The following is a 114,269-nucleotide window of genomic DNA, read 5'->3' as shown; positions in this document are numbered from 1 at the left end:
GGCGCGGCGGAAGTTCGCCGCCGAGAAGAAGGAGCGCCAGCCCTGCTTGAACAGGCGGCGCGCGGCCGGCGCCGACACCCACACGGTGTACCGGTACACCAGACCGAAGACGAGGAAGACGGAGGCCGCCGCGTACGGCAGCAGCGCCGAGTCGAAGTCCCGCAGCAGTCTGCTGCCGAACACGATGGCCAGGATCAACAGGACGGCGGCCGCGGTGCCCGCCAGGGTCGCCCGGCCGGTCACCGAGAGCCGGTCGAGCCGTCGGGCCGGCCCGGGCGCGACGGGCGGGGGGTTGGACTCGCTCACACGGGCACACTAGGAGAGGGTGGGCCAGGAGTGCCCCATTTGCGCCTTCGGGCGGGTATGTCTCACTCCACCGGTCCCCCCGACCGGCACCACCTGGCCCGCGACAGAACAGGCAGCGAGACGCACGTGACCATCGACAGCCGGCGGAACGTTCCGCGCACCGACCGCATGGACATCCGCCACACCCCCACCGCCCGGGACTTCCGCGAAGCCCATCGCGCCCACGCGCGCGGCACGTCGGCAGGGCGCAGACGGCTCGCCGTCACCCTCGCGCTCACCGTCGCGGTCATGGCCGTCGGCATCCGCGGCGGCGCGGTCACCCTCCTGTCCCTGCTGATGGGCGCCGCCTACCTGTTCTTCGCCCTGGTCGCCCTGCCCCGGGCCCAGGCGGGACGCGCAGCCGCCAAGGCCGCCGAGGAAGGCGGGCAGCGGGTCCGTCTCGACGAGGCGGGGGTGCGCCTCACCACCGGCGCCGAGCAGCGCAGGTACGCCTGGACCGACATCTCCCGCTACCTGGAGACCCCGCGCCTCTTCCTCCTCGTCGGCGCCGACCGTGCCGCCCCCTGCCTGGCCGTGCTGCCCAAGGAGGGCTCCGGGGACCGGCTGCGCACCCTCCTCGACTCCCGGCTGAACCCCTCCCGGACGGACTGACCGAAACCCCGGCGCGGGCCCGGCCGCGCGTGTGAGGCTTCGGGCATGCGCGCAGGCGATCACGCCACGCCGTCCCGGCGCGGCACTCCGGGCGGTCGCCGATGACGACCACGCACCGGCCGCCCGCCGCCCGAGCCGCGCCCCCGGCGGCCCTGCGGCGCGGCCGCGGTATCGAGGCCCACCGGGACGACGCTTCGCGCGAACCGACCGGGAAGGAGCCCGACATGCCGTTCTTCAAGACCTCCGACGACATCGAGATCCACTACCAGCTCTGGGAGACGGAGTCCGACCGGCCGCTGGTCCTCCTGCACCACGGCTTCATCGCCGACGCCGACGTCAACTGGGTCGCCCCCGGCATCGTGCGGGTGCTCACCGAGACCGGCCGCCGGGTCCTCGCACTCGACGCCCGGGGCCACGGACGCAGCGGCAAGCCGCACGACCCCGAGCGCTACGGCGAGGCCCGCATGTCGGAGGACCTGCGCGAGCTGATGGACCTCCTGGACGAGGACGCCTACGACCTCGCCGGCTACTCCATGGGCGCCGTCGTCAGCCTGCTCACCGCCGCCCGGGACACCCGGATCCGCCGCCTGGCCGTCGGCGGCGTCGGAGCGGCGGTCGTCGAACTCGGGGGAGTGGACAGCAGGGTCGTCGGCGGGCCCGCCCTGGTGCGGGCGCTGACCACCGACGACCCCTCCACCGTCGCCGACCCCACCGCGGCCGGCTTCCGGGCCTTCGTCGACGCCCTGGGCGCCGACCGTCTCGCCCTCGCCGCCCACGCGCGGGCCATCCACCAGGAACCCATCGCGCTCGACGGGATCACCGCGCCCACCCTGGTCCTCGCGGGCGAGGACGACCCGCTCGCCGCCCGGCCTGAGGTGCTCGCCGACGCCCTTCCCGACGCCACCCTCAGGACCGTGCCGGGCGACCACTCCACCGCCGTCGGGGCGCCCGCCTTCGTGGCCGAGCTGGCCGCGTTCCTCAACACACCCTGATCCGCGGTCGGGCGGTGTGCTACCCCACCGGGTCGCCCGCCGCCCGCAGCCGCTCCAGGACCAGCGGATCGATCGCCCCGTCGACCAGCCGCTCCTCCAGGTTGGCGATCCCGGCCCACTCGCCCAGCGCCGCGTCCACCTCCATGCCGCGGTGCCCGAGCGCGGCCAGCCGGTCGGCGACCTCCCGCGCCAGCTCGCCCGTCAGCGGCAGCAGCGTCGCGGGATCCGGCCTGCCGAAGTACAGGTCGTGCAGGTCCAGCAGCCGGCCCAGCTCCGCCGACGGATCGGCGTGGTCGTCCACCCGCAGGTCCACCAGCACGTCGCTGCCGCCGCCGTACCCGCCGCCCGGCGTCACCACCAGCAGGGCCGCGCTCTGCCGGCCCCGGCTGTCGCCGCCCGCGCGGTCGCCGGCCAGCAGCGCGGCGTGCAGCCGCCGCGCCAGCGGCAGGTCCGGACCCGACTCCAGCCACGCCCCCTCCATCGACCGCACCACCTCCGGTCCGGTCAGGATGTTGCCCTGGATCGCGTAGCCGGGGCCCGAGACGCCGCCCGCCCAGGTCATGCACGCCCGTCCCGTCCAGGTCGCCGAGCCGCCGTCCCGGTCGACGATCCCGGCCTGCCGGTCGTCAGGGCGCTCGTCCCCGGCGAGCAGCGCGTCCAGGGTTTCCCGGGCCGACCGCCCCTCGTCCAGCAGGCGCATGCCGTCCGGCCGGTAGGCGAGATTGGCCAGCGCCTGCGTCGCGAGCGCGCCCACCCCCGCCCGCGCCGCCGGAACGGCCGCCCCCACGGCCAGGAACTTCGACGCGACGGCGACCCCGAAGCAGGTCCCGTCGGCACTGCGCGCAGCGATCGAGAAAGTCATGGCCGGACACTAACCCCCCGCGGCCCCCCGCTTCGAGGCCCCCGCCCACGGCCCCGGAACGGCACGGTAGGCTCATCGGGCCAGTCGAACTCCACGAGGTGGGGTCAGGGAACCCGGTGCGACTCCGGGACTGACGCGCAGCGGTGAGGGTGACGGTCGGGCACGCGTGGGCGCGGTGAGCGCAGCGCAGCCACTGGAGCGACGCTCCGGGAAGGCGCCCGTACCGGAGGAACCCGAGTCCGAAGACCTGCTGGCGCTGGCGGTGACGGGCCGCCAGGTCGACCGCGGGCCCCGCGAACGGGTCCCTGACCTCGAAGGACTCGTGTGTCCCCGATGGATTCCGCGTTCAGCTCCGCACGCCGTGCACGGCGCGACCGCTGCCCGGGCGTGCTCCGCCCCTGGCCGGCCGACGACGGCCTCCTGGTCCGTCTCCGCCTCGTCGGCGGCCGCCTCCCCACCGACTCCCTCACCGCTCTCTCGGCCGTCGCGCAACGCCACGGCGACGGCCGGGTCCACGTCACCGGACGCGCCAACCTGCAGATCCGCGCCCTGCCCGGCCACCAGGGCCGCCTCGGCACCGCCGTCCTGGCCGCCATCGAGGAGACCGGCCTGCTGCCCTCACGCACCCACGAACTGGTGAGGAACATCATGGTCTCGCCCCGCACCGGAGTGACCGGCGGCCGCGCCGACCTGCGACCGGTGGCCGCGGAACTCGACCGGCTGCTCTGCGCCGACCCGGCCCTCGCCGGGCTGCCCGCCCGCTTCCTCTTCGTCCTGGACGACGGCCGCGGCGACCTGACGACCCGCCCCTGCGACCTCGGTCTGGTCGCCCTCGACGCCGGCGGCGCACAGCTGCGGGTCGGCGACACCTGGGGACCGGTCGTCCCGCTGACCGGGGCGGCCGCCGCCCTCACCGGCCTCGCCCGGGACTTCGTGGACGCCCGGGGGATCGGACCCACGGCGCCCTGGCACGTCGTCGAGCTGGACGTCCCCCTCACGGAGCCCGTGCCCCCGGACCCAGGACTGCCCAGCCCCGCGCCACCTCTGCCACCGGGCCCCCTCCCCGAGGGCGGCCGCCACGTGCTCGTCACCGACGCGGGCATGTCCCCGCAGCTCGTCGCCGAACTGGCCGACGAGGCCCGCGCCGCCGGCGCGGGCGAACTCACCGTCACCCCCTGGCGCGGAGTGATCGTCCCGGGAGCCGCCGCATGACCACCACCACCGGCGCCGGTACCCCGGCGCCCCGCCGACCCGACCGCCACTACGACTACATCGCCGACGGGCCGGCCATCTACGTCGACTCCTTCGCCACCATCCGCCGCGAGGCCCGCCTGGACCACATCCCCGCCGAGGCCGAACGCCTCGCCGTGCGGATGATCCACGGCGCCGGACAGGTCGACCTGGCCGACGACCTGGTGATCCACCCCGGCCTGGTCGGCGCCGCCCGCGGCGCCCTGCGGGCGGGCGCCCCGATCCTCTGCGACGTCACCATGGTCGCCACCGGCGTCACCCGCGGCCGCCTCCCCGCCGACAACGATGTCGTCTGCCTCCTCGGCGACGACCGCGTACCGGACCTCGCGCGCCGCTGGCACACCACCCGCACCGCCGCGGCGGTCTCCCTGTGGGAGCCGCTGATGGAGGGCGCGGTCGTCGCCGTCGGCAACGCGCCCACCGCCCTGTTCCACCTGCTGGAGATGCTGATCGACGGCGCACCCCGGCCCGCGGCGATCGTCGGCTGCCCGGTCGGCTTCATCGGCGCCGCCGAGTCCAAGCAGGCCCTCACCGAACTCGCCGACCGGCACGGCATCGACATCCCGTACGTCACCGTCCACGGCCGCCGCGGCGGATCCGCCATGACGTCGTCGGCCCTCAACGCACTCGCCAAGGAGGAGGAGTGACCGGACGTTTCCACGGTGTCGGCGTCGGCCCCGGAGACCCCGAACTGATCACGCTCAAGGCCGCCCGGCTGATCGGCTCCGCCGACGTCGTCGCCTACCACGCCGGCGTCCGCAAGGAGTCCAACGCCCGGCGGATCGCCGCCTCGCTGATACCCCCCACCGCCGTCGAGGAGCGGCTGGTCTACCCGGTCACCACCGGCGTCACCGACCACCCCGGGGGCTACGCGGGCGCCCTGGCCGACTTCTACGAGGAGTCCGCCGCCCGGCTCGCCGCCCACCTCGACGCCGGACGCGACGTCGTACTCCTCTCCGAGGGCGACCCCCTCTTCTACGGGTCGTACATGTACATGCACGACCGGCTCTCGGAGCGGTACGAGACCGAGATCGTGCCCGGTGTCCCCGCGTTCGCCGCGGCGACCGCGGTCGCCGCCGCGCCGCTGGTCCGGCAGACCGACGTGCTCACCGTCCTCCCCGGCACCCTGCCCGAACCCGAACTCGCCCGCCGCCTCGCCGACACCGACGCCGCCGTGGTGATGAAGCTGGGCCGCACCTTCCCCGCCGTCCGCCGCGCCCTGGAGGCGGCCGGACGGCTGGAGCACGCCGTGTACGTGGAGCGCGCCTCCATGGAGGGCGAACGCCGGCTGCCCGTCGCCGAGGTCGACCCGGACACCGTCCCGTACTTCTCCCTGATCCTCGTCACCGGCGACAGCCGCAACGGCACCCGCTCACGGCGGCCCGGCGAACAGGACACGGCCGCGACCCGCGCGGAGGACCGGGCCCCGGAAGCGGCGGCGGCCCGCACCGCCGTGCCCGCCGCCGAACTCCTGGTCGTCGGACTCGGCCCCGGCCCCGAGGCATGGCTGACCCCCGAGGCCACCGCGGCGCTGGCCGAGGTGGACCACGTCGTCGGCTACGGCCCCTACGTCGACCGGGTGCCGCAGCGCCCCGGACTGACCCGGCACGCCTCCGGCAACACCGTCGAGATCGACCGCGCCCGCGCGGCACTGGAGCTGGCGAGGAACGGCGAGCGGGTCGCCGTGGTCTCCGGCGGCGACGCCGGCGTCTTCGGCATGGCCACCGCCGTCCTGGAGGCCGCCGAGGACCCCGCCTACCGGGAAGTCCCGGTGCGCGTGCTGCCCGGCGTCAGCGCCGTCCAGGCCGTCGCCGCCCGGGCCGGCGCGCCGATCGGCGGCGACTTCGCCGTCATGAGCCTCTCCGACCGGCTCAAGCCCTGGGAGGTCGTCGAACGCCGGCTGCGCGCCGTCGCCGAGGCCGACCTGGTGCTGGCCGTCTACAACCCGGCCTCCCGGTCGAGGACCGAGCAGATCGCCACCGCCCGCCGCGTCCTGCTCGAACACCGCAAGCCGGAGACCGTGGTCGTGGTGGGACGCGACGTCGGACGCGCCGGCGAGGAACTGACCGTCACCACGCTCGGCGAACTCGACCCGGCCACCATCGACATGCGGTGCCTGCTCATCGTCGGCGCCTCCGGCACCCGCGTCTCGGCGACCGGCCGCGTCTGGACCCCGCGGTGGGTGAAGCCGTGACCGTCCACTTCGTCGGCGCCGGCCCCGGAGCGGCCGACCTGCTCACCGTCCGCGCCGTGCGCCTGCTCGCCGAGGCCGGCACCGTCCTCTACCCGGGCACCTACCTCGACCCGAAGGTCCTCGACCACTGCGCCCCGGGCGCCCGGCTGGTGGACACCCAGCGGCTCGACCTCGACCGCATCACCGAGCACCTGGTCACCGCCCACCGGGCGGGGGAGCAGGTCGTGCGGCTGACCTCCGGCGACCCCTCGCTCTACTCGGCGCTCGCCGAACAGACCCGCCGCCTCGACGCGCAGGGCGTGCCCTGGGACGTCACCCCCGGCGTGCCCGCCTACGCCGCCGCGGCCGCCGTGGTGGGGCGGGAGCTGACCGTGCCGCTGCTGGCCCAGTCGGTGGTCCTCACCCGCACCCGGGCCCGGTCCACGCCGATGCCCGGCGCCGAGTCGCTCGCCGCGTTCGCCGCCACCCGCGCCACCCTGGTGCTCCACCTCGCCATCACCCGGATCCGCGACCTGATGGCGGAGATCGAGCCCGAGTACGGCCCCGACTGCCCCGTCGTCGTCGTGCACCGGGCGAGCCAGCCGCAGGAGTCGGTGCTCCGCGGCACCGTCGCCGGCATCGCCGACGCCGTCGAGGAGGCCGGGCTGCGGCAGGCCGCGGTCATCCTGGTGGGCCGGGCACTCGACCCGGCCCCCGGCGGGGAATCGTTCCTCTACGACCCCGCCCGCCCCCGCCTCAGCCCACCGTCAGGCTCCACTGGGTGACCGTCCGCGACGGCGTCCACCCGGTGAACGAGCCGATCGGCGCCGTCGTCTCCACCGCCAGGCGGGTCAACTCCCCGCCGTGGCGGCGGTAGGCGTCCGCCAGCATCGCCTCGGTCTCCAGCGTCACCCCGTGCACCACCAGCCGGCCGCCCGGCCCAAGCGCCCCGAGACATGCCTCCAGGACGCCCGGCCGGGTCGCCCCGCCGCCCACGAACACCGCGTCCGGAGCCGGCAGCCCGGCCAGCGCGTCCGGCGCCCGCCCGGTCACCACCCGCAGCCCCGGCACGCCCAGCCGGCCCGCGTTCCGCGCCACCCGCTCCGCCCGCCCGGCGTTCGCCTCCACGGCCGTGGTGCGGCAGGACGGGTGCGCCCGCATCCACTCGATCCCCACCGAGCCCGCCCCCGCGCCCACGTCCCACAGGTGCTGCCCCGGCGCGGGCGCCAGCCGGGCCAGCGCCGAGGCCCGCAGATCACGCCTGGTGAGCTGCCCGTCGTTCTCGAACGCGTCGTCCGGCAGCCCCGCGACCAGGCCGTAGGCCGGCGGCCCCGCCAACTCCAGCGCCAGCACGTGCAGTTCGGGCACGTCCTGGGGAGGTGACGCCAGCCAGCCGTCCGCCGTGGCCGCCAGCCGGGACTCCGTCGCCGCGCCCAGATCACCGAGCACCGTCATCACGGTCGCCCCGTACCCCGCGCCCGCCAGCAGCGCCGCCACCGCGTCCGGCGTCCGCGCGTCCGAGGACAGCACCAGCACCCGGTGACCGGGCGCCAACTCCCGCAGCAGCAACCGCGGATCACGGCCGACCAGTGTCACCACGGCGCACCGCTCCGACGGCCAGCCCATCCGGGCCCGCGCCAACGCCACCGAGGACACCGCGGGTTCGACCCGCACCGCCCCGACCCCCAGCAGGTCCAGGAGCGTCGTGCCGATCCCCGACACCAGCGGGTCGCCGGAGGCCAGCGCCACCACCCGCGCCCCGCCGACGGACTCCAGCAGGGCCGGCAGCCCCTCCCGCAGCGGCGAGGGCCACGCCTCCCGGCGCTGCCCCGCGACCTCCGGCAGCATCGCCAGGTGCCGCCGCCCGCCCAGCACCACGTCCGCCCCCAGCACCACCCGCCGCAACCGCTCGGGCAGCGAGGCCCAACCGTCGGCGGCCACGCCGACGACGGTGACCCGGGGGGCCGCGATTTCGGGAAGAAGGGGAGGGGGCGTGCCGATCGTCATACCCCTGACGCTATCGTGGTCGATCACAGGCACGAGGTGCCCCTACGGCCCAGCCATCGGAAACGGTGAGGACGGTCCACGGGGAGAATCTGGGAAGCCCGGTGAGAATCCGGCACAGGCCCGCTGCGGTGAACCGAGCCTCGCTCACGAGGACTCGGCAAGTCCGAAGACCGGCCTCGCGCCCGCCCTTTACGGATGGCGAAACGAGCGGGAGCCTCACATGCCATTGGTGCGTTCGCACTACCCCTTTTCCGCGATCGTCGGCTGCGACGCCGCCGAACTCGACGACCTCGGCCTCTCCCTGGTCCTGACCGGCATCTCACCCGCCATCGGCGGCGTCCTGGTCCGCGGCGAGAAGGGCACCGCCAAGTCCACCGCGGCCCGCGCGCTCGCCGCCCTGCTGCCGCCCGTCGGCGTCCACCCCCAGGACCGGTTCTCCACCGACCCCGCGGACCCGGACGACGACTCCCCGGACGGCCCCTTCGACCCCGGCACGCCCCTGGAGAGCCGCCCGGTCCGCCTGGTGGAACTCCCCGTCGGCGCCACCGAGGACCGCGTCCTCGGCTCCCTCCACCTCGAACAGGCCCTCTCGCACGGCAAGGTGGCCTACGAACCCGGCCTGCTGGCCCGCGCCCACCGCGGCATCCTCTACGCCGACGAGGTCAACCTCCTGCCCGACCACCTGGTCGACCTGCTCCTCGACGCCGCCGCCACCGGCCGGGTCACCGTCGAACGCGACGGGTTCTCCATGGAGCACGCCGCCCGGTTCCTGCTCATCGGCACCATGAACCCGGAGGAGGGCGAACTCCGCCCCCAGCTCCTCGACCGGTTCGGCCTCACCGTCGAGGTCGCCGCGCCCCGCGACCCCGCGGCCCGCGCCGAGGTGGTGCGCCGCCGGATGGCCTACGACGCCGACCCCGCCGCCTTCACCGCCCGCCACCGGCCGGCGGAGCAGGCCCTGGCCGCCCGTGTCGCCGCCGCCCGCGAACGGCTGTCCCGGGTCACCCTGTCGGACGCCGCCCTCGGCAAGATCGCCGAGATATGCGCCGCGTTCGACGTCGACGGTCTGCGCGCCGACATCGTCACCGCCCGCACCGCCGTCGCCCACGCCGCGTGGGCCGGGCGGACCACCGTCACCCGCGCCGACATCCGCCGCGCCGCCCGGCTCGCCCTGCCGCACCGCAGGCGCCGCAACCCCTTCGACGCGCCCGGGCTCGACGAGGACCTGCTCGACCGGATCCTCGGCGACGACGAACTCCCCCCGGACCCGCCCACCCCGCCGGAGGGCGGGGGACCGGACGGACAGGACGACGGCCCCGACCAGGACGGCCCGCAGGACGACGCCCCCGGCGACGACCCGGCAGCGGGGGAGGACCCCGGCGGCCCCCACCAGGAGGACACCGGCCACCGGCCGGGCCGGGACGACCGGCCCACCTCCGCCGGCGCCGCGGCCTACACCGCCGTCGCGGCCGACACCTCCGGCACGGACGGCACCGCCCCCACCGACACGCCCGCCACCCCCGACGGCGGGAAGCCCGGCGACACGGGGCCGAAGGCCGACGGCCGGACCACCACCGTCCAGGCCACCGCCCCCTACCGCCCCCGCCTCCTCACCGTCCGCGGCACCGGCGAGGGCACCGACGGCCGCCGGAGCCGCGCCATCGGCACCCGCGGCCGCCGCGTCGGCACCGCCCGGCCCGGCCGGCACGCCCGCGGACCCCTCCACCTCGTGGAGACCGTGCGCGCCGCCTCCGCCCGCACCGCGACGACGCGGCCCGGCGGCCGCCTGCGCCTGCGCCCCGAGGACCTGCGCACGGCCGTCCGTGAGGGGCGCGAGGCCAACCTGGTCCTGTTCTGCGTCGACGCCTCCGGCTCCATGGCCGCGCGCAGGCGCATGGTGCAGGTCAAGACCGCCGTGCTGTCCCTGCTCCTGGACGCCTACCGCCGCCGCGACAAGGTCGGCCTGATCACCTTCCGCGGCACCGCCGCCGAACTCGCCCTCCCTCCCACCCACTCCGTCGACATCGCCGCGGCCCGCCTGGACGACCTCCCGGCCGGCGGCCGGACCCCGCTCGCCGAGGGCCTGCTCGAGGCCGCCCGCGTCGTCGCCCGCGAACGCCGCCGCGACCCACGGCTGCGCCCCCTGCTGGTCGTGGTCACCGACGGCCGCGCCACCGGGGGCAAGGACGCCGTCGCCCGCTCCCTGCACGCCGCCGACCAGGTCGCCTCGCTCGGCGTCAGCACCGTCGTCGTCGACAGCGAGTCCGGGCCGATGCGCCTCGGCCTCGCCGCGCACCTGGCCGCCCGCCTGCACGCCGACCACCTGCCCGTCCGCGAGGTCAGCGCCGCCGCGCTGAGCACCGCCGTCCGAGAGAGGGCCGCCTGATGCCCCAGGGACAGCCCACCACCGTCCCCGACGACGGCCTCACCACCCGCCAGCGCCGCAACAAGCCCCTCCTCGTCGTCCACACCGGCGACGGCAAGGGCAAGTCGACCGCCGCCTTCGGCCTCGCCCTGCGCGGCTGGAACCAGGGCTGGCGCATCGGGGTCTTCCAGTTCGTCAAGTCCGCCAAGTGGCGCATCGGCGAGCAGACCGTCCTCGAACGCCTCGGCCGGCTCCACGAGGAGACCGGCGAGGGCGGCCCCGTCGACTGGCACAAGATGGGCTCCGGCTGGTCCTGGACCCGCAAGCAGGGCGACGGCGAGGACCACGCCGCGGCCGCCGCCGAGGGCTGGGCCGAGATCAAGCGCCGCCTCGCCGACCAGACGTACGACCTGCTGGTCCTCGACGAGTTCACCTACCCCATCGCCTGGGGCTGGATCGACGTCGAGGACGTCGTCACCGCCCTGCGCGAACGTCCGGGCCGCCAGCACGTGGTCGTCACCGGCCGCCGCGCCGCCCCCGAACTGCTCGAGGTGGCCGACCTCGTCACCGAGATGACCAAGATCAAGCACCCCATGGACGCGGGCCAGAAGGGCCAGCGAGGCATCGAATGGTGACCCCCGACCCGACCGGGCCGCGGGACACACCGGACGGGCGCCTGCCGCGGATCATGATCGCCGCACCGATGACCGGACAGGGCAAGACCACCGTCGCCACCGGCCTGATGGCCGCCCTGCGCGACGCCGGGCACACCGTCAGCGGCCACAAGACCGGCCCCGACTACATCGACCCCGGCTACCACGCCCTCGCCACCGGCCGCCCCGGCCGCAACCTCGACCCCCACCTCGTCGGCGAGGAACGGGTCGCGCCGCTCCTCCTCCACGGCGCCCGGGGCGCCGACCTCGCGGTCGTCGAAGGCGTGATGGGCCTGCACGACGGACGGATCGGCGGCGACGGCTTCGCCTCCACCGCCCATGTCGCCGCCCTCACCCGGACCCCCGTCGTCCTGGTCGTCGACATCTCCCGCATGTCCCGCTCGGCCGCCGCGATCGTCGAGGGCATGGCCGCCTACGACCTGTCCGTGGAGGTCGTCGGCGTCATCCTCAACAAGGCCGGCTCCCGGCGCAACGTCGCCGAGATACGCCGGGCGCTGCGACTGCCCGTGCTCGGCGTCGTCCACCGCGACGAGGGGATCGCCGCCCCCTCCCGGCACCTCGGCCTGGTCCCCGCCTCGGAACGCGCCGACTCCGCCGAGGCCGTGCGACGCCTCGGCGAAAGCATCGGCCGCCAGGTCGACCTGGACGCGATCCTCGCCCTCGCCCGCAGCGCGCCGCCGCTCGACGCCCGCGCCTGGAACCCGGCCGACGAGGTGACCGCCCCGGCCGGGGCCGCCCGCCCCGTCGTCGCCGTCGCGGGCGGCCGCGCGTTCACGTTCCGGTACGCCGAGACCGACGAACTCCTCACCGCGGCGGGCTGCGAGGTCGTGCCCTTCGACCCGCTCACCGACACCGCCCTGCCCTCCGGCACCCGGGGCCTCTACCTCGGGGGCGGCTTCCCCGAGGTCTACGCCGCGGAACTCGCCGCCAACCGACCGCTGATGGCCGAGATCCGCGAGGCCGTCCGGGCCGGGGTGCCGACCGTCGCCGAATGCGCCGGGCTGCTCTACCTCGCGGAGACCCTGGACGACACCGCCATGGCCGGCGCCGTCCCCGCCCACGCCCGGATGGCCGAACGCCTCACCCTCCGCTACCCGCGGGCCCTCTCGCCCGGCGACACCCTCCTCACCCGGGCGGGGGAGCGGGTCACCGGGCACGAGTTCCACCGGACCGTCACCGCGCCCGCCGCCTCGGCCGCCACCCCCGCCTGGGAGATCGACGGTCTGCCCGAGGGCTTCGCCTCACCGTCCTTGCACGCCTCCTACCTGCACGTCCACTGGGCCGGTCACCCCCGCCTCGCGCAGCGGTTCGCCGCAGCGGCGACCGGGACCGCGGCGGCACCCGTCCCGGGGCCGCGGTCCGCCGCGGCCCTCGTGTCCGCCCCGGCGCAGGTGTCCGCCCCGGCGTCCACGCCGGCGCCGGGGGCAGGCGAGGCAACGGCGGCAGTCGTGGCGCCCGCGACCCCCGAGGGCGGCCTCGCGGCACCCAGCCGCGGCCTCGCGGCGCCTGCGGGCAGCCTGGCGGCGCCTGCGGGCAGCCTGGCGGCGCCTGCGGCACCTGGTGGCGGCCTCGCTGCACCTGTGGGCGGCCTGGCGGCGTCCGCGGGCAGCCCGGCGGCGCCTGCGGGCAGCCTGGCGGCGCCTGCGGCACCTGGTGGCGGCCTCGCTGCACCTGTGGGCGGCCTGGCGGCGCCCGTGGTGTCCGCGGGCAACCTGGCGGCGCCCGAGGCATCCGTGGGCAGCCCGGCGGCGCCCGTGGCATCCGCGAGCGGTCTGGCGGTATCCCCGGGCGGCCGGGCGGCGCCTGCGGCACCCGCGGGCGCCCTCGCGACCCCCGTGGCGGACCCGTTGCGGCACCACGGTGACGTGGAGGCCCGTGACGGACTCCTGGACCTCGCCGTCAACGTCTACTCCGGCGAGCGCCCCGACTGGCTCGAGCGCGCCCTGCGCGCCGGCATCGCCGAGGCCGCCGCGTACCCCGACCCGGAACCCGCCCGCCGGGCCGTCGCACGGCGCCACGGGCGGCCCCCGGCCGAGGCGCTGCCCACCGCGGGGGCGGCCGAGGCCTTCACCCTGGTCGCCCGGCTGCGGCCCTGGCGGCGCCCGGTCGTCGTCCACCCGCAGTTCACCGAGCCCCACGCCGCCCTGGAACAGGCCGGACACACCGTCACCACCGTGCTGTGCCGGGACGCCGACGGCTTCGCCCTCGACCCGGCCGCCGTGCCCGAGGACGCCGACCTGGTGGTCGTCGGCAACCCCACCAACCCGACCGGCGTCCTCCACCCGGCGGCCGCCGTGCGGGCCCTGCGCCGCCGCGGCCGGCTGGTCGTCGTCGACGAGGCGTTCATGGACGCCGTCCCCGGCGAGCCGGAATCCCTGGCCGACGACCGCTCGGAGGGACTGCTCGTCATCCGCAGCCTCACCAAGCACTGGTCGATCCCCGGCATCCGCGCCGGCTACGTCGTCGGCGACCCGGCCGTCGTGGGGGAGCTCGCCCGGGCCCAGACCCCGTGGGCGCTGTCCTCCCCGGCCGTCGCCGCCACCGTCGCCTGTACGGCCCCGCAGGCCCTGCCGGAGGCCGACACGCGCGCCCGCCTGCTGACCTCCTGGCGGGAGTACCTCCAGGACGGCCTCGCCGACGCCGGCGTCCCGTTCGTGCCGTCCGCCGCGCCCTTCGTGCTGGCGCGCCCGGGGGAGGGGGTGCACGGCCTGCTCCGCGCTCACGGCGTCGCCGCCCGGCGCGCCGACACCTTCCCCGGACTCGACCCGTCGTGGATCCGCCTGGCGGTCCGCCCGCCGGAGACCACCCGCCGTTTCCTCGACGCCCTCGCGGAGGTACGGGCATGCGCCCCTCGCGCCTGAACACCCGGGCCGCCGGTCTCCTGCTCGGTCACCTGGCCGACCGGCTCCTCGGCGACCCGCGCCGCCTCCACCCGGTGGCCGGCTTCGGCACCGTCGCCGCCGCGCTGGAGGAGAGGCTGCACGCCGACTCCCGTGCCCGCGGGACCGCCTACACGGCCCTGCTGGTCGGCGGCGCCGCCGCCCTGGGCGTCGCCGTGGAGCGGGCCGCCGCCCGGCACCCCGCGGCGCACCTGGCCGTCACCGCCGCCGCCACCTGGGCCGTCCTCGGCGGCCGCTCCCTGGAACGCGAGGCCACGGCCGTCCACACCCGCCTCGCCGCTCCCGACCTGCCCGCGGCCCGCACCCGGCTGCGCTCCCTGGTGGGAAGGGACACCACCACCCTGGACGACGCCCAGATCGCCCGCGCCGTGGTGGAGTCGGTCGCCGAGAACACCTCCGACGCCGTGGTCGCCCCGCTCGTCTGGGGCGCCGTCGCGGGAGTGCCCGGCCTGCTCGGCTACCGTGCGGCCAACACCCTCGACGCCATGGTCGGCCACCGCACCCCGCGCCACGAGCGCTTCGGCTGGGCCTCCGCCCGCCTGGACGACCTCCTGAACCTCCCCGGCTCCCGTCTCGCCGGCATCCTCACCGCCGTCACCTCCCCAGCCGGTCCGGCAGCGCCCCTGCGCGCCTGGCGCCGGGACGCCGCCGCGCACCCCAGCCCCAACGCGGGTGTCGTGGAGGCGTCGTTCGCCGGCGCCCTCGGCATCCGCCTCGGCGGCACCAACCGGTACGGCGCCCGCACCGAACACCGCGCCGTGATGGGCGACGGGCCGCAGCCCGTACCCGCCGACATCCCCCGCGCCACCGCCCTGGCACGCCGGGTCTGCCTGGCCGCCGCGATCACCGCCGCCGCGGGCGCCGCGGCCTTGCGCCGCAGGTCCGGGGCGCGCGGCTGTTAGGGTCCGGGCCCATGGACGACAGCGTGTACGTCGGCAACGCCGGCCAGGACGCGGCCCTGGACCGGGGCTGGCTGCTCGGGCACTTCAAGGACGCGGGCGACCCGCGGCACAGCGAGGCCGTGGAGATCAAATGGGGTGTCCACCCCAAGGGCGACACCCGCGCGCAATGGGTGCGCGGCGAGCGCCGCACCGCCCTGCAGGTCCTCGTCAGCGGTCGCTTCCGCGTGGAGTTCCCCGGCCGCAGCGTGGTGCTGGAACGGCAGGGGGACTACGTCGTCTGGGGCGAGGGCGTCGACCACTCCTGGGTGGCGGAGGAGGAGTCGGTGGTGCTCACCGTGCGCTGGCCGTCCCTCCCGGGCTACGCGGTACCCGCCCCGGAGACGGGCTGACCGTCCGCCGTCGTCCAGGGAGCCGTCCCGCCCGCCGTAGCGCGAGCCGCCTCGCGTACCCAGGCGAACGCCTCGGCCACGTCGTGCACCACCGGTACGCCGTACCCGTCGGCGGGCCGCCGCACGAGCACCACCGGCACCCCGAGTTCGCGGGCCGCCGCCATCTTGGGCCAGGTGTAGGTCCCGCCGGAGTCCTTGGTCACCAGCACGTCCACGGCGTGCTCGCGGAACAACTCCCGTTCGCCCGCGAGGGAGTACGGCCCCCGGCTCGTCACCAGCCGCCAGGCGGCCGGAAGTTCGAGCTCCGGCACGTCGACGACACGCGCCAGCACCGCCGAGGTCCGCAGGGCCGGGACGAACCGCGCCAGCTCCTGCCGCCCCACCGTCACGAACGGGCGCCTCCCCAGCCGGGCGGCGACCTCGGCGGCCTCCTCGTGCGAGCCGGCGTACGTCCACGCCGGGTCCGGGTCCCAGCCCGGGCGCTCCAGCCGCAGCAACGGCACCCTTGAACTCCCGCACGCGGCAACCGCGTTGGCGGTCATCCCGCGGGCGAACGGATGGGTGGCGTCCACCACGGCGTCGAAGCCGTCCAGCGCGGCCAGCAGCCCCGGCACCCCGCCGAACCCGCCGATCCGCACCTTGCCCACCGGCAGCCGGGGCCGTGCCACCCGTCCCGCCAGCGAGGACGTCACGTCCACCCCCGCGTCCACCAGCAGCGCCGCCAGCTCACGCGCCTCCGACGTCCCGCCCAGCAACAGCAGCCTCACCGCACACCTCCGGGTGGCAGCAGGGGCAGCCCCCGCGGCGCCCCGTCCCGCGCCAGCGCCTCCAGCGCGTCCACGTCCAGGTACTTCTCCGCCAGGTCCCCCAGCCGCTCGACGCGCGCCTCGCGGGCCTCCCCGAACCGCACGCCCGACGGCGCGAGATCCAGCGTCGCGGCGAGGAACGCCTCCCGGAACGCGTCGCCCTCCAGGCTGCCGTGCCACATCGTCCCGAACACGGTGCCCGACCGGGCCCCGCCCAGGAACTCCTCGGCCCCGCCACCCACCGTGATCCGCCCGTGGTGGATCTCGTACCCGGACGCCGGTGCGCCGAGCGCCGAGCCCTCGGGCAGCCGCAGCGTCTTGTCCACCGCGAAGTCCGTGCGCACGTCGAGCAGTCCCAGCCCTTCCGCGAAGGCCCCCGGCCCGGCCTCGACCCCGTCCGGGTCGCGGACGGTCCGCCCCAGCATCTGGAACCCCCCGCAGATCCCCAGCACCGGGCGTCCCCGCCGCGCGTGGTCCACCACGGCCCGGTCCAGTCCCCGCGCCCGCAGCCACTCCAGGTCGGCCAGCGTCGACCGGGTCCCCGGCAGTACCACCAGGTCCGCGTCCGACAGGTCCCGCGGGTCCGAGGCGAACACCACGTCGAGGTCCGGCTCCAGACCGAGCGCGTCCACGTCCGTGAAGTTGCTGATCCGCGGCAGCCGCACCACCGCCACCCGGCGCACGGCGTCCCCGCGGGCCCGCCGGCCCGCCAGGTCCAGGGCGTCCTCCGAGTCCAGCCACAGCCCCGGGTCCCACGGCAGCACACCGAACACCCGCCGCCCGGTGATCCGCTCCAGATCCTCCAGCCCCGGCCTCAGCAGCCCCACGTCACCACGGAACTTGTTCACCACGAACCCGGCGACCAGCGCCTGGTCGGCCGCCTCCAGCAGCCCCACCGTGCCGTACATCGAGGCGAACACCCCGCCCCGGTCGATGTCACCGACCACCACCACGGGCAGCCCGGCGTGCCGGGCCAGCCCCATGTTGACGTAATCGCCCGCCCGCAGATTGATCTCCGCCGGGCTCCCCGCGCCCTCGGCCACGACCACGTCGTACCGGGCGGACAGGTCGTCGTAGGCGGCGTGCGCCGCCTCGGCCAGATGACGGCGCCCCGCCTCCCAGTTCGCCGAGGACACCGCCCCGGCCGGCTGCCCCATCAGCACCACATGACTGCGCCGGTCCGTGCCCGGCTTCAGCAGCACCGGATTCATCTCCGGCTCCGGCACCGCGCGCGCCGCCAGCGCCTGCACCCACTGGGCACGCCCGATCTCCGCCGCCACGCCGTCCCGGCCGAGGCAGACCATCGAGTTGTTCGACATGTTCTGCGCCTTGTACGGCGCCACCCGCAGCCCGCGCCGCGCGAACGCCCGGCACAGCGCCGTCGTCACCACGGACTTCCCGGCGTCCGAGGTGGTCCCCGCGACCAGCAGCCCGCTCATCGCGCCGCGCCCTTCCTCAGCAGACACACGTCCATCACCCAACCGGCGGCCTCCCGGGCCCGGGCCCGCGCCCGCACGATCTCCGGCAGCACCTCGCCGACCCGGCCGGCCGCCAACTCCTCGCTCTCCGTGCCGAGATTGGCGCCCCACCAGACCCGCCAGTCCTCCAGACCCTCGAACCGCGGCTCGGACCCGAGCATCACCACGATGTTCTCCTGCCCGGCGGCGACCGCCTCGGCCAGCCGCCGGGCGGTGGTCACCTGCACCGGCCGGCCCACCTCGTGCAGCACCATCCGGTGCCGCGCCGCCAGCAGTTGAGGCGCGCTCACCCCCGGCAGCACGTCGTACTCCACCGGCACCACGGCCCGCTCGGCGATCCGCTCCACGATCCGCACCGTCGAGTCGTACAGCGCCGGATCGCCCCACACCAGGAACGCCGCCGTGCCGCCCCGGGCGGCCAGCACCCGCTCGTAGGCGGCCACCCGGGCCTCGTGCCAGGCGGCCACCGCCCCCGGATAGTCCTTCGGGTCCCGGCGGTCCCGCTCCGGGTCGGGCACCTCCACCAGCTCCACGCCGTGCGCCGCGCACACCGCGCGCCGCAGCTCCAGCAGCCCGTCCTCCTCGGACTTGCGGGCCGCCACCGCGTAGTCGCAGTCCCGCAGCGCCTCCACGACCTCGGCCGTCAGGTGCCGCGGCCCCATGCCGATGCCGAGGATCCGCACCCGCACCGCCACGCTCACTCGGACCGCTCCTCCAGCTCGCCCTCGACCTCCAGGTAGACCTCGGACATCGCCTGCAGCGTCGCGGGGTCGGGCTCGGCCCACAGGCCGCGCTCCGCCGCCTCGTGCAGCCGCTCCACGATGCCGTGCAGCGCCCACGGGTTGGAGCGCCGCAGGAACTCCTGCGTCTCCTCGTCCAGCACGTACTCGGCGGCCAGCTTCTCGTACATCCAGTCGTGCACCACGCCGGCCGTGGCGTCGAAGCCGAAGAGGTAGTCCACCGTCGCCGCCAGCTCGAAGGCACCCTTGTAGCCGTGCCGGCGCATCGCCGCGATCCACCGCGGGTTGACCACGCGCGCCCGGAAGACCCGGGCGGTCTCCTCGGCCAGCGTGCGGGTGCGCACCGCGTCCGGCGTGGTGGAGTCGCCCACGTACGCCTTCGGGTCCGCGCCGGTCAGCGCGCGCACGGTGGCGATCATGCCGCCGTGGTACTGGAAGTAGTCGTCGGAGTCCGCGATGTCGTGCTCGGCGCTGTCGATGTTCTTCGCCGCCACCTTGATCCGCCGGTAGTTGGCGCGCATGTCGTCCGCCGCCGGCACGCCGTCGAGACCGCGTCCGTACGCGAACCCGCCCCACGCCGTGTACACCTCGGCCAGGTCGCGGTCGTCACGCCAGCTGCCGGACTCCACCAGCTGCAGGATGCCCGCGCCGTAGGAACCGGGCTTGGAGCCGAAGATCCGCGTGGTGGCGCGGCGTTCGTCCCCGTGCTCCGCGAGGTCGGCCCGGGCGTGCGCCCGCACGTAGTTCGCGTCGTCGGGCTCGTCGAGCGCGGCGACCATCCGCACCGCGTCGTCCAGCATCGCCACCACGTGCGGGAAGGCGTCCCGGAAGAAGCCCGAGATCCGCACCGTCACGTCGATCCGGGGGCGGCCCAGCTCCTCCGGCGGCACCACCTCCAGCCGCGACACCCGCCGGGACGCCTCGTCCCACTCGGGCCGCACGCCCAGCAGCGCCAGCACCTCCGCGACGTCGTCGCCGGAGGTCCGCATCGCCGACGTCCCCCACACCGACAGGCCGACCGACCTCGGATACTCCCCGGTGTCTTGGAGGTGCCGCTCCACCAGCGACCGGGCCATCGCCTGACCGGTCTGCCAGGCCAGCCGCGAAGGCACCGCCCGGGGGTCGACGGTGTAGAAGTTCCGCCCGGTCGGCAGCACGTTCACCAGGCCGCGCAGCGGCGACCCCGAGGGGCCCGCGGGCACGTACCCGCCGGCCAGCGCGTGGACCACATGGTCCAGCTCCTCCGTCGTCCGCGCCAGCCGCGGCACCACCTGCTCGGCGGCGAACTCCAGCACCCGCCGCACCTCGGGATCGTCGTGCAGCGCGGCGGCCGCCCCGGGGCTCCAGCCGGCGGCCTCCATCCGCTCCACCAGCTCGCGCGCACGCGCCTCCACGCCGTCGACCGACTCCAGCCGCTCGTCGTCCTTCAGGCCCAGCGCCTTCCGCAGCCCGGGCACCGCCCCGCCGACCCCGCCCCACACCTGGGCGGCCCGCAGGATCGCCAGCACCAGGTTGACCCGCGCCTCGCCCTCCGGGGCCTCGCCCAGCACATGGAGACCGTCCCGGATCTGCGCGTCCTTGATCTCGCACAGCCAGCCGTCGACATGGAGCAGGAAGTCGTCGAACTCCTCGTCGTCCGGGCGCTGTTCGAGCCCGAGGTCCCGGTGCATCTCGGCGGCGCGCATCAGCGACCAGATCTCGCCCCGGACCGCCGGCAGCTTCGCCGGGTCCATCGACGCGATGTTCGCGTGCTCGTCCAGCAGCTGCTCCAGGCGCGCGATGTCGCCGTAGGACTCGGCGCGTGCCATCGGCGGGATCAGGTGGTCGACGACGGTGGCGTGCGCCCGCCGCTTGGCCTGCGCGCCCTCGCCCGGGTCGTTCACCAGGAACGGGTAGACCAGCGGCAGCGAGCCGAGCGCCGCGTCGGTGGCGCACTCCGCCGACAGCGCGGCGTTCTTGCCCGGCAGCCACTCCAGCGAACCGTGCTTGCCCAGGTGGACGAGCGCGTGCGCGCCGAAACCGTTCTCCAGCCAGCGGTAGGCGGCCAGGTAGTGGTGGCTCGGCGGCAGCGACGGGTCGTGGTAGATCGCCACCGGGTTCTCCCCGAAGCCGCGCGGCGGCTGCACCAGCACCACCACGTTGCCCGCGCGCAGCGCGGCCAGCACGATCTCCCCGGCCTCGTTGACGAAGAGCCGGCCCGGGGCGGGACCCCACGCCTCGGCCATCGCCTCCCGCAGCCCCTGCGGGAGGTCCGCCGTCCATGCCGCGTACTGGTCGGCGGTGATCCGCACGTGGGCGTCGGTGAGCTGCCCGGAGGTCAGCCACTCCTCGTCCTGCCCGCCCGCCGCGATCACCGCGTGGATCAGCGCGTCGCCGGCCTCCTGGTCGTCCGGCAGGTCCAGCCCGGGCAGTTCACCGGGGGCGCCCAGGTCGTAGCCCTCCTCCCGCAGCCGGCGCAGCAGCCGGACCGCGGAGCGGGGCGTGTCCAGACCGACGGCGTTGCCGATCCGGGAGTGCTTGGTCGGATACGCCGACAGCACCACCGCGATCCGCTTGTCCCCGTTCGGGACGTGCCGCAGCCGGGCGTGGTTGACCGCGATCCCCGCCAGCCGGGCGCACCGCTCGGGGTCCGCGACGTAGCGGGGCAGCCCGTCCCGGTCGATCTCCTTGAAGGAGAACGGCACGGTGATGATCCGCCCGTCGAACTCCGGGATGGCGATCTGGCTGGCCGAGTCCAGCGGCGTGACGCCGTCCTCCGACGCCTCCCACTCGGCCCGCGAACTCGTCAGGCAGAGCCCCTGCAGCACCGGGACGTCCAGAGCGGCCATCCGCTCCACGTCCCACGCCTCGTCGTCGCCCCCGGCACCCGCCGACGCCGGGACGCTGCCACCGGCCGCCAGCACGGTCACCACCAGCGCGTCGAACCCGCCGAGCGCCGCGTACAGCTCGTCCGGCGCCGACCGCAGCGACCCCGCGAACACCGGCACGCCCACCGCGAGACCGGTGGCGTCCACCGCGTCCGCCAGGTCGTGCGCGAACGTCGCGTTCCCGCCGGCCTCGTGCGCCCGGTAGTAGAGGATCCCCACCCGGGGGAGCGACGGGTCGCGCGGCGCCCGCTCGGCGAACCCCCACAGCGGCACGGCCTCCGGCGGCTCGAAGCCCTCACCGGTCAGCAGCACGGTGTCGGAGAGGAAGGCGTGCAGCCGCCGCAGGTTGGCCGGGCCGCCCTCCGCCAGGTAGCGGTGCGCGTCGGCGGCCACCCCCACCGGGACGGTCGAGTGCTCCATCAGCTCGGCGCTCGGCTGGAGCTCGCCGCCGAGCACCACCAGCGGCGTCCCCCGCTCCCGGACCGCGGCCAGCCCCGGCCACAGGTCGTGCGGGGAGCCGAGCAGCCGCACCACCACGAGGGCGGCACCCTCCACGGCGGCGGCGAGTTCCTCGTCGGAGGCCCGGGACGGATTCGCCCACGCGTACGCGGCGCCACTGGCCCGCGCGGAGAGCAGATCGGTGTCGGACGTGGACAGCAGGGCAACAGGCACGGTCAAGGCCGTGATCCTCCCTCGGGGTTCTCGCCCCGTACGACGGTCGGACAACCCGTGGCCAGTGTCTGGCTGCGTCCCCGGGGAGGGGAACGTCACAGTGGCGGAACCGCCCCGGAATCGCACCGGGTTCCTGCGCCACGAGTTGGTGGAGCCCCACCCTATCCGGGCACCGCCCGTCTCACACCAGGGCCCCCGGTTCCCGCGCCCCGGCCGACACCGGTGCCCCCGGTTCCCGTTCGCCGGCCGACGCACGGGCGACCTCCGCGACGAGCTCCCGCAGCCGCTCCAGGTACCGCTCCATGCTCCGCAGCGCCGGACCGGTGTCCGGGTACCGGGCGGCGAACTGCAACCCCTCGTGCACCCTGCTCACCCACACGCACACCTGGTCCCCGTACGACACCCTCAGCAGCCCGTACGCGTGCAGCTCGTCCCACCGCTCCGACCCGGGCACCGTGCGCCCGTCGACGAACGACACGATCGAGTACAGGTCGGGCGAGGTGGGCCGGAACTCCGCCCCCAGCAGCCGCAGCACCCGCGCGATCGGCATCCGCGCCAGCCGCCGGTTCTCCCGCAACGCCGCCCGCACCCGCCGCAGCGCCTCCTCGAAACCGGCCCCGTCCGACAGGTCCACCTCGATGGGCACCCCGCCGACGTACCAGCCCACGGAGTCCTGCCACTGCGACTTGGCCCGGGTGTGGAAGGGCACCACCGTCCGGTACACGTCCGTGCCCGCGATCTCCCGCACGATCACCGCCGTCGCGGCCAGCACACCCACCAGGGAACCGCCGAACGGCCGGCAGTACGCCTCGAAGCCCGCCGCCTCGCCCGCCCCGCCCAGCATGTCCTGCATCAGCTTCTGCGTGGGCAGCTTGCCCTCCGTCTCCAGCCCCAGGTCGACGGGAAAATTGGGCAGCCGCCCGTCGCACCGGGCGACGAACTCCCGCCAGCGCGCCACGATCTCGTGACCGTCGTCCACCCGGTCCGCGTCCGCCCGCTCGGCCTCGCAGAAGTCGACGTAACTGCCCGCGGGCCGCTGCTCCACCGCCCGGCCCTCCACGGCCGCCGCGTAGAACTCGTGCACCTCGGCGGGGATGCGGTGCAGCGAGTAGGCGTCCACGTTGCTGTGGTCGAAGGCCATGTAGACGCTGGTGCAGTCCTCCCGGACCACCGCCGCGTAGATGAAGTTCGGCCAGTCCAGCGCGTCCGCGGCCACGTCGAACCGGTCCTGCAGATGGCCGGCCAGCCGCCGCGGGTCGCCGAACTCGCCGACCACCTCACGCCGCAGGCGCACCGCCTCGGCGTCCAGCGTGAACCGGCGCATCGCGCCCCCGTCCCAGCGGAACCCGCTGCGCAGCGTCTCGTGCCGCGACGTCCAGGTGTGCAGGGCGTGCTGGAGCGCGTCCAGGTCCACCATCCCAGGGACGTCGAACGCCGCTCCGACCCAGGTCGGGACGAACAGACCGTCCTCGCGCACCGACCGGGCCGTCCTGATGTGCGACTCCTGCACGTACGCCGGGGGACGCGCGTCCTCCGGCAGGCCGGCGGCCGCCTCGACGGTGTCCGGACTGAGCGTCCACTCGACGAGCAGTCCGGGGCGCACGTCGCATCGCTGGATGTCGGTCACTCGCACCGGGGCGTTTCCCTTCGTAGGGGCGGAGAGGGAGGCACCGCGCGTCGGCCCGTTGCACCGGCCCGGCCCCCGACGGCGAACACCAGCCCTCGTCCCGCCGCCCGCCTGCAAAGCCTCGTCCGCCCGGGCTTCTTCGACGCATGCCCAACGAGGCGGGCGAGAGCGAGGAAACGGGTCGAACGCCAGCCCGGAACCGCGACGCGGGCTTCCGCGTCCGACACCAGAGCCGTCAACTACCGTCGCGTGCAGACTGGTTCGGTGCCGGATCCCGCCGCGATCAGCAGGGAGACACCACTTGTCCACCGGGTCCGACCGCTACCTCTACCTCACCCGCCACGGCGAGGCCGACGCCGACGAGGCGTCCCTCACCGAGCGCGGCCGTCACCAGGCCACCCTCCTCGGCACCCGCCTGCGGGACAGCGGCGTCCCCCTCGCCGCCGTGCACCACGGCCCCCTGCCCAGGACCACCGAGACGGCGGCACTGATCACCGGGCGGCTCGGCGGCGTCCCCGCCCACCCGTGCGACCCGGCCGGGGACTACGTCCCCCACCTCCCCGCCCGTGAGGAACTCCACCCCGCCTCCGCCGACAGGATCCTCACCTTCCTCGCGTCCTTCCCGGCCCCGGAGCGCGAGCACGGCCCGGCGCTCGCCCGCGCCGCCCTCGACCGCTTCACCGGCCCGGCCGACCAGGACACACCCCGCCACGAACTGGTGATCACCCACAACTTCCTCATCGGCCGGCTCGTCCGCGCCGCCCTCGACGCGCCGCCCGGCCGCTGGATCGGCCTCCACCACGCCCACGCCGCCCTCACCGTCATCCGCTACAGCCCCGACCGTCCCCCCGCCCTGCTCGTGTACAACGACACCCGCCACCTGCCCGAACCCCTCCGGTGGACCGGCCTGCCGCCGGAACTCCACGTCTGAGCCGCACGCGGCCCGTCACACGAATCGTCCCCCCGCCCCGAGAACCGGAGGTGCCCGTGCCCGACGTACGGGTCGAGACCGAAGGCCCCGTCACCACCGTGTGGCTCGACCGCCCCGACCGCCGCAACGCGGTGGACGGGCCCATGGCCACCGAACTCGAGCGCGTCTTCGAGGAGTTCGAGGCCGACCCGGAACGGAAGGTCGCGGTCCTGGCCGGCGCGGGCGGCACCTTCTGCGCGGGCGCCGACCTCACCGCCGTCGCCGACCCCGCCCGCCGCAACGAGCTCACCCCGGACGGGGCGGCGCCGGGCCCCATGGGCCCCACCCGGACGCACCTCACCAAGCCGCTGATCGCCGCCGTCACCGGGCACGCCGTCGCCGGCGGACTGGAACTGGCCCTGCTCGCCGACCTCCGCGTCGTCGAACGCGACGCCGTGATGGGCGTCTTCTGCCGACGCTGGGGAGTGCCCCTGATCGACGGCGGAACCGCCCGCCTGCCCAGGATCGTCGGCCTCGGCCGCGCCCTGGACCTCATCCTCACCGGCCGCCCCGTCGCCGCCGAGGAGGCCCACGCCATGGGCCTCGCCAACCGCGTCACCGAACCGGGGGACGCCGTCCGGGTGGCCCGTGAACTCGCCGCCACCATCGCCGCGTTCCCCTCGCTGTGCATGCTGACCGACCGGGCCTCCGTCTACGCGGGCCTGGACCTGCCCCTCGCGGACGCGCTGCGGGCGGAAGGAGCGGCGGGCGTCCCCGTCGTGGAACGCGAGGGCGTCGACGGGGCCGCCCGGTTCGTCGCCGGCGCCGGTCGGCACGGCCGGTTCCCGGGGGACGAGGCCCCCGGTCGAGCCGTCGCGCCCCGCACGTCCGCGACGTCCACCACGGGGCGGAGGGAAAACGGCGGCGTTGTCGGTGGTGACGTCTAGTGTTGCCCGCGTGGCCGCTCCAGGGGGCGAGCACGGGGGCCCCGGCCCCCGTGCGCCCGGACGCGGTCGTGCCCGCCGCACCGTACGCCGCGTTGGAGGACGTCGTGACCGCAGCCGAGACCCAGGGCGACAGGGGGCCGGACACCCCGGCCCGCACCGCTCATGACCTGATCCGCGTCCACGGCGCCCGGGTCAACAACCTCCGCGACGTGAGCGTCGACATCCCCAAGCGCAGGCTCACCGTCTTCACCGGCGTCTCCGGCTCCGGAAAGAGCTCGCTGGTCTTCGAGACCATCGCCTCGGAGTCCCAGCGCCTGATCAACGAGACCTACAGCGCGTTCGTCCAGGGCTTCATGCCCTCCCTCGCCCGCCCCGACGTCGACGTCCTCGAAGGGCTGACGACCGCCATCGTCGTCGACCAGGAACGCATCGCCGCCGACCCCCGTTCCACCGTCGGCACCGTCACCGACGTCAACGCCCTGCTGCGGATCCTCTTCAGCCGCCTCGGCGACCCCCACATCGGGCCTCCCAGCGCCTTCTCCTTCAACACGCCCTCCGTCCGGGGCAGCGGCGCCATCACCGTCGAACGCGGCAACGCCAAGGCCGTCAAGCAGACCTTCACCCGCACCGGCGGCATGTGCCCCCGCTGCGAGGGCCGCGGCACGGTCTCCGACATCGACCTCACCCAGCTCTACGACGACTCCAAGTCGATCGCCGAGGGCGCCTTCACCATCCCCGGCTGGAAGTCCGACAGCTGGTGGACGGTCAGGATCTACGCCGCCTCCGGCTTCCTGGACCCGAACAAGCCCATCCGCGAGTTCACCGACAAGGAGATGGAGGCCTTCCTCCACCACGAGCCCGTCAAGGTCAAGGTCGAGGGCGCCAACCTCACCTACGAGGGGCTCATCCCCAAGCTGCGCAAGTCGATCCTCTCCAAGGACCGCGAGGCGATGCAGCCGCACATCCGCGAGTTCGTGGACCGCGCGGTCACCTTCGTGAACTGCCCCGAATGCGACGGCACCCGCCTGAGCGAGGCCGCCCGCTCCTCCCGCATCCGCGGCCGGAACATCGCCGACCTCTGCGCCCTGCAGATCGACGAGCTCGCCGCCTGGATCGGCGAACTGGACGAACCCTCGGTGGCGCCCCTGCTCGGCTCCCTGCGCGGCCTCCTCGACTCCTTCGTCGAGATCGGCCTGGGCTACCTCTCCCTCGAGCGGCCCACCGGCAGTCTCTCCGGCGGCGAGGCCCAGCGGGTGAAGATGATCCGCCACCTCGGCTCCAGCCTCACCGACGTCACCTACGTCTTCGACGAGCCCACCGTCGGCCTGCACCCCCACGACATCCGGCGCGTCAACGACCTGCTGCTGCGCCTGCGCGACAAGGGCAACACCGTCCTCGTCGTCGAGCACAAGCCGCAGACCATCGCGATCGCCGACCACGTCGTCGACCTCGGCCCCGGCGCGGGCACCGGGGGTGGCACGGTCTGTTACGAGGGCACCGTCGAAGGACTGCGCGACTCCGACACGGTCACGGGACGCCACCTGGAGGACCGCACCCTCCTCAAGGAGAAGGTGCGCACCCCCACCGGCCACCTCGAGATCCGGGGCGCCGCCGCGCACAACCTCCAGGACGTCGACGTCGACATCCCGCTCGGCGTGCTGACCGTCGTCACCGGCGTCGCCGGCTCCGGCAAGAGCTCCCTCGTCCACGGCTCCCTGGTCGGCACCCCTTTGGGCGCCGAGGCCGGCGTGGTCTCCGTCGGCCAGAGCCCCATCCGCGGCTCCCGGCGCAGCAACCCCGCCACCTACACCGGCCTCCTCGAGCCGATCCGCAAGGCCTTCGCCAAGGCCAACGGGGTCAAGCCGGCCCTGTTCAGCGCCAACTCCGAGGGCGCCTGCCCGAGCTGCAACGGGGCGGGCGTCGTCTACACCGACCTCGCCATGATGGCGGGCGTCGCCACACCGTGCGAGGACTGCGAGGGCAAGCGGTTCCAGCCGGCCGTCCTCGAGTACCGCCTCGGCGGACAGGACATCAGCGAGGTCCTCGCCATGCCGGTGTCCCAGGCCCTGGACTTCTTCGCCGCCGGCGAGGCCCGCACACCCGCCGCGCACCGCGTCCTCTCCCGGCTCGACGACGTCGGCCTCGGCTACCTCACCCTGGGCCAGCCCCTGACCACCCTCTCCGGCGGAGAGCGCCAGCGACTGAAGCTGGCCACCCACATGGGGGAGTCGGGAGGTGTCTACGTCCTCGACGAACCCACCACCGGCCTCCACCTCGCCGACGTGGGGCAGCTCCTCGCCCTCCTCGACCGGCTCGTGGACTCCGGCAAGTCGGTCGTCGTCGTCGAGCACCACCTCGCGGTCATGGCGCACGCCGACTGGATCATCGACCTCGGCCCGGGGGCGGGCCGCGAGGGCGGCCGGGTCGTGTTCGAGGGCACCCCCGCCGACCTGGTCGCCGCCGGCTCCACGCTCACCGCCGAGCACCTGGCCGAGTACACGGCGGGCCCCATCGCCTGAACCGTGGGCCGGGTGGCCGGGTGGCCGGGTGGCCGGGTGGCCGGGTGGCCGGGTGGCCCGGGCGGCACGGGCGTGCGCAATCGGGACCTGGGAGCAGGCCCCACCGCCCACCGCCCGCCACCCGGCATGCGGCATCCGGCACCCCGGTCGTCGCGGCGGGGCTCAGGCCCGGGCGGTCCCGTCCTCCGCGTCCGCGCGCCGACGCCGGTAGTGGCGGGCCGCCCGGGCCCGGTTCCCGCAGGAGGCCTTGCAGAACTCCTGCCGACCGTGGCTCCGCACGAAGTACCGCACGCACCGCGGGGCCGTGCAGGCCCGCAGCAGTTCCCGCTCGGGCCCGCCCAGGAAGGCGATCGCGTCCCGGGCCACCGCCGCGACGACCCGCGCGGTCAGATCCCCGCCGACCGCCACCGTCAGGGCGGCGGGGGAGCCCTCCGGGGGCCAGTCCAGGCGGGGGACGACGGCAGCCCGCGCGGCGGCCGCGTTCAGGCGGGCCAGGGCCTCGTCGGCCGGCATCAGCCGGTGCGCGTCCGCCGGGCTCGGCGGGGCCGGACGCACGGCTCGCGCGAACAGGGCACGGACGGCCTGCCGCAGTGCGACGACCTCGTCCCGCATCCGGTCGTCCGCCGTGAGCCCGTCCGGCGGAAGACCGGCCAGTGCGTCCGACCGCTCCCGCAGCCAGTCCGTCGTTCCGGGCACCGTGGCGAGGTCGTCCGCGACACCGCCGACGCCGTCGTGCCGGATCGTGCCCGCCAGCTCCAGCGCAAGCCGACGCTCCATCAGCACCTCCCGCCCTCCCCGCCGTCAGCCCCTTGCTGACGGACCGCCCGGGAGTCTACTGTCCTCACGGTAAACAGGAAATCTACCGTTAGGAAGCGCTGCGGCGGCCGGGTCCGCCGCGGTGCCGACCGGCGGCCGGGGGCCGCCACGAGAGGGTGCGACGATGACGGTGCTGCTCGCGCAGATCAGCGACCTCCACCTGGACGGCGGCGAAAGGGCCACCCACCGCGCCGAGCGCGTCATGGACCACCTGCGGTCCCTGCCCCGACCCGTCGACGCCCTCCTGGTCACCGGTGACATCGCCGACCACGGCGCCGAGTCCGAGTACGAGGAGGCCGCCCGGATCCTGGCCGCCCCCTTCCCGGTGCTGACCTGCCCCGGCAACCACGACTCCCGCCCGGCCCTCCGCAAGGCCCTGCTCGGCGAGGAGTCCGGCCAAGGCCCCGTCAACCGCCTCCACCACGTCGCCGGGACCGCCGTCCTCATGTGCGACTCCATCATCCCCGGCCGCGACGAGGGCCTGCTCGACGCCGAGACCCTGGCCTGGATGGACGCCGAACTCACCGCCCTGCCGGAGGGAACCCCCGCGCTGCTCGCCTTCCACCAGCCGCCGGTCGACCTCCACCACCCCCTGCCGGACTCCTGCCGGCTCCAGAACCCGGCGGCACTTACCGCCCTCCTGGATGCCCACCCCCGGGTCGCCGCCGTGCTCACCGGTCACGCCCACACCGCGGCCGCCTCGGCCTTCGCCGGCCGCCCCCTGATCGTCGGCCCGGCCGTCACCTGGACCCTGCGCATGTCCTGGGAGGGCGACGCCCCCGCGGACCGCGAGCAGCCGCCCGGCATCGCCTACCACGTCCTCGACGACACCGGCCGCCTGACCACCCATTACCGCGTGGTCCTCTGAACGCTTCCCGGAGCCCGGAGCCCGGAGCCCGGAGCCCGGAGCCCGGAGCCCGGAGCCCGGCCCCGCACCTAGCCCCCGGCCCTCGCGCCCAGGGCCGCCACGGAACCCGTAGTCAGCCCGCCGCGCGACCGCCCGCACGCACCACCCGACCCCGACCCCGACCCCGGCCACCGCGCCGCCCCACCCCGCACCCGTCAGGAGCCACCCCCGTGAACACGGCCAACCCGGTCAACCCGGTCACCCACCCCGCCCCCGGCCCCGGCCCCTCCCGGCCCGGGCAGCAGCCCCGCCCCCAGCCCCTGAGCCCCATCCTGCGCGAGACCAGGGTGATCGCCGTCCTGCGTGCCGCCGACGCCCGGCACCTGCGCCCCGCCGCCGAGGCGCTCGCCGAGGAAGGCATCCGCAGCATGGAGGTCACGCTCACCACGGCGGGCGGCGTCGCCGCCATCTCCGAGCTGGCCGAAGCGCTCGGCGAGGACGCCGAGGTCGGCGCCGGAACCGTCCTGTCGACCGACGACCTCGACGCCGTCGTCGCGGCCGGCGCCCGGTACGTCGTCACCCCGCACACCGACCCCGAACTGATCCGCGCCGCCGTGGCCCACGGCGTTCCCATCGTGCCCGGTGGCCTCACCCCGACCGAACTGCGCACCGGCTGGGCCGCCGGCGCCTCCGCCGTGAAGCTGTTCCCCGCCTCCGCCGTCGGGCCCCGCTACGTCAAGGACCTGCACGGACCCTTCCCCGGCATGCCCGTCATCCCGTCCGGGGGAGTGGACCGCTCCACCGTCGGTGACTGGATCCGCGTCGGCTGCCCCGCCGTCAGTCTGGGCGGCCCCCTCCTCGGCGACGCCCTCGGCGGCGGCGACCTCACCGCCCTGCGCCGACGCGCCCGCGAGGTCCTGCGCACCATCCGCGACGCCGCCGAGGAGGTCTCCGGTGCCTGACACCCGGCCCGCCCGAGTCGTCACCTTCGGTGAGACCATGGCGCTGCTCACCCCCGACCGCGTCGGCGCCCTCGCCCACGTCCCGGGCATGGCCCTGTCCGTGGGAGGCGCCGAGAGCAACGTCGCCATCGGACTGCGCCGCCTCGGCGTCCCCGCCACCTGGATCGGCCGCGTCGGCGACGACCCCTTCGGCCGCAGCGTCACCCGGCACCTGCGTGCCGAGAACCTCGACGTGCGCGTCACGGTGGACACCGGTGCCCCCACCGGCCTGATGGTCAAGGAACGCCGGACCGCCCGCACCACCGGCGTCTGGTACTACCGCGCCGGCAGCGCCGGATCCCGGCTCGCCCCCGAGGACGTCCCCGACGACGCCCTCGACGGAGCCGCCCTCCTCCACGTCACCGGCATCACCCCCGCCCTCTCGGCCACGGCGGCCGACGCCGTCCGCCACGCCGTCCACGCGGCAAAGGACTGCGGCATCCTCGTCTCCTTCGACGTCAACCTCCGCACCAAGCTGTGGAGTCCGGCCCGGGCGGCCGAAGCTCTCGCCCCCCTCGTCGCCGCCGCCGACATCGTCTTCGCCGGCCCCGAGGAGGCGGAACTCTTCGTCGCCCCGCACGAGGACCCGCTGGAGACCGCGGCGGCCCTCAGCGCCCTCGGGCCCTCCCAGGCCGTCGTCAAACTCGGCGCCGACGGCTGCGCCGCCGTGGCCGACGGAGAACGGCTGACCGTGCCCGCCGTCCCCGTCGACGCCGTCGACACGGTCGGCGCGGGCGACGCCTTCGTGGCCGGCTACCTTGCCGAACTCCTTGACGAAAAGCCGCTGGAGCGGCGGCTGCGCACCGCGGTCGCCACCGGCGCCTTCGCCTGCACCGTCCCCGGAGACTGGGAAGGACTGCCGACCCGTGAGGAACTGTCCCTCCTGACGGCCACCGAGAACGTCGCCCGCTGACCCTCCCGGGCGGTTCCGGATCGTTCGCAGGCGCAGATCCCTGACGTGACCCGGACCAACGCTTCGCACCCGGAACCGCCCACCGGCAACACGCGCGTGCGCCCTCCCGCCGCCGGCGCCGCCCGTCTCCCCATCAGCCGAAACTCCCGGCGCGTGACCCATCAGCCGTCAGGAGCCCTAGGTAGGGGCGCAGAAGCGCACCACCAGGGGCGAACGAACGAGCCCGCGCACAGGCGTCGGACGACCTGATGGTGCGGCGATATGAACCGCGTCGCTCGAAGGAGTTCTTGTCCGCCCGATCCGGGCAAACCGACACATGCCGTTCCCTATCGTGAATGGCATATGCACGGACCTCCCTGCGCACCGGGCCAGTCCGACGGGCCGTGCGCAAGGAAGCTCCATGGACACATTCCGCACGGTCCGCAGTTTCCCCGCGGCCGTCCGGTTCCTGATGGTGAACCAACTCGGCATCGACATCGGCACGTTCCTCCTCTTCCCCTTCCTGGCGGGCCACCTCGGCGGGAACCTGGGTCTGTCCTCGGCACTCGTCGGGGCGATCCTGGGCACGATCCAGCTCAGCCACCAAGGGCTGGTCGTGCTCGGCGGCACGGCCTCCGACCGGCTCGGCGGTTTCCGCGTCATCCCGATCGGATGCGTGCTCCGCCTGGCCGGCTTCGCCCTGATCGCCGTCGTGGACACCCTCCACGCGGTGCTCGTCGCCTCCGTCCTCACGGGCGTCGGCGGGGCGCTGCTCTACCCGGCGATGCGGGCCTGCGCCGCGCAGGCGGCCCCGCCCGACCGCAGGGCAGAGGTGTTCGCGATGCTCAATGTCTTCACCGCGACCGGCGGCCTCATCGGCCTCGCACTCGGCAGCGTGCTCTGCATGATCGACTTCCGGGCCGCCGCGGTGACCGCGGCGGCCGTGCTGGCGGCCATGACCATGCTCCAGCTTTTCGCGCTGCCCGCCCACGCCCGACACGGCGCAGGAGAACGCCAACGCCGCGGCCGGTCCGTCCTGCGAGGCTGCCTGCTCGTCCTCCACGACAGAGGATTCCTGGCCTTCTCGCTCACCATGACGGCCCTCACGGCCCTGGAGAACCAGATCTACCTCCTCTTCGTGCACACCGCCCAAGGCGTCTCCGGGGAACCCGCCGCAGCGGCCGTCATGCCCATGGTCGTCGCCGTGGCGGGCCTCGCCCTCCAACTGCGGGTGACCCGCCTGGTCCGGGCCAGAGGCGGACCACCGGGCTGGATCGCCCCCGGGCTCGCCGTCATGGGCCTGGCCTTCCTCCCGCCGCTCGTCATCATGTTCATGACCCCGTCGGAACCCTCCGGTCTCGCCGACACCGCGCTGCTCCTGAGCCCCCTCGCCGCCGGCGCCTTCCTCCTCGCCCTCGGCCAGATGACCACCCAGCCGTCCGCCCTCGAACTGGTCACCCGCCACGCCACCGACGGCCTGGTCGGCACCTACTTCGGCTTCTTCTACGTCATCTCCGGAGTCGCCGCCTCGGCCTGCACCAGCGCCGTGGGCTGGGCGATGGACCTCGGTGACCGCACCGGCCGGACCTGGCTGCCCTGGCTCTGCTGCACGGCCGTCGGCCTCCTCTCCGCCGCTGGCGCCGCTTGGCTCCACCACCTGCGTCGCCTCCCCGGCGAGAGGGAGGACCCCGTCGTCCCGCGCAAGCACCGCACACGCACCCGCGTCCCGCACCCACGCCTCGGCGCCAACCGGCGCAACCACGTGAGGAAATGACCCCCCTCCAGGGCCGTGCCCCGGCCCTCCTCAGACGGCCCCCTGCTCGCGCAGCCGCCCGATCTCGTCCGGGCTGTACCCCAGCTCCACGAGAATCTCCCGGGTGTGCTCGCCGACCGCGGGCACGGGGTCCATCCGCGGCGTCACCCCGTGCAGGCCGGTGGGCGGCAGCAGGGCACGCACGGCGCCCTCGGGGGTGCCGACCTCCCGCCACCGGTCCCGCGCCTCCAGCAGCGGGTGGTCCCAGAAGTCCCGCACGGAGTTCATGCGGGCGTGGGCGACCCCGGCCTTCCCCAGCAGGTCGACGGCGTCCGCGGCATCGAGCTCGGAGAACCGCGCGGCGACGAGCGCGTCCACGTCGCCCCGGTGCGCCACCCGTGCCGGCCCGGTGGCGAACCGTTCGTCGACCGCGACCTCCGGCCGTCCCAGGAACACCCCGCACAGCGAGGCCCATTCGCGCTCGTTCTGCACCGCGACCAGCACCGTGCTCCCGTCCGCGGCCGTGAACGGCCCGTACGGGGCGATGGTCGCGTGGGAGGCGCCGGCCCGCGCGGGCTGCTGCCCGCTGTAAGCCGTGTAGTACGCCGGGTATCCCATCCACTCGGCGAGCGCCTCGAACAGCGAGACCTGGACGGCCGTTCCCCGTCCGGTGGTGGCCCGCCGCAGCAACGCGGCGAGGACGCCCGAGTAGGCGTACATGCCGGCGGCGATGTCGGCCACGGCGATCCCCGCCTTGACCGCCTCCTCCGGCGTCCCGGTCACCGACACCAGCCCGGTCTCGCACTGCACCAGCAGGTCGTACGCCTTCCGGTCGGCCCACGGCCCGTCGCTGCCCCAGCCGGAGATCTCGCAGACCACCAGCGAGGGGTGGACCCGGTTCAGTTCCTCCCAGGTCAGCCCGAGCCGGCCGACCGCGGCGGGCGTGAGGTTCTGCACGAACACGTCGGCCCGCTCCAGCAGCCGGTCCAGGACCTCGCGCCCGCCGGAGGACTTCACGTCGAGCGTGACCGACTCCTTCGACCGGTTCAGCCAGACGAAGTGGCTGGACTGCCCATGCACCGTGCGGTCGTAGCCGCGGGCGAAGTCCCCGGTCCCCGGCCGTTCGACCTTGACGACCCGGGCGCCGAGATCGGCGAGCTGACGGGTGGCGAACGGAGCGGCGACCGCCTGCTCCAGACTCACCACGGTGATCCCCTCCAGGGGCAGCGCACTCAAGAACCCGTCCTCCACACCACTCGTCCCGCAACCGGCCACCACCCAACCCGACCACCCCACCCACCCGTCAACCCCCACCCACCCGTCAACCCTCGCCATCCGTCAGCCCGCGCCCCCTCACCGTCCGGCCGTGGATGTCGTCGTCTCCCCTCGTGCTATGAACTGCCCGTGACCTTCACCATCGAACGCAGCGACGCACGCCCCCGCCGCGGCGAGGACCTCAAGGAGCTCTTCAGCGAGGGCTTCCCGGAGTTCATCGCCGCCGACCACCTGGTGAAGCAGTACATCGGACGGGTCCGCGAGTGGTTCGCCGCGTTCGACCTGATGCTCCTGGACGACCAGGACGTGCCCGTCGCCGCGGGCTGGGGCGTGCCTCTCCACTGGGACGACCGGCCCGACACCCTCCCCACGGGCTACACCCAGGCCCTGGTGCGCGCCGTCGAGGGCCACGAACAGGGAGTCGCGCCCGACACCTTCGTCATCTGCGGAGCCGTCGTCACGCCCTCCCTGAAGGGGCGAGGGCTGGCCGGGCAGACCCTCGCCGCACTCCGCGAGACCGCGGTCCGGGCGGGCCTGCACCAGGTCGTCGCCCCCGTCCGCCCCACGACCAAGGCCCGCTACCCGCTCACCCCCATCGAGTCGTTCATGCGCTGGACCCGCGAGGACGGCCTCGCCCTCGACCCCTGGATCCGCACCCACCAGCGCCTCGGCGCCACCCTCCTCGCCCCCGCACCCGCCTCCCAGACCATGACCGGCACCGTCGCCGACTGGGAACGCTGGACCGGCATGGCCTTCCCCGACACCGGCGACTACGTCATCCCCGAGGGCCTCGCCCTCCTCCACATCGACCGCGACACCGACCAGGGCATCTACCAGGAACCCAACATCTGGATGCGACACCGCTGACCACCGGGGGAGCGCCGCCCGGCGAACCACCCCTGCCACGCGACCGACACGCCGCGACTTGTCGGAGTGAGTACTCACACCGTAATGTCGGCGGCGTGAGCGCGCCTACCCCCAGGCGGCGGGCACCGGGCATGAGCCCGGAGCAGCGCCGCGAAATGATCATCCGTACCGCCCTGCCCCTCGTGGCTGAGTTCGGCACCACCGTGACCACGGCGAAGATCGCCCGCGCCGCCGGAATCGGCGAGGCGACGATCTTCCGTGTCTTCGCGGACAAGGACGAACTGCTGGCCGCCTGCGTCGCCGAGGCCGCCCGGCCCGACCAGGTGCTCGGCGAACTGTCCGCCGCCGGCGCGGAGGACTGCCTGGAACGGCGCCTGGAGGCGGCGGCCGACGCGGTGCTCGCCCACCTCGGGCGGATGGGCGCCGTGATGGGCGCGCTCCAGGCCACCGGTTACGGCGCAGGCTGCGCACCGGGGGAGGACGGGCCCCGCGAACGGGACGGGGCGATCGGCGCGATCGTCGACGCCGTCGCCCGCCTCCTGGAACCGGACCGTGACCGGCTGCGGTCGGCCCCTGCCGAGGCCGCGGAGTTCTTCTTCGCCCTCCTGTTCGGCCTGGCCCGCCCCGGCGGCGCGACGGACGCCTCCGCGCAGGCCGTCGCGGACATGTTGCTGCACGGCCTGCTGGCCGACGGCGAGCGAGAGAAGGAACCGAGAGCATGAGCGGCGACACATCCGGCAGACGCACCGCCTGGCCGGTACCGCGGACCGTCCTGGCCGCGGTGGCGGCCCCCCTGGCGACATGGGCCGTTGCAGTGCCCCTCCTCGGCGTCGAACTGAACACCACCACCCCCCAGGGCGTGATGGAGATAGGCCCCGCACCCATCGCCGTGGTCTCCCTGCTCAGCGCCGTGGCCGGCTGGGGCTTCGTCCGCCTCCTCCAACGGTGGGCCCCGCGCCGCGCGAAGGCCGTGTGGACGGCGACGGGCATCGCCGTACTCGTCCTCTCCTGCCTCCCCCTCGCCGACCCCGCGACGACGACCGCCACCCGCGTGGTCCTCACCCTTCTGCACGCCGTCGTCGCAGCCGTCCTCCTCCCCGGCCTCACCCCACTGCCCGCAGGGCCGTCCTCCCCGTCACCCCGCGAAACCCGAACACCCACCCCGGCCTGACCGCACGCCGTCCCACCCGCGCCTCCCCGCCCACCTCCACCCCCCGAAGGGAACCCCTCATGGGTTCTGCCCAGCCCGCGGTCATCCGCAAGCACCCGCCCACCGCCCTGATGAAGCTCGTCAACCCCCTCGTCACCCGGCAGATCGCCAAGGGACGCGGCGGCGCCGCCGCCAACCTGCTCCTGCTGCACTTCACCGGCCGCAAGAGCGGCCGACGCTACGACCTGCCCGCCGCGCAGCAGCGCGTCGACGGCCGGCTCTGCGTCTTCACGAACAGCGGCTGGCGGGCCAACTTCCGCGGCGGCGCCGACATCGAAGTCACCCTCCACGGGAAACGCCGCCCCATGCGCGCCACGCTGGAGGAGAACCCGGCCACCGTCGCCCGCGTCTACGCCGGCCTCCTCCAGGACCTCGGCCCCGGCAAGGCCAACCGGCTCGGCATCACCGTGACCGTCGACCGGCAGCCCACCCTCGAGGAACTCACCGACGCGGCCCACCGCCACGGCCTCTCCATCATCACCCTCACCCCCACCGACTGACCGCCCCCGACTCGCACGCCCTCCTGGCCATGCTCCGCACGGGCACGAACGATCCGCCGACCCGCGGCGGCATCGCTGACCTGATGTCGTGCAGGCGCCCGCACCGTCAACCGATCGGGAAGCCCTCGGCCGCGAGGAACTCCCGCGCCGCAGAGGTGACCTGGTCCCGAACAACCCTCGGGTCCGCAGGCCGCTCGTCCGAGAGGCCGAGCGCTGTCGCCAGATCGACCATGGGCTGCAGCACGTCCGGGTAGTCGAGTTCGGCCGCAGCCTCTTCGAAGATCAGCTTCGCTCCGTGCACGGGATCGAGTTGGCACGCCACGATCCGGCCGGCCCACCACCGCGCCGCGATCCACCGGGCCTCGGCGAGATCGTCCAACGCCGGCGGCAGCAGCCCCAGCTCTTCCAGCACAAGGCTGAACAGCTCGCGGGCCTGCGGATACTCACCACGCGCGAGGCCTGCCAGCAAGGGAAGCGACGGAGCGTCGATGTCCGCCATCAGAGCGTCCAAGCCCAACTGGACCAGGTAAGCATCCGACGGCCGCTGCCATGGTTCCCCGGCCATGTCCGCAGCGGCCATGCGGATCAGACTGAGCGCCACTGCTGCGTCCATGCTGTCGCCCCCTCATCAACTGCTCAGCTACTACCACATCGGTGCCATCGTCGACGCCCACGTCCGGCTCCGGCTCCGCCTCCAACGGCCCTCTCCGCTGATGGTCAGAGACTCGCTCAACTCCTGGGTAGAACACTCAGTCACAACACCGGCATCGCAGCTGCCGGGGACGCGGCGTTTCGCATTCTGCGGAAGGCACGCCACGGGCAGCTCGTGCGCGCGATACGGCGACGTCCCCACCAGGACAGCCGCAGCGCCGTGGCGGTGTCGGCGGCCCGGCCGAACGCGTCGAGGCATTCTTTACGTCGGACGTCGCGGCAACGGTCAGTGCCGCCGAGCCGAAGAGGACGGCGAGAGCCGTCGCGGTGGAGATGCCGCGCCTGTGGTCGGAGTCCTACGCAGCCAGCAGGCCGCTGCGCTCCAGGAGCGGCAGAACTTGATCTTTCACCGCCGGAGCCAGTTGGACATCCGGCTCAGCGCCGTTGACCCACCGCATGTCCGCCAGCTCGGCTGCGGGCCGGGGGATGTTGCTGATCCCCGCGGTGAAGACCGTCATGCGCATGGGCACCCCCTCCAGTGCGGCCACGGCTTCGATGTCGGCCAGGAACTGGGGCTCGACCGGGTGGACCCCGAGTTCCTCGTCGAGTTCCCGCGCCAGCGCTTCGGCCGGCGTCTCACCCGGTTCGGGCTTTCCGCCCGGCAGGTAGAACACCTGCGGCGCCGCCTTCTTGCTCACGACCAGCAGCCGTCCCCGCTCGACGACAGCCGCAGCCACGACGACCAAGCGCTCTTCCTGCCCGAGGACCGGCTCAGCGCTCGTCACAGTTCGTTGCTCCATACACGCGATTCTTGCAGACCGGTCACTGCACGTGTCGCGGCCCCGGCCCAGCCCGCCCTGGGTCTATCGGTGTGCCACAGGGTAAGCACGCACTGTACTCACCTATAGGCTGGCCGATCCTCCCGCTCCTGCCGAGCCCTCCTCACCGTGACGGGGCCCTCTCTGGGCCCGCCAGTCTGTGGACAGAAGACAGAAAACCCCACTGCGGATCCGAAAGCGAGACGAGCACCCGCCTCCCGGTCATGCCAGGGGTGTCGCAGGGGTCAGTGCCAACGACACCCCGGTGAGCGGGCGCCGGGCTTCGGCAGAGCCGGCTGGCTCAGCCCTGCCCGGGCTCCTGTGCGGTGCTCTCGCTGGTTGTGGCGACGAGCTGAGCGACGGTATCGGCGACGAACTTCTCCGCCTTCTCCTTGCGGAGGCCGAGCCCGCTCAGCACGCCCTCGCCGTTCTCGTGCTCCAGCAGGGCGAGCAGGAGATGTTCGGTGCCGACATAGTTGTGGCCGAGCCGGAGGGCCTCGCGGAAGGTGAGTTCCAGGACCTTCTTGGCGGCGGGGCCGTAGGGCACCAGTTCCGGCACCTCCTCGGCGGCCGACGGCAGCGCGGCGAGGGCAGCCGCGCGCACCGCGTCCTGGGGCACGCCCTGTGCGGCGACGGCCTTCGCGGCGAGGCCCTCGGGCTCGGAGAGCAAGCCGAGGACGAGATGCTCGGGCGTGCCCTCGGCGTTACGCGCGGCCTTGGCCTCGCTGTGCGCGGCCATCACGGCGTTGCGGGCGCGGGGGGTGTAGCGGCTGAAGCCCTGGCTCGCGTCGAGGTCGGCGGATTCCTTGGGCACGAAGCGCTTCTGCGCGGCCTGACGGGTGACGCCCATGCGCTTGCCGATGTCGGTCCAGGACGCGCCCGACCGCCGGGCCTGGTCCACGAAGTGGCCGATCAGGTGGTCGGCGACCTCACCGAGATGCTCCCCGGCGATGACCGCGTCCTGGAGCTGTTCGAGAGGCTCGGCGCGGACCTGCTTGATGGCCGCGATCAGGTCGTCGAGACGTATGGATGACGTGATGCTCGGGTTCGTCGACATGTGTCAACCGTAGGTTGCGCCTCAACGACTGTCAACCTTAGGTTGACGATTACGCACGCCCCGTCGGCTGGCGGAAGGGGGCGTCGAGTTCGGCCACCTCGTCGTTGCAAGCGGCCACCGAGCGGGCCGGCGGCCGACGAGCTCGGCGCCCAGCTCCCGCATGTCGGCAGTGCTCGCCGGATAGCGATGACACTCGCGTCCGCCCCCGAGCCGCTTCCCCAATTCCCGTCTGCGGGGCGCCTGAGAGGAAAATTCGGCGTCTGCTCCCGACTGGCGGGGTGTAGCTGGTCGGCCTCTTCCGGTAGTCGCTCGTGCTCCAGGTCACCGTCGCCGCCTCACGTTTTTGCTGGCCAGGCTGGGTATTGGGGCGCGACCGGTCGCCGTGAGGGGGGATAGACATAGTCATGTTCGCTGCACATGTCACCATCACCTACTGGTGGATCGCCGCCATCGTCTCGGGTCTCGCTCTGGTGTTCGCGGTCATGTCCCTCACTCCAGGGCCCAAGAAGCTGCGGTGGTGGCTGACGGCTGTCGCCGCCGCGGTAGTGCCGGGGCTGGCGCTGGCCGTGAAGACGGCGGACATGGGCGCCGAGACCGGACTGGCGTGGTACATCATGATCACCTTGGCTCTGGCGGCTCAGCGGCTCATTTTCGCCAGGTGGTGGCGCCGCCGCATGGCCGCATCCGAGGCCGAGCAGAGCGAGCCGATATCCCGCGGACAGACGGCAATCGCCTGCCTTTCCATAGTTGGCACCGCGGCCGGCATCATCGCCCTGCTGACGGCCATCACTGAGCCGGTATGACGCTGTCGCCGGCCAGCCGCTGTTGCGGCTGCCCGCAAATCGCTCCCCGACCTCCTCGCCCGCCGCCGACCAACGACCCCCGCACCCGAACCTGGCCTGCACCCCCCCCGCCGACCCCGGCGAGCCGCCCGCGCGGCCCTCGGGCCGGCCCGCGAGGGAGTGCGATATGCGGGTCCGGGGGAGCTGCGCACCACCACCGCCACCGCCGTGCGGGCCGCGCCTACGACGTCGTCGCCCACCAGCAGGCGGCGACGCCCGAACAGCTGCTCGTGCCCGAGCCGACCGACCCCGAGACCGGCGACCAGGAGCAGAAGCCCGGGCGTGCGAAGCAGCGGACCTGACGACGCTGCGGGCCCGCAAAGAACACCCTGGCAGCCCCCCGGCTGCTCACTGAAGGCGGTCCGGTGTAGCCCTCGCGGGACTCGGCCTCCGGCGCCAGGCGGGCGACGGCCGCCAAGACCGGCCGCATCCCGCGGTCGCCGGCGGTCCTTCATCCGGACGCGGCGTTTCGGCAATCAGTTGGAATGGCTGTGCCTGAAAGCGCTCCGCAGTGCACGCGCTTGCCGACCGCGCTCCCCGTCGTGGCCCATGGGGCGCCGGTGGAGTGAGGGCCTGCGTCGGCGCGACGTGTCGCGGCGGCCCACAAAATCCGGTGGAGTCTCGGCGGCCGGAAGTGGTTGGGTCCTGCTCAACGCTTCGCCGACACGGCCCGTCACAGCGCGAGGCGCAAGGTCCGAAGCGCAGGGCAGTCCAGCCCGCGCGTCGTCGAGTGATGGGGGTTGTCGCGGTGGCTGGTTATGGGGCGCTTTCCGACGTGTACGAGTGGCTGATCGGGGATGACAGGTTGACCCCCGCCAAGGCGGCCGCGGTCTACTACAGCGATGTCGTGGGCTCTCTGCCGCCCAACGCGCGCGTCCTCGACTGCGCGTGTGGAACCGGCCAGCTCGCCGTCGGTCTCGCGACTCTTGGCCTTGACGTGGTCGCCACAGACGCCAGTGAGGGGATGGTTCGCCGGACCGAGAAGGTCGCCGACGAGCAGGGTGTCCCGCTTCGGACCCTCCGGGCGAGTTGGGACGAGCTGCCCGACCACCTGGAGGACTCCACGTTCGATCTCGTCTTCTGCGTCGGCAACTCGCTCGGGCACGCCAAGGGCGCAGCCGGGCGCCTGGCCGCGCTGGAAGCGATGTCGCGGCTGCTGAAACCGGGCGGACGCCTTGTGCTCCACTCGCGCAACTGGGAGCTCGTGCGCTCCGCCGGTTCACGGGTGGACGTCCGCGATCGACTCATCCGCCGCAACGACCGCGATGCGGTCGTCAGCTACTACTGGCAGATCGAGCAGAGCTGGGAGCAGGAACACTTCCTCGAGATCGTGGTCGCCCAGGTCGAGCCGGACGGGGCCGTGCGAGCCTGCTCGGAGCGGTTGTCCATCTGGCCCTACCGTTACGAGGACCTCGTGGCGCAGTTGCGGATCGTCGGGCTCACGGTGCAGTCCACCACCTTCGACCCCGACAGCGATGGGTACCTGGTGGTCGCCGGCCGCGACCAGGCGCGGGACACGTCTGACCCGGCGCGCTGATCCGCCTTTCGTCGTTGTCGACCTGCCAGCTCGCGACCGCCTGCAGCTGGTATTTCGCGACGAGTTCAGCGCTTGAAGCGGCTGCTACGGGTGCGGTCCCCACCCTGCATCTGACCTGCTCAAGGTGAAGCTGGAACCACGCGCGATCTGTCTTGTCGTCAGCTCACGGCGGTCGCGGGATCATTACACGCACTTCCGCGTGGGGAAGCCCGCGATCGTCCACACTCGCCGGCCGGCCGGCCGGCCGGACAGGACAGCGGCTCGGCCTTGCCCGGCCGACGATCCGGCTCGCCGGGGGCCGCCCCGACACCTATCGCGGCGCCGCGCCTCGGAACAGCCCGACAGCGGTGGCTGGCGTCGACAGCCTGCTGCCGAGCAGGCCCAGGCCGGCCGGTTCGTGAGAACACGGGGATGGCAGGGACACCGACAGCGGGCGACATCCAGCGAAGCCAGGCACGTCGCCGGCAGGAAGCGGCGGAAAAGGCAGAGCTTGCCGCCCGAGCAGCGGCCGGCCGACCTGGCCTCCTGGACGGCAGCCATCGAGGCGAAGTGGACGATGCGCCCGACGCAGGTGGACCCGAAAGAGGTCAGAACCGCCCAGCGCGCCGCGATGACGGCCCTTGCGGAGGCCGGCGAGGTGGAACTCGCCCGGACGGCCGGCTGAGCACCGACAGCCTCGGCCTGCCGGGCAGGAAGGGAGTCCTGCTCGCAGGATGAGCTCTGGTGCCCTGCGATAGATTGCGGGCGACACGAGAGAAGAGCTCGCATGGACTCCCGCATTCCGCGGTTGCGACGCAAGCTGGCAGGCATCCCCTACGCGCCCGGCCGAAGCCACTCCTTTGGGGAAGAGCGGCACCAATTCCGTCTCGGCCCCCGCCTCACCAAGGGTCAGGCAGACGCCTTCGAGGCCGAGCATGACGTGGAACTCCCGCAGCCTTATCGAGACTTCCTCACCCACATGGGCGGCAGTGGTGCGTCTCCGTACTACGGACTGATCCCGTTGGAGGACTGCACGCTCTTCACGATGAACTCCAGAGACGCCGGCACGGGCGCAAGGGGATTCAGCCGCACCTATCGCCCCACCCGCCGTGGTGACCTGTTCCTGCATGTCATCGATCGCGGCTGCAGCGATCTCGTCCTCATAGGCATGACCGGCCCTCTCACCGGGCGCGTGCTCATCGGCAACGCAGACGGCTTCTGGGGGCCGAACGTCTCTTCAGCCCCGGACTTTCTCGCCTGGTACGAACGATGGCTCGACCACATGGCTGCCGGACGGGACAACCGGGCTCTGGAGCTCACCTCCCCGGCTTTGTTGGTGAGTTTCAAGAACGTCTGACGCTCAACGGCAGGAACGCTCGGTTCCACGGGAGAGTGATGTCGCCGAGTTTCGAGAACACCTCGCTGCTTGCTTCGGGGCCATGGTTGTGCTCTGCACGACAAGGGGGCCCGGGTCCTGCCGAAGTCCAAGGTCGATCTGTACGCGGCGATCCGCCGTGACGCCAAGGGGGCATGTCGTTGCGGGCGCTCATGCGGAAGTACGGAGTCGGCTACGAGACGGTGCAGAAGGCCCTGACCTAGGCGTTGCCGGAACCGCGGAAGAAGATGGAGCCGCGGGAGACACGGCTGGACCCCGACAAGCCGGTGATCGACGGCATCCTCACGGCCGATCTGACCGCGCCACGGAAGCAGCGGCACACCGTCAAGCGGATCTTCGACCGGCTGCTGGACGAGCATGGCGAGGGCCTGAACCGTCCGCTGGACGACTACACCGCCGAGGCGATTGGCGAATATCTCGCCTATCGCCACCGTCGCTGGCCGAACAGCACCAATCCGCACCTGCTGGTCAGCCGAAACACAGCCACGACGACAACGGCCGTGGGCACGTTCTGGATGGACAGGCTGGTCAAGGACCTACCCGTGGGCGTCGACCGACTACGGCAGGACCGCATCCTGGAGGAGGCTCTTGCCAGCGGAGCGGATCCACTCCACCTCGCGCACGTGTTCTCGCTCGGTGCCGAAACTAGCCTCCGCCACACGACCCCCGCCGCCGTCTCGGCCGTCGAGCACGAATCCCTCCCATGACCTGACGGACGGTTTCTCGTGAGAGGCTGGGCGGCATGGGCGGGGCGTCGGACGATGAGTTTTCCCGGAAGTTTCTGGCTGCGATCCAGATCGGTGATGTCTGCAGCGGGATCGTGGCAGCGGTAACTCCACGAGGCGTGTCGGTGACCCTGGACGGTTTTGCCGCACGTCCGCTGGGATTCGTGGGGTCGCTGGATCTGTCCTGGGTCCGGTTCTCGGCAGCGGCGGTGGAGGTCGGCGACCGGATCACCGCCGAGGTGACTGCCATCGACCTGGAGCAAGGTCGAGTCTGGATGTCCACGGCCGCCACGGAGAACCCCGAGCTCTGGGCATTTCTGAAAACCCTCCGCACCGGAGAAACGCTGTCGGGCCAGATCGGGTCGATCGAACGGTTCGGAGTGTTCGTGGCGCTGGACGACGGCCCAGACCATCCGGTCTTCCCCGGCGTCGGGTTCATCACGATCCCCGAACTGTCCTGGCGACACTTCGAGACAGCTTCGGACGTCGTTCAGGTGGGCCAGCGCGTTAGGTGCGAGTTCCTCCAGTTCGACACAACGAACGGAGAGGCCAGGCTGTCCCTGCGGGCGACGCAGCCCGACCCGTTCCAGACCTTCGCCGAGAGCACCACGGTGGGGCAGACGCTGCAGGGACGAGTTATCAAGCTGGTCCCGTTCGGAGTGTTTGTGCAGGTCACCAACGACATCGAGGGACTGGTCCATCTGCAAGAGCTCACCTGGACGCCTGTCGAGGTTCCAGAGACGGTCGTTCAAGTCGGCGACGAGATCACGGTCGTCGTCACAGAGATCGACCGAGAGCGACGCAGGCTGTCTCTCTCCCGACGGCAGGCTTCTACGGCTCTCGACTGACCTCTCTAGGTCTCGCCGCAACCTGCAGGCTTTGAATGAACCACCGTCTTCCTTCCGGCGAACTGCTCTCCTGACACCGTGGGTTCGTCGCGACCACCCTTCAGAACTCGCGAACCCACGGAAGATCAGGCTGGAGGCCTTCTACTGCCAGCCCGGTATCCGCGGCGCCCACGAGAAGGGCGGAGTCGAGGGCCAGATCGGCTGGTTTCGCCGCAACCACCTCGTCCCCGTCCCCGAAGTGGACACGCTCGCCGAGCTAGCGCGAGGATCGACCGGTGGGACCAGGAGGACGACAACCGCCGCATTTCGCTCCCGGACCCACACGATCGGCGAGTCCTTCGCGACGGAACAGCCGCTGCTGGTACCGCTACCGGAAGATCCCTTCGAGGCCGGCCTGCTCTCCACGCCTCGGGTCGACCGCTACAGCCAGATCTGCCTCCGGATGAACCGCTACTCGGTGCCGGTCCGGCTGATCGGCCGGACCGTCCGCGTCATGCTCCATGCCTCCGAGCTGGTGGTCTACGACGGACGTGAGGAAGTCGCCCGGCACGAACGGCTCATCGCCCGCGGCGCCAACCGTCGCGAACTCGACCACTACCTGGAGGCCCTGATCCGGAAGCCGGGTGCCCTGCCTGGTGCCACCGCCCTCGACCAGGCGCGTGCTGCCGGGCGATTCACCCCGATCCACGATGCCTGGTGGCAGGCCGCGGTGAAGGCCCATGGTGAACGCGACGGGACCCGTGCTCTGATCGAGGTTTTTCTCCTCAGCCGGCACCTGCCTCACGAACACCTCGTCACGGGGCTCACCGCCGCCCTGCAAAGCGGGGCCCTCACGTCAGATGCCGTTGCCCTGGAAGCACGCAAAGCGGCAGATGCCGACACCGAGCCCGAAGAGACAGCACCACCCGCCACCGGCAGCCAGCACGGCAGCGCGCCGTTGCCCGCTGCCGTCCGGGCCCGGCTACCGCCGGACAAGCGCCCTCTCCCCTCCGTCGCCCACTACGACCAGCTCCTGCGGCTCCGCCGACCCGATCCCAACACCTGAGGAGAACAGCATGACCCTTCCCCGCCAGCGAGGACTCACCGAGCAGGCCGCCAACACCGCCGTCGACCAGGCATGCCGCATGCGCTGCCCACATCCGGTCCCAGTTTCCCGAGCTGGCCGAGAAGGCCGAACGCGAGCAGATGTCATACCTCGGCTTCCTTGCCGAACTCCTCCTCGCGGAGTGCGATGACCGGGCCCGCCGTCGCTCAGAGCGCCGCATCAAGGCCGCAGGCTTCCCTCGCGACAAGTCGCTCCGCAAGTTCGACTTCGACGCGAACCCCAACATCGACGCGGCCATGATTCACACCCTTGCCAAATGCGAGTGGATCAAGAAGGGCCTGCCCCTCTGCCTGATCGGGGACTCGGGCACCGGCAAGTCCCACCTGCTGATCGCTCTCGGCACCGAGGCCGCGATGGCCGGCTACCGAGTGAAGTACGTGCCGGCAACCAAGCTGGTCAACGAGCTCGTCGAAGCCGCTGATGAGAAGCAGCTGACCAAGACCATCGCCCGCTATGGCCGTGTTGATCTCCTCTGCATCGACGAGCTCGGCTACATGGAACTCGACCGACGCGGCATCGAACTCCTCTTCCAGGTTTTGACCGAGCGGAGCGGGAGGAGAAGAACAGCGTGGCGATCGCTTCGAACGAGTCCTTCTCGGGCTGGACAAAGACGTTCACCGATCCCCGCCCTTGCGCGGCCATCGCCGACCGCCTCACCTTCGGCGGCACATCATCGAGACCGGCACCGACTCCTACCGGCTGGCAGCCACCCGCGCACGCGCTGAACAGCAAGTCAGCTGAACCGCCCACGAGGACTTGATCTCTGCCGCGAACAAGTTCTAGGGTCGGCCCACCCAACGTCTTCCCACTGGAAGTGTTCATGCCTCGCCGGTCACCGGGCGAGATCAGAACGCAGCTCCCGCAAGGCCGAACGCAACATCGGCGGGCACCCGTGATCCGCGGATTGTCCGCCTCGGCGAACAGGCAGATCGCCGACTTCGAACGAGGCCACGGCCTCCCCGCAGGCGAAGTCGCGCACTCGTTCCGCCGCTGGAACATGTCCGTCCGCCGGTCGCGCGCAGACCACGAGCCGTTCTACGAACGCGATGACACAGACCTCCGCAACGGCGAGTATCACGTCCGCACGCTGCTGGAGCTCACCCTCCATGCTCTGAGCTCCAAGGCACGACGCGAGCTGAGCGCAGTGATCGGTCCCGCAGACGAACGCGTGCTTCACCGCACGCTCAACAACCCCTTCGCACCCCATGACCTCCCCTGGTGGATGCGTCGAATAGGTGTCTGAACCCCCACCCGTTCCTAGTTCTGGCCGACGTCTCCAGGCATCTCAGGCCAGAAGCGTTGCCAGCACTGGCCGACATCCGTTCTTCGTTTTCACCTACGCAGCCACCTCCCCCAGCTCAGAGCCCATCCGATTCAGTTTGGGCAGCGGTGCTCGGATCTTGAGGCCCGTGAATGGCGGGCAGGGCGCGGTCCGTCGAAAAGGTCACGGCGAGTTTGGCGAGGGCGAGGCGAGGGGCGGCGAAGCGCTGGGTATTCGGCTGGCCGGCGGGCCGGCAGAGCTGGAACGTGAGCCTGAACCGCGCTGCGGGCCCGGGCCTCGCTGCCGGGACGGGGCCGTCCCCCAGGCGGAGCCGCAACTGACCGACCAGCAGGTCGGCAACCGCGGCGGCGCGTGCCTGCGCGCCCTGGGCGGGGACGAACGAACCCGCAGTGCGTGCCGGCGGGGGCGCGTCAGGTCGTCCAGGGGATCTCCGTGGAGGCGAGGTAGGCGAGCCCTCGCTGTTCCCAGAGCCTCCCGTGGCGGGCGAGACGGACGCGGTGGTCCTCCCACTGCGGTGCCCGCCCGGCCCACGCGGTCTCCGCGACGGACGCGAGCCGCGGCAGCAGCAGGGTGGTCAGGTCGTCGAGCCCGCCGATCGACTCGCCGAAGAGTGTCGCCTCGATGCCGGCGATCCGTTCCTCGGGGATCCCGTGGGAGGCCGGGTCCCACTCCGCGGTGTGCCGGACCCCGCGCGGCCGGTAGGCCGTGAACCCCAGCCGGGCGGCGGCCTCGGCCTGGCTCGGGGGCGCCACCTCATGGGCGTACGGCCGGTCCAGGTAGAGGTGGGACTGCGGCGACAGCAGGATCCGTCCACCCCCCTCGACAGCACGGGCGACATCGTGGTCGGCCGGGGCGAAGAACTTCTTCAGCGCCGCGACGAGTTCGAGAGTGTGGCCGGCGGCGAGCAGTTCGGGCCGACGGGCCAGTTCCTCCTGCGTGTCGGGCAGGTCCATCATCGGCACGTCCACCCAGAACTGGACGATGTCGTCCTGGTCGACGCCGGCCCGGGAGGACTCCTGCCAGGCCAGTGGCCGCTTACCGGACTCCCGTACCATGGCGCGCAGTTCGCGTACCGCGAGGACGAAGCTGCTCACGGTCATGCCGAAGCTCTCGTCCCCGCCGACGTGCACGAAGGGGCCGGTGGTCAGACGGCACACGTCGGCGAGGACCGCGGCGACGGTCGAGCGGGTGTCCGGATCGGCGAGGTCCAGCGGCGGAACGAACGGGAAGCGGCCGGTCACGCCCTCCGGCGCGGGGGCGGGCGGCAGGGCCGGAAAGGCCGCGCGCAGGGCGGAGCAGTGGCCCGGCAGGTCGATCTCGGGCACGACGGTCATGAAGCGCTCGGCCGCGTACCGCTGGAGGGCCTGGTAGTCCTCGGTGGTGTAGAAGTCCCGCGCCGCGCCTTCGTCCCGCGCCGCGCCCTCGTCCCCGGCGGCGGTCAGCTCGGGGGCGGAGGGCAGTTGCAGGCGCCATCCCTCGTTGTCGGTCAGGTGCAGGTGCAGCACGTTCAGCTTGTACAGCGCGGCGAGGTCGATGACGCGGCGCAGCTCGTCCGGGGTGAGGAAGCCACGCGCCGGGTCGATCAGCAGGCCCCGCCAGGCGTGGTGCGGGGCGTCGGTGAACTCCTGGCACGGGATGCGGCCGGCGGACGTGGAGAGCAGTTGGAGTGCCGTGGTGGCGGCCCGGAACACCCCCTCGGCGGTGGCTGCACGGCAGGTGATGCCGTCCTCGGTGACCGTCAGGCGGTAGGACTCGTCCACGGGCCGCGCGGCGCCGCACGGGGAGACGCCGACGGGGACACGGCCCGGCGCCGCCGTCTCCCCGTCGAGAACGAGGGTGAGGGTGCCCCCGGCCGGAAGGGCGTCGTCGTCGGGGCCCTGCGGCGTCAGGCGGTCGCCCAGGTGCGGTTCCAGCAGCGCCCGCACCGTACCGGCCACCGCGGTGAGGCGGTCGTCCGCGACGCGGATCCGCCAGGGGCCCGTGACGGACAGCGCCCCGTCCGTTGCCGTTGCCGTTGGTGCCGCTGCTGTCCGGTGCGCCGGGCGGGGAATGACGGCGTCCATGCTCTCCTCCACAGGGGTGCTACGGGGGCCGCCCCGCGGCCCGGGTACGCGGCGGACCCCGAGCCGGCGTCCTGTCAGGTGGACGCCGGCATCGGGGAAGTGCCGGGGCCGTGTTCGGGGCGGCGCTGTCGAGCCGCCTCTTCCTGCCGGCCCGGAACCGCCTGTACGCTAACACGAAAACCGATCAATGAACGCTTTTCGTGGAGTCGCACGTGCCGCCGTCGCCTCGGCTCCGCCGTGGAAGGAGCTCTCGCATGACGCCCTCGACCGGGTCCGGTCTCGTGCTGCCGGACGGTTTCCTCATGGGAGCCGCCACCTCCGCCCACCAGATCGAGGGGAACAACGTCTCCAGCGACTGGTGGGCCATCGAGAACCGGCCGGGCACCTTCGTGGCCGAGCCCAGCGGCGACGCCGCCGACAGCTTCCACCGCTGGCCCGAGGACATGGACCTGCTCAGCCGGCTCGGCTTCAACGCCTACCGTTTCGGCATCGAATGGGCCCGCATCGAGCCCGAGCGAGGACGGGTGTCCCGCGCCGCCGTCGAGCACTACCGCGCCATGGTGCGCGGAGCCCTGGAACGCGGCCTCACCCCGGTGGTGACGCTGCACCACTTCACCTCGCCCCGGTGGTTCAGCGAACTCGGCGGCTGGTCGTCGACGGAGGCGGTCGACCTCTTCGCGGCGTACGCCGAGGTGGCCGCGGAGATCCTCTCCGCCGGTGTCCGCCATGTGGCCACCATCAACGAACCGAACATGATCGCGCTGATGCACACCCTGCTGCGCCGTACCGTCCGGGGCTCGCAGGAGGAGGGCGGGACCGACGCGGGGGGAACGGGCCATGCCCCAGGAGGCACGGGCCACGCCTCAGGAGGCGCGGGCCACGCCCCAGGGGGAGCGAAGGGCGCGGCGGGCGGGGGAGACGCGGGCGCCGTGGCCGCGGGCCTGGGGGCGGCCGAGCCGGACGCCGAGGTGACCCAGGTGCTGATCCGGGCGCACCGGGCCGCGTCCGCCGTGCTGAAGCGGGCCGACCCCGCCCTGCGGGTCGGCTGGACGGTCGCCAACCAGGTCTACCAGGCCGCGCCGGGCGCGGAGGAGGCCGTAGCCGCGTACGCCTGGCCGCGCGAGGACGTCTTCCTGGAAGCCGCGCGCGAGGACGACTGGATCGGGGTGCAGGCGTACACCCGCCACCTGATCGGCCCGGACGGCGCTCTTCCGGTGCCGCCGGGCGCCGGGACCACGCTGACCGGATGGGAGATCTACCCCGAGGCGCTGGGGGAGGCGGTGCGGCACACGGCCTCCGTGGTCGGACCGCACGTCCCCGTCCTGGTCACCGAGAACGGCATCGCCACCCGCGACGACGACCAGCGCATCGCGTACACCGAGGGCGCGCTGGCGAGTCTGGCCGAGGCGATGCGCGACGGCGCCGACGTCCGCGGATACCTGCACTGGAGCGCCCTGGACAACTACGAGTGGGGTTCCTACCGGCCGACGTTCGGACTCATCGCGGTCGATCCCCTCACCTTCGCCCGAGAGCCCAAGCCGTCTGCCCGCTGGCTGGGCGCCCTGGCGCGCTCCGGGCGGCTCCCCCTCGGTGCGGCCGCCGCACCCACCGGTGAGCCCTTCCCGGGTTAGGGTGATCGCCATGGCGAAACGGGGCCCGTACGAGAAGGGCGAGGCGAAGCGCGCCGAGATCCTGCGCGCAGCGCTGGAGATCTTCGCGGCCGAGGGATACCGGGGCACCTCCCTGCGCAAGGTGGCCGCCAGGTGCAACCTCAGCCTGCCCGGCCTGATGCACTACTTCGACTCCAAGGAGGACCTGCTCACGCAGGTGCTGCGGATGCGCGACGAGACCGCCCGGATACGGCAGGGCGAGCGCACCGACCCCGAGAGGTACCGGGAGATCATCCGGGAGGGCGCGAAGACCCCCGGCCTGGTGGAACTGTTCGTGTCCATGGCGGCGGCCGCCGGCGATCCCGGCCATCCCGCGCACCAGCACTTCGCGGAGCGGTATCCGGCGCTGCGGGAGCGGGTCGCCGCGTACGTCCAGGAGCGGATGGACGAAGGGCGGATGACCACCGTGATCCCCGCCGAACGGCTGGCGGTCCTGCTGCTGGCGGTGGCCGACGGCATCCAGTTGCAGTGGCTCATCGACCGGTCGGTGGACATGGAACAGCCGATCGAGGACGTCATGCGCCTTCTCGAACCGACGACGAAACCGGGCGCCTGACCGCCCGGGCCGGGTGGCCCGGGCGTACGCGCCCCGCCCGGCCCGCCGGCACCGGCCCGGGCCGTAATCCCTGGCCCACCGGCACCGGCACCGGCACCGGCCCGGTCTCCCACCCAGGCCGAGCCGGCCCTGCCGGGGCTGTCATCCCGGGCGCACCGCCTGCTCCCCGCGGTCCGGGGCCGGTGGCCGGGCGGTTTCGCCGGGGCGCCGCCCTCCCGCGCGGCGCACGCCGGGGCCGGACGCCGGGACCGGTGACGACGCCGGCGCGCGACCGCGGCCGTCCGCTCACCCCTCCCCGGAGATGCCCGCCGCCTCCCTGATGGCCGCCGTCCAGTCCACCCAGCGCGGGTCGGGCCCCGACGAGGGCTCCCAGGACATGGCCGTGCAGACGTACCCCACCGCGAGCGCGTGCTCCGGATGGGCCATGCCGAGGCGGCCGCCCGCCCCGGCATGGCCGAACGAGCCCTCGCCCAGCAACGGACAACCGGGGCGCGGCAGTTCGAAGCCGAGGCCGAAGCGGGACCGGTCCGGACCGTCGAGCCGGTCCAGGGGCGGGGGCGGCGCCAGGTGGTCGGTGTGCGGGGCGCGCGCCCGGTCGACGGTGGAGGCGGACAGCAGCCGCACCCCGTCGACCGGGCCGACGACCGCCGCGTACAGCCGCGACAGGGACCGCGCGTTGCCGATGGCGCCCGCCGCGGGGATCTCGGTGGCCCGGCCCCGACGCGTGCCGAACCCCTCGACGGCGGCCCTCAGTTCGGCCGCCCCCGCCCGGAGCACGGCGGCCGTCCGGTCGTCCGGTGCGAGCCCGAGCGAGCCCACCGCCGCCGCGACCTCCTCGGGTGTGGGCTCGGGCCGCACGGCGAACTGCCGCACGAAGCGGTGCTCTTCGCGGGGCGGCAGCCCGATCCACAGGTCGAGCCCCAGCGGCGCGGCCACCTCGTGGGCGAAGAACGCGCCGATGCTCGTGCCCGTCACCCGGCGGACGACCTCGCCGACCAGATGGCCCTGGGTGAGGGAGTGGTAGAGGAAGGCGGTGCCCGGATCCCAGACCGGCCGCATCGCCGCGAGGGCGCGGACGCGCGCGTCCGTGTCGAGCAGTCCGGGCAGAGAGGTGCCCTCCGGACGGTCGGTGAAGGCGGGCAGCCCCGCCCGGTGGGCGAGGAGGTCCGCCACCGTGGTGCCCGCCTTCCCGGCCTCCGCGTACTGCGGCCAGTACCGTGCGACGGGCGCGTCCAGGTCCAGGGCGCCGCGCTCGGCCAGCAGATGCGCGCAGACGGCGGTCAGGCCCTTCGACACGGACATCAGCACCCCCACCGACCTCGGCCCGAACGGTGTTCCGGCCGGCCCGGAGGGAGTTCCGGCCGCCGTCGCCGGGCCCGTGGACCACAGGTCCACGACCAGCCGGCCGTGGTGGTGGACGGCCAGCTGGGCGGCGCCCGGGTCATGCGCCTGGCCGCGCGCGAAGGCGTCCCGCACGGCCTCCCAGCCGGGCCGCACGCTCCCGCCCACGGTCATCTCCCGGGACGGCGCCATGTCAGCCCTCCCCGCCGCTCCGGTCCGTGGCCCGGTCCGTGGCTCGGTCCATGGCCCGATCCGCGGCCCGGTCCGCGGCCCGGTCGGCCCCCTGTACGGCGCTCCGTTCGGCGGCGAGAACGGTCAGTTCCGCCACCTCCTCGGGGCCGACCGGGCTCTGCGGGAACTCGGAGATCACGTCGAGCGGCGTCCCGGCGAGGAACCGCCGCATCACCGGGTCGTCCATGGCGCTGGGGGTCCCCTCTCGCCGGGCCCGGGCGAACCTCGCCGCCAGCAGGGGCCCGCCCACGGGGTGCCGCAGCCACTCTCCCAGCGTGTTGCGTCCGTCCAGCCGCATTCGCGAGGGGTCGCCGACGACGGTCACCTCGGCGGTCAGGCGGATGTCGCGCGAGGAGGCGCCCGCCTCGATGCGGTGGACGCCGCCCTCCACACGCCGGCCACCCTCGCGCTCGCTGTGGTGGGCGAGGTCCTCGCGCTCCAGCCGCACCTCCACCTCGCGGCTCTCCCCGGCGGCGAGGGTGACCGTGGCGAAGCCGAGCAATTCCCTCGGAGGGCGGGCGACCTCCGAGGCCGCCGGGCCGGCGCCGTAGATCTGGACGACCTCGCGTCCCTCGCGGTCCCCCGTGTTGGTGACGGTCACCGTCACGGTGTACGCCGCGCCGTCCTCGTCCTGGACCACCCGCAGCCCGTCGTAGGCGAAGGAGGTGTAGGACAGGCCGTGGCCGAACGGGAAGGCGACCTCGCAGCGGCGGGCGTCGTAGCCGCGGTACCCCACGAAGATGCCCTCGCCGTAGCGGACCCGGCCCTCCTCGCCCGGGAAGTGGAGGTGGCTGGGGGAGTCCTCCAGGCGCAGCGGTATGGTCTCGGCGAGTTTCCCGGACGGGTTGACCACGCCGAACAGCACCCGGGCGAGCGCCCCGCCGCCGCCCTGACCGAGCAGCCAGCCCTCGAGCAGGGCGGGCACGGCCGTGTGCCAGGGGGACGTCCGCACCACCCCGCCGTTGGAGAGCACGACGACGACCCGCGGGTTCACCGCGACGATCCGCTCCAGCAGGCGCAGTTGGACGTCCGGCAGGTCGAGGTGGTCGCGGTCGAAGCCCTCCGACTCGTCCTGGGCGGGGAGTCCGAGGAACAGCACCACGGTGTCGCTCGCGGACGCCAGGCGAACGGCCTCCTCCGCCAGCTCCTCCGCCGGCTCCTCCGCCGGGACCGGGCCCCTGTCCGCGCGAGCTGTCCCGGGGAGCGGGTAGCCGGCGGCGAAGTCCACCCGGGCCCCGTCGGCGAGTTCCCGCAGGCCGTCGAGCGGCGTGTCGAGGCGGGTCGGCGTCACCTGGGAACTGCCCGCCCCCTGGTAGCGCGGCGTCCGGGCCAGTTCACCGACGACCGCCACCGTGCCGCAGGCGGGGTCGAGGGGCAGCAGCCCGGTGTCGTTCTTCAGCAGGACGACACACTGTTCGGCGGCCGTCGCGGCGAGCCGGTGGTGCTCCTCGGCGTCGAACGTCCCCCGGGCCGTGCGCGCCCCGTCCGCCGCGCGCCGGGCGAAGCGGACGAGCCGTTCCACGGCGGCGTCGAGCACCGACTCGTCGAGGTCGCCGGACTCGACCGCGGCGACGATCTCCCGGTCGGTGCGCCCGCCGGTGCCCGGCATCTGCAGGTCGAGCCCCGCGCGCAGCGCGGCGACCCGGTCGCGCACCGCGCCCCAGTCGGACATGACGATGCCGTCGAAGCCCCATTCGGTGCGCAGCACGTCCGTGAGCAGGCGGGTGTTCTGCGACAGGGGGACGCCGTTGACCGCGTTGTAGGAGGCCATCACGGACCACGGTCGGTCGCGGCGGACGATGCGCTCGAAGGCCCGCAGGTAGATCTCACGGAGCGGGCGCTCGTCGATGTCGGCGCTGACCCGCATGCGGTCGGTCTCCTGGTTGTTGGCCGCGTAGTGCTTGAGCGCCGCCCCGACGCCCGCCTCCTGCAGCCCGCGGACCATGGCCCCGCCCAGTTCGGCGGAGAGCAGCGGGTCCTCGGAGAAGTACTCGAAGTTGCGTCCGCACAGCGGCGATCGCTTGATGTTGACGCCCGGGCCCAGCACGACGCGCACCCCGTGGGCGGTCGCCTCCGCGGCGATGGCGCCGGCGACCTCGTGGACCAGCTCCGGGTGCCAGCTGCTGCCGAGCGCCACGGCGGGCGGGAAGCAGGTGGCGGGTGCCGCGCTGTGCAGGTCCAGCTGCCCGCCGTCGCCGCTCTCCTTGGGCAGCCGCAGTCCGTGCGGGCCGTCGGACATGGGGACCGCCGGTATGTCCGCGGAGGGCAGGGCGGTCGTGACGAAGTCACCGGCGCCGCTGGTCAGCGATGCCTTCTCGGCGAGGGAGAGCCGGGTCGGCGCCGGCTCCACGGCCGGGTCGGGGGAAGCCTGTGAGGTCATGGACGTACCTACCGGGGATCGGGAGACGGGTAACGGTCCGGCGTGCCGACGGCGTGCCGTCCGGTGTGCGGTCAGGCGCGCGGTCCGGCGTGCGCAAGGCTGTGCCGGCCGATCGCCGGCACGGGCGAGGCCGTCCGGACCGCGGCGGCGGCCCCGCCGATCCGAAAACCGTAAGTTGATCGGTTTTCGCTGTCAAGGACGACCGCTGCGCCGTCCTGTCCCGGTGCGACAGGCGCCCATTCACCTCCGGTCGCACCTATTGACGCCCGGAAACCGATCATCTTACGGTTTTCGCGCTCGAGCCGCGCCGTCCCGGGACGGGAACCACGTCCCGCGGCCGGGCGTCCCCTCTCCTGCTCGCGAAACGAGGAACGGTCATGCCCGCCTCCGATCAGCACCCCGCCGCGCTCCCGGGCGGCCCCGGCACCTCCCGTCCGGCGACGCGCGCCGCACTCGCGGCCGCCGCTGCCGTCGCGCTCCTGGCCGCAGCGGCCCCCGCCGTCTCCGCGGCGCCCGCGGAAACCCGCGCCGCCGGGCAGGTGGCCGAAGAAGTCCGCTACGTCGCGCTCGGCGACTCCTTCAGCTCCGGCCCCGGCGTTCCGGTGCAGACCGACACGGCCTGCGGACGCTCGTCGAACAACTACCCGTCCCTGGTGGCCGCAGCGGTCGGCGCGTCCTCGTTCACCGATGTGACCTGCGCGGGGGCCGCCACCGCGCACATGACGGCAAGCCAGGAGTCGGCGCCGCCGCAGCTCGACGCGCTGCGCCCCGACACGACCCTGGTCACCCTGGGCATCGGCGGCAACGACCTGGACCTGACCGGTGTGATCACGCGCTGTGTGGTCCTGGGCTACGTGGCCCCCAACGGCTCGCCCTGCAAGCAGAGTTACACCCTGTTCGGCACCGACCAGATCGGCACCCGCATCAACGGCACGGCGCCGAGGATCGACGCGATCCTCCAGCAGATCCACTCCCGGTCCCCGCAGGCGAAGGTGCTCCTCGTGGGGTACCCGACGCTCTTCCCCGACGACGGCACGGCCTGCCGGGCGACGGTGCCGCTCGCCACCGGCGACTTCCCCTGGATCAGGGACAAGGAGAAGCAGCTCAACACGATGCTGGCGCAGCGGGCCGGCGCGCACGAAGCCACCTACGTGGACACCTACGGCCCGTCCGTCGGGCACGACGTGTGCAAGCCGGCGGGGGTGCGCTGGATCGAGCCGACGGACACCGCGGAAGGGGCAGGGTTCCATCCCAATACGGCCGGGCACCGGAGCATGGCCGATGCGGTTCTCTCGTCCCTCACCCGCTGATCCCGTTCTCCCGCGCCCCGTTCGCGGAACAGAGGCCGAGCCGGCGCAGGAAGTCGGTCACCAGCTCCTCCATCGCCACCGACTCCGGGTCCAGCAGCCACTGGACCTGCAGACCGTCCAGCAGTGCCAGCAACTGCCGGGCCGTGACCTCCGGGTCGCCCTGGACAGGCGGGACGGCCTCGGCCTGCAGGGCCCGGACCAGGACGGTCGCCTCCTCCCGCAGAACGCGGTAGCGCTCCTGGAAGTAGTGATGAGCGGGATGCCCGGGGTCGGTGGCCTCGGCGGACAACTTCGCGTAGAGGGCGACCAGCCCGGGCGTCCGGCTGTTGCGCACCACCAGACCGATCAGCCTGTGCAGCCGCTCACCCGGGGCGGGTTCGGGGGTGCCCGGGTGGGTGATGCCGGGGAAGACCGACTGCGCGTCGATCCCGTCACGGCGTCTGAGCACGTCCAGCAGCAAGGCGTCCTTGCCGGGGAAGTGGTGCAGCAGCCCGACGTGGGACAGTCCGGCGTGCGCCGCGATGTCGCGCAGCGACACGGCGTTGAAGCCGGAGCGGGAGAACAGCTCGGTCGCGGAGTCGAGGATGCGGGCCCGCGTGCGCTCGCCCTTGGGGGAGCGGGACGGCACATGCTCGGTCTCGGAGGGGTCGCTCAACTCTGCGGTCTCCTGCTGTCGTCGGGGCACTGCGCGGCCGATGCGCCCGCCCTGGGCGGGCCGTCGCACAGCACGTTACGGCCCCGCGCCCGACGGCGCCCGGGCCGGCAGGCCCGAACGGTCGCCGCGCACGGCGCCACCTGAACTTACCAACTGGTCGGTTCCACCGGCGGAAAGACCTACCAACTGGTCGGTTCCGCATGTAAGCTCACCGCCAATCTCGGCCGGGACCCCTTGTCCGGCCGCCCTCCATACGGAGCGAACCTCATGAGCAGATCCACCCGAAGCGGTGCCGTCGCCGCCTGCGTGGCGGCCACCCTCGCCCTCGCGGGATGCACCGGCTCCGGCCCTCAGGACGCCGGCTCGTCGACCCTGGACATCGCCACCCTGACCTTCCCGCAGAGCCTGGACCCCTCACAGGCCGTCGGCAGCGCCCTGCCCTTCTTCCAGGCGACGTACGACACGCTCGTCAAGCGGGAACCGGACGGCGACTTCAGCCCGATGCTCGCCACCGAATGGGACTACAACGCCGACCGCACCGAGCTCAGCCTCACGCTGCGCAAGGACGTGAAGTTCGGGGACGGCACGGCCTTCGACGCGGCCGTGGTCAAGGCGAACATGGAGCGCTTCAGGACGGGCGGCGGCGCCGACGCGAAATGGCTGAACGACCTGGAGTCGGTGCGCGTCGTCGACGACACCCGCGTCACGCTGAAGCTCAAGCAGCCCAACCCCGCCATGCTCTTCTACCTGAGCGACGCGGCCGGACTGATGGCGAACCCGGCGAAGTTCAAGAAGGCCGACAGCCTCAAGACCACACCCGACGGCACCGGTCCCTACCGTCTCGACAAGGCGAGGACCACCATCGGCACCAAGTGGGTCTACGAGCGCAACAAGGACTACTGGGGCGAACGGCTCCCGTACGACACCATCACGATCAGCTTCTTCGACAACGAGACGGCGGTCACCAACGGCCTGAAGACCGGGCAGGTGAACGCGGCCCTCCTGCAGACCGCCGACCAGCAGGTCAGCATCGAGTCCCACCCCGGGATCAAGACGGAGAAGCAGGAGTTCGACTTCCAGGGGCTGCTGCTCTTCGACCGCGACGGGAAGCTGACTCCGGCCCTGAAGGAGCCCCGCGTCCGCCAGGCGCTCAACTACGCGATCGACCGCGAGACCATGCTGAGCGCCATCCGCCAGAACCGCGGCAAGGTCACCAGCCAGGTCTTCGGCCCGGACACCGAGGGCTACGACGAAGCGCTGGACACCCACTACGCCCACGACCCGGCCAAGGCGAAGGAACTGCTCGAGGAGGCCGGTTATGCCAAGGGCTTCACCCTGAAGCTCCCCCGGATCAGCGCGATCGTCAACGACGCCCTCGCCTCCTCGCTCACCACCGACCTCAAGGCCGTCGGCGTCGACCTGGTCTGGGACGAACTCGACGGCGGCTCGGCGATCCAGAAGGTGTTCACCGACCGCGCCTACTCCGGCATGGTCATGAACATCGGCCAGTCCGCGTCCGACTGGGTCGTGGTCAACGAGCTGGTCACCCCCGGCGCCTTCAACATGTTCGGCACCAGCGACTCCACCGTGCGCGAGCTGATCCCCGCGGTCCAGACCGGCACGGGCGAGAAGGCGGAACAGGCCGCGCGGGAGCTGAACCGGCACCTCGTGGAGCAGGGCTGGTTCGTGCCGTTCTACCGCATGACCTACCTGCACGTGTCGGACGGCAGTGTGGACATCACTCCCCAGTCCGGCATGGCCGTCCCGTCGATCTACAACTACGCCCCCGCCGAGTGAGACAGCTCCAGGGGGCGGGCCACCCGGTCCGCCCCCCGGCGGCCGGTCACGGATACCGAGTGCCATGCTGAACTTCATCGCCCGCAGGCTCACGTCGGGGGCCCTGCTCCTGGTCGTCGTCTCCTTCCTTTCCTACCTGCTGCTGTCGATCTCCGACACGGACGTCGGCCGGCAGCTCCTCGGCCAAGGCGCCGACCAGGCCGCCGTCGACGCCAGGAACGCCGCCCTCGGCCTGGACCGGCCGGTCCTGGCCCAGTACGCCGACTGGCTGGCCCACGCCGCCCGCGGCGACCTGGGCACCTCCTGGTTCACCAGCGAGGACGTCGGCCGTGCCGTCACCGGACGGCTGCCGGTCACCGCCAGTCTGATGCTGAGCGTCACCCTCGTCACCACCGTCGTGTCGTTCCTGCTCGGCGTCTGGGCGGGCGTCCGGCGCGGCCCCGTCGACCGCTTCGTGCAGATCCTCGGCGTCGTGGGCTACGCCCTCCCCGGCTTCCTGGTGACGCTGGTCGTCGTCCTGGTCCTCGCGGTCGAGCTGAACTGGTTCCCCGCCATCGGGTACACCGCGTTCACCGAATCGCCCGCCGGCTGGCTCTCCACCATCACGTTGCCGGTCCTGTCCCTGTCGGTGGCCTCCGTGGCCGGCGTCTCGCAACAGGTGCGCGGCGCCGTGATCGACGTGCTGCGGCAGGACTACGTCCGCACCCTGCGCGCCCGCGGCCTGCCGTTCTCCCGGATCGTGCTCCGGCACGTCCTGCGCAACGCGTCGGCGCCCGCTCTCTCGGTCCTCGGCATGCAGTTCGTCGGCCTGCTCGGCGGCGCCGTGATCGTCGAGCAGATCTTCGGCCTCCCCGGCATCGGCAGCATGACCGTCACCTACACCGTCCGCGGCGACATCCCCGTGATCATGGCCCTCGTCATGCTCACCGTGATCGGTGTCGTCCTGATCAACCTCCTGGTCGACATCGTGATCGCCTGGCTCAACCCGAAGGTGAGGACCTCATGACCGAGAGCCTCCCGGCCGACCCGCCGCCGCCCGCGCGGCGCGGCGTCGTCGGACCACTCCTGCGCAACCCGCTCGGCGCGTGCTCCGCCGCCGTGCTGCTGCTCCTGGTCGTCGCCGCGGTCCTGGCGCCCCTGCTCGCACCCCAGGACCCCGCCGCCTCCTCGCTCGGGAACGCCTTCGCCGCTCCCGGCGGCGCGCACCCGCTGGGCACGGACTCCGCGGGCCGCGACATCCTCTCCCGCCTTCTCCACGGCGGCCGCAGCACCCTCGGCGGAGCGCTGATCGCCCTCGGCATCGCCCTCCTCCTCGGCGTGCCCTCCGGCCTCTACGCGGGCTACCGCGGCGGCTGGTTCGACTCCGCCGCCGACTGGGTCGTCAACCTCGTCATGGCCCTGCCCGCCATGGTGGTGCTGCTCGCCTCCCGCGCCGTCCTCGGCCCCAACGTCTGGGCCCTGATGGTCGTGCTGGGGGTGCTCGCGGCGCCGAGCTTCTTCCGCCTCGTCCGCGGCATCGTCACGGGCGTCCGGGCGGAGCTCTACATCGACGCCGCCAAGGTGTCGGGGCTGTCGGACCCGCGCATCGTCGCCCGCCACGTCCTGATCGTGGTGCGGGGCCCGGTCATCATCCAGGTGGCGCTCGTCGCCGGCATCGCCATCGGCCTCCAGGCCGGTCTGGAGTTCCTCGGCATCGGCAGCGGCTCGGCCCCCACCTGGGGTGCGATGCTCAACGAGGCGTTCCAGAACATCCAGCGCGCGCCGCTGCTGATGCTGTGGCCCGGCCTCGCCCTGGGACTGACCAACGGGGCCCTCGTCCTGTTCGCCGGAGCCCTGCGCGACAGCCTGGAGGAACGCGACGGGGCATCGGCGCGGCCCCGCCGGGCCCGTCGCGTTCCCGCCGCCCCGGCGCCGGCCGGCCCGGCCGGCCCGGCCGGCTCCCCGGCGTCCGCCGGCTCCGCCGTGCTCGATGCGCCGGCGCCCTCCGGCCGCTCCGCCCTGCTCTCGGTGCGCGGGCTAACCGTCGCCTACCGGCGGCCGGACGGCACCGACAAGGAGGTCGTGCACGGCGTAGACCTCGACGTGCGCGCCGGTGAGATCGTGGGCCTCGTGGGCGAGTCCGGCTCGGGGAAGACCCAGACCGCCTTCGCCGTGCTCGGCATCCTGCCCGACGGCGGACACGTCGGCGGCGGCAGCATCACCCTCGCGGGACAGGAGCTCGTCGGTCTTCCCGAGCGCGCGCACCGCGCCCTGCGAGGCGGCACCGTGGCCTACGTGCCGCAGGAGCCCATGAGCAACCTCGACCCCTCCTTCACCATCGGCAGCCACCTCACCGAACCGATGCGCCACGTCCTCGGGATCTCCCGCGGGGAGGCCACCCGCCGCGCCGTGGACCTGCTGCGCCTGGTGGAGATCCCACGCCCCGAACGTGTGATGCGCCTGTACCCCCACGAGATCTCGGGAGGCATGGCCCAGCGCGTCCTGATCGCGGGCGCGATGTCCTGCGACCCCGAACTCCTCATCGCCGACGAGCCCACCACCGCCCTCGACGTGCGCGTCCAGGCGGAGGTGCTCGACCTGCTGCGGCGGCTGCAGAAGGACCGCGGCCTCGGCGTGCTCCTGGTCACCCACAACCTCGGCGTCGTCGCGGACCTGTGCGACCGGGTCGCCGTGATGAGCGCGGGACGCGTGGTGGAGACCGGCAGCGCCGAACAGGTCATCCACGCGCCCCGGGCGCCCTACACCCGCACCCTGCTCGACGCCGTCCTCGACAACGCGCCGGCGCGGGCCCCCTGGCAGCCCCGAGAGGTGAGGAGCACCCCCGCATGACCGTCGCCGACGCCACCGCCCCCGCCGAAGCGACCGTCCCCGACGAGGACGTCCTCCTCCGGGTGCGGGACCTGCGGGTCTCCTTTCCCGGCCGGAGCCGTCGCGCACCGCACACCGAGGTACTCAAGGGCGTCTCCCTCGACATCCGGGAGGGGGAGACCCTCGGCCTGGTCGGCGAGTCCGGCTCGGGGAAGACCACCATCGGCCGCGCGATCCTCGGGCTCGTCCCCGTCCGCTCCGGCAGCGTCCTCTTCGCCCAAGAGCGCCTCGACCAGGCCGGCGCCGCCCGCCGCCGCGCGCTGAGCCGCGACCTCCAGGTCGTCTTCCAGGACCCCTACACCTCCTTGAACCCGTCCCTCACCATCGGCGACATCCTCGCCGAGCCCCTGCTCGGCCAAGGCGTCGACATCCGCGAGGCGCGCGGCCGGGTCGGCGACCTGCTGGAACGCGTCCGCCTCCCCGCGGACGCCGCGTACCGCCTGCCCCGCGAGTTCTCCGGCGGTCAGCGCCAGCGCGTCGCCATCGCCCGCGCGCTGGCCCTGCGCCCGCGGCTGGTCATCTGCGACGAGCCGGTGTCCGCCCTCGACCTCACCACCCAGCGCACCGTCCTGGACCTCCTCCTGGAGATCCAGGAGGAGACCGGGGTGGCCTACCTCTTCGTCACCCACGACCTGTCGGTGGTGCGGTTCATGAGCCACCGGGTGGCGGTGATCCGCGACGGGAACCTCGTCGAGGCGGACGACGCCCGCACCGTCACCAGTGAGCCGCGGCACCCCTACACACGGGCCCTGATGCTCTCCGCCCCCGTGGTGGACATCGCCGAGCAGCGCCGCCGCCGGGAGGCCGCGCGGCGCCTCCAGCGACACACCCCGCCCGACGCCTGACCGCCCGCCACACCCTCGACCAGGCGGGGCGGCGGGGAAGGTGTGGCGCAGGCTCGGGCACGACGAGTGGCAGCCGCCGACGGAGGCACGGGACACCCCCGACGGCGACCGCCTGTACGTGGTACATGCGGAGCAGGCCCGCAAGCGCCGAAAGGAACGCGAAGCCGCGGCCCGGGAGCAGCCGAAGCGCAGGCGAAGAAGAACCGCCGCCTGTTCGGCCACCGCCGGCAGCGGGGGAGGCCGGGCCCGCCGCCCCTGCCCGGGCGTCGGCGGCGGCAGGAAAGCTGACAGGACGAGGTCACCGAGGTGTAGCTGCGGTTCGCGACCGGCTGTTCACGGCGAGGGAACAGGGTGCGACCTCACCGGTGCTCCGGCATGCCGGGGGCACGACGACGCGCCCGGTACCGTCACGCACCTCAGCACGATGGGCGGCATCCATGGTGGCGCGTTGGCGGCACCCCTGCGGTGTCACGGTGACGTGACGAGCCGGAAGCGCAGGCACACCAGTGGGGTGTCCTGGCCGACCGGGGTGCCGATGGATTCCCAGAAGCGCTGGTGTCCGGCCCGCCATTCGTCGAGTGACCGGTCGCCTTCTCCTTCGGCGGCGGCGTGTTCCCACGGGACGCCGGCGAAGGGGGTGACCTGGACGCGGGTGATCTCGATCGTGGCGACTCCGTGTCCGTCGTTGTCGAGGAGCGCCAGGCGTTCGCCTTCGAACTCCAGCCCCTCGGTCTCCTCGACGTATTCCGCCAGCAGCCCGGTGGTGGCGGTCTTCCTGCCGGCCAGGACGAGGGAGTTGAGCCGCTCCCGCATCTCACCGGCCGTGCCCAGTTCCAGTGCCCGCATGCCGTTCACCCGTGGCCACATTCCTGCGTTCCTCCCGAGCGGTTCCCGTCCGGCGTCCGTCAGCCGTCCGTGCCGGATGGTAGACGTCCGTCCTCCGCACGCGATCACCGGGTTCCGGCCTGGTCGGTGGGAGATCCCCCGCCCACCGCTCCGGTACGAGCGCGCCGTCCTCGTCGGCGCGGTGGTCCGCGAGCAGCCGCGCACCACCGCCACCGCCGCCGTGGTGCGGGGCCGGGTGACGATGACCCGCTCGACGTCCGCGTAGGTGATCTCGCGCGGGACGCCCGGACGCGGGTCGTCGCACAGGCCGTCCAGGCCCCGTTCGAGGAGACGGCGTCGCCAGGTGCGGACGGTGTCCGGGGCGATCCGCAACCGCGGGGACACTTCCATGATCGAGTGTTCCCCGGCGCACTCCGGCGAATCTCCGACTCAGGTCAGTGGGAGCCGGACCCCCGGGCCGGTGGAACGGAGGGGATCATCATGAGGCGGGTACTCGTCGGCGCCGCCCGCGGCCCGGCCCAAGACGACTCGGCGGACGGGTGCCCGGTGTCCGTCGAGCGGGAGGGCCCACCGGCCGGCCGTGAATCCCTGGGTCGGGGCCGGTGGCGCGAGTCGGGAAGGCCGTGAGCCGTGTCGTCGCTGAGCCCGGCTCACGGTTACAGCACCGTCATCTCGTGTCGCGTGCCTGAAACACGTGCGCGCCAGACTCTCCGCATCGCGCAGCCGGTTCCCCGGTCGGGGTGCCTCCCGCTCCGAGAACCGGCTGCCAGCTCACGACGTCTGCGGCAGCAAGGCCGTGGCGACCGTGCCCGACCGGGTCCGTGGCCCAGGTCGGTGGAAGCGCCGGGGGCGGTGACCGCGCTTCGTTCACCCGCTCGCACGGACGGCGTCCCAGGGGTCGGCCGTGTGGCTTTCCACAGGGAGAACCACGTTGAACACGCACACCGACAGCATGCCGGGGTCCCCCGCTCCCAGCGGCACCGCCGCCCTGACCGCCGAGGCCGAACTGGCCAGGGAGCGGGAGATGGGCGCGGACAACGGCGGGATGGCCGAGCGCGAGATCCGGGTCATCGACCTCGGTGACTTCGACGACCGGCGTTCCGAGATCGCCGACCAACTGTGGCAGGCGGCCACGGAGCTCGGCTTCTTCCAGCTGAGCGGTCACGGCATCGACCGGCACGAGACCGACGCCGCCTTCGCGGCCGCCCGCGCCTACTTCGCGCTCCCGCCCGAGGTGAAGGCGGGGCAGGCCCTGCGGCCGGGGAGCAACGCGGGCTGGGAGTACCGCAGCCAGGTCCGGCCGTCCACCGGCACTCCGGACGAGAAGGAGTCCTTCCAGCTCACCCGCCCGCGCATGGCCGGCATGTGGCCCCGGGAATCCGAACTCGCCGGTTTCCGGGCCACCCTGCTCTCCTTCGAGGCCCGCTGTCACGACCTGGCCATGCGCGTCTTGAGCTGCTTCGCCGACCGGCTCGGCCTGCCCCGGGGGTTCTTCGCCGCACGGCACGATCCGTCGGCCCCGGACCACCAGTCCACCCTGCGCCTGCTGCACTACTACGCGACGAGCCGTGAGGCGGCGGTCCGCGCCACGGCCGACAATTCCTGGCGTGCCGGTGCCCACACCGACTTCGACTGCCTCACCCTGCTCTTCCAGCGCGAAGGCCAGGAAGGGCTGCAGGTCTGCCCGGGCCGCGAGGCCGGGGAGCGCCGCTGGACCCCGGTCCCGGCCCGTTCGTCCCTGATCACCTGCAACATCGGTGACATGCTGGCGCGTTGGAGCGGCGACCGGCTGCCGTCCAACTTCCACCGGGTCGCCCCGCCGCACCCGGACGGCGATCTCGGCCCGCGCTACTCGATCGCCTATTTCGCGCAGGCAGACGGAAGCGCCCTCATCACGGACCCGGACGGCGTCCACGCGCCCGTCACAGCAGCGGACTACCTGCGGCAGCGCATCGCCGCGAACTTCGGGGACTGACGACTCATCCTGCCACGGGTCGCCCCCCCCGCGGCAGGAGGCCCGGGCGGTCCGCTCCGGACGGCCCACGACCGCGCGGAGCGGACCGACCGGCTCCGACCGGCTCCCCTGCACCGCTCCGCCGGTGGCGGTCCCCACGTCCCGGCGCTCCCCCGCACCGCTCTCCCTCCCACCGTCCTGTAGCCACGAGGAGCTCCGCCATGCCGTCCCCGCCCCTTGACGCGTCCGCCGCACCCCACGACTGCGACCTGCTGCTCACCGGCGGCCACGTCCTGACACCCGATCCCGAGAACACCGGCCGCACGGTCATTCATGAGGACGGCGCGGTCGCCGTCGCCGCCGGGCGGATCGTGGCCGTCGGCCCCGCAGCAACAGTGCGGCGCACGTTCCGCGCCCGCCGTCACATCGACTGCACCGGCAGGGCCGTGCTGCCGGGCTTCACCGACGCGCACACCCACCTGTTCCAGTCACTCGCCCGCGGTCTGGGCGACGGCATAGCGATCTGGCCGTGGCTGCGCACGTTCATGTGGCCATACGCCATCGCCGTCACCCCGCAGGACGCCCGGGTCGCCGTCCGGCTCGGAGCGGCGGAGGCAGCGCGGGCGGGCATCACGACCGTCGTCGACCACCATTACGCACCGACGGACACCGAGACGGTCCTCGCGGTGGCCGACGCCATCGAGGAGATCGGGCTGCGCGGCGCGGTGGCCCGGGGCATGCTCGGCGACCGTACGGCCGTCGCGGAATCCCGCGGCCTGCCGACCGCCCTGTACAGGTACTCCACCGCCGAGGAGCTGAGGATCACCGCCGAGTGTCTGGCTTCCCGCCCGGCCGGCTCCCGTGTCCAGGTCTGGCCCGCCCCCCTCAACCTGTCCTACGGCGATCAGGACCTGGTTCACGGCGCCGTCGAACAGGCCCGGGGGGCCGGCGTCCGCTGGCACACACATTGCAGCGAGGGGGCGAAGGACCCCGAAAGCTACCTCGTCGCCTACGGCATCCGTCCGGTCGCCTGGCTGGAGAGGGAGGGCTTGCTCGACACGCGTGCGACCCTCGCCCACGCCGTCTGGCTCGACGAGGAGGAGATCGCGGCGGTCGGCGCACGCCGTGCGAGCGTGGCCCACAACCCGGTCTCCAACGCCTCTCTGGCCTCGGGATCGATGCCGTTGGCCGCGTTGCGCGCCGCCGGGGCGACCGTGGCGCTCGGGACGGACGGTCCGTGCGCGGGCGGTAGGCAGGACATGTTCGAGGTGATGAGGCAGATGCTGTTCACACAGCGCCTGGCCACCCTCGACCCTGCGTCGGTGTGCTGCGAGGACGCGCTGACCGCCGCGACGCTCGGCGGCGCACGCTGCACCGGGGCGGCACCGGGCGCGGGCCTCATCGCACCGGGCGCACCGGCCGACCTGGCCGTCGTCGACGTGTCGAGCACGGCCCGCCACACCCCCGTGAACCGCCTCGACGCGCATCTCGTCCACACCGCGCAGTCCTCCGACGTCGTGATGACGATCGTCGCGGGCGAGGTGGTCTTCGAGGACGGCCGGTGCACCCGGATCGACGAGGAAGAGCTGTACGCCCACGCGCGGGAGCACGCGGCCGCGCTCACGCGTCGCGCCGACGCCACGGACCACACTTTTCAGGGAGCCCTCTCATGCTGACGACGGACACCGGCAGGAAGACATACCCGAAGCCCTCCGACCCGGTCGAGGAGGTCCCGCCCCTCTGGCGCCTCGGGCTACTCGGTCTGCAGCACGTCCTCGCGTTCTACGCGGGTGCGGTGGTGATGCCCCTGCTCGTGGCCCAGGGCATCGGCCTGCCGCCCGACGACGTGGCGCGCCTGGTCAACTCCTCGCTCCTGGCGTGCGGTATCGCGACGCTGCTCCAGGCCGTGGGCCTGCCCGGCATCGGCATCCGGCTGCCGGTCGTCCAGGGCATGTCCACCGCCGCCGTGCCCTCCCTGGTCTCCGTCGGGCTCGCGGCGGGCGGCGCGACGGCCGGCCTGCCGACGATCTTCGGCGCGGTGATCGCCGCCGGCCTGGCGCTGTTCCTCGTCGCACCGGTGTTCTCGCGCCTCGTGCGGTTCTTCCCGCCGCTGGTAACCGGGACGATCGTGACGGTTGTCGGCATCACCCTGATGACGGTGGCGGCCCGGCAGGTCGGTGGCGGCGACCCCTCGGCCCCCACCTTCGGCACCCTGAGCCACCTCGGGCTGGCAGGTGTCACCCTGGCGGTGATCCTGCTGTTGACGAAGGTGGCGCGCGGCTTCGTCGCGACCCTGGCCGTCCTGATCGGCCTGGCCGCGGGGACGACGGTGGCGGCGGCCGCCGGGAAAACGGACTTCTCCGGTATCGGCGAGGCCGGCTGGTTCGGGATGACGGCACCGTTCCACTACGGCGCGCCCCGCTTCGACCTCCTCGCCGTCCTCGCCGTGGTGCTGGTCATGGTGATCATCGCGGTGGAGTCGATTGGGCAGTTCTTCGCGATCGGTGAGATCACCGGCCGCGAAGTCGAGGGCCCGGACATCACCCGCGCCCTGCGCGCCGACGGGGTCGCGACCGTGCTCGGAGGGCTTTTGAACTCCTTCCCGACCACGGTGTATTCGCAGAACATCGGCCTGCTCCAGCTCACCCGGGTGAAATCGCGCTGGATCGTCGCCGGGTCCGGCGTGATCATGTTGGTGCTCGGTCTGGTGCCCAAGGTGGGGGCGGTCGTCTCGGCCATGCCGGCGCCGGTCCTCGGCGGGGCGACGATCGTGCTCTTCTCGACCATCGCGGTGGTCGGGTTCCACATCCTCGGGCAGACCGACCTCACCGACTCCCGCAATACGATCCTGGTTGCCGCCAGTCTGGGCATCGGTTTCCTGCCCACCGCGTTCCCGCAGTTCGCCGAGCACATGCCGACCCGCCAGCTGCGGGCGCTCTTCGAGAGCGGCATCATGCTCGGCACCCTCAGCGCCGTCGTGCTCAACCTGTTCTTTCACCATCTCGGCCGGCACCGTCCCGACCCGGTGGTGCCGACGCCTTCTACGGACGCCGGACCGGTCCGCGTGCCCGCCTCGCCCGCCGCTCCGGCCACCCAGGACCCAGCCGGCAGCGAGGAGGCGACCGCCGGCACCGCTCGCCGGTAGCGCTCGGCGGATGCGGGTGCCACGCGCGGGGTCCCCGGCCGAGGGCCGACTCCGTGACGGGGCGCGACGGCCGCTGGGCAGCGCGTCGGCGGACGTCGGACTCCTGTCAGCGCCTTGAGAGCGACGTCGAGGGCGAGGGCGTTCTCCCGGGGCCCACCGATGAAGCCCAGGACTCGGCCGCCGGTGTGGTCCGCGACGAGTTCCCGCATCTTCCTGACGTCGAGGCCGTTCCTCTCGGCAACCCGGTGGATCTGAAGGCCGGCGTACGGCCGACTCTCCTGCGCCCCCGGGCCACCTCGATGAACTTGTCCTTGAGCTCGAACGGTGACAGCTGCGCGAAGGAGCGGATCTCCTCGCGCGTGAAACGGGTCCTGGGCACGGCGGTGTCCTCGCGTCAGTGGTGGAGGATGACGATGACCGCTCCCCAGATGGTGAGGAGCACGTTGCCCACGGCGTAGGGAATGGTGTAGCCGAGGGTGGGGATCTGGGAGCGTGCCTGTTCGTTGACGGCTCCGATCGCGGCGGTCGTCGTCTGTCCGCCGGCGAGGACGCCCATGAGGACCGGGAAGCGGATCTTCTGGATGTAGTGGCCGACGAGGAAGCCGACGAGGAGCGGGACGATGGTGGCGGCGGCGCCCCACAGCAGCAGTCCCCAGCCGGCGCTGGAGAGTCCGCTGGTGAAGCTGGGTCCGGCGTTGATGCCGACGACCGCGACGAAGAGGCACAGGCCGAGGGTGTCCATGAACCATTGGGCGCCCGGTGGGACGTTGCCGAAGGTCGGGTACTTGCCGCGGATCCAGCCGAAGACGAGGCCCATGATGAGGGCGCCGCCGGAGGTGGACAGGGAGATGGGTACACCGGAGAGGGTCAGGGCGGGGATGCCGACGCAGCCGCCGAGGAAGACGCCGAGGCCGACCCACAGCATGTCGGTGGCGTAGGAGGTGGGTACCGGCTTGCCGATGGCTTTGACCGCCGGTTCGACAAGGCGGAGGGGGCCGGTGAGGACGAGGGTGTCGCCGTGTTCGAGCGTGGTGGACAGGCGGTAGGGGAACTGTGTTCCCGCCCGGTAGTAGCGGTCCAGGAAGACGCCGGTCATGAAGGGTTCGCGCCGCAGTTCCGCGACGGTCCTGCCCAGCTGGTCCTTGTTCGAGGCGACGACGTGCAGGGTCTCGGTGCGGTAACCGAGGAGTCCGACGTCGTCGGTCTCCGCCCCGAGGTGGGATCGGGGGTCGAAGTCGGTGAGGGAGCCGCGCAGCGCGCTCACGGCAAGCACGTCGCCTTGGCGCAGGACCGTCTCCTGGGTGTGGTCGATGATCTGTCCGTCGCGGCGGATGCGGGTGAGGTAGATCCTGCGGCCGAGTTCCTCCTGCTGCCGCTCGAAGTCGCCGATGGTCCGGCCGGCCAGTTCGGGATGGTCGAGGCGGTAGGCGCGCAGGACCACCTCGTAGTAGCCCTCGGCCTGGTCCGGGTCGTCGTCGGGTGTGTCGAGTTCTTCGGCGAGCTGGGCCGATTCCTGCGCCAGGTCGCGCCGGTAGAGACGGGGCAGTACGTCGGCCAGGAGAAGTGCGCAGAGGATCGTGCCGAGGGGGTAGGTGACGGCGTAGCCGACGGCGACCAGGTTCTCCTCGGCCTTGACCTGGGAGGCGGACAGGCCCGGCAGATTGCCGATGGCATCCTGTGCGACACCGATCACGGCGGACTGGGTGAGGGCGCCGCCAAGGAGCCCGGCCGACAGCCCGGGCCCGTAGTCCAGCAGGACGGCGAAGCCCCAGGACACCAGGAGTCCGGTCACGCAGACGACGAGCGCGTTCACCACCTGCGGAACGCCGCCGCTGCGCAGGCCACGGAAAAACTGGGGGCCCACCTTGTAACCAAGGGCGAAGAGGAACAGCGTGAAGAACAGGTTCTTCACCGTGTCGTCGATGTCGACCTTGAACTGGGCGCCCAGCAGCAGTCCGGCCACGAGGCACCCGGTGACCGAGCCCAGGGCGATGGTCCGGTAGCGGATCCGGCCGAGAAGGAAGCCCAGGGCCACGGTGATGAAGATGAGCAGCTCGGGGTGGGGGCCGAAGATGTTGCGGTCGAGGAAGTCGATCACTGTGGGGCGCTCCTAGCTTCCCAGGATGCCGGCGAGCAAAGGGGCCGGTCAGGGGAGCGGAAGTTCGGCAGAGGGCGGTCTTGAGGATGTCCGCGATCTGAACCTTCGTCGATCGGCGTGTCGCAGATGCCGCTGCGAGCGATGGAGGTCGAGGCGTAGCTTGCCCACCTGGCGGCGGGCCGCCAGACAGAAGGGGAGCGCGGCTTCTGCATAGTTCTGGATCACTCCCACGGTGGCCCTACCTCAGCACTTGACCCGCATTACCGCCTATTCTTGAGTATTTCTGGCGATAAGTCTTGATGTGACGCGGTGCAGCGTCTGACGGGATGACACCGAACACTCGCGCACTCAGCCGCCGCTGGCGGCAGGAGCCACCAGCCGGCTCTACAGGCGGCAGTCACGAGCTCAGAACACGGCCACGAGCATCACCAACGGATTGCCCGCAGCCAAGCCCGCCGACTCCTCGGGCGTCAGCGGGGCAAGCGCCAGCCGCCGGAAACCTTCCAAGCCACTCAGCCCCGCCGGCAGGCCGCCAGCACGAACCCCCCCCCGCACCCGGCAGCAGCGGCCTCACCTGCGCCTCGTCGGCATCGTTGTCCAGCACCGACAGACAGCGCCGCTCCCGCAGTGCCGCCCGCACCTGCGCACACCGCTCCTCGTCCGAGGAGGCAATCGCCCCAGACGGAACCTCCTGGGCCCGCAGCGCGAGAGTGGTCTTGCCAACGCCGGCCTGCTCATGGACGAGGACGACCGGGACCGGGCCGCCACGGTCGCTGTCGGCCGTGGCACGGCGTACCACCGCCAGTTCGTCCGCGCGGCCGGTGAAGTCGGCGACAGCTCGAGGTGGTTCGCACAGCCCTGGGCGTGCGGCGGTGCCGCCGCGGCGCAGCGCGCGGACGTCTTCCTCCAGTTGCCGCCGCCGCTCCTGAACGCTTACGTTCAGCGCGGCGGCGAGCGCCGCGAGCGTACGGGATCGCGGCGTGCGGCTGTGCCCTCGTTCCATGTCGCTGATGGCCCGGTAGCTCGGACCTAGGCCCGCCTTTTTGGTGCGGGCCCAGGCGGGGGACGACTCCGTCGGAGCGGCGGAGTGGACGGTGCCGGTCGATCCCACGATCAGCCGGGTACATCAGCAGGCCGCCGGGTGCCCGCAAAAAGGGGGAGCGGAGGCGGGGACGAACTGGAGGATCCGACACGCGCGGCGGCTCGCCAGGTGCTGGGCCGCTCGCGCGGAGGGCTGACCACCACGGTTCATCTCGCCTGCGACGGCCGGGCCTGCTCCTGGCCGTCGTTGTCACGCCGGGCAACGTCAACGACTCCACCGCCTGCGACACGGTCACGGGCGAGGCGCGGGTGCCCGAGCCGGTGCCGGACGCCCTCGCCGCAGACCTGACACCGTCCTCGCGGACAAGGCGCACTCGTCCCGGGCGATCCGCCGTGGACTGCGCGGGCGAGGCATCCGGACCGTCATCCCCGAGCGGGCCGATCAGAAGGCCACCCGCCCGCGGCGCGGCCGGGCCGGCGGCAGACCACCGACCGTCGACCGCGACCTTTGCAAAGCCCGCAACGTCATCGAACGCTGCTCTTCACGCCTCAACCAGTTCCGCGCGATCACCACCCGCGGCGACAAACTCGCCGACCGCTACCGCTCCGGAGTCGACCTCGCCTCACTTGTCCCCTGGCTCCGCGAACCTACTGAAATTCTGCGTCAGACAGGCCCTGGGATGCCCGGGTACGTGAGGATCCGTACGTCAGGGTGCTCGTCAAGGGATGGTGATCGCGCTGACTACTTCTCTCGGCGATTTCGGGCTCCACGGAGCTGCACAGTCAGCGGGTGGCGTCACCGCCGGGGGGGAGGAAGTACCACCTCGATCAGCCGTGGGCCGGCTGGGACGGGTGTGCGCAGAGCGGTGACCAACCGGGAGTGCTCGGTGGTGACGCGTGTCGCGGGCACGCCGTAGCCGCGGGCGAGGGCGGGGATGTCGATGCCGGGCAGCTCCATGCCCTGGAGAGACTTGAAGCCCTGGTCCTGTGCCAGGTCCTGGAGGATGCCGTAGCCGCTGTTGTTGACGACGACGAAGCAGACGGGGATGCGCTCCTGGGCAGCGGTCCACAGGGCTTGGAGGTTGTACTGGAGCGAGCCGTCTCCCAGGACCGCGACGACCGGCCGTGCGTGGTCGGCCAACGCGATGCCGACGGCCGCGCCGGCGGCGAATCCGAGGCCGCAGGCCGCGGCGAAGTAGAACGAGCCGGGCTGGGTGCGGGGAAGGATTCGGTAGAGGTCCTCGAAGCCCTGGGGCGGTTCGCTGACGACGACGCCCTGGGCCGGGAGGATCTCGCGCAGGGCGGTGAAGACCTCCGCGTAGCCGGGGGTGTGATTCTGGTGAGGGGTTCCGGCCTTGCTGGGCCGGGGGGTGGGGCGGTGGTCGGAAAGCTGCCGGCACAGGGCGCGAAGGGTGTGGCCGACATCGCCGACGACCGTCTCCCCCGCGATGTTGCGGGACGCCTCCACGGGGTCGTCGGTCAGGGCGATGACCCGGGTCGACGACGTCAGGGCGGGCCAGCTTCGAGCCGTCATGTAGCGGAAGACCGGGCCGCCGACGACCAGGACGAGATCGTGCGGGGCCAGGACGGAGGAGGTCTCCTCGACGGACAGCGGCAGTTGGCCCTGGAAGGCCGGGCGGTCGGTGGGGAATCCGATCCGGTGGGCATACGGTGTGACCCATACGGGTGCGGCGAGGCGTTCCGCCAGTTCGGCGACCGCCCAGAAGGCCCGAGGGCTGTCGGCGCCCGGGCCGACGACCATCGCCGGATGGTCGGCATGGGCCAGGAGGTCGGCCAGGTCGGCCACGGTTTGCTCGGGGGCGGTCGCCTGCCCGCGTACTCGCGTGGCTATGGCCGTGAGCGACGCACCGGCCGGCAACGGGCGATCCCAGTCGTCCATGGGCACGGAGACACACACCGGCCCTGCGGGTGGGAGCGCGGCGAGGTGGAAGGCGCGTGCCAGTGCCGCGGGTACGTCCTCGGCGCTGGCCGGTTCCTCCGCGTGCTTGACCGCGCCGAGCGGCAGCAGGGCCGGCGCCGGGTTGGTGAGTATCGCGCCCGCGCCCAGCAGTGCTCGTTCCTGCTGTCCGGTGAGGACGACCAGGGGGCTGCGGGCCGCGTGCGCGTTGACCAGGGCACCCATGGCATTGCCAAGTCCGGCGGCGGTGTGGAGGTTCACCAGGACGGGCTTGCCGCGGGCCTGTGCGTAGCCGTCGGCGATGGCGGTGATGGAGGACTCGTTCAGGCCCAGAACATAGCGGATGTCCCCGGGGAGGTCGTCCAGGAAGGCCAGTTCCGTGGTGCCGGGGTTACCGAAGATCACGCGTGCGTCGTTGCGCCGCAGAATTTCGATCACCGCCTCGCGGACGGTGCCAGGCCTGGCCTGGGGGTGCGGGGCGGGGAGAGGACGGTGCGGCCAGGCGCTCATCGCCGCCCCGCCTTCGCGGACGCCGTCGCCAGGCGCTGGGCGGCGAGGCGCTGGGCGGCCTCGAGCGGCGTGCAGTGCTCCTTGTCTGCGAGGCGGAGAACATCGGCGGTCACCTCGCGGATGGCGCTTACGCGACCGGTCACCCGTCGATCGTCGAACCCGGACAGTTCGCCGGCGACCTGGATCAGTCCGCCGGCGTTGGCCAGGAAGTCCGGCACGTAGACGATGCCTGCGTCGTGCAGGGCCCGGGCCGTGTCGGGGTCGGCGAGTGGGACGTTGGCCGCGCCGCAGACCACCCTGGCCGACAGCGCGCCGACGGCCTCCGCCTCGAGCTGGTGGCCCATTCCGCAGGGGGCGAAGAGGTCCAGGTCCGCCGCACGCAGGCGGTCCGGGTCCGGTTGGACGGTGAAGCCGGCGTCCGATGCCTCGGCGCAGGCCTGAGGTGAGGTGTCGAACACCGATACGCGGGCACCGGCGGCCAGCAGCCGCAGGGCGAGCGGGCGTCCGACCTTGCCGTAACCCTCGATGCCGACGTGACGGCCCGACAGGTCGGGGGATGACCACAGGTGCGCGGCCGCGGCGCGCATGGCCTGCAGGACGCCGAAGGCGGTCATGTCGCCGCTGTCGCCGCTGCCTCCGCTCTCGCGGGGGCGGCCGACCAGGTGGCCGGTCTCCTCGGCGACCACGTCCAGGTGGGCACTTGTCGTGCCGACATCGCATGCGGTGACGTACCGGCCGTCCAGCGACTCGACGAACCTGCCGAACTCCCTGAGCCTGTCCGGGCTCAGGTCCTCCGGGGAAGCGATGATGACGGCCTTGCCGCCGCCCAGGTCGAGGCCGGCCAGAGCGCTCTTGAGGGTCATGGTGCGGGCCAGGGCCGTCACGTCCGCCATGGCTGCGGCCACCGTGGGGTAGGGGTGGCAGCGAGTGCCGCCCAGAGCCGGCCCGAGGACGGTGGAGTGGATGGCGATGACGGCGCGCAGGCCTGAGGCGGGGTCCTCGTGGTAGAGGACGTCCTCGAAGCCGGTCACGTTCAGCGGGACCGTTCCCGCCAGGTGGTGCGGCATGTTGTTTCTCCTTGGGTATCTGGAGGTCCGAGGGCCGGGTGGGGCGGCGGTCGGGCCGCGGAGCCTCAGAGCCGAATGCAGGCTTTGAGCGCGGCGCGGCCTGCCATCGCCTCGTAGGCGGCGGGCACGTCGTCGAGGCCGCCCGAGAAGTCGAAGAGCGGTGATGGCGTGAGGCGGCCGTCAAGGACCTCGGCGAGCAGTTCGGGAAGGTAGGCGCGGACGGGGGCGATGCCGCCGCGCAGGCTGATGTTGGCGAAGAAGGCCGCCTGCAGGTCGGGAGTCTGCTCGTGGTGCGGCAGACCGACGCAGCCGACCGTTCCGCCGGGTCGGACGATGGCGATCGCGGTGTCCAGGGCCTGCGTCGTGCCGACCGCCTCCACGGCGGCGTCGACCGCGTCGGGCCCGACCAGGTCGGCGACTGCCTGCTGCGCAGCCGGCCCCTTGGCGGCCACGACGTCGGTCGCGCCGAAGCGCCGGGCCAGGTCGAGCCGGTGGCGGTGGCTGCCCACCGCGATGATGCGTTCGGCGCCCGCGCGCCGGGCAGCGAGCACGGCGCTCAGCCCGACGGCGCCGTCGCCGACGACTGCCACCGACTTTCCGGGGCCGACGCCGGCCCGCACCACCGCGTGGTGGCCCGTGGGCACCACGTCGGCCAGTGCGAGGACCGAGCGGGACAGCACCGGGTCGGTCACAGCTTCGTCGGGTAGCCGTACCAGGGTCGCGTCGGCGTGGGGTACCCGGACAGCCTCGCCCTGCCCGCCGTCCGAACCAGGGCCCAGTCCCCACACACCACCCGCTGCGCAGGAGGTGAACAGGCCCGCCAGGCAGTGGCGGCAGTTCCCGTCGGCCCAGGCGAACGGGGCGACGACCGCGTCGCCCCGGCGCAGCCGCGTCACGGCGGATCCCGTCTCCTCGACCACTCCCATGAACTCGTGGCCGCACCGCTGCTCGGGGTTGTAGAAGCCCCCGTCGACGAAGATGAGGTCGCTGCCGCACACGGCGGCACTCGTGACGCGTACCAGAACGTCGGTCGGTCGCTCTATCCTCGCGTCGGCCACCGTGGCGACCGCGACCCGGCCGGGTTTCGCGTAGACGACAGCTCGCATGTTCTCTCCTCCCTGTTCGGACATGACCGGACGGGCCGAAACGGGGCCGATGCGGTAACTGCGGGCCGCGGTCCTGCATCGCGATCGTCGGCCGCCCACGGAGCGGTGCGGCTGCGGATTCCCGGTGCCGGTGCACGCACGGGTGGTGTGCTTCCGCACGACGCGCTCCTGCCACAACCGTGCGACGTAAGGCCGACTGCGGGGACATGACACCGGCTCCAGCTGCGTGAATCTGCCACTCCGTTGAAAGAGACGTGGGGTTTGCGCCCCAGGAACGCTCCGCTCGCCCCGACCGTCGCCCTGCGGTGGTCGTCCCTGGTGCGAACCGGCTCCGCGCGCCACCGAACTGTTCCGGGACGGTGAACAAGCGATGAAAGTGGGTGACCGTTGAAAGCGGAGGATGTCCGCTCCACTTCCGCCGTGCGCGGCTGGCTGTTCGTGTGACCTCAGCAGATGTGTGCCGGCGCGCGGTGCACGACCGCTTGGCCGCCGGGAGGACGGCTGCACGGCTGATCCGAGGGGTAGCGGGTCGGAGCCTTCACGTCCCAATCTGGCAGTGCGATCTCCGGACCACCGACGCCGATCCGAGAGGTGGTGTCCATGAGACAGTCCCGCCGCCCCAACCCCGCACTGCGCGCGCTGCTGGCCGAAGCCGCATGGAGTGCTGCTGACTTGGCCAAGGCAGTGAACAGAGTCGGCGCCGAGAGTGGGACGGTGCTCAGCTACGACCGGTCAGCTGTCGCGCACTGGCTGGCCGGCACCCGGCCCAGGGCCTACGCCGTGAGCGCGGTCTGCGAGGCGCTGACCCGCAGGCTCGGCCGCCCCGTGACCCCGTCGGAAGCGGGCCTGGCCGACCACGCCGAACCGGTCCGCGACCGACCGCCGCACCCGGCCGGGAAAGTGGTGCAGAACGGAGAAGTGCCGACCGACGCCGCATCAAGCCTGCGCCGCTTGGGCCACCTCCGCATAGGTGCAAGCCCTCGGCGCACCGAGCAGCGGTCGGGTGTCACCTATGACATCGCGGCCCTCGCAGACGTGGGACAACAACCCCTCGCCTACGGCTCCCACACCTCCCCCCTCAGTGAGCGACCCGCCCCGTGGGGTTGGCGCGTGGAGCCCTTCGAAGTGGAAACGGCCGAGGCCCTCGCCCTCGTGTTCCACCGCTATGACCGCGCCTTCGGAGGAGGAGGGGGCCGCCGAGCGCTGAGCGCCTTTCTGGCCTCCGAGTTAAGCCCCAAGCTCCATCGGCCCGCCGGGCCGGTGCTCCGCCAGCGACTGCTGGCCGTCACCGGCCGCCTCGCCTACATGTGCGCGTTCATGCACTTCGACGACAACCTCCACGGAGTCGCACAGCGCTACTACCTCACCGCCCTGCACCTGGCGAACGAGAACAACTCAGCCCGCGATGCCGCCGTCGCCCTGCGCGGTATGTCCGTGCAGGCGTACAGCCTCGGTCACAGCAGTGAAGCACTCACGCTCGCAGAGAAGGCCGTCGACACGATGAAGGGGACCGAAGTCGACCACGCCTTCGTCCAGGGCCAGTTAGCTGTCGCTCAGGCACACGACGGTGCGCGCCGCCAATCCCTGCACACCCTGGCCACCGCCGAGCGGCTGCTCGGGAAGGCCTCCAGCCCCGCCGACACCATGGCCGGCGCCTACCACAGGGCAGCGCTGCTGCATCAGCAGGCCGCCGTGCGCGACCACCTCGGCGACCTCCCCGGCGCTGCGGCAGTGCTGCGCGAGTCGATCCGACAGCGCCCCCGGGGCGAGGACCGCTCACGCTCGCTCACACTGGGGAACCTCGCCGCCCTGCAGCTGCGCACCGGCAACCTGACAGAGGCCGTGGACGCCTGGCACCGCTTCCTCGACGACTACCCCAGCCTGATGAGCGGCCGCGCCGATCGATTCTTCAGCGACATGGTCGCCTCGCTGCGCCCGTTCGCGAACCAGCGGGAGGCACGCCAGCTCCTGCAACGCATCGCCGACCTCCGATCGGTACTCCGCCCCTCCACGCGGGTCGCTCCGAACCACACCCGGCCCACGCGCCCACGCCCCTACCCCGGAAGGCCGGCGTGACGACGCCTCGAGCGTTCCACGCCGGCCGCAGGTCGAGACACGGCGCGGTCGCCCCCGTCTGCAGGCACCGCGATTCCGCTCATGCCTCCTCGGGCGGCGCGCGGTACAGAGCTCACGCGTGAGGGAAGGTCGTGCAGGACCGACCACGGTGCCTGATACACGAGGGCCCCATGCCGGTCGGGCGGAAGCCGTTCAGCGCGTCGAGGAGAGTGACCTCTCGTAGATGTTGGTCCGCATATCGGTCTGGACCCGACGGTGAACGATGCTCAGAGGGCCGACGCCCGCGAGGACCTCGAGCACGCTCGGCAAGGTGACGGACTTCTCCTCCCGTGTGGGGGGGCCATCGTCGGCTTCGATCAGGCCGATGGTCGCCGCCCGGCCGATTTCCTCGGGGGAGATGTCGGCGAGCGAGCGGACCGTCAGCACTCGACCAGGGCCGGGCGGCAGACCGGTGGGAGGTTCGGAGTTCCCGACGAACAGGGTCAGGTCGCTGGACTCGGCGACGGCCCGGATGGTCGCCTGCCTGTCGGACGAGGAGTAGCACCATTGGTCGGGGTGCTGTCCACGGAGCCCGGGAAAGCGCTCCCGTAGTGCGCGCAGCAGGGGAGCGACCTCTTCGACGACGGAGCACGGGCCAAGGACGAACGACATCCGCGCTTCATCCTCCACCACCAGCCTCGCAACCGCTTGGAGTGAGCCCACCTCCACCACCTCCCCGCTCCGGACCCTGACCGGACCGGCACCGTGGTCCCTGTGTGTGCGGGGGTCGAGCAGGAGTACCGAGTCCCCGCGTTCCAGGTAGGAAGCGACCGTGTTCCTCGTGGCCGACACGGTCCGGCAGGCTCCCCAGGTTCTGGACGCGGCCTGCGGGGGCAGGGGGATCCGTGCGGCTGACCCCCTGCCGGCCGGGCAGAGCCGGGGAACGAGGGCAACCAGCGCCCTGCGGGTCCGCAGGGTGGAACTCCACCGCTCTACGGCGTCCTGCGCCAAGTGGGCCGTGGCGGCTCCGCCCGCCACTGCGATGCCAACGGCCCTGCCGTCCAGGTCAAGGTAGCTTGTCACCGCCAGCCGTCCGGCAGCCGTCCACTCACCCGATGGCTCAGGCGACTCGACCGCCATGGCCCCGAGGTCGCGGACGCTCGCGGTACAGCCCTTGTCGATCAACCACGCCGCGACCAAGGACGCGGCCGGACACACGACGCGCCCGCGCACCGGGTGAGTGAAAGCGCTGGCGACGACAACGTCCTCGCTCGCGCTTGCCGACAGCGGCAGCCCAAAAGACTCCGACAGCCGCGTTTTGTTCATCGATCAATACCTCTCAAACGCACCACAAGGACCTTCGGACCTCCAGAAAGAGATTCGTTGCCCATACGGGTGCGGATGCCTTGTCCACCCGAAAGAGTGAAGAACACCCACAACAGCGGACCGGCCTGTATGGATCTGATCTCGTGCAGGCACTTGGAGCGGGAACGTGACCGTGAGTCTTGCGTGAAGTTGGGTTCGGTGCGACGGGCAACGGAACAATGGGCGGCGGTAGCGGCGGTTCTGCCCCGGGGTCGGTTTGTCGCGTCTCAGCGCGAAAAGGGGTGTGCGTAAACGGGCTAGTGTGTGCTGGTCCATACGAGCCATGGTGCGTCGCGCATCCGCGTGCCAATAATCGAACGTCAGCACGTTTCAGGTCCGCGGGTCAAGGCCCGGCAGCTACGACGGGTCGACAGGAGATCGACGGGTCGGTCCGGGAAACCGCCGCCGAGCGGATCGTGGCCAACTGCCACGCCGAGCGTGCTCGACTGCCGCCTGCCGGCATCGCCCGCCTCGCCGGCACCGTCCCCCGCCTGACCTACGCACCTCCTCCTGATCGTCACCAACGAACGGAGTCGACCCCATGCCCCGGATCCGGACCGTCCTACTGGGCGCCATCCTGATGACCGCCGCTCTGCTGACGCCGGCGACGCCGGCCTCGGCCGGCGTCCTGGACGTCACCTGCACCCCGCCCAGCAGCAACACCGTCACCTACAACCCGCCACTGACCCTCACCCCCAACAACGTGCAGATCACCGGCTCCACCAGCTACGGTCCGTGCGTCTCGCCCAGCGTGCCCGGCCTGACCTCGGGAAGCACCGCGGCACAAGCCACCGGCACCCGCTCCTGCCAGAGCCTGCTCGGTGCCAGCCCACGGACCTTCACCATCAACTGGAACACAGGCCAGACCTCCACGCTCTCCGGTAACCAGAGCTCCACCATCGTCGGAGCCGCTCTGGTGGTCACCTTCACCGGCACCGTCACCAGCGGCCTGTTCACCGGCGACACCGTCCTGCACACCATCACCGGCCCGGCCACCGACGTCACCTTGTGCACCCTCGGTCTGGGCACCGTCTCCAGCATCTACTCCACCGTCACTCTGGAGATCACCTCCGTGTGACCGCCGGCGCGCCGGCCGACGCGTCCTCGTGCAGGGCTTCCCCGGCCGCATCCCCACCGTGCCTGCGGCAGCCCTGCGCCGCAGGCACGGTAGCCGGTTCAGCCGGTGTCACGGAGAGGTGCGCCGTGTCCGATCACCGAGAGAGCTCGCCGGCTCCGGAGAGCGAGCCGGCTCGCGGTCTTCCGCCCTCGGCGACCGGCGGGCGCCCGCGGGCCCGCAGCGAAGGACTGTTCGATGGCGCTCCCGTGGTTCGGGGCAAGAGCCCGTCCCGTCCTGGGCCCGCTGAACCGGGCGCGACCGCCCAGGAGTTGCAGTACCACAGAGGCTCGGCCGGCCTGACCGCAGCCCTGTGACCGACAGCCGGGGGCGCCGCACGGACTGCGAAGCGCGCGGTTCCTGCGTGCCGGACCGGTTCAGCTGGTCTGAACGCCGACTCCTTCCGCGATCCTGTCGCCGGTCCTGGGGTCGATGTTGCGCCAGTACTGGACGGCGCGTTCGAGGACGGGGCGGCTGACTCCGTTGAGGAGGTGTCGGGTGACGTTGCCGACGAGGCGGTCGCGGGCCTCGTCGTCGAGGACCTTGCGGATCAGGGTGCCGGGCTGGGTGTAGTCGTCGTCGGCGGAGTGGAGGGTGTAGGCGGCGCGGACCATGTCGGCGCTCTCCACGGTCCAGCCGGCGGGGTGGTTGAAGCGGTCCTCGTCGGCCGCGGGGCCGCCGTAGGAGTTGGGTGCGTAGGGCCGGGCGACGTTGGGCGACTCGTAGCGCATCGCGCCGTCCTTGGCGTAGGAGCGCACCGGCGAGTGCGGGCGGTTGGGGGGAAGCTGGGTGTAGTTGACACCGATGCGGTAGCGGTGGGTGTCGGCGTAGGAGAAGATGCGGGCCTGCAGCATCTTGTCGGGGGAGAGGGAGACGCCGGGCACCAGGTCCGAGGGGTCGAAGGCCGCCTGCTCGATGTGGACGAAGAAGTCCTCGGGGTTGGTGTGCAGAGTGAGCCGGCCGACCTCGGTGAGCGGGTAGTCCCCGTGCGGGACCGTCTTGGTGACGTCGAAGATGTTGTAGCGGTAGTCCGCCGCGTCCTCGTACGGGATCAGCTGCACGTACAGGGTCCACGAAGGGTGCTCGCCGCGCCCGATGGACTCGTGCAGGTCGCGGCGGAGGTTGTCCGGGTCCTCACCGGCCATGGCCGCGGCCTCGGCGTCGGTCATGTTCTTCACGCCCTGGTCCGACTTGAAGTGGTACTTGATCCACGTCTTCGTGCCGGCCCCGTTGATCCACATGTAGGTGTGGGAGCTGTAGCCGTTCATCATCCGGTAGCTCGCGGGGATGCCCCGGTCGCCCATCAGGTAGGTGACCTGGTGCGCGGATTCGGGGGAGAGGGTCCAGTAGTCCCACTGCATGTCGTTGTCGCGCAGGCCGCTGCCGATCTGGCGTTTCTGGCTGCGGATGAAGTCCTGGAACTTGCTGGGGTCGCGCATGAAGAAGACGGGGGTGTTGTTGCCGACCATGGCGTAGATGCCGTCGCGGGTGAAGAACTTCAGGGCGAAGCCCCGCGGGTCCCGCCACGCGTCCGGGCTGCCGAGCTCGCCGGCCACCTGGGAGAAGCGGGCGAGGACCTGGGTGCGGCGCCCGGGCTGGAACAGGTCGGCCTTGGTGAACTGGCTGACGTCGTTGGTGACCTCGAACGTCCCGTACGCGCCGGAGCCCTTCGCGTGGACCACGCGCTCGGGAACCCGCTCACGGTTGAACTGGGCCATCTTCTCGATCACGTACCGGTCCTGCAGCAGGATCGGCCCGTCCGCGCCGACGGTGAGCGAGTACTGGTCGCTCTCCACCGGAATACCGCTGTTGTTGGTGGTGTGGTTCTCCACGGAATCCTCCACGGCATCTCTCCCCAGGCAGGCAGCGCCCACCGCCGCCCACGAGAAGCCATTCCGCAGGAGCGCCGCCCCGGATCACCGGGTGCGCTGGATGGCCGCCCCCTGTCTGCCGAGGACCGGAGACCCGTGCGGGCCGGCTGTCGCGAAACGCGGTGGGGCAACGCCGATGCCCAGCCCGCTCCGGTGCGCGGAACCACGCGGCGTCAAACCGGTCAGAGGCGTGCCGCCACCCCGGCGGCGGCACCCTTTCACCCCCTTGGCCGCACCGGATGGACGCGGTGCCCGGGCAGCCCGGAGTCTGCTCTGCGGGGGGTACACGTCACTCGAAGGAGACACCACGCATGAGCACCACTGACGGACGCAACCACCGCAGGCTCCTGCTCGCCACGACGGCCGCGATAGCCGCCGGCACCGTCCTCACCGGCTACACCTCCATGCCCCAGGCCTCCGCCGCCGCGCCCGCCACCGCGGTCGCGGGCGGCCCCGCCGGCGGGCAGGACGTACCCTGCGGCAACCCGCCCGTCGAGCTCGAACGCGACGCCCAGGACTTCGTCAACCAGCTCGCCGCCGAGAACAGCCCCCCGCTGTCCGAACTCGGACCGGAAAAGGCCCGCGAAGTCCTCGACAACCTCCAGGCCGGCCCGGTCGACAAGCTGCCCGCCGACATCACCGAGAAGACCGTCAAGGGCGGCCCCACCGGCGAAGTCTCGCTGCGCATCGTCAAGCCCAAGGGCGCCAAGGGCACCCTGCCCGGCCTCGTCTACGTCCACGGCGGAGGCTGGGTCCTCGGCAACGCCCAGACCCACGACCGTCTGGTCCGCCAGCTCGCCCACGGCGCGAAGGCGGCGGTCGTCTTCGTCAACTACACCCCGTCGCCGGAAGCCAAGTACCCGGTCGCCATCGAGCAGGCCTACCACGCAGCCAAGTGGGTCGCCCGGAACGGCCACGAGATCGGCGTCGACGGCAAGCGGCTCGCCATCGCCGGCGACTCCGTCGGCGGCGACATGACCGCAGCGGTGACCATGATGGCCAAGGAACGCGGCGGAGTGAAGTTCCGCAAGCAGGCCCTGCTGTACCCCGTCACCGACGCCGACTTCACCACCGGCTCCTACCAGCGCTTCGCCGAGAACTGCTGGCTCACCAAGGTCAACATGAAGTGGTTCTGGGACCAGTACGCCCCCAGCAAGGCCGACCGCCAGGAACACCTCGCCTCACCCAACAAGGCCACCACCGCCCAGCTCCGCGGCCTGCCCCCCGCCATCGTGATCACCGACTCCGACGTCCTGCTCGACGGAGCGAAGAAGTACATCGGCAAGCTCCGCACCGCCGGCGTCAACGTCGAACACCACCACTACCCGAAGGTCGTGCACGACTTCATGATGCTCGACGCCCTCCGGGACACCTGGTCCGCCAAGGACGCCGTCGACAAGACCGGCGACGCCCTCCGCCACGCCCTGCACCACTGACGCACTTCTCTCCGCACGGCCTTGCCGTTGACCCGGCAGGAGCCGCGGCCTATGCCCCTCCGAGACCGCTCTCCTCGGAGGGGCAGAGACGACCGATAGGAACGAAGTACGAAGTCATACGATCTTTGTACTCCTTTTGGGGAGGATGTCCGTGTCCGCCTGTGCGCCTGCGCAGTGGTCGGATGCGGGGCGGTGCACCCGCGCCGCAGGCAGCACGCCGCCGACGGCCACGGCCGCATCGGACGGCAGCAGGAAGCGGCGGGCGGCCCGCATCCACGGCTGGCCGCTCAACGGCGATGCCTGGCAGGACCAGCTCAAGGCGGTCGCCGACGCCGGCTACCGCGGCATCGCCCATGACCGTCGTGGCCACGGGCGCTCGACGCCGGTGTACGACGGCTACGACTTCGACACCTTCGCCGACGACCTGAACGACCTGCTCACGCACCTGGACCTCCAGGACGTCACCCTCGTCGCGCACTCGATGGGCGGCGGCGAGCTCGCGCGGTACATCGGCCGCCACGGAACCGCCCGGATCCGTTCCGCCGTGCTGCTGTCCGCGGTGCCGCCGCTGATGCTGCAGACCCCGGACAACCCCGAGGGCGTTCCGCAGTCGGTCTTCGACGACATCAAGGCGGGCATCCTGAAGGAGCGCTCGCAGTTCTGGAAGGACACCGCGGTCGGCTTCTTCTCGGCCAACCGCGAGGGCAACTCGGTCACCCAGGGCAACAAGGACGCCTTCTGGTACATGGCGATGGCCCAGACCATCGAGGGCGGCGTCGACTGCGTCGACGCGTTCGCCTCCACGGACTTCCACGCGGACCTGAAGAAGTTCGACATCCCGACCCTGGTCGTCAGGAGTACTTCAACCAGGACCTCCTGGAGTTCCTCAAGAAGTGATTCCCGCAGCAGACAGCGTGACGGGGCGGCGGCCAAGGCCGCCGCCCCGTCACGCTGTCCGGCTCGAGAAGGGCTGCCGTCGGGTCGGCGACCGGAGCCGGCACAGTCACACCGCCCGCCCGCCCGCCCGCCCGCCCGGCCGGACCGGTCATGTCCGGTGCCGCATCGCCGTGCGAGCCCGTCGCCTGCGCCCGGCTGCACCGCCTCCTGCCGCCGCACTGTGTCCCGGCGCCTGCTTGCCCGGCCGCACCGCACCAGCCACCGCCACCTGGCCGACCAGTGCTCTTTGGCCGGGTCTGAGCTGGCACCGCTATGTCGACCTTCCCCGAGGACGAGGACCGACGGGACGGTCTCAGCCCAGGATCTGCAGTTCCGCGAAGCCTGTGCTGACGTCGAGTCCGTCCTGGGGCAGGCACTGGGTGGTGGGCTGTCCCGGGATCAGTTGGACCGTCTTCACCGCGACCCGGCCGGTGTGCGGGCCGTCCTGCACCTCTCCGGTGAGGATGACGACGTTGACCCCGCCCACCCGGCCGGCCACCGCAGTGCTGTAGAAGATCACGGAAAGGTCGTTGTCGCTGAAGCGGACGACTTCTTTCACCTGCGGCAGGCCCAGTGCGAGACAGGAGGCGACGGTGACGCGCAGAGAGTGCACACGGACTCCTGTGGCAAGAGAAGGGGAGGGGAAAGGTGGGATGACGACTGTGTCGAACGCCCGGGTCTCACTGTCCTGCCGCGGCGCGGCGGACACGCCACGGCCCCCCCGGTCCGGCGCGGGCACTGCCGCATACGGAATGTGCGGAAGCCGTGCCCGAGGTATTCGACCAGGGCGCCGACGGCCACTTCGCTGATCACGCGGGTGACCGAGACGTCGGAGCGGCTGGTGACGAGGGCTTCACCGCGGCCCAGCGCGTCTGCCCGGAGGTGGCTGCGGCGCCGCTTCAGAGGGGTGCGATGACCAGGCTGGCGATCCCGTTCGTCTCTTCGAGGCCGGTGGTGGCGCAGGCCGTCAGGCTCAGCTGAGGGATGACCACCATCTTGGTTGCAGAGCTGCCCTGGCCGAGACCGGAGGTGACCGAGCCTGTGGCGGTGACCGTCGCTGTTCCGTCGACGGCGCGCACCACGGTGGTGCTGACGTAGGTGGCGGTACTGGTCTGGCCGGTGTTCCAGGTGTACGTCTCCGAGGAGGTGGCGGTCGGGGGAGTGAGCGCGAGGAGGCAGCTGAGTTCCTGCACGCGGGAGGCGGTGACCGTTCCGCTGCTGACCCCTGTGAGCAGCGACGTGCAGCCGAAGTCGTTCGTGACGGTGGTGTTCGTGGTGCGTGAGGTGTTGGTCAAGGGCGGGTCGTAGGTGACGTTCGAGGAGCCCACAAGGCAGGTGATGTCGACGGCGGCCGCGTGTGCGGAGGGGGCCACGAGAACACTGCCGACGGTCAGGGTGAGCGCTGTCGCCAGCGCAGCCGACAGATGTCGTGGGGCCAAGCTGGGAAGTGCGGCGCGCATGAGGTATCTCCCTCTCCGGTGCGATGGTGCCGCTGCGGGCACGCGGGAATGGCAAGCCCCTGGTGGTCAGGGCGCAAGGACCGATGACTCTCCACAGCCCAGCCGAGTGGGTACCGCGCCACAGCGGTACCCCATACCTTCCTGGCATGCCTCCGCGTGCGCCATGGCCCTGCCGGGTGACGCGCGCCTTCCGGCTGGAGGGTGCGAACGCCCCCTCCACGCAACACACCCCGTGAGAGAGAGCGACGCCAACACCTCGCGCACGCCGAACCTCACGAGTGGGTTCTCCGCGGCTTCGCCGCAGGTCACACCGGGACGGCATGCCGTCCCGGTGTGGCTGGAGGGAACACCGGCCGCCGGCCGGATCGCCGGGTGGGAAGTGCCGGGCGGGCCCCGTCAGGGCCATGCGAGCGCCCCTCCGACGGGACTATGGCTCTCCCCTACGGGCTGTTCGACCCTCCAAGAGAGACGGGCGCTCCATCCGGCGCCCTCACACCGCCTGGAGGAACCATGCGCATGCTCATACGCGCCGTCATGACGGGGGCCGCCGTGCTCGCCGTGACGGCAGCGTCCGCCACGTCCGCATCCGCGGCCGCGCAGACCAACGCCAACGGCACCTTCTACTTCTCCGGACTGCTCGGCGGCGCCGGCCAGATCAACAACCCCACCCTCGGCCCCTGCTACGTCGTCGACCTGCTCTCGCTGAGCGGCACCAACAACACCGACGCCGTCGCCACCGTCTACAGCGACATCAGCTGCGTCCTACAGGGCTTCCGCATCAACCCCGGCAACTCCTTCAACAACCTCCAGTACGCCTCGGTCAAGTTCAGCGCTGTCGAGTAGTACCCGGTGCGACGCAGGGCAGCGCGGCACCCGGCCCGCTTCCGCCGGTAGGAAGGCTGTGAGCACGGCCCTGCTCACAGCCTCCCCATCCGAGCAGGCAGGCGCAGGTTGCAGAGGTGTTCTTTCGGGGCAGCGCTTTCTTGCCGTGAGACCAGGGAACGCCCCGTTGTGTCGCCCACTCCGCCGGTTCGGGTGTACTTCTCCCCGCTGTGGTACGGCAGCCCCCCCGATCGGATCGGACTCCGTCCGAGGTTCACCGCATGACATCAACGCCTGAGCAGGGCTGCCCCGCTCTCGACACCTCCGGCAATATGCTGCACGCGCAGGCGGCCTGTTGCGGTCGTCCGGTCCTGCGGCCAAGGTCACTCTGCCCGGGGGCATCTCCGCCTGGGCGGTGACCCGCTACGAAGTGATCGGACAACTGGCCGCCGACGCCAGCATCTCCGAGATCCCGTCCGGCATTGGCCCGGATGCCATGACGTGCCGGACGGATGGCCACTGGCGGCCGTGACGTTCCAACAGAACTTCTCCAATACCTGGCTCCGAGCACCGCGCACTGCGCAGCCGTGTGGCACCGTCCTTCTCGTTCCGCCGTGGGACAGCCACGCGTTCCCTGATCAGGCGGACAGCTGAGCAGCTCGCCCGACGCCTCGCGGCAACGGAGCCCGGAGCCGTCGTCGTCCTGCTCGCTGCCTACGCGCTGCCGCTGACGATGACGGTGATATGCGACCTGTTCGGAGTGCCGGACGCCCATCGCGACGCCCTGGGCGCCGCCGTCGACGGAGCGGCGAACAACAGCCTCGGCCTGGAGGATAGCCGGGCCGTGCAAGCCGACATCGCGGCCCGGCTGGACGAACTGGTGGCATACAAGCGTGCTCACCGCGGTCCCAGCGGCGCCTGGAGGACGCCGGCCGCTTCGACCCGCTGCGGACCGACAAGCAGCACTTCTCCTTCGGCTTCGGCCCGCACTTCCGCCGCGGAGCCCACCTCGCCCGCACGGAGGCGGAGACCGCACTCGAGGCCCTCTTCTCCCGCCTGCCCCGGCTCACCCTGGCCGAACCGGACGCCCCACCGCAGCGGCTGCCCACCTGCATCCTCAACGGGCTGAGCCGACTGCCGGTCGTTCCGCTCGCTGCCGGCCGACAGCGCAGCCGTCCGGCAGCCGTCCGGCTTGCCATACAGAAGCCGGTGACGATGTCGCCGGGCGCGGCCGGTGCGGACGAGCAGAGCACAGCAGTCAATTCCGGTGCGCCAGCACTGCCCGATTGGCCATGGCCACCACACGCGGATCATGTCACCTGCCTGGTACAACGCCTCAACCGCTCTCACGCACCAACTCGTTGGACCTCGTCCATCATGGCCGCGAGGGTCTGGTCCCTGGCTGCGGTGTGGGCGGACGAGGCGAAGTAGGCCTGCATTGCGTCCCAGTCGCGCCGCTCGGCCGCCCACCGGCGGCGAAACTCGGCCAGCTGGGAGTCGGGGGCGGCGCATCGCCGCTTCCTCCACGGCCGCGGGGTGGGGCTTTGCCATCCCGTGCCCCATCTCGAGGACGGCGAGGAGCTCGATCCCCGGGGTCCAGGTCTCCGCCGGCGGAGCAGCCATAACGTCTTTGAGGAGGTGTCCGCGGTGCATCTCTGGAGCAACGTCCGTGAAACGGCATGACCCCGCCCGACCGTGCGGCGGCATGTGCGCGCATCCACGCGCACGTGCATCCGAATGGTCCAGAAGCTCGGAACGACCAGATGACCCACATTCCGTCTGCCAGATCGGTGAAAAGGATCATATACATGGGTCTTCAATGTGATCATCGGTTACCCCACGCTACGTGTCCACTGCGTACCGAAGGCATCAGAGCGTCATTGGTGTTCCCCCTGCGCCCAGAGCCGGCTGCGGCACAGGTCCTCCTACGCCCCGCAGAGGAAGACGGGCGCAATGTCGACCCCGTCCGTCCACCGCTATCTGCTCCGAGGCCCTGATGGCCAGTGCTCTGGTATTTCCGGGTCTGGGTGGCCAGCACCGCGGGATGGGCGCCAGTCTGTTCGCCCGATACCCGACGATGGTCGAGCAGGCCGACGAGGTGCTCGGATACTCACTGCGCACTCTCTGCGCGGGCGACTCACGACGCCCGCTCACCCGCCTGCTGTACGCGCAACCCGCGATCTTCGCCGTCAACGCCATGGCCGGCCGCCGCTGGACGGAAGAACGGGGCAGTAACCCCGACTGCGCGCTCGGCTACAGCCTGGGGGAGTTGAACGCTCTCTTCGCTGCCGGTGTCCTCAGCTTCCGTGAGGGCCTGAGCCTGGTGGTGGAACGTGCTCGCGCGACGGATGCGATCGCCGACGGTGGTATGGCTGTGGTTGTGGGACTCACGCCCGATGAGGTACGCGAGTGCCTGTCGTGGCGGTTCTTGGAGGGACTCGACATCGCGGCAGTCAACTCGCAGCGGGAGGTGGTTCTGGCAGGACCGCGTGTGCAATTGGGCATTGCCGCTGCCGCACTACAGACAGCGAGGGCCGTTCAAGTAGTTCCCCTTGACGTCAGCGTTCCTTTCCACTCTCGATACATGTCCGAGGCTGCCGCGCATATGACCCGAATACTGGCGAGCATCACCCTGAGGAAGCCGATCTTCCCGGTCATAGCCAACCGCACCGCTCGACCCCACCGGACCGGCAGCCTATCGGCGCATCTTGCTGCACAACTCACCGAATCCGTGCTGTGGTATGACTCCCTCGGATACATCGTGCAGCACTACCCGCACTGCACCTTTCATGAGGTGGGACGCAGCGGAATGCTTACAGCGGCAGTTGGCAACGAGCGGCTCGCGCCGCACGACGCCCCGCTCATCACCCCGGTGCGATGGCAGTGAACCGTTTTCATCCTGTTCTGCAGGGGTGATGATGCAGGTCAGCGGGGTGGTGTGACGAGGCGAGGGTCCTGGTCGTTGCGGTGGTGTTCTCTACGCACCACGCTTCGCCCGAGGAGCCTCGCTCGGTCCCGTAGCGTGCCACGCTCGATGTCCCGCATGAACTTGTCGAGCATGTCTCGTGGCTCATTCATGCCCGAAGGTGTGAACGCGGCACACGGTGGCGCAAGCTGGGCTGCTTCCACCAGGCCCGGCTGGCGCTGGTGCACCTGCGCAAGAAGGAGACGCTGCCCCACTCGCGGCGGGGTTCGGGATCTCCACCGCAACCGCCTGGCGGTATGTCGACGAGACTCTCGATCGAGGTCCTGGCCTCGTGGGCGCCTGGTCTGCCCGAGGCTCTCGTCGGCCTGGGTGAAGGGGACTTCGTCATCGTCGACGGCACGTTGATCCCCACTGACCGCGTCGCCGCGGACGAGCCGTACTACTCCCAGGAGCACCGTAAGCACGGCATGAACGTCCAGGTCGACGCGCGACCGGACGGCACCCCGCTGCGGTTCTCCCGTGCGGCGCCGGGCCGCAGCCACGACCTCACCGCGGCCCGCGCCGTCGGCGTCGCCCAGAGCTGCCCGACCCGGCAGATCCTCGTGCTCGCGACCGCGCCTACCAGGGCGCCGGCGCCACCTTCCGTACCCCCAACTACCACCGCGAACAACCCAAGCACTACGCGCAGTGCAACCGCTACCACGCCCGACTCCGAGCCCCTGGCGAACGCGCCTTCGCCCAACTCAAGACATGGCGACTGCTACGGCGAGCCCGCTGCTCCGCCCGCCGCACCGGCACAGCAGCCCAAGCCATCCACACGCTGCACCTGCACATACTCAGGATGCCAACGGTTCACTTGGACGTTGCCGAATATGAAGTCGACACTGGTGTTGTAGTAGGTGCACCGGTCGCTGGTCTGGCAGGCGCGGGAGGCGGTACCGACGCCGATCTGGACGTTGGGGTCGGTAGCCGTCGTGATGCCGAGCATCACCTGCGGGACGAGCCCGGTGTAGGTGGCGGTCAGGTTCAGGACAGACTCGGCGACCTCGTCATCGTTGGAGTCGTGGAAGACCACCCGCCAGTGAGGGATGTTGATTGTGGCGTTGGAGGGAATGCCCGTCACGGCACCCGGCCTGGACTGGACCTCGCCGTAGACGATCTGTGGGAGCTCCGGGGAGACGCAGCCGTGTCAGATGCTCGTGTTGGAGCGTGCGGCGCCGCTCTGGAAGTTGACGTCGATGTCGTTGTTGACATCTTCACAGAGGACGGTGGGGGTGTCCGCGTCCTTCGCCTGTGCGGGAACGGCGGATCCGGCAGTACCCAGCAGGGAGAGTACGCCGGCGGAACACAGTGCGACTGCTTGTTCTCGGACATGAACTGTGTCCTTTCGGGTCCCCAGAACGCGATCTCGGCCTGGGAGCCGCGGGTGTCGGCGAAGCAGATCGAGTCGACGCCCCGCTCGCCCGGTGATGTCCACGCCTTCCCCGAGCACGCGGCAGCTCGCGAGGTGGACCCGGCGCCCGCCCGCGTCGATGCCGTTGGCGAACTGCCGCAGGACCTCGCGCCGCTCGGAGACGAGGAGGTCACCGAGGGCCGGTTGCGGAAACTGTTCGGTGAGCGGGGCCGTCACCCCTACGAGGACCGGATCGAGGCCGAGCGGCTCGCCGCGGGTGACTGTCCGAAGGAAGCGTTCAGAGCCGGCACCCTGGGGCGCCGGGTGACGGTGACCGGGGTGGACCTCGTGTTCCGGCCGCAGCCGACGATCTACCTCCTGTGGGCGCTGAGGGGACGAGGAGACCCGCCTGGTGATCGAGGCCGCGCACGAGTACGCGATCGGGCGGGTGCTGGAGTGGATCGAGGACGAGGTGGCGGTGATCCGGTACGGCAAGGACGGCGTCCACCGGGTACGGCCGCCCGGCGGCCTGGTCGTCGCCCGTTTCGGCCACTACGAGGCTCGCTCGGGCGGCCCCTGCTGCATGATCATCTGCTGCTGTCGGTGAAGGGTCAGCGCCTGGACGGGAGCGGGGCTCGAACCACATCACGGTCCTGCACGAGAACACGGTCGCGGCCTCCGCGCTCCACAACGAGCCGGTTGCCGCGGAGGCCTGCGAGGCGCGCTGGGGCCGGCGACCGAGCCGCGCACCGTCACCCCGGGGCGCCGGCCGGTGATGGAGATCGCCGGGGTGCCCCACGAGCTGATCCGCTGGACGCCCCGGCGCAGCGACCAGATCGTCGCTTGCCTCGAGGACCTGGAGCACGAGTACGTCACCACCGTCGACGACGGTGAGCCGCGGTTCCTTCCTGGGTGAGGCGGGGGCCGTGCCGTCGCGGACGCAGCGTCAGCTCCCGCAACCGGACCCAGGAGAAGAGCGCCTACCTCTGCGCCGAAGGCGACCCCGTCAACCGCATCGACCCCGAGGGTGCCAACGCGGTGAGCGGCAATCTCCTGGGCAAGGACCTTCGGGAGCTGGGGACCGACGCCTGGAACGGTGACCAGCAGGCGCCGGAGAGGTCAGAGGGAGGTCAGTTCCATGGTGAAAGTGCCGGTGCGGGCGTGCACGCCGGTCAGGCACTCCAGGGGATTGAGAACGGGGCCGGTGACGACGATGACGGCGCTGTCGCCGGAGAAGGGGCCCGACAGGACGGCGCCGGTACCGGTGGAGACGACTTGCCCACCCACGGTGTTGACGACGAAGTTGACGTTGATGGTGCTGCTCCGGCCGTCGTTCCACGTGACTTTCAGCGTGGTGTTGTTCGCCGATCCGATGGTGACGCACGACCGCACTGCGGTGAAGGACGTGTTGATGGTGCCGGTGGTGATGGCCGGATCCGTGGTGATGCACGGGCCGAGCTGTGTGGTGATGTCGATGTCGGTGGTCGTCGGAGTGAGGGTGACGGGCGGGTCGTAGGTGGTGGTCTCCGTTCCCAACGGGCAGGTGGCGTCCAGAACACCGGCGGAGGAGGTGGCCGCCGACGCGGTAGAGCTGACGGCGGTGACGCCCAAGCCGGCCAGGCAGAGCGCAGCCAGAGCCGATGCGGTCTTACGCAGAGGGGACATGCGGACTCCCTGAATGATCGAATGCGGTCCGTGTGTACGGATAGGTGCAGAAGGTAGCGAAGCGGCCGGATGTGCGACACCGTGCGAACACGTCAAATCCGTGTGCGACGTTCACACGGGGCGCGTGCCGTCAGGACACGGACTTGCCCGTGCCCGTCAGGCCGGCGGCGAGGACATGGCCGTGCGCCTGGCCTGTACGGAATGGCCGCGGGTAGGACCTCGAGGCGACGGACACCGCGGCTGCGTGCGGGCGGGGACCGCCACGGTGCGTCGGTGGACGACCAGAGGCGCTTGGTGCGGGTCCTTGCCGTAGTAGTCGCCCGGCGCGTCTGCACCAGGTCCTCGAACGCTCCCAGAACGGCCACCGCCGCTGCGGTGACGATCTCCGGGTCGGCCCGCGTCGCCGGACGGAACCCGAGCGCCTCGCGGATCTGCGTATTGCCCCTTCACGGAGCGGGACGACAGATCGCGGTGTGCGCGACCCTTCCCGCGAGCCGGGGACATTGGAGGCCCCCGCACGGACCGGAGGCCGCCGGCGACGACCGGCGGCCTCCGAGGCGTGCCTGGGACGCGGTACTGCTGCGGAGCTAGAAGACGCTGAGGCCGTACAGGCTCAGCGGCCGGGTGACCGGCTCGTAGAACGTGGTACCGCCGGTGGTGCAGTTGCCGCTGCCGCCGGAGAGCAGGCCGTAGGCGGTGTTGCCGGCGAAGAGCGGGCCGCCGCTGTCGCCGGGCTGGGCGCAGGCGTTGGTCTGGATCGTGTTGTAGACCAACTGGCCGTTGCCGTAGTTGACGGTGGCGTTCAGGCCGGTGACGCTGCCGGTGCGGTAACCCGTGGTGCTGCCGGAGCGCTCGATGCGCGTCCCGACGGTCGGGCTGCCGGCGTTGACGATGTCGCGGTACGTGCCGTTGTACAGGTACACGCGGCCGTCGGAAGCGGCGGGGTTGGAGTGCTGGATGACCCCGTGGTCGTAGTTCGGGAAGACGGTCTGGCCCGGCACCGCGGTGCCGATGCTCCAGCTGGACCGGCCGCTGGTGCAGTGTCCGGCGGTGAGCGCGAAGTTCGTGCCCGCGGAGTTGCGGACGTTGAAGCCGAGGGAGCAGCGGGCGCCGGAGGAGGTGATGGCCTCCCCGCCGGCGATCAGACGGCTGAACTTGCCCGGGGTGCGATTGATCTGCAGCGCCCCGGACTGCGCGCCGGCAGCCTTCCTGATCTCGTTGATCTCCGCAGCCGAGACCGTGCTGTCGGCGGTGACGACGACCTTGCCCGACGCCTTGTCGGTGTACCAGGCCGTGCCGCCGACGTCGGCGGTGAGCACCGCGTCGCCGACCCGGGCGAGCTGGGCCGAGGTGGGCTTCGCGTCCGCGGACGCCGACGCCATGGCGGTGGGGGTCATGAGCGCGGACACGGTCGCCAGGGCGGCGACGACGGTGGCGGCACGGGCTCTTCGGGAGGCGCCCGACGACAGGAACGTCTTGACCTTCACTTGTCCTCCGGTGTGGGGTCGTGGGCCCGTTGGATGTTTCCGGGCCCGTGGTTGACGTCTGCGGCAGTCCTGCGGACGGCGCGGGCGTTCTGGAGGTGCCGCATCGGTAGGTGAACCTTCGCCGTGTTATGCCCCTGCCAACAAGCGCGGCTTCGGACGCTTCGGCGAGCGCCCCGGGGTGCGCGAGCCGGTTGGCAAGGAAGGGACTCTTGCGGGATCCCGTCCGCAGGGCGGGACGACGGCAAACTGACGGACCACCGGGTGACGGTCCGCCAGTCGCCGCGGATTCCGGCAAGGTCCCGGGGATACGGCGACTGGTGGGCAACGCGCCATCCGTTGCGGCGCACCGACCTCTCCGGCGCCGCCGGCTCCGCACGGCGGTGTGGCTGCTCAGGTCGCCGCCGACCCCTGGCGGGCGGTGCGGCCTCGCCGGGCCGCCGGAAATCATGGCCGATCAGTAAAGATCACGTGGAATATTCCGGTATGCCGTGTGATGTGGCAAGGGAGGCCGGGTCCATGCCGTGTCCTTCGTCCGTCGTCGGAGCGCCGGGACGGGAGGAAGGCTGCGCCGTCCCGCGCGCGTTGTGGCGGGAATGCTCGCGGCGGCCAACCGGAAAGCGAATCCGTATGGGCGGATTGCCCCTTGCGGCGCCCAAGGCCGGTGGCCGGTTCGACAGCGTCGGTCGAAAGCGTTGTGCCAGGGGAGACCTACCTCGCGGCGGCCGATGTCCTCGGCCGCCTGGCCGAGGAACTGCTGCGCGGCACCGGCGGGGAGGCCTGCCTCGTCCCGCAATTTCTGCGCCCGTGGGAGCTGGGCTGGACCACCTCTGGCAGGTCCTCACCGCCTCCCACCTCGCGCAGGCCGGCCACCCCGAGACGGGCCGAGGTCCGCGAGCTGCTCCACGGCCCCCGGTACGGCCTCGACCGGAGCGTCGAGCAGATCGTCGGGGATCTCCAGCGGGTGATGACGGTGCCGACGCTGGACATCCCGGCCGTGCGGACGCCGGCCGACGTGATCCTCACCCACAGCATGCCCGTCGGGCTTGGTGTCGCCTTGCCCGGTCGGGCCGCAGAGCGCGAGGCCGCGGCCGAGGTCCGCGCCGCTTGGGCGGCGGCCGGGCCGCGCTGACCCGGCGCCGCCCAGGCGGTGCCGGCGGCCAAGGGCCGCGCCCGCAGGGCCACAGGCGACAGCACCCCCGTAGTCACGACGCATCGACACCGCCGGCCGCCCAGCCCGCCGCGGCCAGCCCCGTCGCCCCGGGCCACCCGGGAACTCGAGGCCTGCTGCTCCGGCTCGAGCGCTCTCGCCCAGTGCGCGGCCAGCCGCACCCGGCCGGTGTCCTGCGGGCCGTCCGGGACGTGACGGGGGCCCATCACGTTCAGGACCCTGCTGGCGCTGCACCGCGCTGACACCGCCGCCGGCGCCGGTGCCGACGACCGTGCCGCGGGCCGCACGGGCTGCGCGTGTCGCGGCCCGCACACCGCCGCACTGACGTAGCCGGGCCCCGTGCCCGGGATGCCGCCCGCCAGCCACGGATCTCCCGCTCACACCCGGCGTCGGCACCCCGCCTCGACCCGCCCGGTGTAGTCGGCCCTGTCGGGGACGCGGTGACCACTGCTGCTTCTGATTGAGGTGTCCTCCGTTCTTGCCTGGTCACCTCAATCAGGAGTTGAGGCGCCCGGAGCGCCGGAGGAACTCTGCGAAGTGGTTTGCGCTTCAAGGCGGAGATGCCGCTCGGCGAGCCGTAGTGGACCACCACGACGCTCGTTTCCGCCTTCCCGGCGACGACGGCTCCTGGGGCGGAGACCGCCAGGTCGCGGTAGCCGTCGCCGTTGAAGTCGTCCGGGAGTCCGGACGGTGCGGCACTGGCGCCGGCGGGCAGGGCGTCGAGCAGGCCGCCGACGCCCCGCACCCGCGGGCCGGACGTGTTCCCGTCCGGCCCGCGGGTGCGGGGCGGCTCAGCCCTGTGCCGGTGCGACCTCTGTGGTCGTGCGGGCCTCCGCGAGCCGCAGCAGCCCGTCCTCGTCGGCGTGGGCGACGGCCGTCAGGGAGCCGGAGACGGCGTCGGCGGCCGGAGTGACGGTGAAACGTACCTGGCGGGAGGCGCCGGGGGAGAGGACGGCCGGGGCGGACACCGCGGGTTCCACCCTCCAGCCGGCCGGCGCGACCAGCCCGGCGGTCGCGCCCCGCAGCCTGTCCTCCCCGTGGTTGGTGAGGGTGACGGTGATCAGGGCCGGGCGGCCCCGGGTGAGCGCGGCGTCCGGGGAGGGCGCCTGCCCGGGCAGGGCGAGGGCGAGGGTGACGCCGAGGGCCTGGACCGCGCCCGTGGCGGGGTCGGTGACGCCCGGACGCCCGTCGGCGAGACGGCCGGTGGCTCGGCGCAGGAACGCGGGATCGTCCAGGTCCACCACCACGACGTCGTACCAGCCGTGCTCGGGCAGGTGGAGCGGGACGGTGCGGCGTTCGCCGGGCGCGAGGACGACCTTGCGGACGTGGTCGCCGGCGTTGCGCCGGTGGGAGGACTCGCCGACCAGCAGGGTGCGGCGGCGGCCCGTCGGGTTGGCGCACTCGATCTTCACCTGCCGCGCCCGGGGCTGCTCCACCAGGTGGACCTCGGGTCCGGTCCTCCGGCCGCGCAGCGTCCAGGTGGACCAGCCGGGGCCCTGCACCTGCAGGTCGTAGCCCTCGCCGTCGTGGGCGACGGTCTCCTCCGCCGTGGCGCCCGCGGCGACGGTCCAGGCATGGGGCGTCCCGGCGCCGAGCGGGTACCCGAGGAAGGCCGCCGCGGTACCGCCCGCGTTGCCCAGGCGCAGCCGGACCGCGTCCGCGGTGACCTCGGCGCGCAGGGAGAGCCGGTAGGGCGAGGGCCGGGTGGGACGGGTGCCGCGTTCCTGGGCCGGCAGCGCCTGCTCCGCGGGCGGCGCGGGCCTCCAGCGGCCGACGGGGGCGGGCACGGGGCCGGGCTGTTCCACCCGGGGCCGGGGGTGGGCGCGTTCGAAGTCGAAGGCGGAGGTGAGGTCGCCGAAGACACCGCGGCGCCAGGCGCTGATGTTGGGCTCCCGGACGCCCGTCCACTTCTCCAGGAAGCGGAGCACCGAGGTGTGGTCGAAGGCCTCGGAGCAGACGAAGCCGCCGACCGTCCAGGGCGAGATCACCGTCATCGGCACGCGGGGGCCCGGACCGACGGGCTTGCCGTCGGCCCAGTCGTCGCTGTCGCCGGACTCCGGGCGGGGCGCGGTGGGAGCCGGGACGTGGTCGAAGTAGCCGTCGTTCTCGTCGAAGTTGATGAAGATCGCGGTCTTCGACCAGGTGTCGGGGTCGCTCGCCACGGCGTCGAGCAGGTCGTAGATGAGGTTGGCGCTGCCCACCGGGGTGGAGGAGCCGGGGTGTTCGGAGAGCGCGGCCGTCGGCACCACCCAACTGACCTGCGGGAGCGTGCCGTTGCGGATGTCCTCGCGGATGCGGGGGATCAGGGTGTCGGGGGTGGAGCGGTGGGCGCCGCGCAGGAAGAGGCGGCGTTCGGCGTCGCTGAGCGCGTCGACGCCCCGCTGGAACGCGGCCAGCAAGGACTCGCGTTGAGCAGGAGTCCTGCCGAAGAGGCTGTCGTAGAACTGCTCGGTGGTGAGGTACCCGCCGGGCACCCCGGAGAGGATCTTCCGGCCGATCTCCTTCCAGGGCTTGAAGTACTCGACCGCGTTGTCGGTGAAGTTGTCCCACTCCTGGTAGATCTGCCAGGAGACCCCGGCCGCCTCCAGGCGCTCCGGGTAGGTGGTCCAGTCGTAGCCGGCGTGGCCGTAGGAGTACGCGGCGTTGGTGAGGGCACGGGCGCCGCCGCCCGGCTCGTGGCCGGTGGTGCCGGTCCACAGGTAGTTGCGGTTGGGGTTGGTGGAGCCGTACACGGAGCAGAAGTAGGCGTCGCAGATGGTGAAGCGGTCGGCGAGCTCGTACTGCGGCGGGATGTCGCGGCGGTCGTAGTAGGCCATCGCGCTCTGGGTCTTGGCCGCGACCCAGTCGTTCCACCAGCCGCTCGCCCAGGCCTGGGTGGCGTCCGGGTAGGCGTGCGGGAGGGAGCCGAGGTACTGGATGTCGCTCTCCGGGCGGCCGGCCTCCACGGCGGACTGCCGGGCGGAGAACGGGAGGACCTCTCCCCCTCCGCGGCGGGGCTGCTGGAAGACCGAGCCGCCGTGGGGCAGGCGCAGCGGGGCCGGGTCGCCGAAGCCGCGGACGCCCCGGAGGGTGCCGAAGTAGTTGTCGAAGGAGCGGTTCTCCTGCATCAGGACGATCACGTGCTCGACGGCGTCCAGCCCGCCCGGTCTGAGCGGCAGGGCCATCGCCTCCAGCAGCGACGGCGGCAGGAGGGACGCTCCGACACCCGCGGCGATGCCGCCGAGGACGGTACGGCGGCTGGGGCCGGCCGGCCCGCGGCGGGGCTCCTGGGAGTTCCGGGAGAAGGACATGGGGTTCACCTGTCTCGTGGGCTGCGACTGCCCTGCGGGGGCGGGGGCGGTCGCACCGTACGAGCGGCAGGTGTATGGCCCATGACCCTTCGGTGAGCGGGGGCGGCGTTCCTTTCACCGGCATTCTCATCGTGCTGAACGCAGGGCCGAGGGTTGGGCCGCCGGCGGCCGTCCGGCCGTCCGACCCAGCCCGTCCGAGCACGGAGAGGCCCGCGCCCTTCCACGGTGAGCCTGCACCGGGCCGACTCGTCCTGCAGCCGACACCGGAGCAACCTGGAAGGCTGCCGCACCTCCAGCACACCGGGGGTCTTCCGGCCCAGTTCCACGGCGTGCAGCGGCAGGTGGCCAGGACCAACAGGTCGGGGACGGCCTGGAGGCGAGCGAGCCGCCCGGGCGGACTTGTGGGTGCCTCGAGGGTGGGATGCCCAGTCCCGCACCACACACTTCCAGGTAACCGTGCAGGCATTCCTTCACGGCTGCCAAAGGCGGAGGACTGCGCCGATCATCGTGCACCGGCCTTCCAGCGAGGGCGGCCGGAGGGCACCATGCACAACAGCGGCCGGGACGAGATCCTCGGCGCCGCCTACAGCGACCGCGATGAGGCCGTCGGCATCACCGAACCGGAAGCGGTCCTGCACGACCCGCAGTGGGTGGAGTGGCGCGGTGCCCCCGCCCACGAGTTCAGCGTCACCTGATGCCCGAGAAGGGCGGTGGGGCAAGGCGCAGGTGCACCTGGCCCCACCGCGTGGGTCAGCCGATCAGCTCGTGCAGTACGAGGACGCTGATGCCGAAGGCACCCAGACCCGTGGCGACGGCTGTGGGCACGGACTTGTCGTGGAAGAACATCAGGCCGCCCATGACGAGGCCGCTGATGATGGCCTCCAGGAACACCACGGCGGCGTGCGCCGACAGCAGCGGCGGCTCCGACGGTATTCCTGCGTCGGGCGGTTCGGGCCGGGCGGACGTGGGGGAGTCCGGGTGGGGGTCCCGAGCCAGAGCAATCGTCAAGACCTGTGGACAGCATCTGCTGGATGACGGCTTCCTGTCCCTTCCGGCACGTCACCCAATCGGGGGCGGAGACCCGTCCCCGTCCCGGCGAAGCCCGGGTCCTCCCACCTGTATACGCTCGCATCGACAAGGGAAGACGAAGGAGAAGAGGCTCATGGCTACGGAAGAGATCTTGGTCGTCGGCGCCGGTGTGGTGGGGGCATCGGTGGCTTATCACCTCGCCGAGCTGGGGCACGATCGGGTGACGGTGCTCGACACTCGTGACCGCGGTGCGCTGCCCGGTTCCACCGGCCTTGCCCCCGGTTTCGTCGGTCAGCTCAGCGCCACCCCGGAACTGTCCGTGCTGGCCATGGACAGTGTTGCCACGTACCGCGCGCTATCGCAGGCCGCGCCGGCGCCAGTTTTCTGGCAGGTCGGCTGCCTGGAGATTGCGACCAGCCCCGCCCGTCTGGAACAGGTCCATCAGGATGTCGAGGACGGCCACGGCCTGGGCATCGAGGCACGGGTGGTCGACGCGGCCGAAGCCGTTGCGTTGGCCCCCGCGCTGGTCAACGCCGAGCGGGCACTGGGCGCATTGCACATCCCCTCCGATGGAGCCGCTGACCCGGCCGCGCTCACCCACGCTCTGGTCGACGCGGCCGAACGGAGCGGGGCCCGGTTTCACTGGAATACACCAGTTCTGGCTCTGGAGACCGCACAAGGCGGGGTCATCGGCGTCCGCGCGGGCAAGGACGGCGAGCTGCTGAGAGCCGACCAGGTCGTGCTGGCCACAGGCATCTGGGGCCCGGTCCTGGCAGCGCAGGCGGGAGTGCGGCTGCCCATGGTCGACGTACAGCACCCTTACGTGTTCACAGCCGAACTGCCCGGACTGGACGAGACCCCCATCGACACACCGATCGTCCGCTACCCCGATCACGCGGTCTACACCCGCCGCCACGGCCGCCGCTACGGACTGGGCAGCTACGCCCACGCCGCGCTACCGCTGACTCCGTCCTCGACGCTCCCATCGGCCGAGCTTCCCTTCCAGGAAGCAGCCTTCGGCACCGCCATCGCTGAGGCCACCGCCCTGGTCCCGGCCTTCCGACAGGTACCCCAGGGACGGAGGCTCAACGGTGTGTTCGCCCTGACCCCTGATGAACTCCCTGTGGTCGGCCCCGCTGCCGGGGCACCCGGCCTGTGGTTCGCGGAAGCTTCCTGGGTCACCCATGCCGGTGGCGTCGGCCGACAACTCGCGAACATGCTCCTGGAAACCGGCAACCTCCTCGTCGCCCCCGATCGCCTGTCACCCGGCCGCTTCGACCACTGGAGCGACAAGAAGATCCGCGAGACCGCGCTCGGCCACTACCGAGGCATCTACGACGCACACTGATGCACGCCTGAACAAGGGGCCGAGTAGATGTCCCCACCGGTGGAGGGGCTGAGTTCGCTCATGCCGTGAGGGGCTCGGGGCGTGCGATGAGGTGGCCGCGTTCGAACCGGGCTCCAGCGCGGACGAGGGTGACGAGGTGGGGTGCGTTCAGGGCGCGCCAGCGGGCCTGGGCGGATTCCACGATCTTGAACACCATCGCCAGGGCGGCCGAGCGGGAGCCAGCCCCAGGACTGCGGCCTCCGCCTCCTCCAGACGTATCCGCAGGTGGATGCCGTCGGCCCAGACATAGACGTAGTCCACGGCGGAGAGACCGCATTCGCCTATCCCGCCGGCTTCAAGGCGCGAAGACGCCAGCGCCCGCAGCCCCCGGCCCGCCGCGCCGACCACACCCATCGCGTGCCCCGCCACCACTCTTCGAAGCGGCGACGGCTGACGGATATGGGGGGCACCGCCCGCGGCGCGGCCTCCAACGGCGCCACCCATACCATCGCCGTCAACGAGACCGTCATCACGATGCTGCGCCTGTAGCCGGACCTCGCCGAACTCACCAAGAAGCCGGCCGAAGCCGCTCAGGCCGCCGTTGACGCGCTACCCGGGATCGGCACCGTCGACTCGTACTGGAAGGAAGGGCCGCTCCCGGCGACCGGCACGTGCAACGTACCGGGCAAGTGCGGCGCCCAGGAGGACATCGTCCTGACCGCTCCGCAGGACGGCGTGCCGCTACTGTTCATCGAGGTCGACAACTGCCACGAGACGGCCGAGGAACTCGCGGATGAGCTGGAGAAGTACGCCCGCTTCCTCGGGCGGAAGATGAACGACACTGACGGCCGCGGGAGGCCGATGTGGCGCACCCGCCGGCGGGCGCCCGACACATGGTCCATCGACACGATCTTCCCGCCCGTCCCGCTGGTGTTCAACCACCCCGGTGACAGCGACCCCCGGAAGAGGCCAGGCACGCCCGGGAGGAGTACCAGGCGGGGGAACGGCGCGAGCCGCAGGATCAGGCGGCGAAGAAGGCAGCCGAGCGGGAGGCCCGCCGCCCTGTCGGCTCCGACTCCGCGTGGCGAAGTGCAGCGACGCGCGCTGGGAGGCAGTATGGCCGACTTCGCGGCAGGCACCCGTTTTCGTCTGACAAGACGACAGCGGGGGTCGGACGGGATCACCTGTCTTGGCTGACGTCCGGGCGGATACCGGGGCGGGGCAGAACTGTCCCGCCCCGCCACGATATCCACCCGGAGCTACAGCAGGACAGGGCCACACGTCTTCGAGACAGTCACGGGGCTTCAGAGCTTGTCGGTCGGCCAGGCCGGGCCTTGGCAAAGAACAACTGTGATGCCCGGCTGCAGCCCACGCGCCGAACGCTCTGCTGGTTGCCCGGCAGAGCGTTCTCACTGACCCGAGGTCAGATCACCCCAGAACTGTTCACGCGAAGGGATTGAGGGGGAGGAGCTGCTGCTGCGAAATCGCTGTGTTGTAGTAGGTGCACTGGCTGCTGCTGGGGCAGGCGCGGCTGGCGGTACCGACGGTGAGGGAGACCTGCGGGTTGGTGGAGGTCATGGTGCCCGCCATGGCGGTGGCCAGCGGGCCGACGTAGGTGGCGTTGATGTCGATGTCGGTGGTGGCGACCAGGTCGGCCTGGGCGTCGTACCACTTGACCTGCCAGTTGGGCACGCTGATGCTGACCAGGCCGGCGCTGCCGGTGGCGGTGCCGTTGGCGGGCTGCACCTCTCCGTACACGATGGAGGGTGCCTCGACGGAGACGCAGCCGTGGTAGATCGAGCTCTTGACGTTCGCGGTGTTGCTGGTGAAGTTGACGTCGATCTCGTTGTTGGCGTCCTCGCACGTGACGACCGGGTTCTGGGGGTCCGCGGCGTGAGAGGGGGTGACCGTGGCGGCCATGCCTATGACCGCCAGGGTACAGGCGGAGACGAGAGCGGGCAGACGACGCATGATGATCTCCTGGTTCCAAAGCGAGTGAGCCCGCAGGCCGGGCGCACTCTTGGTGGGGCACTTGCTGCCTTCGGCGGCCGCCGGAATCCCGGCACACGACGCACGCGGTGACAGCGGACGGTGCGTCGAGCAGCAGCTCGCCATCCGGAGCCGTGGTAGGGCCGTGCCGAAAGCCTGCTCTGGTGGGCCGGGCGGTTCCATGCCCCGTCAGGGGGACGCGCACACCCCCCGTCCGCGCACACCCCGTGTGAACAGAACGCGTCGGGCGCGCCATGCCCCAGCCGCAGATGCACTCGTGAGTCATGGACTCTTTCGGGATCTCCATGTTGCGGACCATTCCGTACCTTGCAAACCGCGGCTCGGACCCGTGCGGCGGGCGCTGCAGGACCATCGCGTGCTGATGGTGGATAGCAGTTCCGTGCGTTGTGGTGTCAGTGTTGCTGCTCGGGAGCGTTGGTTGTTGATCCAGGCGCCGAGCTTGAGCTCCCGCTCCTCCTCCTGGCCGTCGTTGCCGTGGACGGTAAGGCGCTCGACGTGCTTGCGAGGCACGCGCAGGTGTCCTTCGCGTTTGTAGTACTGCTGGGCGGCTTGGTAGTTCAGCGCCCATTTGTCGGCTTGTGTGCGGCGTGGGGGTGGTTTCTCGTCCTCGCCGGCGGGCTCGATACCAAGCACCTGTTCACACAGCCACTGCTGGACGGTCGTGAGTTTGTCCCAGCCGAGGCGGACAGTGCGTACCCACCGTCCGAGGTCTTCGCCCTGGAGCACGACCTCGCCCGGCACCAGGGGCAGCGGGTGTCCGGCCTTGAGGTGCTGGCGGACGAGGTGTAAGGCGCGCTGCCACTGCACCGGCCAGCTCGGGCACCACGACGGGTCGATGTCCTCGAGCTGCTCGCGCCGCTCGTCCGGCAGCGCCCCGGCCGCCGACTCCACGAGCAACCCTTCGGCACGCCGCTGGTCGACCTCCTGTGCCTTGCGGGTGGCGGCGCGCTGGTTCTTCAGCCAGATGCCCACCTTGTATCCCTGGTACGTGGCGTCGAGCGGGGCCAGGAGGTGGCCGTTCGTCTCGGCCCATCCGCCTGCCGCTGCGAGGCCTTCCTCCCAGGCGACGTCGTAGTGCGACCACACCATCCCCAGCTTCTCCAGCTGCGCGACGCGCTCGGCTTCCATGCCGCCGCGGGCGTAGAACCGCCGGTTGTCGGCGATCCACTGCCCGAGCGGGAAGGCGGCGAGCGAGGCCGGCCACCCGGTGGCTTCCGCCTCCTGGTCCTCGACGGCGGGCACGCGGTACGTGAGCGGCACGTCGAGGTCGCCATGCTCGCGGGCATGGATGACGGCGGCCTCGATGCCGCGCCGCCAGTGCGCATGCTCGGGGTTGGAGACCCGCAGGCTGATGAACGCCGCCAGCTGCGCCGGGTCGCGCGGCGTGGAGAACTTCAGCAGCTTCCGCGCGGGCGCCGACGGCCCGCCGGACCCGTTTCCCTTGCCCTCGTCATGGTTCTCCTGGCCTCCGCTGCGGCTCTGAACGCCCCTGGCACGGCACGCGCCTGCTGCTCGGCGAGCTGCTCCACCACCCGGGCGTCGTGCTCCCTGAGCGCCTCCAGCAGCTTCGCCAGCCCGCCGAACGCCCGGGAGGTCAGCATGTTGTCGACCGTCTCGCCCGGCCCGAGCAGAACCGGCACCACCAGGCTGGCCACCTTCCCCTCGCCGGGCTGCATCCGCAGCGCGCGGCCGACGGCCTGGACGAGGCCGGGCATCGAGCCGCGGACATCGGCCCAGTACACGGAGTCGCAGTTCTTGGTGTCGACGCCCTCCCCGAGGACCTTCAGCGAGCCGAGAAAGCCCTTCTCCACGACCGTGCCGTCCGTGGCGATACCAGACGCGAACTCGCCCAGCACACGGCGCCGGTGACCGGGCTTGTGGTCGCCGCACAGCCAGTTCGCCCAGATCGTCCTGGGGTACAGCTCGGGCTCGGCGGCGTGCAGCCGGTCAGCGACGTCGGGCAGGCCGGCCGCGAACGCCTCGGCCTCCTTCACGACATGGTGGAAGACGAGCGCCCTGCGAAACCCTCCTCGGACGACGCCTTGAGCAGCGCGGTCTGGAGAGCTGCTAGCCGCGCCCCGCGAAGCTTGTCCGAGCGCCCCTCGGCGCCCAGAAACTGCGCGGCCTGGAGCTGGGTGTCGGTGATGTCCACGCACACCACCTGGTACGGCGCACAGATCCCCCGGTCGATCGCCTCCGACAGCGTCAGCGTGAAGCAGCGGGCACCGAACGGCCCGTCCGGATCGTCTTCCATGCTTGCCACGAGCTCGCCCGGCGTGCCCTGGTCGGCGTCCTCGTCCAGCTGCCACAGCCGCGGCGTGGCGGTCATGTAGAGGCGCCGCAGCGCGGGGATCCGCTGGTTGTCGTGCACGACCGCCCACGGCTTCCCGATCCGCCCCGACGTCCGGTGCGCCTCGTCGACCACGACCAGGTCCCAGCCGGGAAGGCCGGCCTGGTGCGCGCGCTCCAGCGTGCCCAGCCCGAGGGAGGCCTAGGTGGCGAACACGGTGACCTTGTCGAAGGGCCGCACCCAGTCGACCAGCTCCTCCACGGACACGTGGTGTTGGGGAAGGACACGTCCTCACCCCGCAGGGAGGACACCCCGACCATCGGGCCCCTACGCCCGGCCACGCGCCACGCAGCCTCGGTCTGGGTGAGGAGATCCAGCGAGGGCACGAGCACCAGCACACGGCCCGCACGGAGCTTCTCCGCACTGCGGGCCGCGACCCGGGTCTTCCCCGACCCGGTCGCCATGACCACCTGAGTCCGCAGACCCCTCTCGGGCGCAAGCGATCTTGCAGGAAATTCAAGAGCACGGACAACCGCGTCAACGGCTTCCTGCTGCGCTGCCTCGCGCGGATCGGTTCGGCTTGTGGTCGACATATCCGTCTGCCTTCTCCTGGGCTTCTGTCTAAGGGGTGCTGCACGCTGCCGCACGACCCGTCGAACAGGCTCGACCGACCGCCGCGAAAGCCGCCCGACTCTCGTGTCGGCGCGCTTGCCCCCGCGGTCGCCGCAAGGTGGCGTGTCTGCTGCGGGCCGCCGAGCACCGCCCGCACCCGCCCGAATCCTTCCGGTCCGGCACCGGCCCCTGACGACCACCCGCGCACACCATGCGCATCAATCAGGAACGGGACACGCGCGGTGATACAGCGTCACTCCGGCGTGCAAGCGATTGGGAGCGTGCGCGCCGGAGCCTGTCAGCGGCCTGCGTGCTTCCTCCCTTCTGTGGTTGGCGTGACCCGGACGTGGCGCCTGTGTGTTCCCGCCGGGACGCTTGTCGATGAAGCGTCGCTTCGTGCCGGCGGTCTTTCGTAGAGCGTCGGCCCGCGGCCCGGTGAAGATCCCGCGCACCGGCACCTCAGGAGGAACATGACATGACAGGTATGGATCTGAGCAGCCTGGCAGGCAGTGACCAGGGCCTGCTCGCGCTACAGGAATTGGTGCGGACGGCGACGGAGGCCGCCCGCGTGGGCGCGCGCCGACGGCCGGGACCGGTGGCTCCGGGCGGCCCGGACCAGGCGGCGCAGCGGAGCGATGATCTGCTTCAGCAGGTCCTCCCCGAGGAGGGGCTCACGGACGTGGAGGCACTCGTCCCACTGGTGGAGGCATTCGCCTGGGGGAGTGTCGATCTCGCCTCCCCCGCCACCGCGGCGTTCCTGCAGTGTCCGTCGCTGACGGTGGCGGCCGCTGCCGACTTGGTGGTCAGTGCCTTCAACCAGTCGGTGGACGTCTGGGACAGCGGCCCGTTCGCCCTCGAACTGGAGAAGGCGGTCATGGCCAGCCTCTGCCAGTTCGTCGGGTTGCCCAACACCGGGGCGGGGGTGATGACACCCGGAGGGTCCATCGCCAACCTCCTCGCGGTGATCATCGCCCGCGATGTACGCGGCTCCGCCCTCACCGGAATCGACCTCACCGACACAGGACTGGGGGCGGCGCCAGGCAGGCTGCGGATCGTGTGCTCGGGGGAGGCGCACGTCAGCGTCGAGCGGGCGGTGGCCGCCGCGGGCTTGGGCAACGCCGCCGCCCTCGTCGTCCGCGCCGGCCCTGACGGCCGTATGACAGCAGACGCCGCACGCGCGGCCCTGGACGGTCTGCCGCCCAACCACCTGCCGTTTGCTCTCCTCGCCACGGCCGGTACCACCGACCTCGGCGCCGTCGACGAGCTCCCCGGTCTGGCCGCGCTCGCCCGCGAACGGGGAATGTGGCTGCACGTCGACGCGGCCTACGGAGCCGGAATGCTCTTCTCCCCACGTCTGAGGCCCTTGTTCACCGGCATCGAGCAGGCCGACTCCATCGCCCTGGACTGGCACAAATTCGGCTGGCAACCCGCCTCCTCCAGCGTTCTGCTCCTCGCCGACGCCCGGAACTTCCAGCCGCTGCACCGCGAAGCTCCCTACCTCAACCCGGCGGACGACGAAGAGGCCGGCTTCCCCAACCAGCTCGGCCACACCTTGGAAACCACCCGCCGCGCGGACGTCCTGAAGGTCGCCGCCTCCTTCCGCCACCTCGGTCGGCGCGGCATGGCCGAGCTGATCGATCACTGCCACGCCATGGCCCTCCACGCGGAGAAGCTGGTCGCCGAGCACCCGAAACTCGAGGCCGCCGCGCCGGTCGTCCTCACCCGCCTGGTCTTCCGCTACCTCCCTGAGCGGCGAGAACTCTCCGACCAGGTCAACGCCGGACTCCGCAGAAGGCTGTTGCACGAAGGCAGAGTCGTCATCGGACGCACCCTCCGGCACTTCGACACCGTCCCTCACATCCACCTGAAACTGACGCTCATCAACCCCGTCACCACCCCGCGCGACGTGGAGGACCTCATAGACGCTGTCGTCCGTGCGGGAGAGGCCGAGGAACGCGCCCACCAGGAGGAGCCTTCGTGACCACCTCACCGGACCCCGCCCCCCACCTCCCCCTGGCCGCCGCGCGAGCCGTCCGAGCCGACCGCCTCTCCACCTGGATGCGGCACAACGGTTTCGATCACCTCCTGCTCACCGCCCCCGACCAGATCCGCTACGCCACCGACTACCGTGCCCAACTCGTCAGCGAGAGCACCGACTGGTACGCCGCGATCGTCGACGCAGAGGGTGAGGCGGAGATCTTCGCCCCCTTCCTCGACGAACCCGTAGAACAGCCCGAGCCCGCACTGGCCCGGCTCCGCCGCCTCCATCCAGCGCCGTCATGGGCCCCCGCAGCGTGCCAGTCCCGGCAATGGGTCTCCGGCCTCGCCGGCGTCCTGCGGGCACGTGGCGCCCGGCGCATCGGCTTCGACATCCTGGACGCGGCGCTCCAGCACGACCTGCAGATCGAGCTGCCAGCACTGCATTTCACGCCCTGCGCGGCCGAACTCTTCACATTGCGGGCGATCAAGGAAGACAGCGAGATCCAGCTGATCGACATCGCCTGCCGCATCAACGCCACCGCCCTGGACAAGGCCGTGCAAGCAGCGCGGGAGGGCATGCGGGACCACGACCTGCTCGCGGTCGCCGCAGCACACCAGCACGCACTCGGAGCGGAATTTCTCACCCACTCCGTCTGTAACATCCGCAAGACAAGCGGCAGTTGGTTCGCCGACGGCGCCCCCCTGCGCGAGGGCGAACCCTTCTTCCTCGACACCGGCTGCCACGGCCCCGGTGGATACGCCTCCGACGCCGCACGCACCGGATTCATCGGAGAACCTTCCCCGGCCGTGAGCCGCGCTTGGTCACACCTGCTCACCGCCTACGAAGAAGGTCAGAACGCCGCCCGCCCCGGCGTACGGTGCTCCACCGTCCACGACACCATCAACGCCTACCTCAGCCGCCACCGCCTGCCGCCCACCCCGTACGGCACGGGGCACGGCGTCGGGCTGCGCTGCTGCGAATTGCCGTCCGTGAACGCCGCGACTCGGATGGACACCGACGACACCCTCCAGGTCGGCCATGTCATCGCTCTGGAACCCGAGACCGCAGTCGAGGTCGGCGGTCGCCTTCTGGTGCTCAAGATCGAGGACAACTTCGCCGTCACCCCCTCCGGACTCCGCTGCCTCACCCACAGCACCACGAGTGACGACCCCGCGCCGTGACCACGCTTCTCGCGCTGGGGGCCGCTCTCTTCTACGGCGTCTCGGACTTCGCAGGCGGCCTGGCCGCCCGCGCACGCCACCCCGCCGCAGTCCTCCTCGCCGCCCAGACCACCGCCACCGCGGCCCTGTTCCTCTGCCTGCCCCTCGCGACCGGCCGGCCCGGCGCGGGCGACCTCATCCTGGGCGTGGGCGCCGGAGCGTGCGCCGCCGTCGGAAGCCTGTGCCTGTACACGGCGCTCGCCCGCGGCCCCATGACCGCCGCCGCCCCCCTGACAGCGGTACTCGTCGCCGCCCTGCCCCTGGGCTTCGCCCTCGTCACAGGAGAACGCCTCGGCTCCACCGCCTGGGCGGGAGCTCCCCTCGCTGTCATCGCCGTGGCCCTCATCGCCCGGCCCGGCAGCACCGCTTCATCGGCCCCCGAGCGGGCCACGGTGGCCTACGCCACCGTCTCCGGTGCCGCCTTCTCGGCGTTCTTCGTCCTTCTGGCGCGCACCGAACCGACCTCCGGGCTCGCCCCACTCGCCATCGCCTACCTCACCGCCACCAGCGCGTTCGGCGGAGCCGCCTGGCTGGTACATGAAAAGCGCCCGGAACGACAGCACGAAACCCGCTTCCCCTGGCGGCTCAGCCTGACCGCCGGGGTGACCGAACTGGCGGCCCACCTCTGTTACCAGTACGCCGCACGCGAGGGCCTCCTGGGCATCGCCGCCGTCCTCACCGCCCTGTACCCCGCTGCCACCACCCTCCTGGCGTACGTCGTTCTACGGGAACGCCCCACCCGGACACAGCTGGCCGGATATCCCTTGGCTGTCGGCGCCGTCGTTCTGCTCGCGCTCGCCTCTCCCGGATGACCAACGGCCGGTGTCCCCTGCAGGGGACACCGGCCGTTGGCGCACACCGCCGTGCTACGGCAGGGTGAACCGGACGGAGGCGAACGGGAACACGGCGGCGTTGCCCGGATTGACCACCGTCCCCAGGACGGTGCAGTTCAGATCGGTGTAGGTGGTGGCCCGCGCGTTGGTGTTGTTGAAGCCGCTCAACGCGACGCTGGTGACGTAGTAGCAGGTGCCCTCGGTGGGGTTGATGATGCGGTTGTTGCCGCCCAGCAGGTCGCTGTACTCGAAGGAACCGGTGATTGAGCTGTCGGACGCCGAGGCGGGCACGGTGGTCGCCCCCACCAGGAGGGCACTGGCCGCAACTGCGACCGCACCGAATGCGATGTGACGAGGTATGCGCATGGGAGTCCTTGGTCAAGGAGGGCTGCTGGCACGAGGCACGCGTGCCGTAGAGCAACGCAGTGCTTCATGAGCAGAGATGTCGGCGGACGAGAGCCGTCCGAGGTCACCCTGCTCCGAAGATGCGCATATGACAACCACCCCAGGTTGCGACGTGGACCGAGGCGACTGGAGTGCACTGCGAGGTGAAGCACGTAGCGAAAAGGGTGACGCAGCCTGATTTTCGTGCGCCCCGGCGTACGCCACCCACCTCCTCGCACCGCCCCCCGGATCCGGCTAACTATGGCGCTGCCCAAGTCGCCGCGAAACTCCAGCCACTGGCCGCGTCCGCGCGGGTCGAAGGCGAGGATCCGATGCCCGTCCCGCTGTCTGTCCACCCTCTGCCACCGTCCTGACCGCTGCCGCGGTTCTCGTGGTGGTCCCGGCCCGTGCTGCAGATCCGTGTGCGGATCGTAAGACTGCCGCCCCGGCCTGCAGACCGGAGAAACCGAGGACACCGTGCCGGCCGAGGAACCCACGCCCGACCCGCCCACGCAGAGTCGCCGGCCTTCCCTCGGCCTGCGGACCAGGCATAGGGGCGGCAGGCGGGCTTCCTCGTGCTGCCGTTCTCCCGGCACGCCCGCCGCCGCCACCGCCCCGCGCTCGCCGCCCCGGCCCCGCAGTCGGCACCCGCCGCGGTGACGGAGCCGACCGTGGCGCAGCCGGACGACGGAGCCGACCAGCTCACCCGCGAGGCGCGGATGCTGTGGAGCGCGCCGGGATGCCAGCCCGCATCCACGTCGCAACCTGCGCGGTGACGTGCTGCGCGTGCTCGGAGTGCTGGAAGGCCGTCACTACCGGGCAGATCCAGCAGATCGGTGCCCCGCGCCTGGGCTACCGGCACTCCGACGAGTCGGCCCCGTCCCAGCAGAGTGGGCGGAGACCTACGCAGTTAGGACTTGTCCGGCCGATCATGGTCTCAGCTACTGAGGCATAGCGGGAGCTACAGCTCGTCGATGGCATCGTCGGCTCTCGACGTCGTGTGCCAGGTTGGCGGTATGGATTGGCAGTCTGAGAGCCCGGAACTCTGGGCACTTTTTCCGAACTCGACGAAGACGCCGATGGGAATGGTCTCCTCCACCGTCCTGCGGATTTCCTGACCCACCGGCGTACGGTCGGAAAGCCCGCAGGGGGTCGGGCTCCAGCGCCGCACGAGACCCGGCTGGCCTACGTGAACGACCATCGGTGGGGCGTCGATGTGCCGCCAGGAAAGTTCGGGGAGGACGATGAACCCGGCACCCGATCGGTGGTCCCGCTGAAAACGCTCAATGTTTGCCAAGGGGCAGTCGCCATCTGTCCGGATGCGTCCGCGTTACGCGGAGGCGGAGACGTCGCTGGGGTGTGCACGCACGGGGTGTGACCGTGATGTGCCTCGTATGCCCTTTCGGGCCAGTGCGCGCACTGGTCATTTCGGGTCATTGGCGGACTCGCATGACCGCTGGATGCTGTGAGCGTCTTGCCTGTTCCTTGAGTTGGGAGAACCGCGTGCTCACACGCCTGAAAACCGCGACGGCGGTCATCGCCCTGCCGTTCGCGCTGCTCGTCTCCTCCGGTACCGCCTCCGCCGCGGACAGCTCCGCCGGCTCCGCGACCAAGGCCCAGTCCACGCTCGCGACCTGTCTGTCCAGTCACACCGTCAACTACTCCCCTGGGCTCCTGCTGACCCCGCAGCAGGTCACGATCAGCGCGAGCACCCAGTACACGGCCTGTCTGGGCGGTGGGGTCAGCAGCGGATCCTCGACAAGCAACCCTCCCCCGCAGTCGCTCTCCTGCCTCAACCTCGGTGAGCCCGCGAGCGGAACGGAGACCATCACCTGGAACGACGGCACCACGAGCACCTACTCGTACAACCAGACGGTCGTGGACGCCGGTGCCGTGAGCACCGTCACCCGCACCGGCAGCATCTCCGCCGGCAAGTTCGCGGGCGCCACCGCTGTCCGGGTCATCACCAACCCCAACCTGGAGGTCCTGGACTGTCTCGCACCTCCCGGGGTCACCTCCAAGTCCGGCCTCGGAGATCTCACCATCCTCTCCGCCTGACTCCGCCACGATCGTTAACCGGCGGAAGAAGAAGTGGGAGAAGTCCGTTCAATTCGGCGGCCTGCGAAACGCCCCTGGACGAGATATCCGTCTGGGGGCATTTCTTGTTCACAGCGGGATTTCCGAATGACTGTCAACTGCATTAGGGGCGACCGATGGTATTCAGGTGGGACGGCTGACGGATGGTCAAGTAGTGCCCGCCTGGCTTGTCTCCGGGCGTGCGGAAGGGGGGCCGGCCTCCGCGCCCGGCCCGCTCGGCGTGCCCGCGGGGAGGGTGCGCAACACGGCCAAGACGCGTGTCCACGCAAGTCACAGCACTGCACCCCCTCGGTCCGGGCTCGTGCCCGGCAGGCCCGGAGACGGGCGTGCAGTGCTGCGCCGTGCCCGCGTCCGGGTGTTGACAAGTCCGTTCACCCCCTGAGGGGTAGGGTGTCCTGGCTCCAAAATTGGTCTAGAGTCCAAGTTTGAAGCATAGGGGCGATGCAGATCTGTCAAAGCTACATGCTGCATCACGCTGGGTGACCTTCGACTCGACGCCGGCCGCTCACCCCGACCCCGCTCTTCCTGCTGCCAGCCGCCCGCGGAGCGGGCTTTGTCCGGTCCTGCCGGCCACCGTCCACTACGCCGAGGCGGGCCCCCGCTTCCAGCTCCGCTCCCCCGGCCGCCTCCACGTCGAGGGCGACGTCACCCCGGCCTG

At 72.1% G+C, this 114,269-nt stretch carries 92 protein-coding genes, 9 pseudogenes and 3 riboswitches (1 of these 104 running past the window's edge); of the genes and pseudogenes, 59 read left to right on the top strand and 42 right to left on the bottom strand.

Features of this window, described 5'->3' with window-relative positions; genetic code table 11:
• Positions 1 to 306, bottom strand: partial view of an MFS transporter gene (locus ACWD3O_RS23840; RefSeq protein WP_451410174.1) — the beginning only. 774 nt of this gene lie to the left of the window's left edge; the window shows 306 of its 1,080 coding nt (coding positions 1-306); its start codon is at positions 304 to 306; the stop codon falls past the left edge of the window.
• 126 nt (positions 307 to 432) lie between these two features.
• On the opposite strand from ACWD3O_RS23840, the gene ACWD3O_RS23835 reads away from it, so the two are divergent.
• Together ACWD3O_RS23835 and ACWD3O_RS23830 are read left to right on the top strand one after the other, a co-directional pair.
• Positions 433 to 957: a YcxB family protein gene (locus ACWD3O_RS23835; protein ID WP_451417286.1), complete on the top strand. Its 525-nt coding sequence runs from the start codon at positions 433 to 435 to the stop codon at positions 955 to 957.
• A gap of 224 nt (positions 958 to 1,181) precedes the next feature.
• A complete protein-coding gene (locus ACWD3O_RS23830; RefSeq protein WP_451410186.1) occupies positions 1,182 to 1,949 on the top strand; it encodes an alpha/beta fold hydrolase in 768 nt (255 codons plus the stop codon).
• A gap of 19 nt (positions 1,950 to 1,968) precedes the next feature.
• Here the strand turns inward: ACWD3O_RS23830 and ACWD3O_RS23825 are convergent, their stop codons facing one another.
• On the bottom strand, positions 1,969 to 2,811 hold the full coding sequence (locus tag ACWD3O_RS23825; RefSeq protein WP_451417285.1) for a DUF1028 domain-containing protein: 843 nt from the start codon (positions 2,809 to 2,811) through the stop codon (positions 1,969 to 1,971).
• A 64-nt stretch (positions 2,812 to 2,875) separates the two neighbouring features.
• Positions 2,876 to 3,080, top strand: a riboswitch (cobalamin riboswitch).
• A 64-nt stretch (positions 3,081 to 3,144) separates the two neighbouring features.
• Here ACWD3O_RS23825 and ACWD3O_RS23820 point away from each other — a divergent pair.
• The 4 genes from ACWD3O_RS23820 to ACWD3O_RS23805 are packed head-to-tail and all read left to right on the top strand — an operon-like array spanning position 3,145 to position 7,020.
• Complete coding sequence (locus ACWD3O_RS23820) at positions 3,145 to 4,023, top strand: hypothetical protein (protein WP_451417284.1); 879 nt, start codon at positions 3,145 to 3,147, stop codon at positions 4,021 to 4,023.
• The gene (locus ACWD3O_RS23815; RefSeq protein WP_451417283.1) at positions 4,020 to 4,709 is read left to right on the top strand and encodes a precorrin-8X methylmutase; all 690 of its coding nucleotides are present in this window, start codon (positions 4,020 to 4,022) and stop codon (positions 4,707 to 4,709) included. The genes ACWD3O_RS23820 and ACWD3O_RS23815 overlap by 4 nt, the downstream gene beginning before the upstream one ends.
• On the top strand, positions 4,706 to 6,256 hold the full coding sequence (locus ACWD3O_RS23810; protein ID WP_451417282.1) for a precorrin-2 C(20)-methyltransferase: 1,551 nt from the start codon (positions 4,706 to 4,708) through the stop codon (positions 6,254 to 6,256). The genes ACWD3O_RS23815 and ACWD3O_RS23810 overlap by 4 nt, the downstream gene beginning before the upstream one ends.
• Positions 6,253 to 7,020, top strand: a complete 768-nt coding sequence (locus ACWD3O_RS23805) for a cobalt-precorrin-4/precorrin-4 C(11)-methyltransferase (RefSeq protein WP_451417319.1) — start codon at positions 6,253 to 6,255, stop codon at positions 7,018 to 7,020. Before ACWD3O_RS23810 ends, ACWD3O_RS23805 begins: the two co-directional genes overlap by 4 nt.
• Here the strand turns inward: ACWD3O_RS23805 and cbiE are convergent.
• Positions 6,992 to 8,242 (bottom strand): precorrin-6y C5,15-methyltransferase (decarboxylating) subunit CbiE, encoded by a 1,251-nt coding sequence (cbiE, locus tag ACWD3O_RS23800; RefSeq protein WP_451410191.1) that lies wholly within the window; start codon positions 8,240 to 8,242, stop codon positions 6,992 to 6,994. The two genes, ACWD3O_RS23805 and cbiE, sit on opposite strands and share 29 nt — an antisense overlap.
• Positions 8,243 to 8,301: 59 nt before the next feature.
• Positions 8,302 to 8,435: riboswitch (cobalamin riboswitch) on the top strand.
• Between the two features lie 27 nt (positions 8,436 to 8,462).
• Between cbiE and ACWD3O_RS23795 the strand changes: the two genes are divergently transcribed.
• Genes ACWD3O_RS23795 through ACWD3O_RS23775 form a run of 5 tightly spaced genes read left to right on the top strand, consistent with a single transcriptional unit; the run spans position 8,463 to position 15,472 of the window.
• Positions 8,463 to 10,628: a VWA domain-containing protein gene (locus ACWD3O_RS23795; RefSeq protein ID WP_451417281.1), complete on the top strand. Its 2,166-nt coding sequence runs from the start codon at positions 8,463 to 8,465 to the stop codon at positions 10,626 to 10,628.
• Positions 10,628 to 11,242, top strand: coding sequence for a cob(I)yrinic acid a,c-diamide adenosyltransferase (gene cobO / locus ACWD3O_RS23790; RefSeq protein WP_451410193.1), 615 nt, complete (start codon positions 10,628 to 10,630; stop codon positions 11,240 to 11,242). Before ACWD3O_RS23795 ends, cobO begins: the two co-directional genes overlap by 1 nt.
• Positions 11,236 to 14,142 (top strand): cobyrinate a,c-diamide synthase, encoded by a 2,907-nt coding sequence (locus ACWD3O_RS23785; RefSeq protein ID WP_451417280.1) that lies wholly within the window; start codon positions 11,236 to 11,238, stop codon positions 14,140 to 14,142. The genes cobO and ACWD3O_RS23785 overlap by 7 nt, the downstream gene beginning before the upstream one ends.
• Positions 14,124 to 15,083 (top strand): cobalamin biosynthesis protein, encoded by a 960-nt coding sequence (locus ACWD3O_RS23780; protein WP_451417279.1) that lies wholly within the window; start codon positions 14,124 to 14,126, stop codon positions 15,081 to 15,083. Before ACWD3O_RS23785 ends, ACWD3O_RS23780 begins: the two co-directional genes overlap by 19 nt.
• A gap of 11 nt (positions 15,084 to 15,094) precedes the next feature.
• Entirely contained in the window at positions 15,095 to 15,472 is a 378-nt protein-coding gene (locus ACWD3O_RS23775; RefSeq protein ID WP_451410196.1) for a signal peptidase I, read from the top strand.
• On the opposite strand, the gene ACWD3O_RS23770 is transcribed toward ACWD3O_RS23775, so the two are convergent.
• The 5 genes from ACWD3O_RS23770 to ACWD3O_RS23750 form a co-directional block, all read right to left on the bottom strand.
• Positions 15,442 to 16,239, bottom strand: a complete 798-nt coding sequence (locus ACWD3O_RS23770; protein WP_451417278.1) for a cobalt-precorrin-6A reductase — start codon at positions 16,237 to 16,239, stop codon at positions 15,442 to 15,444. The genes ACWD3O_RS23775 and ACWD3O_RS23770 overlap by 31 nt on opposite strands.
• Entirely contained in the window at positions 16,236 to 17,717 is a 1,482-nt protein-coding gene (locus ACWD3O_RS23765; RefSeq protein ID WP_451417277.1) for a cobyric acid synthase, read from the bottom strand. Before ACWD3O_RS23765 ends, ACWD3O_RS23770 begins: the two co-directional genes overlap by 4 nt.
• Positions 17,714 to 18,457: a precorrin-6A synthase (deacetylating) gene (gene cobF, locus ACWD3O_RS23760; RefSeq protein ID WP_451417276.1), complete on the bottom strand. Its 744-nt coding sequence runs from the start codon at positions 18,455 to 18,457 to the stop codon at positions 17,714 to 17,716. The genes ACWD3O_RS23765 and cobF overlap by 4 nt, the downstream gene beginning before the upstream one ends.
• Entirely contained in the window at positions 18,454 to 22,035 is a 3,582-nt protein-coding gene (gene cobN / locus ACWD3O_RS23755; RefSeq protein WP_451417318.1) for a cobaltochelatase subunit CobN, read from the bottom strand. Before cobN ends, cobF begins: the two co-directional genes overlap by 4 nt.
• Before the next feature lie 42 nt (positions 22,036 to 22,077).
• A riboswitch (cobalamin riboswitch) is annotated at positions 22,078 to 22,209 on the bottom strand.
• Positions 22,210 to 22,216: 7 nt separating this feature from the next.
• A complete protein-coding gene (locus ACWD3O_RS23750; RefSeq protein WP_451417275.1) occupies positions 22,217 to 23,668 on the bottom strand; it encodes a condensation domain-containing protein in 1,452 nt (483 codons plus the stop codon).
• Positions 23,669 to 23,963: 295 nt separating this feature from the next.
• Here ACWD3O_RS23750 and ACWD3O_RS23745 point away from each other — a divergent pair, with 295 nt between their 5' ends.
• The 3 genes from ACWD3O_RS23745 to ACWD3O_RS23735 all read left to right on the top strand — a co-directional run bounded on the left by ACWD3O_RS23745 (position 23,964) and on the right by ACWD3O_RS23735 (position 28,038).
• Entirely contained in the window at positions 23,964 to 24,593 is a 630-nt protein-coding gene (locus ACWD3O_RS23745; protein ID WP_451417274.1) for a histidine phosphatase family protein, read from the top strand.
• Between the two features lie 56 nt (positions 24,594 to 24,649).
• Positions 24,650 to 25,519, top strand: coding sequence for a crotonase/enoyl-CoA hydratase family protein (locus tag ACWD3O_RS23740; protein WP_451417273.1), 870 nt, complete (start codon positions 24,650 to 24,652; stop codon positions 25,517 to 25,519).
• A 104-nt stretch (positions 25,520 to 25,623) separates the two neighbouring features.
• Positions 25,624 to 28,038 carry an ATP-binding cassette domain-containing protein gene (locus ACWD3O_RS23735; protein ID WP_451417272.1) on the top strand — a complete coding sequence of 805 codons (2,415 nt, stop codon included), beginning with the start codon at positions 25,624 to 25,626 and terminating at the stop codon, positions 28,036 to 28,038.
• A 162-nt stretch (positions 28,039 to 28,200) separates the two neighbouring features.
• Here ACWD3O_RS23735 and ACWD3O_RS23730 read toward each other — a convergent pair whose 3' ends face one another.
• Entirely contained in the window at positions 28,201 to 28,815 is a 615-nt protein-coding gene (locus ACWD3O_RS23730; RefSeq protein WP_451417271.1) for a CGNR zinc finger domain-containing protein, read from the bottom strand.
• A 163-nt stretch (positions 28,816 to 28,978) separates the two neighbouring features.
• Between ACWD3O_RS23730 and ACWD3O_RS23725 the strand changes: the two genes are divergently transcribed.
• The 4 genes from ACWD3O_RS23725 (at position 28,979) to ACWD3O_RS23710 (ending at position 33,368) form a co-directional block, all read left to right on the top strand.
• Entirely contained in the window at positions 28,979 to 29,722 is a 744-nt protein-coding gene (locus ACWD3O_RS23725; protein WP_451417270.1) for a metallophosphoesterase, read from the top strand.
• A 209-nt stretch (positions 29,723 to 29,931) separates the two neighbouring features.
• Positions 29,932 to 30,663, top strand: a complete 732-nt coding sequence (locus ACWD3O_RS23720; protein ID WP_451417269.1) for a bifunctional 4-hydroxy-2-oxoglutarate aldolase/2-dehydro-3-deoxy-phosphogluconate aldolase — start codon at positions 29,932 to 29,934, stop codon at positions 30,661 to 30,663.
• Complete coding sequence (locus ACWD3O_RS23715) at positions 30,656 to 31,615, top strand: sugar kinase (protein WP_451417268.1); 960 nt, start codon at positions 30,656 to 30,658, stop codon at positions 31,613 to 31,615. The genes ACWD3O_RS23720 and ACWD3O_RS23715 overlap by 8 nt, the downstream gene beginning before the upstream one ends.
• A gap of 400 nt (positions 31,616 to 32,015) precedes the next feature.
• Positions 32,016 to 33,368, top strand: coding sequence for an MFS transporter (locus ACWD3O_RS23710; protein WP_451417267.1), 1,353 nt, complete (start codon positions 32,016 to 32,018; stop codon positions 33,366 to 33,368).
• 30 nt (positions 33,369 to 33,398) lie between these two features.
• Here the strand turns inward: ACWD3O_RS23710 and ACWD3O_RS23705 are convergent, their stop codons facing one another.
• Complete coding sequence (locus tag ACWD3O_RS23705) at positions 33,399 to 34,583, bottom strand: CaiB/BaiF CoA transferase family protein (RefSeq protein WP_451417266.1); 1,185 nt, start codon at positions 34,581 to 34,583, stop codon at positions 33,399 to 33,401.
• 168 nt (positions 34,584 to 34,751) lie between these two features.
• Here ACWD3O_RS23705 and ACWD3O_RS23700 point away from each other — a divergent pair, with 168 nt between their 5' ends.
• From ACWD3O_RS23700 to ACWD3O_RS23685, 4 genes are all read left to right on the top strand, one after another.
• Complete coding sequence (locus ACWD3O_RS23700; RefSeq protein ID WP_451417265.1) at positions 34,752 to 35,489, top strand: hypothetical protein; 738 nt, start codon at positions 34,752 to 34,754, stop codon at positions 35,487 to 35,489.
• Positions 35,490 to 35,584: 95 nt separating this feature from the next.
• Positions 35,585 to 36,211, top strand: a complete 627-nt coding sequence (locus tag ACWD3O_RS23695; protein ID WP_451417264.1) for a TetR/AcrR family transcriptional regulator — start codon at positions 35,585 to 35,587, stop codon at positions 36,209 to 36,211.
• A complete protein-coding gene (locus tag ACWD3O_RS23690; protein ID WP_451417263.1) occupies positions 36,208 to 36,660 on the top strand; it encodes a DUF6069 family protein in 453 nt (150 codons plus the stop codon). The genes ACWD3O_RS23695 and ACWD3O_RS23690 overlap by 4 nt, the downstream gene beginning before the upstream one ends.
• Before the next feature lie 59 nt (positions 36,661 to 36,719).
• Positions 36,720 to 37,199: a hypothetical protein gene (locus ACWD3O_RS23685; protein ID WP_451410212.1), complete on the top strand. Its 480-nt coding sequence runs from the start codon at positions 36,720 to 36,722 to the stop codon at positions 37,197 to 37,199.
• A 106-nt stretch (positions 37,200 to 37,305) separates the two neighbouring features.
• Here ACWD3O_RS23685 and ACWD3O_RS23680 read toward each other — a convergent pair whose 3' ends face one another.
• The 3 genes from ACWD3O_RS23680 to ACWD3O_RS23670 all read right to left on the bottom strand — a co-directional run bounded on the left by ACWD3O_RS23680 (position 37,306) and on the right by ACWD3O_RS23670 (position 39,725).
• Entirely contained in the window at positions 37,306 to 37,812 is a 507-nt protein-coding gene (locus tag ACWD3O_RS23680) for a hypothetical protein (protein ID WP_451417262.1), read from the bottom strand.
• A gap of 394 nt (positions 37,813 to 38,206) precedes the next feature.
• Positions 38,207 to 38,650, bottom strand: coding sequence for an NUDIX hydrolase (locus ACWD3O_RS23675; protein ID WP_451410213.1), 444 nt, complete (start codon positions 38,648 to 38,650; stop codon positions 38,207 to 38,209).
• A 319-nt stretch (positions 38,651 to 38,969) separates the two neighbouring features.
• A complete protein-coding gene (locus ACWD3O_RS23670) occupies positions 38,970 to 39,725 on the bottom strand; it encodes a Clp protease N-terminal domain-containing protein (RefSeq protein WP_451417261.1) in 756 nt (251 codons plus the stop codon).
• Between the two features lie 404 nt (positions 39,726 to 40,129).
• On the opposite strand from ACWD3O_RS23670, the gene ACWD3O_RS23665 reads away from it, so the two are divergent.
• The 9 genes and pseudogenes from ACWD3O_RS23665 (at position 40,130) to ACWD3O_RS23625 (ending at position 47,400) form a co-directional block, all read left to right on the top strand.
• Entirely contained in the window at positions 40,130 to 40,528 is a 399-nt protein-coding gene (locus tag ACWD3O_RS23665; protein ID WP_451417260.1) for a hypothetical protein, read from the top strand.
• A 772-nt stretch (positions 40,529 to 41,300) separates the two neighbouring features.
• Positions 41,301 to 42,104, top strand: coding sequence for a class I SAM-dependent methyltransferase (locus tag ACWD3O_RS23660; RefSeq protein WP_451417259.1), 804 nt, complete (start codon positions 41,301 to 41,303; stop codon positions 42,102 to 42,104).
• A gap of 490 nt (positions 42,105 to 42,594) precedes the next feature.
• Positions 42,595 to 42,768, top strand: a complete 174-nt coding sequence (locus ACWD3O_RS23655; RefSeq protein ID WP_451417258.1) for a hypothetical protein — start codon at positions 42,595 to 42,597, stop codon at positions 42,766 to 42,768.
• Positions 42,769 to 42,870: 102 nt separating this feature from the next.
• Entirely contained in the window at positions 42,871 to 43,440 is a 570-nt protein-coding gene (locus tag ACWD3O_RS23650; protein ID WP_451417257.1) for an SMI1/KNR4 family protein, read from the top strand.
• A 266-nt stretch (positions 43,441 to 43,706) separates the two neighbouring features.
• Complete coding sequence (locus ACWD3O_RS23645; RefSeq protein ID WP_451410219.1) at positions 43,707 to 44,186, top strand: hypothetical protein; 480 nt, start codon at positions 43,707 to 43,709, stop codon at positions 44,184 to 44,186.
• 35 nt (positions 44,187 to 44,221) lie between these two features.
• Positions 44,222 to 45,052, top strand: a complete 831-nt coding sequence (locus ACWD3O_RS23640) for a S1 RNA-binding domain-containing protein (RefSeq protein ID WP_451417256.1) — start codon at positions 44,222 to 44,224, stop codon at positions 45,050 to 45,052.
• Between the two features lie 31 nt (positions 45,053 to 45,083).
• Positions 45,084 to 46,097, top strand: coding sequence for a Mu transposase domain-containing protein (locus ACWD3O_RS23635; RefSeq protein WP_451417255.1), 1,014 nt, complete (start codon positions 45,084 to 45,086; stop codon positions 46,095 to 46,097).
• 10 nt (positions 46,098 to 46,107) lie between these two features.
• Positions 46,108 to 46,898: pseudogene (gene istB, locus ACWD3O_RS23630) on the top strand (IS21-like element helper ATPase IstB).
• Between the two features lie 151 nt (positions 46,899 to 47,049).
• Positions 47,050 to 47,400, top strand: coding sequence for a hypothetical protein (locus tag ACWD3O_RS23625; RefSeq protein WP_451410222.1), 351 nt, complete (start codon positions 47,050 to 47,052; stop codon positions 47,398 to 47,400).
• Between the two features lie 449 nt (positions 47,401 to 47,849).
• On the opposite strand, the gene ACWD3O_RS23620 is transcribed toward ACWD3O_RS23625, so the two are convergent.
• The gene (locus tag ACWD3O_RS23620) at positions 47,850 to 49,502 is read right to left on the bottom strand and encodes a family 20 glycosylhydrolase (protein ID WP_451417254.1); all 1,653 of its coding nucleotides are present in this window, start codon (positions 49,500 to 49,502) and stop codon (positions 47,850 to 47,852) included.
• Between the two features lie 254 nt (positions 49,503 to 49,756).
• On the opposite strand from ACWD3O_RS23620, the gene ACWD3O_RS23615 reads away from it, so the two are divergent.
• Together ACWD3O_RS23615 and ACWD3O_RS23610 are read left to right on the top strand one after the other, a co-directional pair.
• A complete protein-coding gene (locus ACWD3O_RS23615) occupies positions 49,757 to 51,133 on the top strand; it encodes a glycoside hydrolase family 1 protein (protein WP_451410224.1) in 1,377 nt (458 codons plus the stop codon).
• 10 nt (positions 51,134 to 51,143) lie between these two features.
• A complete protein-coding gene (locus ACWD3O_RS23610; RefSeq protein WP_451410225.1) occupies positions 51,144 to 51,728 on the top strand; it encodes a TetR/AcrR family transcriptional regulator in 585 nt (194 codons plus the stop codon).
• A 285-nt stretch (positions 51,729 to 52,013) separates the two neighbouring features.
• Here ACWD3O_RS23610 and ACWD3O_RS23605 read toward each other — a convergent pair whose 3' ends face one another.
• The gene (locus tag ACWD3O_RS23605) at positions 52,014 to 53,261 is read right to left on the bottom strand and encodes a serine hydrolase domain-containing protein (RefSeq protein WP_451417253.1); all 1,248 of its coding nucleotides are present in this window, start codon (positions 53,259 to 53,261) and stop codon (positions 52,014 to 52,016) included.
• A 1-nt stretch (position 53,262) separates the two neighbouring features.
• Positions 53,263 to 55,680 (bottom strand): glycoside hydrolase family 3 C-terminal domain-containing protein, encoded by a 2,418-nt coding sequence (locus tag ACWD3O_RS23600; RefSeq protein ID WP_451417252.1) that lies wholly within the window; start codon positions 55,678 to 55,680, stop codon positions 53,263 to 53,265.
• Positions 55,681 to 56,057: 377 nt separating this feature from the next.
• Here ACWD3O_RS23600 and ACWD3O_RS23595 point away from each other — a divergent pair, with 377 nt between their 5' ends.
• The gene (locus tag ACWD3O_RS23595) at positions 56,058 to 56,990 is read left to right on the top strand and encodes an SGNH/GDSL hydrolase family protein (RefSeq protein ID WP_451410228.1); all 933 of its coding nucleotides are present in this window, start codon (positions 56,058 to 56,060) and stop codon (positions 56,988 to 56,990) included.
• On the opposite strand, the gene ACWD3O_RS23590 is transcribed toward ACWD3O_RS23595, so the two are convergent.
• Positions 56,980 to 57,645: a TetR/AcrR family transcriptional regulator gene (locus ACWD3O_RS23590; RefSeq protein ID WP_451410229.1), complete on the bottom strand. Its 666-nt coding sequence runs from the start codon at positions 57,643 to 57,645 to the stop codon at positions 56,980 to 56,982. The two genes, ACWD3O_RS23595 and ACWD3O_RS23590, sit on opposite strands and share 11 nt — an antisense overlap.
• A gap of 267 nt (positions 57,646 to 57,912) precedes the next feature.
• Here ACWD3O_RS23590 and ACWD3O_RS23585 point away from each other — a divergent pair, with 267 nt between their 5' ends.
• From ACWD3O_RS23585 to ACWD3O_RS23570, 4 genes are all read left to right on the top strand, one after another.
• Positions 57,913 to 59,442 carry an ABC transporter substrate-binding protein gene (locus ACWD3O_RS23585; RefSeq protein ID WP_451417251.1) on the top strand — a complete coding sequence of 510 codons (1,530 nt, stop codon included), beginning with the start codon at positions 57,913 to 57,915 and terminating at the stop codon, positions 59,440 to 59,442.
• 64 nt (positions 59,443 to 59,506) lie between these two features.
• Positions 59,507 to 60,448 (top strand): ABC transporter permease, encoded by a 942-nt coding sequence (locus ACWD3O_RS23580; RefSeq protein ID WP_451417250.1) that lies wholly within the window; start codon positions 59,507 to 59,509, stop codon positions 60,446 to 60,448.
• Positions 60,445 to 62,271, top strand: a complete 1,827-nt coding sequence (locus ACWD3O_RS23575) for a dipeptide/oligopeptide/nickel ABC transporter permease/ATP-binding protein (RefSeq protein ID WP_451417249.1) — start codon at positions 60,445 to 60,447, stop codon at positions 62,269 to 62,271. Before ACWD3O_RS23580 ends, ACWD3O_RS23575 begins: the two co-directional genes overlap by 4 nt.
• Complete coding sequence (locus ACWD3O_RS23570; protein WP_451417248.1) at positions 62,268 to 63,155, top strand: ATP-binding cassette domain-containing protein; 888 nt, start codon at positions 62,268 to 62,270, stop codon at positions 63,153 to 63,155. Before ACWD3O_RS23575 ends, ACWD3O_RS23570 begins: the two co-directional genes overlap by 4 nt.
• A gap of 468 nt (positions 63,156 to 63,623) precedes the next feature.
• Here the strand turns inward: ACWD3O_RS23570 and ACWD3O_RS23565 are convergent, their stop codons facing one another.
• Positions 63,624 to 64,205, bottom strand: coding sequence for an ASCH domain-containing protein (locus tag ACWD3O_RS23565; protein WP_451417317.1), 582 nt, complete (start codon positions 64,203 to 64,205; stop codon positions 63,624 to 63,626).
• Between the two features lie 75 nt (positions 64,206 to 64,280).
• Positions 64,281 to 64,400: pseudogene (locus ACWD3O_RS23560) on the bottom strand (helix-turn-helix domain-containing protein); the annotation flags it as partial.
• 532 nt (positions 64,401 to 64,932) lie between these two features.
• On the opposite strand from ACWD3O_RS23560, the gene ACWD3O_RS23555 reads away from it, so the two are divergent.
• The 3 genes from ACWD3O_RS23555 (at position 64,933) to ACWD3O_RS23545 (ending at position 69,100) form a co-directional block, all read left to right on the top strand.
• Positions 64,933 to 65,976 (top strand): 2-oxoglutarate and iron-dependent oxygenase domain-containing protein, encoded by a 1,044-nt coding sequence (locus ACWD3O_RS23555; RefSeq protein WP_451410234.1) that lies wholly within the window; start codon positions 64,933 to 64,935, stop codon positions 65,974 to 65,976.
• Positions 65,977 to 66,176: 200 nt separating this feature from the next.
• Positions 66,177 to 67,631 (top strand): amidohydrolase family protein, encoded by a 1,455-nt coding sequence (locus ACWD3O_RS23550; RefSeq protein ID WP_451410235.1) that lies wholly within the window; start codon positions 66,177 to 66,179, stop codon positions 67,629 to 67,631.
• Positions 67,625 to 69,100 (top strand): nucleobase:cation symporter-2 family protein, encoded by a 1,476-nt coding sequence (locus ACWD3O_RS23545; protein WP_451410236.1) that lies wholly within the window; start codon positions 67,625 to 67,627, stop codon positions 69,098 to 69,100. The genes ACWD3O_RS23550 and ACWD3O_RS23545 overlap by 7 nt, the downstream gene beginning before the upstream one ends.
• A 173-nt stretch (positions 69,101 to 69,273) precedes the next feature.
• Here ACWD3O_RS23545 and ACWD3O_RS23540 read toward each other — a convergent pair.
• The 3 genes and pseudogenes from ACWD3O_RS23540 to ACWD3O_RS23530 form a co-directional block, all read right to left on the bottom strand.
• Positions 69,274 to 69,351 (bottom strand): annotated as a pseudogene (locus ACWD3O_RS23540) (potassium-transporting ATPase subunit C); the annotation flags it as partial.
• 143 nt (positions 69,352 to 69,494) lie between these two features.
• Complete coding sequence (aspT, locus tag ACWD3O_RS23535; protein WP_451410237.1) at positions 69,495 to 71,198, bottom strand: aspartate-alanine antiporter; 1,704 nt, start codon at positions 71,196 to 71,198, stop codon at positions 69,495 to 69,497.
• A gap of 397 nt (positions 71,199 to 71,595) precedes the next feature.
• Positions 71,596 to 72,201, bottom strand: coding sequence for a hypothetical protein (locus tag ACWD3O_RS23530; RefSeq protein WP_451417247.1), 606 nt, complete (start codon positions 72,199 to 72,201; stop codon positions 71,596 to 71,598).
• 52 nt (positions 72,202 to 72,253) lie between these two features.
• Here ACWD3O_RS23530 and ACWD3O_RS23525 point away from each other — a divergent pair.
• A pseudogene (locus ACWD3O_RS23525) lies at positions 72,254 to 72,895 on the top strand (IS5 family transposase); the annotation flags it as partial.
• 140 nt (positions 72,896 to 73,035) lie between these two features.
• Here ACWD3O_RS23525 and mdlC read toward each other — a convergent pair.
• From mdlC to ACWD3O_RS23510, 3 genes are all read right to left on the bottom strand, one after another.
• A complete protein-coding gene (mdlC, locus tag ACWD3O_RS23520) occupies positions 73,036 to 74,667 on the bottom strand; it encodes a benzoylformate decarboxylase (RefSeq protein ID WP_451417246.1) in 1,632 nt (543 codons plus the stop codon).
• Positions 74,664 to 75,734, bottom strand: a complete 1,071-nt coding sequence (locus ACWD3O_RS23515) for a Glu/Leu/Phe/Val dehydrogenase dimerization domain-containing protein (RefSeq protein WP_451410240.1) — start codon at positions 75,732 to 75,734, stop codon at positions 74,664 to 74,666. The genes mdlC and ACWD3O_RS23515 overlap by 4 nt, the downstream gene beginning before the upstream one ends.
• A gap of 65 nt (positions 75,735 to 75,799) precedes the next feature.
• A complete protein-coding gene (locus tag ACWD3O_RS23510; RefSeq protein WP_451417245.1) occupies positions 75,800 to 76,840 on the bottom strand; it encodes a zinc-binding dehydrogenase in 1,041 nt (346 codons plus the stop codon).
• 600 nt (positions 76,841 to 77,440) lie between these two features.
• On the opposite strand from ACWD3O_RS23510, the gene ACWD3O_RS23505 reads away from it, so the two are divergent.
• Positions 77,441 to 78,916, top strand: coding sequence for a hypothetical protein (locus tag ACWD3O_RS23505; protein WP_451417244.1), 1,476 nt, complete (start codon positions 77,441 to 77,443; stop codon positions 78,914 to 78,916).
• Positions 78,917 to 79,108: 192 nt separating this feature from the next.
• Here ACWD3O_RS23505 and ACWD3O_RS23500 read toward each other — a convergent pair whose 3' ends face one another.
• Positions 79,109 to 80,221: a hypothetical protein gene (locus ACWD3O_RS23500; protein WP_451417243.1), complete on the bottom strand. Its 1,113-nt coding sequence runs from the start codon at positions 80,219 to 80,221 to the stop codon at positions 79,109 to 79,111.
• A 580-nt stretch (positions 80,222 to 80,801) separates the two neighbouring features.
• Between ACWD3O_RS23500 and ACWD3O_RS23495 the strand changes: the two genes are divergently transcribed.
• On the top strand, positions 80,802 to 81,338 hold the full coding sequence (locus ACWD3O_RS23495; protein ID WP_451410244.1) for a hypothetical protein: 537 nt from the start codon (positions 80,802 to 80,804) through the stop codon (positions 81,336 to 81,338).
• 413 nt (positions 81,339 to 81,751) lie between these two features.
• Here the strand turns inward: ACWD3O_RS23495 and ACWD3O_RS23490 are convergent, their stop codons facing one another.
• Positions 81,752 to 83,218 (bottom strand): catalase, encoded by a 1,467-nt coding sequence (locus ACWD3O_RS23490; RefSeq protein WP_451410245.1) that lies wholly within the window; start codon positions 83,216 to 83,218, stop codon positions 81,752 to 81,754.
• Between the two features lie 338 nt (positions 83,219 to 83,556).
• On the opposite strand from ACWD3O_RS23490, the gene ACWD3O_RS23485 reads away from it, so the two are divergent.
• Positions 83,557 to 84,681, top strand: coding sequence for an alpha/beta hydrolase (locus tag ACWD3O_RS23485; RefSeq protein WP_451417242.1), 1,125 nt, complete (start codon positions 83,557 to 83,559; stop codon positions 84,679 to 84,681).
• A gap of 265 nt (positions 84,682 to 84,946) precedes the next feature.
• A pseudogene (locus ACWD3O_RS23480) lies at positions 84,947 to 86,533 on the top strand (alpha/beta fold hydrolase); the annotation flags it as partial.
• Here ACWD3O_RS23480 and ACWD3O_RS23475 read toward each other — a convergent pair.
• Positions 86,517 to 87,077 (bottom strand): hypothetical protein, encoded by a 561-nt coding sequence (locus tag ACWD3O_RS23475; protein WP_451417241.1) that lies wholly within the window; start codon positions 87,075 to 87,077, stop codon positions 86,517 to 86,519. The pseudogene ACWD3O_RS23480 and the gene ACWD3O_RS23475 overlap by 17 nt on opposite strands.
• Before the next feature lie 510 nt (positions 87,078 to 87,587).
• On the opposite strand from ACWD3O_RS23475, the gene ACWD3O_RS23470 reads away from it, so the two are divergent.
• The 3 genes and pseudogenes from ACWD3O_RS23470 to ACWD3O_RS23460 all read left to right on the top strand — a co-directional run.
• The gene (locus ACWD3O_RS23470) at positions 87,588 to 87,920 is read left to right on the top strand and encodes a hypothetical protein (protein ID WP_451417240.1); all 333 of its coding nucleotides are present in this window, start codon (positions 87,588 to 87,590) and stop codon (positions 87,918 to 87,920) included.
• A gap of 1,975 nt (positions 87,921 to 89,895) precedes the next feature.
• Positions 89,896 to 90,786, top strand: a complete 891-nt coding sequence (locus ACWD3O_RS23465) for an ACP S-malonyltransferase (RefSeq protein WP_451410250.1) — start codon at positions 89,896 to 89,898, stop codon at positions 90,784 to 90,786.
• Between the two features lie 134 nt (positions 90,787 to 90,920).
• A pseudogene (locus tag ACWD3O_RS23460) lies at positions 90,921 to 91,721 on the top strand (transposase family protein); the annotation flags it as partial.
• A gap of 508 nt (positions 91,722 to 92,229) precedes the next feature.
• On the opposite strand, the pseudogene ACWD3O_RS23455 reads toward ACWD3O_RS23460, so the two are convergent.
• Positions 92,230 to 92,413: pseudogene (locus ACWD3O_RS23455) on the bottom strand (hypothetical protein); the annotation flags it as partial.
• Positions 92,414 to 92,624: 211 nt separating this feature from the next.
• Between ACWD3O_RS23455 and ACWD3O_RS23450 the strand changes: the two are divergent.
• Both ACWD3O_RS23450 and ACWD3O_RS23445 read left to right on the top strand, forming a co-directional pair.
• Positions 92,625 to 92,825, top strand: a pseudogene (locus ACWD3O_RS23450) (relaxase domain-containing protein); the annotation flags it as partial.
• Between the two features lie 183 nt (positions 92,826 to 93,008).
• Complete coding sequence (locus ACWD3O_RS23445; protein WP_451417239.1) at positions 93,009 to 93,134, top strand: hypothetical protein; 126 nt, start codon at positions 93,009 to 93,011, stop codon at positions 93,132 to 93,134.
• A 203-nt stretch (positions 93,135 to 93,337) separates the two neighbouring features.
• Here the strand turns inward: ACWD3O_RS23445 and ACWD3O_RS23440 are convergent, their stop codons facing one another.
• Complete coding sequence (locus tag ACWD3O_RS23440; protein WP_451417238.1) at positions 93,338 to 93,883, bottom strand: hypothetical protein; 546 nt, start codon at positions 93,881 to 93,883, stop codon at positions 93,338 to 93,340.
• Between the two features lie 587 nt (positions 93,884 to 94,470).
• Complete coding sequence (locus ACWD3O_RS23435; protein WP_451417237.1) at positions 94,471 to 95,370, bottom strand: S1 family peptidase; 900 nt, start codon at positions 95,368 to 95,370, stop codon at positions 94,471 to 94,473.
• Between the two features lie 694 nt (positions 95,371 to 96,064).
• Here ACWD3O_RS23435 and ACWD3O_RS23430 point away from each other — a divergent pair.
• Positions 96,065 to 96,499, top strand: coding sequence for a hypothetical protein (locus tag ACWD3O_RS23430; protein ID WP_451417236.1), 435 nt, complete (start codon positions 96,065 to 96,067; stop codon positions 96,497 to 96,499).
• Positions 96,500 to 96,749: 250 nt separating this feature from the next.
• Here the strand turns inward: ACWD3O_RS23430 and ACWD3O_RS23425 are convergent, their stop codons facing one another.
• Together ACWD3O_RS23425 and ACWD3O_RS23420 are read right to left on the bottom strand one after the other, a co-directional pair.
• Positions 96,750 to 97,283, bottom strand: coding sequence for an FG-GAP repeat protein (locus ACWD3O_RS23425; RefSeq protein WP_451417235.1), 534 nt, complete (start codon positions 97,281 to 97,283; stop codon positions 96,750 to 96,752).
• 46 nt (positions 97,284 to 97,329) lie between these two features.
• Positions 97,330 to 99,828, bottom strand: coding sequence for a phosphocholine-specific phospholipase C (locus tag ACWD3O_RS23420; protein ID WP_451417234.1), 2,499 nt, complete (start codon positions 99,826 to 99,828; stop codon positions 97,330 to 97,332).
• A gap of 545 nt (positions 99,829 to 100,373) precedes the next feature.
• Here ACWD3O_RS23420 and ACWD3O_RS23415 point away from each other — a divergent pair.
• Positions 100,374 to 100,523, top strand: a complete 150-nt coding sequence (locus ACWD3O_RS23415) for a hypothetical protein (protein ID WP_451410256.1) — start codon at positions 100,374 to 100,376, stop codon at positions 100,521 to 100,523.
• A 55-nt stretch (positions 100,524 to 100,578) separates the two neighbouring features.
• Here the strand turns inward: ACWD3O_RS23415 and ACWD3O_RS23410 are convergent, their stop codons facing one another.
• Positions 100,579 to 100,836, bottom strand: a complete 258-nt coding sequence (locus ACWD3O_RS23410; protein WP_451417233.1) for a hypothetical protein — start codon at positions 100,834 to 100,836, stop codon at positions 100,579 to 100,581.
• Between the two features lie 154 nt (positions 100,837 to 100,990).
• Between ACWD3O_RS23410 and ACWD3O_RS23405 the strand changes: the two genes are divergently transcribed.
• Positions 100,991 to 102,205, top strand: coding sequence for an NAD(P)/FAD-dependent oxidoreductase (locus ACWD3O_RS23405; protein WP_451417232.1), 1,215 nt, complete (start codon positions 100,991 to 100,993; stop codon positions 102,203 to 102,205).
• Between the two features lie 58 nt (positions 102,206 to 102,263).
• On the opposite strand, the pseudogene ACWD3O_RS23400 reads toward ACWD3O_RS23405, so the two are convergent.
• The 6 genes and pseudogenes from ACWD3O_RS23400 to ACWD3O_RS23375 all read right to left on the bottom strand — a co-directional run.
• Positions 102,264 to 102,431: pseudogene (locus ACWD3O_RS23400) on the bottom strand (IS256 family transposase); the annotation flags it as partial.
• Positions 102,432 to 103,627: 1,196 nt separating this feature from the next.
• On the bottom strand, positions 103,628 to 104,155 hold the full coding sequence (locus ACWD3O_RS23395; RefSeq protein WP_451417231.1) for a hypothetical protein: 528 nt from the start codon (positions 104,153 to 104,155) through the stop codon (positions 103,628 to 103,630).
• A gap of 300 nt (positions 104,156 to 104,455) precedes the next feature.
• Positions 104,456 to 105,541, bottom strand: coding sequence for a helicase associated domain-containing protein (locus tag ACWD3O_RS23390; protein WP_451417316.1), 1,086 nt, complete (start codon positions 105,539 to 105,541; stop codon positions 104,456 to 104,458).
• A 47-nt stretch (positions 105,542 to 105,588) separates the two neighbouring features.
• Positions 105,589 to 106,188, bottom strand: coding sequence for a helicase-related protein (locus ACWD3O_RS23385; RefSeq protein ID WP_451417321.1), 600 nt, complete (start codon positions 106,186 to 106,188; stop codon positions 105,589 to 105,591).
• The gene (locus ACWD3O_RS23380; RefSeq protein ID WP_451417320.1) at positions 106,185 to 106,619 is read right to left on the bottom strand and encodes a hypothetical protein; all 435 of its coding nucleotides are present in this window, start codon (positions 106,617 to 106,619) and stop codon (positions 106,185 to 106,187) included. The genes ACWD3O_RS23385 and ACWD3O_RS23380 overlap by 4 nt, the downstream gene beginning before the upstream one ends.
• Complete coding sequence (locus ACWD3O_RS23375; protein WP_451417230.1) at positions 106,520 to 107,077, bottom strand: DEAD/DEAH box helicase family protein; 558 nt, start codon at positions 107,075 to 107,077, stop codon at positions 106,520 to 106,522. Before ACWD3O_RS23375 ends, ACWD3O_RS23380 begins: the two co-directional genes overlap by 100 nt.
• Before the next feature lie 494 nt (positions 107,078 to 107,571).
• Between ACWD3O_RS23375 and ACWD3O_RS23370 the strand changes: the two genes are divergently transcribed.
• Genes ACWD3O_RS23370 through ACWD3O_RS23360 form a run of 3 tightly spaced genes read left to right on the top strand, consistent with a single transcriptional unit; the run spans position 107,572 to position 111,109 of the window.
• Positions 107,572 to 109,077, top strand: a complete 1,506-nt coding sequence (locus ACWD3O_RS23370) for a pyridoxal phosphate-dependent decarboxylase family protein (protein WP_451410264.1) — start codon at positions 107,572 to 107,574, stop codon at positions 109,075 to 109,077.
• On the top strand, positions 109,074 to 110,258 hold the full coding sequence (locus ACWD3O_RS23365) for a M24 family metallopeptidase (protein WP_451417229.1): 1,185 nt from the start codon (positions 109,074 to 109,076) through the stop codon (positions 110,256 to 110,258). Before ACWD3O_RS23370 ends, ACWD3O_RS23365 begins: the two co-directional genes overlap by 4 nt.
• Positions 110,255 to 111,109 (top strand): EamA family transporter, encoded by an 855-nt coding sequence (locus ACWD3O_RS23360; RefSeq protein ID WP_451417228.1) that lies wholly within the window; start codon positions 110,255 to 110,257, stop codon positions 111,107 to 111,109. Before ACWD3O_RS23365 ends, ACWD3O_RS23360 begins: the two co-directional genes overlap by 4 nt.
• A gap of 54 nt (positions 111,110 to 111,163) precedes the next feature.
• Here ACWD3O_RS23360 and ACWD3O_RS23355 read toward each other — a convergent pair whose 3' ends face one another.
• Complete coding sequence (locus ACWD3O_RS23355; RefSeq protein ID WP_451410267.1) at positions 111,164 to 111,496, bottom strand: hypothetical protein; 333 nt, start codon at positions 111,494 to 111,496, stop codon at positions 111,164 to 111,166.
• A 593-nt stretch (positions 111,497 to 112,089) separates the two neighbouring features.
• Here ACWD3O_RS23355 and ACWD3O_RS23350 point away from each other — a divergent pair.
• Positions 112,090 to 112,290, top strand: a complete 201-nt coding sequence (locus tag ACWD3O_RS23350) for a hypothetical protein (RefSeq protein WP_451417227.1) — start codon at positions 112,090 to 112,092, stop codon at positions 112,288 to 112,290.
• Between the two features lie 185 nt (positions 112,291 to 112,475).
• Here the strand turns inward: ACWD3O_RS23350 and ACWD3O_RS23345 are convergent, their stop codons facing one another.
• Entirely contained in the window at positions 112,476 to 112,811 is a 336-nt protein-coding gene (locus ACWD3O_RS23345) for a hypothetical protein (protein ID WP_451417226.1), read from the bottom strand.
• Between the two features lie 206 nt (positions 112,812 to 113,017).
• Between ACWD3O_RS23345 and ACWD3O_RS23340 the strand changes: the two genes are divergently transcribed.
• Positions 113,018 to 113,572 (top strand): hypothetical protein, encoded by a 555-nt coding sequence (locus ACWD3O_RS23340; protein WP_451417225.1) that lies wholly within the window; start codon positions 113,018 to 113,020, stop codon positions 113,570 to 113,572.
• The last annotated feature ends 697 nt before the right edge of the window (positions 113,573 to 114,269 follow it).

The organism is Streptomyces sp. NPDC002640 (assembly GCF_053592575.1).
This window is presented reverse-complemented; position numbering and strand designations above follow the sequence as displayed.

What these genes read in the sequence shown, in the direction of transcription:
- ACWD3O_RS23830 (WP_451410186.1), top strand. Translation starts at nt 1,182, where the DNA reads ATGCCGTTCTTCAAGACCTCCGACGACATCGAGATCCACTACCAGCTC.
- ACWD3O_RS23825 (WP_451417285.1), bottom strand. Translation starts at nt 2,811, where the DNA reads ATGACTTTCTCGATCGCTGCGCGCAGTGCCGACGGGACCTGCTTCGGG.
- ACWD3O_RS23820 (WP_451417284.1), top strand. Translation starts at nt 3,145, where the DNA reads ATGGATTCCGCGTTCAGCTCCGCACGCCGTGCACGGCGCGACCGCTGC.
- ACWD3O_RS23815 (WP_451417283.1), top strand. Translation starts at nt 4,020, where the DNA reads ATGACCACCACCACCGGCGCCGGTACCCCGGCGCCCCGCCGACCCGAC.
- cbiE (WP_451410191.1), bottom strand. Translation starts at nt 8,242, where the DNA reads ATGACGATCGGCACGCCCCCTCCCCTTCTTCCCGAAATCGCGGCCCCC.
- ACWD3O_RS23795 (WP_451417281.1), top strand. Translation starts at nt 8,463, where the DNA reads ATGCCATTGGTGCGTTCGCACTACCCCTTTTCCGCGATCGTCGGCTGC.
- cobO (WP_451410193.1), top strand. Translation starts at nt 10,628, where the DNA reads ATGCCCCAGGGACAGCCCACCACCGTCCCCGACGACGGCCTCACCACC.
- ACWD3O_RS23785 (WP_451417280.1), top strand. Translation starts at nt 11,236, where the DNA reads ATGGTGACCCCCGACCCGACCGGGCCGCGGGACACACCGGACGGGCGC.
- ACWD3O_RS23780 (WP_451417279.1), top strand. Translation starts at nt 14,124, where the DNA reads ATGCGCCCCTCGCGCCTGAACACCCGGGCCGCCGGTCTCCTGCTCGGT.
- ACWD3O_RS23775 (WP_451410196.1), top strand. Translation starts at nt 15,095, where the DNA reads ATGGACGACAGCGTGTACGTCGGCAACGCCGGCCAGGACGCGGCCCTG.
- ACWD3O_RS23765 (WP_451417277.1), bottom strand. Translation starts at nt 17,717, where the DNA reads ATGAGCGGGCTGCTGGTCGCGGGGACCACCTCGGACGCCGGGAAGTCC.
- ACWD3O_RS23730 (WP_451417271.1), bottom strand. Translation starts at nt 28,815, where the DNA reads ATGGAGCGTCGGCTTGCGCTGGAGCTGGCGGGCACGATCCGGCACGAC.
- ACWD3O_RS23725 (WP_451417270.1), top strand. Translation starts at nt 28,979, where the DNA reads ATGACGGTGCTGCTCGCGCAGATCAGCGACCTCCACCTGGACGGCGGC.
- ACWD3O_RS23710 (WP_451417267.1), top strand. Translation starts at nt 32,016, where the DNA reads ATGGACACATTCCGCACGGTCCGCAGTTTCCCCGCGGCCGTCCGGTTC.
- ACWD3O_RS23690 (WP_451417263.1), top strand. Translation starts at nt 36,208, where the DNA reads ATGAGCGGCGACACATCCGGCAGACGCACCGCCTGGCCGGTACCGCGG.
- ACWD3O_RS23685 (WP_451410212.1), top strand. Translation starts at nt 36,720, where the DNA reads ATGGGTTCTGCCCAGCCCGCGGTCATCCGCAAGCACCCGCCCACCGCC.
- ACWD3O_RS23680 (WP_451417262.1), bottom strand. Translation starts at nt 37,812, where the DNA reads ATGGACGCAGCAGTGGCGCTCAGTCTGATCCGCATGGCCGCTGCGGAC.
- ACWD3O_RS23675 (WP_451410213.1), bottom strand. Translation starts at nt 38,650, where the DNA reads ATGGAGCAACGAACTGTGACGAGCGCTGAGCCGGTCCTCGGGCAGGAA.
- ACWD3O_RS23670 (WP_451417261.1), bottom strand. Translation starts at nt 39,725, where the DNA reads ATGTCGACGAACCCGAGCATCACGTCATCCATACGTCTCGACGACCTG.
- ACWD3O_RS23665 (WP_451417260.1), top strand. Translation starts at nt 40,130, where the DNA reads ATGTTCGCTGCACATGTCACCATCACCTACTGGTGGATCGCCGCCATC.
- ACWD3O_RS23660 (WP_451417259.1), top strand. Translation starts at nt 41,301, where the DNA reads ATGGGGGTTGTCGCGGTGGCTGGTTATGGGGCGCTTTCCGACGTGTAC.
- ACWD3O_RS23650 (WP_451417257.1), top strand. Translation starts at nt 42,871, where the DNA reads ATGGACTCCCGCATTCCGCGGTTGCGACGCAAGCTGGCAGGCATCCCC.
- ACWD3O_RS23645 (WP_451410219.1), top strand. Translation starts at nt 43,707, where the DNA reads ATGGAGCCGCGGGAGACACGGCTGGACCCCGACAAGCCGGTGATCGAC.
- ACWD3O_RS23640 (WP_451417256.1), top strand. Translation starts at nt 44,222, where the DNA reads ATGGGCGGGGCGTCGGACGATGAGTTTTCCCGGAAGTTTCTGGCTGCG.
- ACWD3O_RS23620 (WP_451417254.1), bottom strand. Translation starts at nt 49,502, where the DNA reads ATGGACGCCGTCATTCCCCGCCCGGCGCACCGGACAGCAGCGGCACCA.
- ACWD3O_RS23615 (WP_451410224.1), top strand. Translation starts at nt 49,757, where the DNA reads ATGACGCCCTCGACCGGGTCCGGTCTCGTGCTGCCGGACGGTTTCCTC.
- ACWD3O_RS23610 (WP_451410225.1), top strand. Translation starts at nt 51,144, where the DNA reads ATGGCGAAACGGGGCCCGTACGAGAAGGGCGAGGCGAAGCGCGCCGAG.
- ACWD3O_RS23605 (WP_451417253.1), bottom strand. Translation starts at nt 53,261, where the DNA reads ATGGCGCCGTCCCGGGAGATGACCGTGGGCGGGAGCGTGCGGCCCGGC.
- ACWD3O_RS23600 (WP_451417252.1), bottom strand. Translation starts at nt 55,680, where the DNA reads ATGACCTCACAGGCTTCCCCCGACCCGGCCGTGGAGCCGGCGCCGACC.
- ACWD3O_RS23595 (WP_451410228.1), top strand. Translation starts at nt 56,058, where the DNA reads ATGCCCGCCTCCGATCAGCACCCCGCCGCGCTCCCGGGCGGCCCCGGC.
- ACWD3O_RS23585 (WP_451417251.1), top strand. Translation starts at nt 57,913, where the DNA reads ATGAGCAGATCCACCCGAAGCGGTGCCGTCGCCGCCTGCGTGGCGGCC.
- ACWD3O_RS23580 (WP_451417250.1), top strand. Translation starts at nt 59,507, where the DNA reads ATGCTGAACTTCATCGCCCGCAGGCTCACGTCGGGGGCCCTGCTCCTG.
- ACWD3O_RS23575 (WP_451417249.1), top strand. Translation starts at nt 60,445, where the DNA reads ATGACCGAGAGCCTCCCGGCCGACCCGCCGCCGCCCGCGCGGCGCGGC.
- ACWD3O_RS23570 (WP_451417248.1), top strand. Translation starts at nt 62,268, where the DNA reads ATGACCGTCGCCGACGCCACCGCCCCCGCCGAAGCGACCGTCCCCGAC.
- ACWD3O_RS23550 (WP_451410235.1), top strand. Translation starts at nt 66,177, where the DNA reads ATGCCGTCCCCGCCCCTTGACGCGTCCGCCGCACCCCACGACTGCGAC.
- ACWD3O_RS23545 (WP_451410236.1), top strand. Translation starts at nt 67,625, where the DNA reads ATGCTGACGACGGACACCGGCAGGAAGACATACCCGAAGCCCTCCGAC.
- ACWD3O_RS23530 (WP_451417247.1), bottom strand. Translation starts at nt 72,201, where the DNA reads ATGGAACGAGGGCACAGCCGCACGCCGCGATCCCGTACGCTCGCGGCG.
- mdlC (WP_451417246.1), bottom strand. Translation starts at nt 74,667, where the DNA reads ATGAGCGCCTGGCCGCACCGTCCTCTCCCCGCCCCGCACCCCCAGGCC.
- ACWD3O_RS23515 (WP_451410240.1), bottom strand. Translation starts at nt 75,734, where the DNA reads ATGCCGCACCACCTGGCGGGAACGGTCCCGCTGAACGTGACCGGCTTC.
- ACWD3O_RS23510 (WP_451417245.1), bottom strand. Translation starts at nt 76,840, where the DNA reads ATGCGAGCTGTCGTCTACGCGAAACCCGGCCGGGTCGCGGTCGCCACG.
- ACWD3O_RS23505 (WP_451417244.1), top strand. Translation starts at nt 77,441, where the DNA reads ATGAGACAGTCCCGCCGCCCCAACCCCGCACTGCGCGCGCTGCTGGCC.
- ACWD3O_RS23500 (WP_451417243.1), bottom strand. Translation starts at nt 80,221, where the DNA reads ATGAACAAAACGCGGCTGTCGGAGTCTTTTGGGCTGCCGCTGTCGGCA.
- ACWD3O_RS23495 (WP_451410244.1), top strand. Translation starts at nt 80,802, where the DNA reads ATGCCCCGGATCCGGACCGTCCTACTGGGCGCCATCCTGATGACCGCC.
- ACWD3O_RS23485 (WP_451417242.1), top strand. Translation starts at nt 83,557, where the DNA reads ATGAGCACCACTGACGGACGCAACCACCGCAGGCTCCTGCTCGCCACG.
- ACWD3O_RS23475 (WP_451417241.1), bottom strand. Translation starts at nt 87,077, where the DNA reads ATGCGCGCCGCACTTCCCAGCTTGGCCCCACGACATCTGTCGGCTGCG.
- ACWD3O_RS23470 (WP_451417240.1), top strand. Translation starts at nt 87,588, where the DNA reads ATGCGCATGCTCATACGCGCCGTCATGACGGGGGCCGCCGTGCTCGCC.
- ACWD3O_RS23465 (WP_451410250.1), top strand. Translation starts at nt 89,896, where the DNA reads ATGGCCAGTGCTCTGGTATTTCCGGGTCTGGGTGGCCAGCACCGCGGG.
- ACWD3O_RS23440 (WP_451417238.1), bottom strand. Translation starts at nt 93,883, where the DNA reads ATGTCCCCTCTGCGTAAGACCGCATCGGCTCTGGCTGCGCTCTGCCTG.
- ACWD3O_RS23420 (WP_451417234.1), bottom strand. Translation starts at nt 99,828, where the DNA reads ATGTCCTTCTCCCGGAACTCCCAGGAGCCCCGCCGCGGGCCGGCCGGC.
- ACWD3O_RS23415 (WP_451410256.1), top strand. Translation starts at nt 100,374, where the DNA reads ATGCACAACAGCGGCCGGGACGAGATCCTCGGCGCCGCCTACAGCGAC.
- ACWD3O_RS23405 (WP_451417232.1), top strand. Translation starts at nt 100,991, where the DNA reads ATGGCTACGGAAGAGATCTTGGTCGTCGGCGCCGGTGTGGTGGGGGCA.
- ACWD3O_RS23395 (WP_451417231.1), bottom strand. Translation starts at nt 104,155, where the DNA reads ATGCGTCGTCTGCCCGCTCTCGTCTCCGCCTGTACCCTGGCGGTCATA.
- ACWD3O_RS23375 (WP_451417230.1), bottom strand. Translation starts at nt 107,077, where the DNA reads ATGTCGACCACAAGCCGAACCGATCCGCGCGAGGCAGCGCAGCAGGAA.
- ACWD3O_RS23370 (WP_451410264.1), top strand. Translation starts at nt 107,572, where the DNA reads ATGACAGGTATGGATCTGAGCAGCCTGGCAGGCAGTGACCAGGGCCTG.
- ACWD3O_RS23355 (WP_451410267.1), bottom strand. Translation starts at nt 111,496, where the DNA reads ATGCGCATACCTCGTCACATCGCATTCGGTGCGGTCGCAGTTGCGGCC.